We start from the raw sequence: 115,343 nt of genomic DNA, 5'->3' as shown, positions 1-115,343 counted from the left end.
GGGGCTTCTCGTAGAGCACCGCCGTACGGACCTCCGCGACCGCCGACCTGGCGAGGTCGTGCACCACCTGCAACGTGTGGCCCGAGTCGGCGACGTCGTCGGCGATGAGGACCCGCGCGTCGCTCGCCGCATCCAGGTTGAGGGCCGCGGGCAGCACGACCGGCGCCTCCATCGTCTGACCCTCCCCCGTGTAGTACTCGACGTTGACGAGGTAACTGGGCTTGACACCGAGCGCGTACGCGAGCGCACCCCCGATGACCAGGCCGCCGCGCGCGATGGCAAGGACCGCGTCGGGTCGGTATCCGTCGGCGTCAACCGTCTGCGCGAGCTCGCGTGCGCCAACGCCGAACGCCTCCCAGGTGAGACGTTCGCGCTCCACGGCCTGCGTCGCTCCCGCAGCCTGCATCTCGTGGTCGGCCGACACCGCGCCTCCTGTTCGTCGTCGCATCGGGATTCTCACGTCCGCGACCCCTGAGCCTACGCGTTTGGACGGTCGCGTAGGCTCCTCGCTCAGCGAGGCGTCGCCCCACGACCTGACGCGCTCGCCCGACCGGCCACGCAGAGGAGACCTCCGTGCCCACCCGCTTCCTCGCTGACGCAGTCGTGACGTGCGACGAACGGATGACGGTGCACCGCCCCGGATTCGTCGATGTCGACCATGCCGGGCGCATCGAGGACGTCGGCGATGCCACGCAGCCACCGCCCGCGGGAACCGACCACACGACCCAGCGGGTATCGGGTGTCCTGCTGCCGGGCCTGGTCAACGTGCACTGCCACTCGCCGATGACGCTGCTGCGCGGGAGCGGCGAGGACCTGCCGCTGCTGCAGTGGCTGGAGGAGGTCGTCTGGCCCCGCGAGGGGCGCATGAACGCCGACGACACCTACTGGGGCATGACCCTCGCGTGCGCCGAGCTGCTGCGCTTCGGCGTCACGACGAGCTGCGAGATGTACTTCTATCCCGAGGCGGTCGTCGACGCCGTTCGCGACGCGGGCAGCCGATGCGTCGTCACCGCGGCGGTCCTGGTCGCGCCCGGCATGGAGCACCTGGGCGGCTGGCAGTCGCAGCTCGACACCGCGATCGGGCTCGGCGACCGGTACGCGGGGGACGCCGACCCGCGCGTCGAGGTCGGACTCGCCGCCCATGCCGCGTACACGCTGCCGATCGAGGCGCTCACCGGCATCGCCGAGGCCGCCGGGCAGCGTGACCGGCTGCTGCAGATCCACGTCGCGGAGTCGCAGCATGAGGGGGCCGAGCTCGAGGCGGAGCACGGCAAGAGCGTCCCCGCGCTGCTGGAGGACATCGGCTTCTTCGAGCCCCGCCGCGTGCTGGCCGCGCACTCGGTGTGGCTGTCCGACGAGGATCTCGCGATCTACCGGCGCGCCGGCGTCGCGGTCGCGCACTGCCCGCAGAGCAACACGAAGCTCGCGAGCGGCATCGCCCGCGTCACCGACTTCCTCGAGGCCGGCATCGCGGTCGGACTCGGCACCGACGGACCGGCGAGCAACAACGACCTCGACCTGTGGGAGGAGGCGCGCCTCGCCCCACTCCTGCAACGCGCGCGGACGGGCGAGGCCACCGCCCTGCCCGCGGAGGCCGCGCTCGGGCTCCCCACGCGCGGCGGCGCACAAGCGCTCGGGCGTCCCGACCTGGGCGTCCTCGAACGGGGTCGCTGGGCTGACCTGGTGCGCCTGGAGACCGCGGACGCCGCCTTCGTGCCCATGCTCACCGACCGCGACCTGCTCGCACACCTCGTCTGGTCGGCCTCCAGCCGCCACGTGCGCGACGTGTGGGTCGCCGGTCGACGGGTCGTCGCGAACGGGGTCGTGTTGACCGTCGACGAGGAGCGGGCGCGCGCCGAGGTCCAACAGCGTGCCGAGCGACTGGCCACGGGGTAACGCGCGTCAGGCGCCACCGCCGGCGAGGCGCCGCACGTCCTCGGCGGCGCCCGGATAGGCGGCCGCGAGGTCCTCGGCCGCACCGAGGGTGAAGGCGGCGTCGGTGAAGGCCGGGGCCGCGGTGCAGCCCGCCAGGGTCCAGTCCCCCAGCGTCGCCGCACCCTGCCAGGTCCCGGGAGGGACCACGACCTGGGACCGTTGCCCGTCCACGAGTTCCGGGCCGAGAACCGGGCGTTCCACGTGCCCATCCGGGTGGAGCAGCAACATCCGGGCGGGCGCCCCTGCGTGGTGGTGCCAGACCTCGGTCACGGTGAGCGCGTGCAGAGCCGAGTACGCGGGCGCGATCATGAGGTAGTAGATGCTCGTGCAGGCCTCGTCCGCGTGAATGCGGCGGTAGAGGCCACCCTCGACCGGCAACGGCTCGAGATCGAGCAACGCGGCGACCTGGTGACCAGTCAGCGATTCCATGCCCGTGGCACCCTACCTGCTCGGCGTGCCACCGACCGGAGGATCCCGATGGCTTCTGCGACCGAGGACACGACGGCCCGGCGACTCGACCTCTCGGGCCGTGGGGTGCTGGTGACCGGGGCCGGCCGCGGACTGGGTGCGACGATCGCGGAGCGGTTCGCGCTCGCCGGGGCTCGCGTGATCGTCAACCATCGCTCGGGTGATGGCGAGGCCGTCGCGGAGGCGATCCGCGATTCGGGGGGCGAAGCGGTCGCCGTGGCTGCCGACGTGTCCGACGACGAGGGTCCAGCACGGCTCGCGGAGGCCGCCGCCGCAGAGCTGCCGACCCTGGACGTGCTCGTGAACGCCGCCGCCGCCCAGCCGCTGCATCCGTGGGAGGAACTGGACGCCGCCGCGTGGGACGCGGTGCTGGCCGCGACCCTGCGCAGCGCCTTCGCGATGACGCGTGCGTGCGAGGCGGCGCTGGTCGAGGCCCGCGGCGCGGTCGTCAACATCAGCTCGATCGAGGCGCGCCAGCCGATGCCGGGTCACGCGCACTACGCGGCCGCGAAGGCCGGGCTGGAGCGGCTCACACAGGCGGCGGCGGTGGAGCTCGGGCCCCGGGGCGTCCGGGTGAACGCCGTCGCCCCGGGACTGATCCACCGCGAGGACCTACCTCGCAACTGGCCCGAGGGCATCGCCCGCTACGAGGCGGCCGCCCCCCTCGGGCGCACCGGTGGCGCCGACGAGATCGCCGACGCCGTGGTCTTCCTCGCCTCCCCCGCCGCCGCGTGGATCACGGGCACGACGCTGGTGGTCGACGGCGGCGTCACTGCCGCACCGAGCTGGTGACGACGGCGTCATGGCCCTCGGTCCCTTCCCCAACGACGCGTCGACGGGCGACACGACGCGACCTCGCCTCCCGGAGCTGAGCGGGCTCGTGCTGGCCGGCGGGCGTGGCGAGCGGATGGGCGGCGACAAGGCGGTCCAACGGATCGGGGGGCAGCGGCTAGTCGACCGCGCGCTCGCCGTGCTCGGGGAACTCACCGATGATCTGCTGATCGCCCGTGGTGACCGCGACGCGTTGCGGATCGCGGACACCCGTGAGGTTCCCGACGCGGCGCCGGGGGTCGGCCCGGTCGGGGGGCTGGTAGCCGGTCTGGCCGCTGCACATCACGACCTGGTCGCCGTGCTGGCCGTGGACCTGCCCCGCGCCAGCGCTCCGGTGCTGGCACGACTGGCCAGCGCAGCCCATCGCCACGGCGCGGACGCGGCCGTGCCCGTCGTGGAGCGGCGCCAGCCCCTGCACGCCGTCTGGCATCGCACCGCGTTGCCGGTCCTGCGGGAACGCGTCGCGTCGGGGAGACACTGCCTCATGGGGGCCCTCGACGAGTTGCACGTCGTCGAATGCGGTCCCGATCACTGGAGCGACCTCGACCCCGCGGGCGCCTTCGCACGGAACGTGAACCGCCCGGCGGACCTCGCCTAGCTGGTTCGCGAGGCCGCCCGGGCGGGATCGTGATCAGCGGGCGCTGAAGTATCGCGCCTCCGGGTGGTGGAAGACCAGCGCGTCGGTGGCCTGCTCCGGGTGCAGCTGGAACTCCTCGCTGAGGTCGAGGCCGATCCGGCTGCCGTCGAGCAGGTCGAACAGCGGCTTGCGCTGCTCGAGGTCCGGGCAGGCGGGATAGCCGAAGCTGAAGCGCGCGCCCTGGTAGTTCAGCTTGAACAGCTCCTCGACCTCGGCGGCGTCCTGGTGGTGGATGTCGAGCTCCTCGCGGATGCGACGGTGCCAGTACTCCGCGAGCGCCTCGGCCATCTCCACCCCGAGGCCGTGGAGATAGAGGTAGTCGGTGTAGGCGTCCTGGGCGAACAGCTCGGCCGTGCGCTCACTGACCTTGGGGCCGACGGTCACCGCCTGGAAGGCGATGGCGTCGCGCTCGCCGGACTCGATCGGCCGCAGGTAATCCGCCATGCAGAGCTGGCGGCCCTTCGTCTGCCGGGGCAGCGTCCACCGTGCGGCCTCCTCGTCGCTGTCCGGCCCGGCCCACACGACGATGTCGTTGCCGTCGCCGTTCGCCGGCCAGTACCCGTAGACGACCTCGGGCCGCAGCAGCTGCTCGGAGCGGGCGTACGCCAGGATCTTCCGCAGCGCGGCCTCGCCCTCCTCCCAGCTGTTCTTGTCGAGGCCCCACTGGTTGCGGAACAGCGCGACCTTGTTGAGGAAGCCCGCGAGCTCGTCGAGCGAGATGCCGCGGACGACCCGCGACCCCCAGAACGGCGGTGTGGGGACGGGCACATCGGTGGCGACGTCGGAGCGACTCACCGGCTCGGCGGGGGCGGTGGCCGCTTCCTCGCGGGCTCGCTTCTGCGGCCGCTCGATGGGGATCGTGCCCCAGTCGTCGGGCCAGCCGCCGGCGTCCTTGTGCTCGACGAGTTCGTCCATCGTCTGCAGGCCCGCGAACGCGTCCTTGCAGTAGAACAGCGGCCCCTCGTAGACCTCGCGCAGATCCATCTCGACGTACCCGCGGTTCAGCGCGGCGCCGCCGAGCAGCACCGGGTAGTCCTGCAGTTCGCGGCGCTGCATCTCCTCGAGGTCGGACTTCATGATCACCGTCGACTTCACGAGGAGGCCGGAGAGCCCGATCGCGTCGGCCCCGAACTCCTGGGCCTCGTGGATGATGTTGTCGATCGGCTGCTTGATGCCGATGTTGTGCACGTCGAAGCCGTTGTTCGACAGGATGATGTCGACGAGGTTCTTGCCGATGTCGTGGACGTCGCCCTTGACGGTCGCGAGCAGGACCTTCGCCTTGCCGCCGTCGTCGCTCGCCTCCATGTACGGCTCGAGGTGCGCGACCGCGGCCTTCATGCACTCGGCCGACTGCAGCACGAACGGCAGCTGCATCTTGCCCTCGCCGAACAGGTCCCCGACGACCTTCATGCCCGCCAGCAGGTGCTGGTTGATGATGTCGAGCGGCGCGTAGCCCTCCGACAGCGCCTGGTCGAGGTCGTCGCCCAGGCCGTCCTTGTTGCCGTCGATGATCCGCTTCTCCAGACGATCGGCGACCGCCATGGCCGCGAGCTCCTCGGCGCCGGAACCGGCGAGCGACGCCCCCTCGAAGCGCTCCATGAGCGCGTGCAGCGGGTCGTAGTTCTCGTCGGCGGTCCCGCCCTTGCCGGCGGTGCCGCGGTTGTCCTGCACGAGGTCGCGGCAGATCGTCTGCACCTCGTCGTCGATCTGGTGCAACGGCAGGATCCGGCCGGCGTGCACGATCGCGGCGTCGAGCCCGTACTCCATCGCCATGGCGAGGAAGACCGAGTTCAGCGCCTGCCGCGCAGCCGGGGACAACCCGAACGAGACGTTCGAGAGCCCGAGGATCGTGTAGGCCCCGGGGATCTCCTCCTTGACGCGACGGATGGCCTCGAGCGTCTCCATCCCGTCCCGGCGCAGATCCTCCTGCCCCGACCCGAGCGGGAACGTGAGCGTGTCGAAGATGAGGTCGGAGTTGCGCAAGCCGTGCTCACGGGCGAGCTCGGCGATGCGCTTGCACGCGTCGAGCTTCCAGTCGGCGGTGCGGGCCTGGCCCTCCTCGTCGATCGCGAGGCAGACCACACCGGCGCCGAACTGGTACGCCATGGGGAAGAGCTGATCGGCCTTCGTGCGACCGTCCTCGAGGTTGACCGAGTTGATCATCGCGCGGCCGCCGAGGCGCTGCAAGCCGGCGCGGATCACCTCGACCTCGGTCGAGTCGACGACGAGCGGCAGGGTCGACTGCGTCGCGAGCCGCTCGACCAGCGGGACGAGGTCCGAGCTGCCGTCACGACCGACGTAGTCCACGCAGACGTCGAGCGCATGCGCGCCCTCGCGTACCTGTTCAGCCGCCATCCCCGCCTGCGCCTCGAGGTCCTCCTCGAGCAGCAGCTCACGGAACTTCTTCGACCCGTTCGCGTTCATGCGCTCACCGACGATCAGGAACGAGTTGTCCTGTTCGATCGGGACCGGCGCGTACAACGACGCGAGCGACGGCTGTAGCTGCGGGTCGCGTTCACGCGGGGTGAAGTCGCGCACGGCCTCGACGACCTCGCGCAGGTGGTCCGGCGTCGTGCCGCAGCACCCGCCCACGATCGCGACCCCGAACTCGGTCACGAACTCGCGGTGGGCGGCAGCCAGCCCCTCGGGCTCCAGCGGATAGAGGGTGTCGCCGTCCTCGGACAGCGAAGGAATGCCGGCGTTCGGGATCACGCTGATCGGCAACGGGGACTGCTCGGACAGGTAGCGCACGTGCTCGCGCATGTCCTCGGGTCCGGTGGCGCAGTTGATGCCGAGCACGTCGATCGGCAGCGGCTCCAGCGCGGTGAGCGCGGCCCCGACCTCGCTGCCGAGGAGCATCGTGTTGATGTTCGCCTCGATGGTGACCTGCACGAGGATCGGCACCGTGCGGTCCGTCTCGCCGATCGCGAGGTGGGCGCCCCAGATCGCGGCCTTCGCCTGCAGCAGGTCGAAGCAGGTCTCGACGATGATCGCGTCGCTCCCACCGGCCAGCAGCCCGCGGCTCTGGCGGACGTAACCCTCGACCATCGTGTCGTAGTCGATGTAGTCGTTGGCCTCCGCCGGGTCCTTGCCGAGCGACAGCGTCGGCGAGCGCGTGCCGGGGCCGATCGAGCCGAGCACCCAACGGTCGGTGCCGAACGCGTCGCAGGCCTCACGAGCGATGCGGGCCGCGGCCTCGTTCAACGACTCGGTCTCGTCCTCGAGCCCGTACTCCCCGAGCACCCACGGCGCCCCGCCGAAGGTGTCGGTCTCGACCGCGTCGCATCCGACCTCGAGGAAGCTCTCGTGGATCTGCCGCACGACGTCCGGGCGGGTCCGCACGAGCACTTCGTTGCAGCCCTCCAGGCCCTCGAAGTCGTCGAGCGTCAGGTCGAACGACTGCACCGAGGTGCCCATGCCGCCGTCGACGACGACGACACGTTCCCGTGCCGCAGCGAGGAGCGGATGGTTGTAGCCGGGTCGGCGTCGCGCTTCATCGATCATGGCTAGTGCCCACGTCTCCTTCGGGGGGTCGACATCCACACGGCGGATCTCGGGTTCGGAGGCCTCACACGCTCCTCAGTGCGCGCCGAGGACAATCGTACGGCGCGCGGACGGCCCGGCCGCGCGGGTCTCCCCTTCGACCGGGCCGTCCGAACGGTTCGCTTACGCGCCGACCACGCGGCGCAGCTCGTCGGCCCGGTCGGTGCGCTCCCAGGTGAACGACTGCTCGGTGCGCCCGAAGTGGCCGTACGCCGCCGTCGGGCGATAGATCGGGCGCGCGAGCTCCAGATCGCGGTGGATCGCGCCCGGGCGCAGGTCGAACACGTCGAGGACACCCTTGTAGATCTGCTGGGGGTCGACCCGCTCGGTGCCGAAGGTGTCAACCGACACGGAGACCGGGTGCGCCACGCCGATCGCGTAGGCGAGCTGGAGCTCGGCCTTGCGGGCCAGCCCCGCGGCGACGATGTTCTTCGCGACCCACCGTGCCGCGTACGCCGCCGACCGGTCGACCTTGGTGTAGTCCTTGCCGCTGAAGGCGCCGCCGCCATGGCGGGCCATGCCGCCGTAGGTGTCGACGATGATCTTGCGGCCCGTGAGACCTGCGTCGGCGACCGGCCCGCCGACCTCGAATCGGCCGGTCGGGTTGATGAGCACCCGCAGCTCGCTCGAATCGAGGTTCTTCGGCAGCAGGGGGCGGACGACCTTCTCCTCGATGTCCGGCCGCAGCGTGTCGAGGTCGACGTCGGGGTCGTGGTGACTCGAGACGACGACCGTCTTCACGCCGGTCGGCTCGCCGTCGTCGTAGGAGACCGTGACCTGCGTTTTCCCGTCGGGGAGCAGGTACGGCAGGGTCCCCTCGTGGCGGACCTCGGCGAGGCGCTCGGACATCCGGTGTGCCAGGTGGATCGGCAACGGCATGAGCACGTCGGTCTCGTCGCACGCGTAACCGAACATCATGCCCTGGTCACCGGCGCCGATCTTGTCGAGCGGGTCGCTGCCGTCCTCCTCGCGCGTCTCGTACGCGTCGTCGACGCCCTGGGCGATATCGGGCGACTGCTCGTCGAGCGAGACGCTCACACCGCAGGTGTTGCCGTCGAAGCTTGAGCGGTGGTCGGAGTACCCGATGCGGTTCAGGGTCTCCCGGACGATGCGCACCACATCGGGCGAGGCCTTCGTGGTGATCTCGCCGCCGACGGAGACCTGACCGGTGGTCAGGAAGGTCTCGCACGCGACCCGGCTGGTCGGGTCCTCGGTGAGCACGGCGTCGAGCACCGCGTCAGAGATCTGGTCTGCGACCTTGTCGGGGTGACCCTCGGTCACGCTTTCCGATGTGAACAGTGTCTCGAACGGCACGCTGCCTCCTGGAATGTCGTCGGGCTTCCGGGCGATCACGAACGACCTAAGCACATAACGCTCGATCTCGCAACGTCGCAAGCGCGATCGAGGGCCATCCGAGGCCGGTCGTAATCGCGCGTTCTCCCCGCCGTTGAGGCGATGCACGGAAAGTTCCGAGCGGGGTCGCCGGCATATGGATAAGCCTCTGTCCAGCGACTTCGTGTGGACGCACAGGCCGTTGCGCCATGAGAGCGCGGTTGCGCATGGCGCTTCCGCGCTGCTCAGAAAGGGTTTTTCTCTCGCTCGAACACCATATTCCGCAGTGCGCAACGTGTTGCGTTCTGCGCGACAATCCAAAAAGTCGGCTCTGGAGCTTGACGAGCGGCAGTGAGAATAGGTAAGAAAGGAAAAGGCGCTCCGCGAAGCGACCGCTGACGGTCGCGACGAGGGGCTCGCGCCACCGCCCCCTTAGCTCCGTGCCCGCGGCCACATGGACGCGGAACGACGCCCCCGCCGGGCCGGGCCCGAAAGGCCGTCCCGACCGGCCAGCGCGCATGGGCGCGGAGCGCCACGACCAAGCGACCGCGACGACTGGGTGTGCACATGGCAGGCAAGACGATCACCTCGGACCTCTACCAGGACGAGTACGAGCCGTCGTTCGTGGACAAGTGGGACGAGCTCATCGACTGGGAGGGCCGCGCCAAGGGCGAAGGCGACTTCTACCCCCGGATCCTTCGTGACGCCGGCTGCACGCGGGTCCTCGACGCCGCCACCGGCACCGGGTACCACGCCGTGCAGCTCGCCAAGGCCGGCTTCGACGTGCTCGCCGCCGACGGCGCTGCCGAGATGGTCTCGAAGACCGCCGAGAACGCCGCGCGGCTGGGGGTGGACCTCCCGGTCCAGGAGGCCGACTGGCGCACGCTGGCCGACGACGTGCCGGGCGAGTTCGACGCGCTGCTGTGTCTCGGCAACGCGTTCACGCACCTGTTCACGGAGGACGAGCGCGTCCGGGCGCTCGAACAGTTCCACAAGGTCCTGCGTCCCGGAGGGCTGGTCATCATCGACCAGCGCAACTACGACTCGATCCTCGACGAGGGCTTCAACACGAAGCACCAGTACTACTACACGGGCAAGGGCGTGGACGCTCGCCCCGAGGAGATCAGCGACGAGGCGGTGCGCTTCCGGTACCAGTTCCCCGACGGTGGGGTGCACCACCTCACGATGTACCCGCTGCGCCAGGACTACCTGACCGGCCTGCTCGCCGACGCCGGGTTCCGCAACATCCGCCGCTTCGGCGACTTCAAGGAGGCCTACCAGCACCACGAGCCCGACTTCGTCGTCCAGGTGGGCACCGCGTAGTCGACGAGCCGGCGCTGCGGCGCCCCGGTGCCGATCCACCGCACGCCCGAAGGAGGCGATCGAGAACGATGAGCACCGACATCAGCACGGTGGTCGAGGAGACCCAGGCCTACTACGACGGGCCAGCGCACGAGATCTACAGCCGCTTATGGGGCGACAACATCCACATGGGCTACTGGCGCGAGGGCGACAATCTCCAGGACGCCATGGCCCACCTCAACGAGGTGATGGCCGAGCGCGGCGCCATTCGCAACCAGCAGCGCGTCCTCGACGTGGGGTCGGGCAACGGCGCCGCCGCGGTCTATCTCGCCGTCGAGCGAGGCGCGCACGTCGTCGGCCTGAACCTCTCGGAGCGCGAGAACGACTTCGCTCGGGAGCGAGTCGCCGAGGCCGGGGTCGACGACCAGGTCGAGATCCGCTACGGCGACTTCCACACCCTCCCCTTCGACGAGGGCGAGTTTGACGTCGTCTGGAGCCAGGAGTCACTGCTGCACGCCGTGGACAAGCCCCGCGTGCTGCGGGAGTGCCTGCGGGTGCTCGCCCCCGGCGGGCGCTTGGTGCTCAGCGACCTGCTGATGCGGGCGGACGTCCCCGACGACGAGCGGCAGACGCTCTACGCGCGGGTCGGCACCCCGGAGATGTGGGACCGCGACGGCTACCAGCGCGCACTGCGCGACGCGGGCTTCACCGTGCGCGAGAGCGACGACTGGGGGCAGAACGTCGCACCCACCTACGGGGCGGTCCGCGCCGCCCTGCAGGAACGCCGCGACGAGCTCGAGGGCCCGGTGCCGAGCGACCAGATCGATCGGACGCTCACCGCACTCGGCCAATGGGTCGAGGCCGGCCGTTCGGGCAAAATCAGTCACGGGTTCTTCGTGGCCGAGCGTCCGGCGTGAGGAGCCCTGCGAGGGTGTGAGCGGTACCCGCCGTCCATTCCACGCAACACTGGGTGGACGGCGGGCATCGTCGCGCGCCCGCGGCGCAGCGCCGCGTGAGCCGCGCAAGTGAACGACGGAACGACCGAAAACGATCGACAGGGAGTCACTGTGACCGAGACCGCATCCCGCCCAGCACACGACGACTACAAGGTGGCCGACATCGGCCTCGCCGAGTGGGGACGGGCCGAGATCAAGATCGCCGAGACCGAGATGCCCGGTCTCATGGCGCTGCGTGAGCGTCACGCCGAGGACAAGCCGCTCACCGGCACCCGCATCGCCGGCTGTCTGCACATGACCATCCAGACGGCCGTGCTGATCGAGACGCTGCAGGCGCTCGGCGCCGAGGTCCGCTGGTCCTCGTGCAACATCTTCTCCACCCAGGACCAGGCGGCGGCGGCGGTCGCCGCGGCCGGGACCCCCGTCTTCGCCTGGAAGGGCGAGACCGAGGAGGAGTACGTCTGGTGCATCCGCCAGACCCTCGACTTCGGCGACGGCCGGGGGCCGAACATGCTCCTCGACGACGGCGGTGACCTCACCGCGCTCGTCCACGAGGAGTACCCGCACCTCCTCGAGGGGATCCGCGGGGTCAGCGAGGAGACCACCACCGGCGTGATGGAGCTCCACAACCTCGCTCGCGAGGGCAAGCTCGGCACCCCGGCGATCAACGTGAACGACTCCGTCACCAAGTCGAAGTTCGACAACCTCTACGGTTGCCGGGAGTCGCTGGTGGACGGGATCAAGCGGGCGACCGACTCGATGATCGCCGGCAAGAAGGCGGTCGTGATCGGCTACGGCGACGTCGGCAAGGGCTCCGCCCAGGCACTGTCCTCGCTCGGCGCGCAGGTGACCGTCACCGAGATCGACCCGATCTGCGCGCTCCAGGCCCTCATGGAGGGGTACCCGGTCAAGCTCCTCGAGGACGTGATCAGCGACGTCGACATCGTCGTGACCGCCTCGGGCTGCGACGACGTGGTCACGCTCGAGCACATCCTCGAGATGAAGGACCACGCGATCCTCTGCAACATCGGTCACTTCGACACCGAGATCCAGACCGCGAGGCTGCGCTCCTACGAGTGGGAGAACATCAAGCCGCAGGTCGACAAGGTGCACCTCCCGAACGGCCGCTCGATCATCCTGCTGAGCGAGGGCCGCCTGGTGAACCTCGGCAACGCGACGGGGCACCCCTCGTTCGTGATGAGCCAGTCGTTCACCAACCAGACGCTCGCCCAGATCGAGCTCTGGCACAACTCCGAGAAGTACGACAAGGACGTCTACGTCCTGCCGAAGCACCTCGACGAGGAGGTCGCGCGCCTGCACCTGGACAAGCTCGGCGCGAAGCTCACGACCCTCTCTCCGGCGCAGTCGAAGTATCTCGGCGTGCCGATCGAGGGCCCCTACAAGCGCGACGACTACCGCTACTAGCGGCTGCGGGAGGGCGGCCGGGTGGGACAGCCAGGAGCTCCCCGCCCGGTGGGCCAGCCGCTCCCCGCACCGCGTCACCGTCACCCGCAGCCGAAGGGAACCACCGTGCGCATCGCCGTCTCCGGATCGATCGCGACCGACTACCTGATGAGCTTCCCAGGACGCTTCACCGACCAGCTGGTCGCCGACCAGCTGGACCGGGTCTCGCTGTCGTTCCTGATCAGCGACCTCGAGATCCGGCGTGGAGGCGTCGCCGCGAACATCTCTTTCGGGATGGGACAGCTCGGCCTGTCGCCGCTGCTCGTGGGCGCCGTCGGCCGTGACTTCTTCAACGAGTACGAGCCGCACCTCGCTGCCCACGGCGTCGACACGTCGGCGGTACGGGTGTCCGAGCAGCAGCACACCGCGATGTTCCTCTGCACCACCGACGAGACCGAGCAGAACCAGATCGCCTCGTTCTATCCGGGCGCGATGAGCGAGGCCGCGCAGATCGACCTCGACGAGCTCGCCCGGTCGCACGGCGAGCCCGATCTCGTGGTCGTCTGCCCGAACGACCCCGGGGCGATGGCACGCCACACCCGCGAGGCCTTGGAGGCGGGTTGGCAGGTCGCGGCGGACCCGAGCCAGCAGCTCCCCCGCCTCGAGGGTGACGGGGTCCGTGAGCTCGTCGACGGGGCGACGTACCTGTTGTCGAACGACTACGAGGCCGCGCTCATCGAGGAGAAGAGCGGCTGGTCGACCGCCGAGGTCCTCAAGCGGGTCGACCTGCGAGTCACCACGTACGGGCCGCAGGGTTGCGTGATCCAGCGCGAGGGCGAGGAGCCGATCGAGGTCCCGGTCGTGCCGCCGCTGCCCGACGCGAAGCTCGAGCCCACCGGGGTGGGCGACGCCTTCCGCGCGGGCTTCCTCGCCGGCGTGGGCCAAGACCTCCCGCTTGAGCGGTCCGCGCAGATCGGCTCCCTCGTCGCCACGCTCACCCTCGAGTCGGTCGGGCCGCAGGAGTACCGGCTGCGCGGCAACGGCGCTCTCGATCGGTTCGCGCGGGCCTACGGCGACGATGCCGTGGCCGATGCGGAAGCGCTGCTCGGTGAGGACACGGCCCTGGCTGCCGGGGGCGACCGATGAGCGCCGAACCCGTGACCCGGACCCGTCCGGACCCGAAGATCGGCGAGCTGCTCGCTGCGGGGCCCACGTACTCGATCGAGCTCTTCCCCCCGAAGACCGACCAGGGCCGGGCCAACCTACAGGGAGCGCTCGAGGAACTGACCCCCTTCGGTCTCTCGTTCGTGTCCGTGACCTACGGGGCGGGGGGCTCGACCCAGGACCGGACGCAGACGATCGTCGACGACGCGGTCGGTGCGGGCTACACCACCATGCCCCACCTCACGTGCATCGGCTCGTCGCGGGCGCATCTGCGCGGGCTCCTCACCGGGTACCACCACAAGGGCCGGCGGAACGTGCTCGCTCTCCATGGCGACGCGCCGAAGGACAATCCCGAGCTCACCGACGTGGGTGAGTTGAAGCGCGCCTGGGAGCTGGTGGAGTTGGCCCGGGAGGTGGCCGACTTCTCGGTCGGTGCGGCCGCGCACCCCGAGGGCCATCCCGCCGCGCCCGACCGCGAGACCGACCGCAAGCACCAGGCGGCGAAGCTGCAACTCGCGGACTTCGGCGTGACGCAGTTCTTCTTCCGGGCCGAGGACTACCTCGCGTTCATCGAGGATCTCTCGGCGCTGGGGGTCGAGACGCCGATCATCCCCGGCATCATCCCGATCACCGACGCGAAGCAGGTGCAGAAGTTCGCGGCGATGTCCGGTGCCGAGGTGCCCGCGGAGCTCGCCACGCGCCTCGACACGGTCGCCGACGACCCGGACGAGGTCCGCCGGATCGGGGTCGACACCGCCACCGATCTGGCCAAGCGCCTGCTCGACGAGGGCGCCCCGGGCCTGCACCTGTACGCGCTCAACCGGGCGCAAGCCACCAGCGAGGTCCTGCGCAACCTCGGCCTCCCCCGGGAGGTGTAGCGCACAACCCGCCGTCGAGGCGGTCACGACCACCCCTGCGCGCGGCGCTCGTCTCCCCCGCGAGCGCCGCGCGCTATCTGTGTCACCCCCTGCGCGCGAATGTCGACATCAATGCGGCGCGAGATTTCGCACTGGATTGCCGCGGATGCCAGCGGGAGCCTTGCACCGTCCTGTCGAGGTCGATCGAGTGCGAGATGTTGCAACGGATCGACCTCGTCAGGCCGGTGCAACACCGCTGCGCGGTCAACGCGCGGATGGTCGGCCCCGAGTGCTCAGGTTCCCGGCAACGGCTCGTCCGGGTAGTTCTGCACGTGCTGGAACCCGAACCGCCCCTTCACGCAGAGGTGGCCCTGGGTGACCGAGTGATCGAGCGGTGAGTCCGCGCGCACGATCCGGTTGTCCTGCACCGTGAGCTCCAGCGAGCACCCCACCCCGCAGAACGAGCAGATGGTCTCGGTCGTGTGCTGGCGCTCGGGGGCCCACTCCCCCTGCTGACGCAGGTCCCACTCGCTCTTGGGGATCAACGCCCCAGTCGGGCACACACCGATGCAGTTCCCGCAGTAGACGCAGGCCGAATCGGGCAGCTCGACGTTGAACTCCGTCGAGATGCGCGCGTCGAACCCCCGGCCCGCGACGGCGATCGCGAAGGTGTTCTGCGCGTCCTCCCCGCACGCCTCCACGCACTTGTAGCACAGGATGCACTTCGAGTAGTCCCGGACGTACAACGAGTCCTGCACCTTGGCGGGCTGGGCGACGGTCGCGGCGGTCCACCCATCGGGCGGCTCGTGGTGGCCGGGACGCAGCGCATCCCGCTCACCCGGACCCGCGGGCGGCCTCGGGGGACCGTAGCGGTCGGGTTGCACGCCGTACTCGTCCATCCACCCCTTGATCTCGTCGCTCGCGAGCGAGAGGTCGACGGAGGAGGCCAGCAGCTCGAGCACCATCCTGCGGGACAGGCGGACCCGCTCGGAGTCGGTCCGCACGACCATCCCGTCCTCGACGGGGCGCGAGCAGGCCGGTGCGAGGGTGCGCTGCCCCTCGACCTCCACCACACAGACGCGGCAGGCATTGACCGGTGTCAGGTTCTCGAGGTAGCAGAGGGTCGGCGTGCCGGTGCCCTGCTCGCGTGCAGCCTCGAGCAGTGTCGAGCCCTCGGGCACCCGTACCTCGACCCCGTCGAGCTCGATCGTGACGAGCCGCCGTGGCAGACCGACCATCACCGCACTCATCAGCGTCCCCTCCCGGCGCCCTCGGACGTCTCACCCTCGGACGTCTCACCCTCGGACGTACCGCCCCCGGAGGAGGCGCCGCCTCCGTCTGAAGTACCGCCCCCGGACGTACCGCCCCCGGAGGACGCGAATGGCAGCAACCCCTGCGACAGTGCGGAGCGCAGCGCGCTCGGGGCGGTGTGCCCCAGCCCGCAGATCGACGCGTCGGCCATGACCTGCGCGACGTCGTCCAGGAGCTCCAGCTCGGCGGCGGGATCAGCACCGTCGGCGATCCGGGCCAGCGACTCCTCCTGACGGACCGTGCCGACCCGGCACGGCACGCACTGCCCGCACGACTCGTCGCGGAAGAAGGCCGCGACCCGCCCGAGCATGCCGAGCAGGTCGACCGACTCGTCGAACGCCATCACGACCCCCGAGCCCAGCGCCTGCCCGATGGCCTTGGTGCCCTCGAACGTCAGCGGCGTGTCGAGCTGGTCCGGACGCAGGAAGGTCCCGGCCGCACCTCCGAGCAGCACGGCCTGGAGACTTCGCTCCCCGGGGACGCCGCCGGCGAGGTCGAGCACCTCCCGCACCGTCGCACCGAACGTGACCTCGTAGAGGCCGGGGTGGCGCACCGACCCCGATACGCAGAACAGCTTCGTGCCGGTCGACTGGTCCGTGCCGATCGACGCGTAGCCGGGACCGCCGTCGGTGAGCACGTGGAGGCCGGCCACGAGGGTCTCGATGTTGTTGATCGCGGTCGGTTTGGCGAACAGGCCGACCTGGGTGGGGAACGGCGGCTTCTGCCGTGGCTCGCCGCGCTTGCCCTCGATCGACTCGAGCAGGGCGGTCTCCTCGCCGCAGATGTAGGCAGCGCCGCCCCGGCGGATCTCGAGGTCGAAGGCGAAGCCCTCCCCCATGACGTCCCGCCCCAGGAACCCCCGTTCCCGGGCCTGTTCGATCGCGTGCTCGAGCCGAGCGTGCGCGAGCGGATACTCGCCCCGCAGGTAGACGTAGCCGAGCTCGCTGCCGGTCACGAACCCGGCCAGGGTCATCGACTCGACGACCGCGAAGGGATCCTCCTCCATGAGCACGCGGTCCTTGAAGGTGCCCGGCTCGGACTCGTCGGCGTTCGCGACCACGTAGTGCGGGTGCTCGGGCGCGCTCGCCACCGCCTCCCACTTGATCCCCAACGGGAACGCCGCGCCCCCTCGTCCGGCGAGCGCCGAGTCCTTGACCTCGCGCAACGCGCCCCGCGGACCGAGCCCCACCGCGGTCCGCAGGGCCTGATAGCCCCCGGCCGCACGGTAGGCGTCGAGGTCGGTCGGGTCGACGCGGCCGACGCGGGCGAGGAACCGCAGTCCGACCTCGGGCCGGGGTGGGCCGTCCACGGCGACTTGCGGCACGCTCGCGATGACGGATGGCGCCGGCCGGTCCTCGCCGGCGAGCCCACGGGCCACCGTTTCGACGTCGGCCGGTGCACAGACCGCGTCGTCCTCCCCCGCGCGCTGCAGCCACACGGCCGGAGCCCGCTCGCAGAGCCCGAGACAGGGGCTGCGCTCCCACATCACACCGTCGGTCGGCGCCCCGTCGTCGACGTCGGCCCCGGAGGCGGCGGCCTCACCGTGGCGGACGTCGGACGGCGGGCCGGGCGGGCCGTAGGCCTCCTCCAGGTCGGCGATCAGGTCGTCCGCGCCGCCGGCCCTGCACGCGAGGTCCTCGCACACATGGGCGATGCGGGGTGGGCGCGGCGTGACCGAGAAGAGCGCGTAGAACGTCGCCACCCCGTAGGCCTCGGCCGGCGGCACGGTGAGCCGGCCGCAGATGTACTCGAGCGCCCCTTCGCTGACCCACCCGACCGCATCGTTGACCGCGTGCAGCGCGGGCAGCAGCAGGTGGCGTCGGGCGCGCGCGGCCTGCCCGGCGGTCGAGGTGCGCAGGTCGGCGGGACCCTGCCCGTTGCCCCCGTGCCCGTTGCCCCCGTGCCCGCTGCCCGCGTGCCCGTCACGGGCCGCGGTATCCGCATCGGGAACGATCGTGGGGATCCCGGCGAGCGTCGCGTCCTCCCACCGTGTCGTCGGCGGCCCCAGCAGCGCGTCGACGGCCTCCTTCTCCTCGGGCGTCGGCGTCGCCCCCCGCAGGTGCAGATCCAACCGCGTCTCCTTGCTCGCGTCCGGTGCCGACGCATCCGAGTGATCGGACGCCGGTCAGCGGGACCGTGCTCACATCGCCGCCACCCCGGGGACGGCGACCCGCTTCTCCACGCGGATCGCCGTGGCCTTGAACTCCGCGGTCCCCGACTTCGGGTCCCACGCATCGTTGGTGAGAACGTTGGTGTCGAGCTCGCTCGAGGTGTGCAGCGTCGCGAAAGCCAGCCCCGGGCGCAGCGTCGGGTCGAGCGCGACGGGTGCGTCGATCGCGCCGCGGCGGCTGGACACCCGCACGAGCTCGCCCTCCTCGACACCGAGGGCGGCCGCGTCCTCGGGCGAGAGCATCAGCGACTCGCGCCGCTTGCGCATCGGGCTGCGGTACCCACCGCTCTGCACCCCCGTGTTGTAGGCGTCGAGCCGGCGGCCGGTGGTGAGCCGGATCGGATACTCGGGCGTGAGCTCGTCGACCGGTGGCACGTGTGCGACGGGGGCGAAGGGGGCCGGTGCTCCCTCGCGCGGCTCCTCCCACAGTCGCGCGTGGAGGAACTGGGTGCCCGGATGCTCCTCGTGCGGGCAGGGCCACTGGATGCCGCCGAGCGCATCGAGACGGTCGTAGCGCATCCCCGCGTGCATGAGCGAGAGGCCGCGTAGCTCGTCCCAGACCTCCTCGGCGGTGGGCTTGCCCCAGTCGTGGCCGAGCTCGCGGGCCAGGTCGCAGAGGATCTCCAGATCCGACCGGGCCTCGCCAGGGGGATCGATGGCCTTGCGGATCCGCTGCACCCGTCGCTCGGAGTTCGTGACCGTCCCCTCGGACTCGCACCAGTCGGCTGCCGCCGGCAGGACGACGTCGGCGAGCTCCGCGGTCTTCGTGAGGAAGATGTCCTGCACGACCACGTGGTCCAGGCCGCGCAGGAGCGCACGGGCGTGCTCGACGTCCGCCTCGCTCTCGGCCGGGTTCTCCCCCAGCACGTACAGGGTGCGCAGGTCACCCCGCTCCATGGCCTCGAACATCTCGGACAGGTGCCAGCCCTTCTCGGCCGGCAGGCCCTCGACACCCCACGCCCGTTCGAACCTGGCGCGCGCATCGGCGTCGGTGACGTCCACGAAGCCGGGGAACTTGTTGGGGATCGCCCCCATGTCCCCGCCGCCCTGCACGTTGTTCTGGCCCCGCAGCGGGTTGAGACCCGACCCGTAGCGCCCCACGTGGCCCGTCAGCAGCCCGAGGTTGATGAGGGCCCGCACGTTGTCGACCGCGTTGTGGTGCTCGGTGATCCCGAGCGTCCAGCACAGGATCGCGCGGTCGGCCTTCGCGTACGCGTGGGCGAGATCGCGGATCGCCTCGGCCGGGACACCGGTCAGGCGCTCCCCCTCCTCGAGGGTGAACGGCTCGACCGCTTCCCGGTAGGCATCGAACCCGCTGGTGGCACGTTCGATGAACACCCGGTTCTCGAGGCCCTGCGCGAGGATCTCGCGGGCCATGGTGTGCGCGAGTGCGATGTCGGTGCCGACGTCGAGCCCCAGCCAGGTGTCGGCCCACGCCGCCGAGGTGGTGCGCCGCGGATCGATCACGGCGAGCCGGGCGCCCCTGTGGACCGCCTTCAGGACGTGGTGGAAGAAGATCGGGTGGGTCTCGCGTGCGTTGGAGCCCCAGAGGATCACGATGTCGGTCTCACCGACCTCCTCGTACGAGCTGGTGCCGCCCCCGGCACCGAAGACCGTCGCCAGACCGACGACGCTCGGCGCGTGTCAAGTGCGATTGCAGCTGTCGATGTTGCTCGTGCCGATCACCGAGCGCGCGAACTTCTGGGCCAGGAAGTTCACCTCGTTCGAGGCCTTCGAGCACGAGAAGAACCCGAACGAGGCGGGCCCGTGGGCCGCGGTCGTGTCACGGAACCCCGCCGCGGCACGGCCGAGGGCCTCCTCCCAGGTCGCGCGCCGCAACTCGCCGCTCTCGCGCACCAACGGGTGGGTCAGTCGCGTGTGTCGAGCCCCCATGTCGTCCTCCTCGCGCCCGTGGCGCGTCCCCGCGGCCGACCATGGTCGCCGCGGCGGGATCCTCGCGGTGCCGGACCCGGCCCGGCTGAACCCACGACGGCATCCCTCAGATGGCGTTCCCTCATGTGGAACGGTTGCGCTGTGCGCGTACCCAGTGTGTCACTGGGGGCAGTGTCCCGAAAGGACCCGGCGGGACCCTCGAGCCACGATCCCAGTGTGCCGGACGTGGAGGCCGCCAGGGGGAGGTCGGGCCGGGAATCCGCGTGGATCCCCGGCCCGGTCGTGCACACGACCCGCGTGGGTGGGTTACGCCTTGAGCATCCCGTGCGGGTCGATCACGAACTTCTTCGCCGCCCCACGGTCGAACTGCTGGTACCCCTCGGGCGCGTCGTCCAGCGAGATCACCTGGGCGTTCACGTTGCGCGCGATGGGCACCCGATCGGCGAGGATCGCCTTCATCAGCCCCCGGTTGTAACGCTTCACGGGGCACTGACCGGTCTGGAAGCGGTGCGACTTCGCCCAGCCGAGGCCCAGCCGGACGCGCAGGCTGCCGATCTGGGCCTCCTCGTCGACCCCGCCGGGGTCGCCGGTCACGTACAGGCCCGGGATGCCGAGACCCGCGCCGACCTTGGCCGCGTTCATGATGTCGTTGAGCACCGCGGCGGGCTGCTCGCCCGCGTCGGGCCCACTGCCCACGGCCTCGAAGCCCACCGCATCGACCGCGGCGTCCACCTCGGGTTCGCCCAGGATGTCCGCGATCTTCTCGTTGAGCTCGCCCGGCTCGGCCAGGTTGATCGTCTCGCACCCGAAGCTGCGTGCCTGGGCCAACCGCTCCTCGATCATGTCACCGACGATGACGACCGATGCCCCCAGCAGCTGCGCGCTGGTCGCCGCGGCCAGTCCGACCGGCCCGGCGCCGGCGACGTACACCGTCGATCCGGTGGTCACACCCGCGGTGTAGGCCCCGTGATAGCCGGTCGGCAGGATGTCCGACAGCATCGTGAGGTCCTTGATCTTCTCGAGGGCCTGGTCCCGGTCGGGGAACCTGAGGCAGTTGAAGTCGGCGAAGGGCACGAAGACGTAGTCCGCCTGCCCCCCGATCCATCCGCCCATGTCCACGTAGCCGTACGCGGCTCCGGGCCGCGCAGGGTTCACGTTGAGGCAGACACCGGTCTGGCGCTCGTCGCACTTCTCGCAGCGGCCGCAGGCGATGTTGAACGGCACGCTGACGATGTCGCCCTGGTTGAGGAAGAGCACGTCGTCGCCCATCTCGATCACCTCGCCGGTGATCTCGTGGCCGAGGGTCTGCCCCACGGGCGCGGTCGTGCGGCCGCGCACCATGTGCTGGTCGCTGCCGCAGATGTTGGTCGAGACCACTTTCAGGATCACGCCGTGCGGCGCCGAGCGCTTCACGCCCGTCCCCGTCACGACATCGTCCGGCAGTTCGAGCTTCGGATAGTCGATCGATTCCACCGAGACCTCGCCCGGCCCCTGGTACACCACTACTCGATTACCGGCCATGGCGTGCCATCCTTTCCTCGAGGGCCTCCCCCCTCCGCCCCTGCGGGTCGACGCGTCGCCGTCGAGCAGCGGGGCGCTGCAGCGGGGGTTCGCCGGGGGCGATGGGCCCGTTCGCAAGCTACGCGAAACGTTCATGGGACGGTAGGGGCCTCGATCGGAATCCCGCCATCCGTCAAGAATCGGGAACAGGAACGAATCCCTTTCACCATAGGGGGTCGTCCCTTCCCGCGATTGGCGCACCACCCCTGAGGTGAAGACCGGCCCTCCCGTGCGCAGGCCCGCTGCGGGCTCGAGGTGAGCGCCGCTGGGTTTGCCCCCCGCACAACTGCCACCGGTTCGGATGACGGGAGCGCCGCCGCGGCTCGCGAACGCAGACAAGCCGACGGCCGGCGACCTCGACGTCGAGGTCGCCGACCCCGTCCGTCGAGCGTGATGCCGGCGAATGGTCCCATGTGAACCCGTTACAACGCTATCCGGACAGCCCTCGACCGGGACACCGGCCCTTGACATATACACCGGCGCGCTTCAAGCCTTCTCAATGTACATCCTGCGGTCAGGGGATAAGATGGTAACTCAACGCTCTAGCACACTACGGTTTATGTTCGTGGTCGCCGTGATGCTGGGGATGCTGTTCGTTTGGCTAGCTGGTGCAGCGCACGCAGATTCATCGCTGGCCGGCCACGACGGGGACTGGGAGGACGAAGCAGACGCGTTCCTCGAAGAGTTGAAGCGTCTGGACTCGGGAGAGACGATAGACGTAGACGAATACGAGACGATTGGCGGATATGTTGAGTTCGACGATGCTGGTGAGTCGGACGAGGTATCCCCTCAGATGGTTTCATCGTGTGTCTGGCAGAACGTCCAGAACCCCATGCGTCCAGCGGCACGCCGGGCTCGATGGACGGCAAGGTTCGCTACCGGTGCTCAGCGTCTGTCACCGTGGAAGCCACCATGCGCCTGCAGAAACGCTATTCAGATGGGCGCATTGCAACGCTCTACTCCGATAACCATCCCCCTCGCCGGTAACCCCGGGACTGTGGAACACCCGCCAAGTCGTAGCTCCGTGTAAGCGCGGTACGTGGCGCACAGAGGCGAGACTCATGTTCACGTGGGGTTCGCAGTACCGGTTCGCGGCGCCAACGTCGGGGTGGTCACACAACCCCTGTAACCTCTGACCCTGCCGCGTGACCACCCGCGGGTGGTCACGCGGCCTGGGGCGTAAGGTTGCGTCTACCATCCGGAGGGCGATGATTCCCGTCGATCGCGGTGCAGCAGAGTGGCTACCACCGGTGGCGCCACTACCGGTCGAGCGTGGACGGCTGTATGTCGCGGACCTGATTCCTGCTGCGTACAGCGCCATCACAAGGCTGTTGCATCCGGCTCGATGGGCCTCCTCGGAGGAGCTGTGGGTTACGTGGGCAGAGGCTGCATCGGCCCTCGCGACGGATGTGAGCCCTCAAACGCGCTGGGGAGACATAGCGACCAAGCTTTCGAGCTCCGAGCGTCGAACGCTCGAACAGCCTCACGACGGTGGCCTCTCCCCACATGTAGCTGCGGCCCTGTCCGACGTATTGGAAGGTCACACCACCACGCCGCATGACTGCTACTTTGAGCTGTGGCCAGGGGAGGTGGGCGACGACCCGAAGGCACCGGGCCGAGTGTTCCGCGGACATATTGGGGAGGCCAGTACGTTCCATCCTTACGGCAGCGCGAATCGTTGGTGGCCCAAGGATCGGGCATGGCTCGTCCATTCTCCTCCTGATCTGTTCGAGAGCTACATCGCAAGTAGCGAGTCAACACAGCAAGCCTTGCGAGGTGACGACCGGTTCGAGTGCTTTCCGATCGACCGATCCCACCAACTCGACAATGGGTGACGGGGATGACGGAGCACGCGGACGACCGCGGGCTGCTGTTGTACGGCTGCTCGAGCAGACCGTGGTCAGCGGACCGGTGACCCGCGACCAGGCGCGCTACGGCTACTGGCGTGCGCCGGAGCTGCCCAGCCACGGCCACGGCGACCTCGACGTGCCCTACGTCGCCAGCCCCCGCCAGAATGACGCGCGGTTCGCCGGGGCCATCCGCGACGCGCTGGCCGCTCACCGGCGGCTGCGCGTGCGCACCACCACCGACTCGCTTGCCGCCCGCCAACACGCTGGTGTGCTACGACCCGACTTCGTGGTACGCAACCTGATCCGCCACATCACCAACATCTAGTGGTCCCATCGCCACAACTACCTCGCGCGAAGGGACTGCCCCCTTTCCCCATTGTTCTCACTCGGCAGCATCGTCCACCGGACGGGTGTCCCTCCCCGAACGAGGTGGACGACCGGCGACGCGACGGCGAGGATGGCCGGGCGCGACGCCTACGGGCTCCGGGAGCACCGAGTCGCGATACTTCCCCGAAGACCCAGTCCGGCGTCCGAGGACACGATCCCGCCATGAGCGACTACGACGATCCCGACCTCTTCGAGGACGACCGAGGGGCACCCGCCCGCGCACCCGCCGACGGACGCATCCTGTGGGGTCGAGTGGCCGTGCTGGCGGTCGTGCTGATCCTCGCGTTCGCCGTCGGCCGCTGGAGCGCGCCCGGGGACGACACCGATCGCATCGCCGAGCTCGAGGCCGAGAACGAGGCGCTCGAAGAGGACATCGAGCAACTCGAGGCGGAGATCGACGCGCTCGAGGCCGGAGGCACCGAGGACGCACCGGCGGATGACGAGGATGGTGGCGACGAGGCTGAGGATGGTGCCGATGACGGTGACGAGGCCACCGCGGCCGCCAACGACGGCGAGGACGGGGACGGGGGGAACGACAGTTCCGAGGAGGCCGACGACTCGGAGGATCAGGAGGGCTCGGACGAGTCCGATGACGTCACGTCCGGTGTCAGCCAGCACGACGTGCGGGAGGGCGACCACCTCTACGGCCTCGCCGAGAACTACTACGGCGACGGGGAGCGGTGGCGCGACATCGCGGAGGCGAACGACCTCACCAGCGAGGACGTCCTGAGGCCGGGCATGACCCTCGAGATCCCGGACGCCGAGGGACCCTGACGCCACTCTCTGGCTGCTGGGCGCGCGGGGCGGCGGCCGGAGTGAGTATCCTCGGTGAGACCAGCGGGTCCGCGGCCCGCGCCCGCACCCCGCTGACCCCGTGCACCCGAGTTCGCGCGGATTCCCCGTAGCCCGGCCCCAGGGCAGGTCCCGCGACGGCGGCCGGGTTGGAGCCGAGGTCGGTGCCGGCCTGCCGGCACCGAGCGAGGAAGGAGGTCGCCGATGAGTGCGACGACCACGAAGGTCACGGCCAAGGACGCGGTGAAGCGCATCGGGGACACGACCGAGCGGGCCTTGTCCTACGTGCAGGACCCCGACCCGCAGCTCTCCCGACTGCCCAAGAGCACCCGCGAATCGCTCGTCGCCGACCTCCCCCCCGTCACCGCCGGCGCGCTGCTCGGACCGGCCGCGCTGGCCCGCCATCTCGTCGCGTCGGCCGCGAGCGGCCGCTACCGGGATCTGTTCGCGCTCTGGGAGCTGTTCCGCACCCATCCCGACGAGTGCCGCCCGGTGCTGGCCGACCGACCGCAGGCACTCGAGAAGGCCCGCGCCCAGCTGCGCACCGCGGTCCGGCTCGGGCTCGTCGGTCAAGCGGACCGGGTGGCCGAGGACGTGCGTGCGGCGCAAGGGCTGATCTGGGAGTGGCTGCGCGAGAACCTGCAGGAACTCGCCGAGGTCGTCAGCCAGCGGCCGGTGGTCGCCTCCGCGGTGCTCGATCGAGAGCCGGACTTCCCGCTGCCTCTGCCCGACGAGCCGGACGCGCGCTGGCTCTCGGAGGCCGCAGAGGTCGCCGCGGACATCACCCTCCACCCGGAGGTCTCTCGCCGGCTCGCCGAGGGCGTGGACCGTCTGCCACCCACCGTTGCCACACTCATCCTCGTCGCGGACCGCTATCCCGACCGCGTCGACGTCCTGCTCGATCGTGTCGACCTGGACAGCCCCGAGATCGAGGCGACCCTCGCCTGGGCCCGCGACCACGGGCGCAGCGAGCGCCTGCACGCGCGGGTGCGCGAGCAGCTCGAGCGTGCGGCCCACCAGGATCGGGCGGAGGCGCTGGCCGTGTGGCGCCGGTGGCAGGAGCGGGGGGTCCCGCTCGAACTACCCGCCGCGGCGAAAGCGCCGACGCTGGACGGCCTCGACCTCACCCGCCCGGAGACCGCTTCGTTCATCGCGCTGCTGGCGGCCGAGGGCGTCGACCTGGCTCCCCAGGAGGCGCTCGAGAAGCTGGCCGGCGAGAACCGGCAGCGCGCCGAGAAGGCGTACGAGGCACTCGTCTGCGCGGATCTGCCGGTGGGGCTCCCCAAGGCGCTCGAGGGCAACCCGATCGTCAAGGAGGGCACCCGGTGCCCGCACTGCCTCGCCTGGACGTGGGTGCGGCCCGGACACGAAGCCCGTTGCCCGCAACAGGCGCGCGCCCAGCTCGACAGCACGCCCGGGGATGCCGCCACCGAGGCAGCGGCGAACGACGCGACGGCAGCACCCTCCGAGGTGTCCCCGACTGCTGCTGGTGACTCGGCCGACGGCCACCTCGGGGGCGATCCCACCGCCGACGCCGCCGACGCCGACGGCACCGGCTCGCCGGACGTGGATCAGCAGGCACCGGCCGCCACCCGCCAGGCGTGACGGAGACGCAGCAGGCGAGCGGTCACGCCGCCGCCACCTTCCCGACGCGAACCGCACGCACCCGGAGGTTCACGCTCGGGCGTCCGCGGAGCTTCGCCGTCGCGCCGGACGGGTCACGGGTCGTCTTCCTGCGTTCACAGGGCGGCACCGACCCCGTCCAGCGGCTCTGGGTGCTCGACGTCGCGTCGGGCCGGGAGCGGTGCGTCGCGGACCACCAGGGGCTCGTGGCGGGCGACGAGGAGGAGGGCCTCCCCCCGGAGGAACGCGCCCGCCGCGAGCGGGCACGTGAGCAGGCCGCGGGGATCGTGCGGTACGCCACGGACGCCCGGGTGGAACGTGCCGTGCTGCCGCTGGCGGGCGACGCCGTGCTGGTGGATCTCTCCGGCGACGATCCGCCGCGGTGGCTGCGGCTTCCGGGACCGATCGTCGACCCGCGGCTCGACCCGGCCGGCGAACGGGTCGCGTGGGTCCGCGACGGCGCGCTGTGGGTCGCCAGCATCGCGGACGGCCAGGCCGCCGAATTGGTCGGCGACGACGACCATGACGTGACGTGGGGGCTCGCGGAGTTCGTCGCCGCGGAGGAGATGGGACGCACCCGAGGATTCTGGTGGTCGCCCGAGGGCGATGCCCTCGCCGTGGCGCGCGTCGACGTGGCCCCGGTCAGCCGGTGGCACCTCGCCGATCCCGCCGACCCCGCGAGCGCACCGACGGTGGTCCGCTACCCCGCGGCCGGCACCGCCAATGCCGACGTCTCGCTCGCGATCGTCGACCTCGACGGCACCATCCGCGGGATCGACTGGGACCGCGACGAGCTCCCGTACCTCGCCGCCGTCCGCTGGAGTCGCAAGGGACCTCCGCTGGCCGTGCTGCAGTCCCGTGACCAGCAGCGGCTGGAGATCCACCGCCTCGACCCGCGGGGCGGGACCACCGAGGCGCTCGTCCAGCACGAGCACCAGCCGTGGGGCGAGCTCGTCGCCGGCGCGCCGCGGTGGTTGCCGGGCGAGCGCCTGCTGACCGTGGCGGAGGACATCCGGGCGGACGCTCGACGCTGCTGGGTGGACGGTCGCCCGGTGACCCCGGCATGGCTGCAGATCAGGTCGGTCGTGGACGCGGACGACACGGCCCTGCTCGTCACCGGGAGCGCCGACGACCCGAGCGAGATCGGCGTGTGGCGAGTGCCCATCGACCGGGACGAGCCCGCTCGGCTCGATCGGGGCGGCGGCGTCGCGCAGGCGAGCGGCACGGTCAGCGTGACCGTGCGCCAGGAGGCGCGGCTCGGGGACGCCGGGGTCACGACGGAGGTCCTGCCCGAGGAAGGGCCGCCGGTCGGGATCGCGGACCACGCCGAACACTCCGAGCTCGTCCCCAACGTCGAGATGTTGGAGCTCGGAGCCGAACGGCTGCGCGGCGCGCTGCTCCGACCGTCCGACCCGAGCGCCCACTTGGACCCGCAGGGACGTCTGCCGGTGCTCGTCGACCCCTACGGGGGACCCCACGCGCAGCGTGTGCTGCGCCGTCGCGACGCGTTCCTCGGCTCACAGTGGTTCGCCGAGCAGGGCTTCGCGGTCCTGGTGGTCGACGGCCGGGGCAGCCCGGGCCGCGGGCCGGCCTGGGAGCACGCCGTCGCGGGCGAGCTCGCCGCCGTCCCGCTCACCGATCAGATCGCCGGCCTCGACGCCGCCCTCGAAGCGCACGACGACCTCGACGGGAACCGGGTCGCGATCCGCGGCTGGTCGTTCGGGGGCTTCCTCGCCGCCCTCGCGGTGCTGCGCCGACCCGACCGCTTCCACGCCGCGATCGCCGGCGCCCCGGTCACGGAGTGGCGGCTCTACGACACGCACTACACGGAGCGCTACCTCGGCCATCCCGACACGGCTCCCGAGACGTACCGGCGGAACTCGCTCCTCGAGGACGCACACCGCCTGGCACGACCGCTGCTCCTGATCCACGGCCTCGCCGACGACAACGTGGTGGCCGCCCACACCCTGCAACTCTCCCGCGCGTTGCTGGAGCACGGCCGCAGCCACCGCGTGCTCCCGCTGTCCGGCGTGACGCACATGACACCGCAGGAGACGGTCACCGAGAACCTGCTCAAGCTGCAGTCGGAGTTCCTGCGCGAGAGCCTCCCCCGCCCCGCCGAGTAGCCGCTCGTCGGAACGCCCCGCAGGCGACCCGCCTCACCAGGGACGAGGGACGACCAGGGACGACCAGGGACAATGGCGGCTCCCGGGAGCCGCACCTAGGCTGCGGGCGGCCGAACAGCGGGGGACCGACGTGCAGTTGCGAGCCGAACACGTGTCGAAGGCCTTCGGGCCGGTGGCGGCCGTCACCGACGTCACGTTGACGATCGGACACGGGATCACGGGCCTGCTCGGGCCCAACGGCGCCGGGAAGACGACCTTCCTCTCGCTTGTGCTGGGCCTGCAGCGGCCCGACGCCGGCGAGTTGCAGGTCCTCGGGTTGCGACCGGAGGAGGCCGGGCCACACATCCGCGCGCGCCTGGGTTACGGCCCCGAGCACGATGCGTTCCCACCCGATGTCGGCGCCGAGGACTTCGTGCGGCATCTCGCGCGCCTGCACGGTCTGCCCCCGCGTGACGCGGCGGGTCGCGCCGCGGAGGCATTGCGGTGGACCGGGCTCGGCGAGGAGGTCCGACGACCGCTGGGCACGTTGTCCACCGGGCAGCGACAGCGCGTGATGCTCGCCCAGGCGGTCGTCCACGACCCCGAGCTGGTCCTGCTCGACGAGCCGACCAGTGGCCTCGATCCGTTGCAGCGCGACGAGATGCTCGACCTCATCCGTCGCGTGGGCACCGATCTCGGCCGCGACGTGGTTCTCTCGTCGCATCTGTTGCACGAGGTGGAGCGCGTCGCGGACGGGGTCGTCATCCTCGACGAGGGGCGGGTGGTGGCCGAGCATCGGCTCGACGGCGGGCACGCCGAGCACGACGAGTTGCTCCTCGAGGTCGAGGGCCCGGTCGACGCGCTGGTGCCGCACCTGCGCGAGGCGGGGCTACGGGTCACCGGCGAGGGTTCGTCCCGTCTCCTGGTGACCGCGGCCGATGACACGGCGGTCGACGCGGTGCGGGACGCCCTCGCGGACTGCGGCGTGGGGATTCGCCGACTGGAGCGGGTGCCGGTCGGGCTGCAGGAGCTCTACGCGGAGGCGGCGGGATGAGCCTCGACCCCGTCCAGCGAGCACGCATCCACGACACGGGCGTGCAAGCGTGGGAAGGTTCCCGTCGCGGTGTCGTGGCCGCAGTGTGGACGCTCGCCGTCCACACCGTGCAGCGGTTGCTCGGCCTGCGACGGCCGTTCCGCTCGAAGATCGTGCCGCTCGTGGTCCTCATCACCGCCTACGTGCCGGTCCTGGTCTTCATCGGGATCGCCGTCGTCACGCCCGAGGAACTCGCGCGGTTGTTCGTGATGGAGGGCCCCGCGCTCCTCGCCACGCTGCTCGCCGTCACCGTCCTGTTCGTCGCGGTCACCGGCCCCGAGACGCTGTGCCCCGATCGTCGTTCGGGCACCCTCGCCCTCTACCTCGCGTCGCCCCTGTCGCCGGCCACGTACCTCGCGGCCAAGGCCGCGGCGCTCGGCGTGGTGCTGCTGCTCGTGACCACGGGACCGCCGCTGCTGGTCGAACTCGGCTACGTCCTGCTCGGTCTCGGGCCCGACGGGGTCGGCGCGACGGTTGCCGGGCTCGTCCGTCCCGTCATCGCCGGCGTCGTGCTCAGCGCCTTCTACACGACTCTCGCGCTGGCCGGCAGCAGCCTCACCGACCGCCGGGCCTACGCGAGCGTCGCCCTCGCCGCGCTGATGCTGGGATCCAATGCCCTCGTCGAGATCGCCATCGAGCTGCTCGATGTCACCCCCTGGCTCGTGCTCATGGCCCTCCTCGACGGCCCGACCGAGCTCGCACACCGGATCTACGGGGAATCGGGCGACGCGCCGCAGGTCCCGACGGGCGCGGTCCTCGCCGCGGTCCTCGCCTGGATCGCCGCGTTCGGAGGGCTCACGTGGCTGCGCTACCGCCGCGGGGAGGTGACGCGATGAGCGCCGGGAGTGACGCGATGAGCGCCGGGAGTGATGCGATCAGCGCCGGGAGCGCCGCCGCGAGCCCCTCGGTGGCGGTCGAGCGCGTCTCGGCCCAGCTCGGTGACGTGGTCGCCCTATGGGACGTGTCCGCCCGCGTGGGTCCGGGGATCACGGCCCTTCTCGGGCCGAACGGTGCCGGCAAGACGACGTTGGTCCGCCTGGTGTGCGGGCTGCTGCCCGCCTCGCAGGGCACCGTCCGCGTGGGCGGCCGCGATCCACGCAGCGACCACGAGGCCCGTCGCGGACTCGGCTACGTTCCCGAGGCACAGGCACTCATCGACCGCCTCGACGCGCGCCGCTTCGTGCGCCTCGCCGCGATCCTCCACGGCCGGGCCGACGCCGACGCGGCCGCTGCGGCGGCGCTGGAGCAGGTCCTCCTCGACCCCGACGACCGGCGACCGCTGCGCACCTACTCGAAGGGCATGCGCCAACGGGTCAAGCTCGCCAACGCCCTGGTCCACGATCCGACGCTCCTGGTCCTCGACGAACCGCTCAACGGGCTCGACCCCACCCAGCGACACCACATGAGCGACCTCCTGCGCCGGCTCGGCGACGAGGGGCGGGCCGTGATCCTCTCGAGCCACGTGCTCGCCGAGGTCGAACCGCTCGCCGAGCGCGTGCTCGTGCTCAGCGCCGGCCGACTGGTCGCCGAGGGCGATCCGGCCGCCATCCGCGAACTCCTGGACGACCGCCCCCACCGCCTGCGGTTGGGCACCGACGAGCCGGCACGGCTCGGGGCGGCGCTGCTCGACGCGGGTCTGATCACCGGCGCACGGGTGCTGACGGCGACGAGCCTCCAGGTCGAGACGACGACGATCGGGGCGTTCCGCACTCGCGTGGCGACCACCGCGCGGGATCGGGGGCTGCGGCTGTCGGAGGTCGTGCCGCTCGACGACGACCTCGAGAGCGTGTTCCGCTACCTCGTCGACGGGGGCACGATGCGCACCCGGGAGTCGTTGTGATGGCCCTCACGGAGCTCTGGCGCACGTTCCTGCGCACGCAGCTCACCCGGGTCCGGCTCCTCGTGATCGTGACCGGTGGGATCGCGCTCGTCCTGCTCACCGCGACCATCGACGCGCGTGCCGCCGGGGACGTGCTCGAACCGCTGGGCCTCGGCCTGCTGGTGCCCCTCGTGACCCTGGTGATCGCGTCCTCGACCCTCGGCGACCTCGACCGGGACGGCGGGCTCGTCTACGTGTGGCTCCCCCCCGTGGCGCGCTGGAGGCTGGCCGCCGCTGCCTTCCTGGCCGTCGCCACGATCGTGGTGCCGGCCGCCGTCCTGCCTCTCACACTCGCCGGGCTCGTCGCCGGGCAGGGCCCCGCCGCGGCGGGCGCCGGGCTCGCGGCCGGGCTCGCGGCGCTCGCGTACGGCGCGGTGTTCCTGGGCCTCGGGCTACGCGTTCCCCGGGCACTGGTGGTCGGCCTCGTCTACGTCGTGCTGTGGGAGAGCGGGGCTGTCGCCGTCAGCGACACGCTCGGCCGCGTGTCCGTGCGGTGGTACGCGGCGGGACTCCTCGACCGATTCGTCGGGCTGCCCGACCCGACCGGGGCCCCGTCCGCGACCGGTCTGGGCCTCCTGGTCATCACCGCCGGCGGCTTCGCGGCCACCGTCTGGCTGCTGCGCCGACATCGGCTCACGTGATCACCGGGGCGAGCCGCTCCATCGCGACCCGGCGCCACACCCGCCCGCCCGAGGACGCACTCGCCGATGCGCCCTCCGGTGTGCACGCCGGGTGCGGTCGGGGGTAGGTTCGCGGGCGATGTATCGAGACGATGCCTGCGCGGTCTGCGGGGAATCGCTCCCGCCCGACCACTTCTACTGCCGCGAACACGCTGCCGGCGTCGACGACCGCCTGCACGAGGTCGGCCGGCTGCTGGCCCGCTTGGCCGACGACGTGCCCCGCCTGGCGGAGCGCTTGGCCGAGGTCGCCCCCGAGACCTGGGACTGGCTCGCCGACGAGGAGGAACGCGCCGCCGACGCCGACGACGAGGAGGTCGTCTGGCCACCCACCGCTCCCCTGCGACTGCGCGCGCATCACGACGAGGTGGAGGTGGTCGAGGACGACGAACCGGGAATGGTGCGCCTGAGCATCGCCTGCGATCTCGCCACGCTCCTCGAGGGCCTGGCCCGGGGCCTCGACGAGGGCCGCGCGCACCGGCTCGCCCGCGCGTGCGCCGAGGCCGAGGGCGGCAACGTCACGCACTGACGACAGCGCCGTGGCACCACCATGAGGAAAGGACCCAAGGCATGGAGTACCGCAAGCTCGGCCGCTGGGGCGTCAAGGTCTCGTCGGTCGGTCTCGGCTCATGGCTCACGTACGGGGGGACCGTCGAGGAGGACCAGTCGACGGCCTGCATCCAGCGCGCCTACGACCTCGGGGTGAACTTCTTCGACACCGCGAACGTCTACGCCCGCGGGCGCAGCGAGGAGGTCGTCGGCAAGGCGCTCGCGTCGATCCCGCGCGACCGGTACGTGCTCGCGACCAAGGTCTACTTCCCGATGGGCGATGGTCCCAACGACTCGGGCCTGTCCCGCAAGCACGTCACCGAGCAGCTGCACGCGAGCCTCAAGCGGCTCGGCACCGAGTACGTCGACCTGTACCAGTGCCACCGGTACGACACCGAGACCCCGCTCGAGGAGACCTGCGCGACCATGGCGGACCTGATCCGCCAGGGCAAGGTCCTGTACTGGGGCACGAGCGAGTGGTCCTCGGACCAGATCGCCCATGCGGTGTCGATCTGCCGCTCACAGGGGTGGCCCGAACCGGCCAGCAACCAGCCGCAGTACTCGGCGCTCTGGCGGCGCATCGAGGACCGGGTGCTGCCCACCTGCGAGGACCTGGGCATCGGCAACGTCGTGTGGTCGCCGCTGGCGATGGGAGTGCTGACCGGGAAGTACCGCTCGGTCGACGACGTGCCGTCCGACAGTCGAGCGGCCGGCGACGAGGCGAAGTTCATGCGGCACGTCCTCACGCAGCCGGCCCTCGACGCGGTCCAGGAAGCCGGGCACGTGGCCGAGCAGGCCGGGGTGAGTCTTTCGCAGCTGGCCCTGGCGTGGTGCCTGCGCCAGCCGGCGGTGTCGAGCGTCATCGTCGGCGCGACGAAGACCAGTCATGTCGACGACAACGTGGGGGCCAGCGGGCTCGAGGTCCCACGCGACGCGGTCGAGCGATTCGACGAGCTGCTCGCGCCGGTCGCGGCCAGCTGACCCAGGAGGACGCACAGATGGCGACAAGCGAGCAGATCGAGGGCGACCTGAAGGCCGCCATGAAGGCTCGGGACACCGAGACCGTGCAGACGCTGCGCAGCGTGCTGGCCGCGATCAAGAACCTGCGGGCGGAAGCCGGTCACGGGGCCGACGTGACCGAGGACGAGATCACCACGCTGGTCGAGAAGGAGGCCAAGCGCCGGCAGGAGGCGGCGGAGGCCTACGAGCAGGGTGACCGTCCGGAGCTCGCGGAGAAGGAGCGCCGCGAGCTGGCCATCCTCGAGCGCTACCTGCCGGAGCAGCTGTCCGAGGACGAGTTGCGGGCGATCGTCGACGAGACCATCGCCGAAGTCGGCGCGAGCGGCACCGGCGATCTCGGCGAGGTCATGCAGGCGGTCATGCCGAGGGTCAAGGGCCAGGCCGACGGCAAGCAGGTCAACGCCATGGTCCGCGAGCGCCTCGAGACATAGCGCGCCGCCGGACTCCAGTCCCGGCCAGTACGGGCGACGGGCGAGGCATGCGCGTCGTCCGAGCCGAGGCCGCGTAGGGACAGCGCGAGAGGGGGCAGGTCCGCGCTCAGGAGTCGCGGTCGCGCAGGTACCGCTCGAACTCAGCGGCGAGCTCGTCCCCGGAGACCTCCGGCTGGGGCAGCTCCCCGGGGTCGCGCTCCTCGGCGTCGTCCCCGTCGGAGCGCTCCTCGAGCTCGGAGACGTACCGGGCGAGATCGTCGTCGTCGTCGACGAGCCCGGCGATTTCCTCGCGCTGGGCGGAGGCCTCGTGGACGAGGTCGTCGAGCGGGAACTCCGCGCCGAGGAGGTCGGCGACGGCCTCGACGAGCGTCAGCGCACCCGCTGCGTACGCGGCTCCGGCCAGGTAGTGCGGCACCCCCGCCCAGAGGCTCACCGAGGGCAGACCGGCCTGACCGCACGCGTGGTTCAGCACACCGGTGATGCCGGTCGGACCCTCGTAGCCCGACCGGCGCAGTCCGATCCGCTCTGCCAGGTCGGGGTCGGTGGCGCTGCCGGACAGCGGTGTCGGCCGCGTGTGCGGGACGTCGACCTGCAGGGCCCCGAGGGTGACGACGAGTTCGACGTCGAGCCGTTCGGCGAGTTCGAGCACCCCGTTGGTGAAGGTCTTCCAACGCAGGTTCGGTTCGGTGCCCTCGAGCAACACGACGTCGCGATCGGTCCCGGGCAGGGCGGCCCACGCGAAGCGGTTCCGCGGCCAGTCCAACCTGCGCGACCCACCGGAGCCGTCGCTGATCGTGGGACGCGCGACCTGGAAGTCGAAGAACTCCTCGGGATCCACCTCCGCGAACGTTCGCGCGTCGATCTCACGGTCCATCGTCTCGAGCGCGCTCGTCGCACACTCGCCGGCATCGTTCCAGCCGGCGAACGCGGCGACGAGCACCGGCCGTCGCAGCAGCGGCGCTGGCTCGGCGTACTGGACGATCTCCACGTCTCGGCCTCCCTCCCTAGGGCCGTCCCGGCCGATGCGGTGCGAGCCCCTGCCCGGCACCGGTCGGCGGTGCCTCGCACCGGCTCAGCGCTCCCCTCACCCGGCCGACCGATCCAGGAAGTCGCGGAGCGCTGGGCGCACGATCTCCGCGCGAGTGAGCTGCACGTCGTGTCCACCGTAATTCACCACGAGTTCCTCGGAGAACGGGCTGCGCGTCCGCAGCTCCGCGTACTGTTGCACCGGCACCACCGGATCCCGGTCCCCGCGCACCAGCAACAACGGCGCTGCGAGCTTCTCGAGCGCGTCGAGGTCGACCTCCGCGTGGGTCACACCGCTCGAATCACGGTCCAGGACCTCGCGCCAGGCCTCGTCGCCCAGCGGCGCGTGCAACCGTGCCAGTGCGCGCGCCCAAGCCGGCCACTCGGTGGCCAAGCGGTCCGGGTCGAACCGCGCGCGCCACTCGTCGAGGCCCGGATGGTGAGCGGTCGCCACCCCGACGAGCGCCAGCGAGGCGAAGAGCTCGGGACGGCGCGCCGCCACGTGCAGCGCCGCGTGCCCACCCATGCTGAATCCGGCCACGTGCACGGGCGGGCCGATCCGCTCGAGGTAGCCCTCGACCGCGTCGGCCAGGAACCCGGCGCCGTACTCCGCCCTCGCGGGGAACGGCGAGTGCCCGTGCCCGGGCAGGTCGGGCAGGTGCACGCGGTAGTGCTCGGCGAGCGAGGGGACCTGCCGTGACCAGTGGTAGCGGCCGGTCCCGATCCCCCCGTGCAGGCAGACGAGGGGCGGCGCGTCCACGGGGCCCTCGAGCTCGGTGTGCAGCGGCGACGCCATGGTCGGAACCCTACCGCTCACGACCGCGCGACCGCCGATTGGCGCCCCCCGCGCCCGCGATGCAGTCTGGGAGCGGGGTCGCGGGGTGCGGCCCGTCAGCACGCGCCCTCGCGCGACATCGGAGGAATCCCTCGTGAAGGTCGGCATCGTCGGGCTGCCCAACGTGGGCAAGTCGACCCTGTTCAACGCCGTCTCCGCCGCCGGCGCGGAGGCGGCCAACTACCCGTTCGCCACGATCGAGCCGAACGTGGGCGTCGTCCCCCTGCCGGACCCGCGTCTCGACGAGCTCGCGCGCCTGGCCGGGTCGCGACGGGTGAGCCCCACGTCGGTCGAGTTCGTGGACATCGCCGGCCTGGTCCGGGGCGCCAGCCGTGGTGAGGGTCTCGGCAACCAGTTCCTCGGCCACATCCGCGAGGTGGACGCGGTCTGCCACGTGGTGCGCTGCTTCGACGACGACGAGGTGATGCACGTCGACGGCTCGATCGACCCTGTCAGGGACCTCGAGGTGGTCTCGACCGAGCTGCTGCTCAAGGACGTCGAGACGGTCGAGCGGGCCGCGGACCGAGCCGCTCGGGTGGCCCGCACCGGCGACCGGGTCGCCATCAGCCGGGCGGACCTCCTGCGTCGCCTGCAGACGCACCTCGAGGCGGGCGACCCGGCACGCACCTTCGACGACGAGGACACGCACCTCGTGTTCCGCGAGCTCGGGCTGCTCACCGCGAAGCCGGCGCTCTACGTCGCGAACGTGGCCGAGAGCGACCTGCCCGATGGCGACCCGGCCCACGTCGAGCCGGTGCGCGCCGCAGCCAAGGCGGAGGGCGCGGAGGTCGTCGTGCTGGCCGCCGAGACCGAGGCGCAACTCGCCGAACTCGCCGAGGCCGACCGCGAGGAACTGCTCGCCGACCTCGGCCTCGAGGCCTCCGGTCTGGCCCGCATGGTGAGGGCGAGCTACCGGCTGCTGGGGCTGCGGACGTTCTTCACGGCCGGCGAGAAGGAGGCGCGCGCATGGACGATCCCCGCCGGGGCGACCGCCCCCGAGGCTGCAGGGGTGATCCATTCGGACATGCAGCGAGGGTTCATCCGCGCGGAGGTCACCAGCTACGACGACTACGTGGGGCTCGGCGGGGAGGCCGGCGCGCGTGAAGCCGGCAAGCTCCGGGTCGAGGGCAAGGACTACGTCGTCCAGGACGGCGACGTCGTCCACGTCCGCTTCAACGTGTAGGGCGTCACGGTCCGAGCAGGTGGGGCGGCGCCGCCAGGTCGCGGGGAGGCCGACCGCTCACGGTCCCGAAGTCCCACGGGTAGCCGACTTCGGGCGCGCTCACCTCGTCGAGGCGAGCGCGCTCCTCGCCGGTCAGCTCGACCTCGACCGAGGCCAGGCTCGCGTCGAGCTGCTCGGGGCGCGTCGCGCCGATGATCGGCACGACATCGGGCTGCGCGCGCAGCCAGGCGAGCGCGATGGCCGCCGGCTCGGTGCCGTAGTGAGTGGCGAGCTCACGGACGAGGTCGAGGGTCCGCCAGCTCCGCTCGGACAGGTTGTCGATGTACTGCCCGAACCGCCCCTTCTCGGTGCCGCTGTCACCGCGGTCGTACTTCCCGCTGAGGAACCCGGCCGCCAACGGCGACCACGCGAGCACTCCCAGGGCGTTCGTCCGCGCGGCCGGCAGCGTCTCGAACTCGATCTGCCGCTCGATCAGCGAGTACTGCGGCTGCAGTGACACGAGCCGGTCGAAGCCGCGCCGCTCCTGGATCCGCGCGGCCCGCTCGATCTGCCATCCGACGAAGTTCGACACCCCCACGTAGAGGACCTTGCCGCTGCGCACGAGATCCTCGAGCGTGGCCAGGGTCTCCTCGAGCGGGGTGGTCGGGTCGAACGCGTGGATCTGGTACACGTCGATGTAGTTGGTGCCGAGGCGCCGCAGGCTCGCCTCGACCGCCTTGAGGAGGTGCCGCCGGCTGGCCGACCGATCGTTCGGGCCGGGGCCCGCCGCCGCGTAGGCCTTCGTCGCGAGCACGACCTCGTCCCGGTACGGGGCGACCAGCTCGCCGAGGATCTCCTCGCTCCGCCCGCCCTGGTAGACGTCGGCGGTGTCGAAGAAGTTGCCGCCGGCCTCCCGGAAGGCGTCGACGATGCGCCGGGGCGCCTCGAGGTCGGAGGTTCCGCCGAAGGTCATCGTGCCGAGACAGAGTTCGCTCACGACGAGCCCACTGCGGCCGAGGTAGGTCTGCTGCACGCCTGGCTCCTTTCCGTGCCAGCCCCGGGTTGGGCAAGCAGGGGTCTCCTGGGCTATCCTTACCGGCCGGGTGCCCCGAGGGTACCGACAACTCCTGACGGACCCTTAGCTCAGGGGGAGAGCGCTTCCTTGACACGGAAGAGGTCGGTGGTTCAAATCCACCAGGGTCCACCATCCTTCGACATCAGTTCGCTTCCGGCACGACGTTCTGGTTCAGGCGGAAGGCGTTGCTCGGGTCGTACGCGCGCTTCAGGTCCTGCAGCCGCCGGAACTTGTCCGGGCCGTACGCGTCACGAACGCGCTCGTGCCCCTCGTCGCCGAGGAAGTTGACGTACGCCCCACCGTGACTGAACGGGGAGGCGGCCTCCCAGATCCGACGGGTGTGCTCGACGTGGCGTTCCGTCTCGTTCGGATCGCTCCACCGCGTGTTGATGTTGAGGACGAAGGGCGCGTCGCGGTGGCCGTAGGCGGTCTCGTCCTCGCCAATCCGGGCGATCGCCCCGCCGAGGTGGGCAACCTTGAAGTCGGACAGCGGCGACGAGTGGTTCGCTGCGTAGTGCGAGAGCACGTCGACGCACGGCCCGGGCAGGTCGGTGAGGAACTCCGCCTTCCAGTAGTTCTGGAAGCCAGGGGCCCACGAGCCGTCGAACATGGCGTTGAACGCGGTGTAGGGCCTGGGTGCCATCGCGTCCGCGACCGGGGAGCCGAAGGCGCGCAGGGGAGCGCACGCCGCCTCGCCCGCCTCCACCGGACCCGCGTAGCAGCATGCCAGCGCGACGATCGGCGCGCCGTGGATCCACTCGGGCAGGAACGGGGCCGGCGGCGCCGTTCGGCAGATGGCGATCGTCGTGAGCTCGTCGGGTGCCTGGGCGGTGAACTCCCGGAAGAAGGCCAGCACCTCGGGGGCCTGGTCGGCCGGCCAGGCGACCAGGCCGCTGAACACCTGCGGGCCGACGGGGTGCAGATCGAAGTCCAGCGCGGTCACGATCCCGAAGTTCCCGCCACCTCCGCGCAGGCCCCACAGCAGCTCGGGCTCGTCCCGCTCGGAGGCGTGCACGAGCTCGCCCTCGGCGGTCACGAGGTCGGCCGAGCGGAGGTTGTCACAGGCCAGCCCGAACCGGCGTTGCAGCCAGCCGATCCCTCCGCCCAGCGTGAACCCCGCCACGCCGGTCGTGGACATCACCCCGCCGGTGACGGCCAGCCCGAACGCCTGGGTCTCGCGATCCAACTCGCCCCACACGAGCCCGGGTTCGACCCGAGCCGTGCGGTTATGGGGATCCACGCGCACGGAGTTCATCGGGCTCAAATCGAGCACGACCCCGTCGTCGCAGGTCCCGAACCCGGCGACGTTGTGCCCCCCGCCTCGCACGGCAACGGGGAGTTCCAGCTCGCGCACGAGGCGCAGACCGGCGATCACGTCGGCAACTCCCGTGCACCGCAGCACCGCTGCGGGATACCGGTCGATGGAGCCGTTCCAGACCTTGCGTGCCTGCTCGTACTCCGGATCGCCGGGAAGCACTGTTCGGCCGCGGAACCCCTCGAGGCGCCCTTCCACCGTCGATGGCTCCAGTGGCGTTGCCTCCCCCACCTCGGACATGTCCCAACCTCCTCGGCCGCTGACGTGGTGCGGACGTGGCGTAACCTCGGCTCCCCGAGCCACCGCGGCCAGTAAAATCCTTGTACCGCGGTGGGCACGGCGGGAGGGGTACGTCATGGGCGAGTACGGCCAGTTCTGTCCGGTGGCGAAGGCGACCGAAGTCCTCGACCAGCGCTGGACGTTGCTGGTCGTCCGCGAGCTGCTGGCGGGCAGCAACCGCTTCAACGACCTCCATCGCGGCGTGCCACGGATGTCCCGCACCCTGCTCTCCCAGCGCCTCCACGCACTGGTCCGCGCCGGGCTGGTCGATCGCCACGAGGGTGACGGGGGGCCCACGTACGAGCTCACCGCTACCGGGTGGGAGCTCGAGCCCGTGTTGGATGCGCTCGGCCGATGGGGCGTTCGGTGGATGGGTTCGCCCGGGGAGGAGGACCTCGACCCCGCGCTCCTGGTCTGGGACATGCACCGACGCGTCGACTCCGACGCGATCCCGGACGGTCGCACGGTCGTCCGGCTACGCTTCCCCGACGTCCTCGCCGCCCTCCGCGACTGGTGGCTCGTGATCACCCGTGAGGAGGTCGACGTCTGCGAGTCCGACCCCGGGTTCGACGTCGACGTGGCCATCGAAGCCCCGATTCGCACGATGGTCGAAGTGTGGCGAGGGGATATCGGATGGGACGACGCGCTGCGCGGCGGGCTCCGCCTGAGCGGGCCCGAACACCTCCGTCGCCGGGTCGATGCCTGGTTTCGGCTCAGCGAGTACGCGTCGGTGCCTCGTGCCGCCGCGACCACTCGCCATCCCGAGCCCGCTACGCCCGACCGCGGGTAGCAGGACGGTCGGCGGGTTCGGCGGGCCGTCCGACCCGTTGAGCGGTCGTCCCCACGGGGAGACTCGGCGCAGCAACCGCACGAGCGGTCCTGCCCTGGCCGTGACCGAGGAGGCGGGCGATGCGCCGCTGGCTGTACACGTACCGGCCGCTGCTGGAGCCACCCGACCGGGTCGAGACCCGGTTGCAGCACGACATCGACGCGCTGCTGCGCGCCGCCACCGACAGCGAGGAGTCCGAGCCCGCGGCCGACGGCTCCTACCCGTTGCGCCTGTCGACGCGCGTGGCCGCGCTCGAGGTCGACAAGGCCGTGCGGGTCTCGACCGGGGTGGCCTTCCACCGAGGGTCGCGATTCGTCATTCCGATCGACTGGCACGCGGAGGGCGCCGGGTTCGCGTTCCCGAGCTTCGAGGGCTCCTTGGAGTTCCAGCCCACCCACGCCGACGGCGGGCACCTGACGCTCGCAGGGAGCTATCGCACACCACTGGGGCCGGTCGGCGGGTTCGTGGACGCCGTCGCTCTGCACTCGGTCGCGCGCGAAACGGCGCGGCGTCTGCTCGAAGGGCTGGCGGAGGCGCTCCGCGAGACCGCTCCGGAGGGCCCACCGTCCGCCCCCGCGGGCCTCCGCCGCGGCGAGCCCCTGCGCGTCGCCGACGTCATGACACCCGATCCGATCACCATCGACGCGGATCTGCCGGTGCGAACCGCCGCCCTGATGCTGTTCCACGCCGCGGTGTCCGGCGCGCCGGTGCTCGGGCCGGACGGTGAGCTCCTCGGCGTCCTGTCCGAGCGGGACCTACTGGCCAAGGAAGCCCGGGAGCGGTTCGCGCTCGGGCCGCGAGCGCGGGAAGAGGAACGGCGTCGCGAGGCGCGCACGGCAGCGGAGGCCGCGACGCAGCCCGCCCGGGTGACCGCGCCCGGCGCGCAGCTGTCGGACGTCGCCCGCGAGCTGCTCGACCACGACCTCAGCCGCCTCGTGGTGGTCGATCAAGGCAAGGTCGCTGGCATCGTGTCGCGCCACGACGTCCTGGCCGCGTTGCTGCGCGAGGACGACGACATCGAACTGGCCGTCCGGCACGTGCTCGACGAGCACGAGGCCCCCGACGTCCGGGCCTGGGTCGAATGGGGCACCGTGACCCTCGACGGGACGGCACCGGCACGCAGCGTCGCCACGGAACTGCCGGCGCACGTCGGCGCTGTGGACGGGGTGATGGACGTCCGAACCGAGGGGCTCGGCTGGCACGTGGACGACCTCGTCCCCTACCCGCCCACGTTCTGAGTCAGCCGACGGGGGCGTAGGTGACCTCCTCGACCGGCGATCAGCCACGCGCTGACCCCGCGCCGTCCGCGCTCGGCGCGGATGCCGCGGACGGCTATTCGGCCCGGCCCGTGACCGCCGCTCCGACGGCTCGCTCCTCGCCCGCCGCCTCACGGTGGGCTGACGGTCGCGGACGCCGCAGCAGCTTGTGCAACTCGCTCACGAGGACCACCAACGCCGCCACCGCGACCATGCGCAACCAGGTGCCCCCGTCGACGGGCTCGACGCGCAACACGAACTGGGTCGGCTCCCACTGCAACGCGAGCGCGTGGATCGCGAGCGCTCCCGCCGTCGCGGCGAGCAGGAACGGGTTGCGCAGCGGGCTCAGCGCGAAGAAGGATCGCCGCTCGCTGCGGGCGTTGTAGACGTGGAAGGCCATGGCCAGCACGAGCGTGGTGAGCGCCACCGCGCGCTGCTGCTCGAGCGTGAAGTCCTGCCCGGCCGCCCACAGGTAGAGCCACAGGGCCCCGGCGGCCATCACGATCCCCGTGAGCGCGGTCCGCTCCCACAACAGGCCCGAGACCACCGGCTCCTCCGGGCGCCGCGGCGGCCGGTCGAGCACGCCCTTCTCTCCGGGCTCGAAGGCCAGGGCCACGTCCTGGAGCCCGTTCGTCACGACGTTCAGCCAGAGCAGTTGCGCCGGCAGCAGGGGCAGGGTCAACCCCGCGCCCAGGGAGGTCAGCAGGAGGCCGATCGCGGCGACACCCGTCGACAACAGAAAGTAGGTGACCTTGCGGACGTTGTCGAAGACGACCCGTCCCTCCTCCACCGCAGCGTAGATCGACACGAAGTCGTCGTCGGTGAGGACCATGTCGCTGGCCTCGCGCGCCACGTCCGTGCCGTCGCGGCCCATCGCCACCCCGATGTCGGCGGCCTTGAGCGCTGGCCCGTCGTTGACGCCGTCGCCGGTGATCGCGGTGATGTTGTCGTGTGCCTGCAACGCCTTGACGATGCGGTGCTTGTGCTCGGGCGCGGCTCGGGCGAATACATCCACCTGCGGCACCCGGTCCCGCAGTTCCTCGTCGCTCATGCGCTCGAGCTCACGGCCGGTCAGCACGACCGCGTCGTCGAACCCGTGCTCTCCCGAACCCTGATCCAGGATCCCGATGTCGCGCGCGATGGCACGGGCGGTGACGCCGTGGTCCCCGGTGATCATGATCACCCGCATCCCCGCGTCGCGGCACCCGGCGATCGCGTCGGCGACCCCCGGGCGGGGTGGGTCGAGCATCCCCTGCAACCCCACCAGCGTGAGCTCACGGGGCTCGGGCGGTCGGTCGTCGTCGACCTGCGGCGCGCCCTCCCGGATCGCGAGCGCAAGCACGCGGAGCCCGGCCTCGGCCATGCGCTCCGCCGCGGCCAGCGCCGCCTCCGTGTCGAGGGGCTCGTCCCGACCCTCGACCCGCATGGTCGTGCAGAGCTCGATCACCCGCTCAGGGGCGCCCTTCACGTAGAGGGTCCGCCGATCGTCCTACCGGCGAAGGCTGGCCGAGTACTGGAGCGCGGACTCGAACGGCTGCTCGGCCTCGACGCTGTGTGCTCCGCGAACGTACTCGGGTTCGATGCCGGCACGCCACGCGGCCATCAGCAGGGCTCCCTCGGTGGGGTCCCCGCGCGGCTCGGGACCGGCACCGTCCTCGTCAACCGTGACGAGATACGACTCGTTGGTCAGCACTCCCGTGAGCAGCGCCGCTGAGGCGGCGTCCCGTCCGACCGGGGAAACCCGCTCGCGGTCGATCGCGGGAACCCCCTGCGTCGCGTCCTGCGGCCGAATCGCGAACGACCCGTCGGGTGTCCACAGCCGGGTGACGGTCATGCGGTTCTCGGTGAGCGTCCCGGTCTTGTCCGAGCCGATGACCTGCGTCGACCCGAGCGTCTCGACCGCGGGGAGGTTGCGCACGATCGCCCGCCGCCGGGCCATGCGGCGCACCCCCAACGCCATCGCGACGGTCAACGCGATCGGCAATCCCTCAGGGACGATGGCGACCGCCAGCGCCACCGCGGTCAGGAACATCTCGCCGATCGGCTCGCCGACGATCAGCCCCAACAGAAGGGCCGCCAGTGCCGAGCCGCCGACCGCGAGCGCGATGATGTTCGCGAAGCGGTGCATCCGCCGCGTGAGGGGACTCTCGGGCTGCTCCTCCGCGCGGATCGACTCGGCGATCTGTCCCAGCTCGGTCTGCGCACCGGTCGTGACGACGATGCCCTCCCCGCGCCCCCGCGCGACGGCGCTGCCCATGTGGGCCATCGAGGTGCGGTCCGCCGCAAGGGCCTCCTCGTCCACCGGGTCGACGCGCTTGCGGGCGGGCCGGGATTCTCCGGTGAGGAGCGACTCGTCGATCTCGAGGGCCGTGCTGGCGACCAGTCGCAGGTCGGCCGGGACGCGGACCCCCGACTCGAGCATCACGACGTCGCCCGGCACGACCTCCTCGCTGGGCACCTCCACGAGCCGACCGCCACGGCGGACCGTGGACTTGGGGGCTGCGAGCTTCATCAGCGCCTGCACCGACTTCTCGGCCTTGCGCTCCTGCACGAACCCGATCGTCGCGTTCAGGACGAGCACGGCCGCGATCACACCCGTGTCGACGTACTCGCCGATGACAACGGTCACGACCGCGGCGACGAGCAGGATCCAGATCAGCGGGCTCGTGAACTGCCGCAACAGGACGGCCCACGCGCTCGGCGGCTCGTCGGTGCCCACGGAGTTCGGGCCGGCCTCGGCCAACCGGGCCGCTGCCGCGTCGTCGTCCAGACCCTCCGCGCCGACCCTCAGGCGGGGCCAGACGTCGTCCGCCTCGAGGGCGTGCCAGGCCACCGTCAGCTGGGCCTCCGGACGCCAGGGCGCATCCACCCCCGACGCGTCCCTCGTCGGCGTCTGCGTGCGGTCCACGCCCGTCTCCACGGTGCACCCCCACATCTCAGCGGTACGGGAGACCCCGCACCACGGGTCTCCCGTTTCGCTACCACTATTAGCCGCAGCGGGCTCGTCGACACCGGCCAACCGTCACCCCACGGGCGGCCGAACGACCCGTTCACGCGACGGCGACCCGGCGATACTCGCAACGATGGCATCACAGTGCGCCCGTTCCCCGCTCCCGGGGGCGACGGCCGGCGGACCGAGCCGCACAGGAGGTGCGAGGTGGCCCACCAGCCGATCAGCCGTCCCCCCGAGGACAAAGGGCGTTGGTCACTGATCGACGCGTACGCGCCGGACGAGATGGCGCGCAAAGGTGGAGAGCGTCGGGCTCGACAAGGCGCACGCCCCCACGACGACCACCCTCGCGCTGGCCGTCGTCGCCGGCGTCTACATCTCGTTAGGCGCGGCGTTCTCGACGGCGGCGATGGCGTCCACGGGGCTGTTCGTCTACCTGCGGGGACAAGGATGAACCCGCCAAGTACCGGGCGCGGTCAACGGCGGTGGCTGCCCATGGCACCCCCACCCGCGAGTTCCTGTCTCCGGATCAGATCTGGTGGGGCTGTCGACGGGGCATGCTCGTTGATGCGAACGCCGCATCCGCGAGATCGACCCGATAGGGGGAGACGATGCCCGGGCTCCAAGCCGTGGCCTTGGACTACGACGGCACGCTCACCACCACGGAGCGGCCCGAGCAGGAGGTCCTCGAAGCCGTCCGCGAGACCCGGCGATCGGGGCGCACGGTGGTGCTCGTGACGGGGCGGATCCTCGCGGAGTTGCGAGCGGACTTCCCCGGCGTCGACGGGGAGTTGGACGCGATCGTCGCCGAGAACGGCGCCGTTATCGCCGATGCCGACGGGGTACACGATGTCGCCCTTCCCGTCGATGCCCATCTGGCGGACGCTCTCGCGCACCGGGACGTCCCCCTGCGCCGTGGCCGCGTCTTGTTGGCTTGCGATGCCCGCCACGCGAGCACGGTTCAGGAGGAGATCGCTCTCCTGGGTCTCGACTGCCAGATCTCCCACAACCGAGATTCCCTGATGGTGCTCCCCAGCGGGGTAACGAAGGGAACGGGGGTGGCGGCGGCCTTGTCGCAGCTCGGGATATCGCGACACGGCACGATCGCCGTCGGTGACGCGGAGAACGATCACCACCTGCTGGAGACCTGCGCCGTCGGGGTCGCCGTCGGCAACGCCGTCGACGCGCTGAAACAGCGGGCGGACGTGGTGCTTGACGCACCGAACGGCGCGGGTGTCGTGGAGCTTCTCCGGGGTCCCCTGCTCGACGGCCGGGAGCGGGTATGGCCAGAGCGCTGGCAGGTGGAGATCGGGCACACCGTCGATCGGGGCGAGCCGGTGCGTCTGCCCGCCTCACAGGCAACCGTGCTGATCAGCGGGGGGAGCGCCTCCGGCAAGTCGTACGTGGCTGGGATGGTCGCCGAGCAACTGGTCCGGATGGAGTACAGCGTGCTGCTCATCGACCGCGAGGGCGAGCACTGTGGCCTGGGGCGGAAACAGGGCGTGCTCACCGTCGGGGGGGCCGATCCACTGCCATCCCCCGAGCAGCTCGTCGCGCTCGTGCGTCAGCGCGCCGGAGGCGTCATCCTCGACCTCTCACTGCTCGCCGACCGAAACGAGCGTGCGTACCTCGACGCGGCCCTGCCCGCCGTGCTCGCGCAGCGAGAGGCCATCGGCCTCCCGAACTGGATCTTCCTCGACGAAGCGCATCGCCTGGGTGTGGATCCCGCGTTGAGCGCTCGAGCCATCGACAACGCACCCGGCCTCTGCTACGCGACCTACCAGCCACGCGACCTCTGCGACCCAACGGTGGACCGCATCGAGGCCCTCGTCGTCACGTCCGGAGGCCGCGACGGGGCCGAGGAGGTGCTGGACTTCGCGAGCGAGTTGATCGGCCTCCCGAGGCCAGAGCTGGCCGAGGAGCTCGGTGAGGAGCCCGGACGCGCACTGCTCTGGCGACGGGACGAGGGCGGTGAACCGGTCGTCTTCCAGCCGCGGTGGCGGTCAACCCCCCACGTGCGCCATTGGCGCAAGTACACCGATAGCGACCTCCCTCCTCACCTGCGGTTCTATTTCCATCCCCACCCGCAGATCACCGCCGCCAGCAACGTCCGCGACCTCCACCGGCAGCTCGCCGCGGCACCAACGGACACCGTCGATGCCCACGCCCGACATCGCGACTTCTCCACCTGGACACGCGAGGTACTGCAGGACGAGCGCCTCGCCGAGGCCATCAGCCGGGTTGAGGGTCGCGCGGATGCGCCGAACCTCCCCGCAGGTGCAGTCGCCGAAGGGATCCGGCGAGCGATCGAGGCGCGCTACCTCGAGGATTCGTCAGCGATGCGCTGAGTCACGGCCGATCGCGTCATCGACCCGGACGGACACACGCCCAAGGCTGCGCGCCCGGCATAGGCTGGCGACGTGTCCGCCGTGTCCCCCCGCGTTTCACCGCCGTTGCTCGCGGCGTACGCGATCACCTTCCTCGCCTTCGCCGACACGTTCGCGTTCCTGCCGACCATCGGGCCGCACGCCGACGACCTGGGCGCGGACGAGGTCATGGTCGGCGTCGTCGTCGGCGCCTACTCGGCGACCAACCTCGTCGCGAACCCGTTCGCCGGCGTGTTGCTCGACCGACTCGGTCGCCGCCGTGTCCTGCTCGCCGGGTTGACGCTGGCCGCTGTCGCGGTCGCGTGCTATCCGCTCGCGGCGACACCCGGTCAGCTCCTCGGAATCCGGCTCGTGCACGGCATCGGGGGTGGGATCATCGTTCCCGCGGTCTTCACGCTGGTGGGTGACCTGACCCGCACCCACCGCCGCGGCCGTGCCATGGGGCGCACCGGGGCCAGCATCGGGTTGGCCGCGATCGTCGGCCCACCGCTCGCCGCGTTGATGGCCGACCGCGTGAACTTCGAGGCCCTCGCGATCTCCGTCGCGGGCGTCCTGCTGCTGGGCCTGCTCATCGCCGCCCTCGCGCTGCCCGAGCCCCAGCGGGCCGAGGCACGCACCGACGCCGCGCCCCGGACGGCGCTGCGCCGGCTCGGTCGGGCGTCGCTCGCCGCATTCGGCTTCACGTTCGCGCTCGGGGGGCTGTCGGCGTTCCTCCCGTTCCGCGTCGAAGCGCTCGGCGCGGCACCCGCGGTCAGCGGCGGCCTGCTCGGGCTGTTCGCCGTCGTCGCCGCAGTGCTGATGCTCTCACCGCTGGCGGACACCAGCCGCAGCGTGCGCGCGGAGATCCCCCTGGTCGCCGGCCTGATCGCCGTCGCGATCGCCCTCGTCGCCCTGGGGGCCGGCGGCTCTGTGCCGGTCCTCGCGGCGGGGGCCGCGGTGTTCGGGGTCGGCTACGCGCTCCTCTTCCCCGTCGCGGCGGCCCAGGCGGCGGATGCCGTGAGCGGGGCGCGCCGCGGTCGGGCCTTCGGAGCGTTCCACGCGGCGTTCAGCGCCGGATTCGTCCTCGGACCGCCGACCGCGGGGTTCTTCACGGCCGGCCCGCTCGGGCCGTTCACGGCGGGCGGCGTCGCGGCGGTCCTCACCGCGCTGATCGTGCCGCTGCTCCGTCCCGAGCGAACGCCGGTCGGTGAGGCCGCCGCCGGCCCCGATCGATCGGGTGAAGGCTAGGCTGCGCACGTCCGAACATCCGACGGAGTCGATGCGGTGCCCGGAGGCCGATCCGTGGCCGAGCTACAGGAACTGACCCGCACGAACGACGTCAACGCGCTGCGTTCCTGGCTCGAGGAGACCGGCGCGCTCGACATCGCCGACGAGCTGGCACGCCTCGATCCCGAGGATCGCGCGATCCCCTTCCGTCTGCTGGCCAAGGATCGCGCGCTCGAGGTCTTCGAGCTGCTCGATCCGATCCACCAGCAGGAGCTCCTCGAGAGCTTGCGGGAGGAACGCGTCCGCGAGCTCGTGGAGTCGATGGAGCCCGACGATCGCGTCCGACTCCTCGACGAGATGCCCGCGAAGGTCGCCAACCGCCTGCGGGCGGGCCTCTCGTCGGACGAGCGCCAACTGACGGCCATCCTCCTCGGTTATCCGCCGGAGTCGGCCGGCCGGATGATGACCCCGGAGTACGTCAACCTGCGGGCGTCGATGAGCGTCGCGGACGCGCTCGCGAAGGTGCGCCGCAGCGGCGAGGCCGCCGAGACGATCTACCTGCTCCCCGTCACCGACGACCAACGCAAGCTGCTCGGGGTCATCAGCCTCAGGGATCTGGTGCTCGCGGACTCGGCGAGGCGCGTGGGCGACCTCATGCGCACCGAGGTCCACTCGGTGGACGTCGACGCCGACCAGGAGGAGGTCGCCCGCCTGATCCAGGAGGCCGACGTCCTCGTGGTCCCCGTCGTCGACCACGAGGACCGGCTCGTCGGCGTGGTCACCGTCGACGACGCCATGGAGGTGTTCGAGCGCGAGGTCACCGAGGACGTCAGCCGCGCCGGTGGTGTCGAGCCGCTCGAGCGGCCCTACCTCTCGGTCGGTCCGTTCCATCTCGCTCGCAAGCGGGCGGTGTGGCTGCTGTTCCTCGGGATCGCGGCCGCCCTGACCGTGAACGTGCTGACCGCCTTCGAGGCGACGCTCGAGCAGATCTCGACGCTCGCGGTCTTCATCCCGCTCCTGATCGACACCGGAGGCAACTCCGGGGCGCAGGCCTCGACGGTCGTCATCCGCGCCATGGCCGTCGACGAGATCCGCTTCCGCGACCTCCCGCGCGTCGTCTCGCGGGAGCTGCTGGTCGGGGTCATGCTCGGGGCGATGCTGGGTGCGCTCGCGTTCCCGCTCGTGACGCTGTTCTTCGGGGCGGAGTTCGGCGTCATCATCGCGAGCACGCTGTTCGTGATCGTGATCTGGGCGACCTTCGCCGGCGCCGCCCTGCCGATGCTCGCCAAGCGGCTGGGCCTCGATCCGGCGGTCCTGTCAGCACCGATCATCACCACGTTGGTGGACGCGACGGGCCTGCTGATCTACCTGGGGATCGCGATCACGGTCCTCGCCGACCAGCTCACCCTGGCGGCGCTGTCGCCGTTCGGGCTGTGATCCGGGCTCACGGACGGTGGGTCGGGTCGGGTGCCAGCAACGGGAGGAGCTCCTCGGGCGGAGCGGGACGATGCAGCAGGTAGCCCTGCGCCAGCGCACAACCCAGCTCGTGGACCCGGTGCTGCTGCGCGACGGTCTCAACGCCCTCCGCGTGGGGTTCCAGGTCGAGATCGCGAGCCAACCGCACCGCTGCGGACACCACGGCCGCGTCCCGCCGATCGTGCTCGACGCCCGCGACCAAGCGCCGGTCGATCTTCACGGCATCGATGGGCAGGTCCCGGAACTCGGCGAGTGAGGAGTATCCGGTTCCGAAGTCGTCGATGGCGATCCCGACCCCGAGGGCCCGGAGATCCCGGAGGACGGTCCGGGTGTGATCGGGCTGCTGTTGCAGCACCCCCTCGGTGACCTCCAGGCACAGCTGCTCCGGCCGGGCACCCGCACTGGCGAGTAGACCGGCGACGGTCTCGACGAAGTCGCCCGAGTCGAGCTGACGCGCGCTCACGTTGACGAGCACCCGCAGTGGCGCCGCCGCCGGCCGCGCACGCTCCCATGCCACGACCTGGTGCAGTGCCTCATCCAGGACCCACGCCCCGACCGGCGCGATCAGGCCGGTCTCCTCGGCGACCGGGATGAACTCGGACGGACCGAGCGGGGGCTCGAACGGGCGCTGCCACCGCACGAGCGCCTCCGCGCCGACCACCCGGCCGCTGTCGAGCTCGACGACGGCCTGGTACTCGAGGCGCAGCTCGCCCCGAGCGACCGCGTGGTGCAGCGCGTCGACGAGCTGCAACCGCCGCAAGGTCTCGTCCCGCCGGTCGCCGTCGACGAGCGCGATCCGGTCGTGGCCTCGCTCCTTCGCGTCACGTCGACCGGCGTCGGCCTCGGCGAGCAGCCGCTCGGCGGTGACGTCCGCCGAGCCACGCGCGACCCCGATGCTCGCCGACAGGTAGCAGCTGCGACCCCCGACGACGAAGGGGCGGCGCAACTCCTCGGTGACGGTGCTCGCCAGCCGGTCCACGGCGTGGTCGCCGACGGCAGCGTCCTCGGCGACGACGACGAACTGGTCACCGCCGAAGCGGGCGACGGTGTCGGCAGCACGCACCACCGCCTGCAGCCGCCCGGCCACCTCGATCAGCACGGTGTCCCCCGCGGTGTGGCCGAGCGACTGGTTCACGAGCTGGAAGTCGTCGAGATCGGCGAACAGCACGACCACCTCGCGCCGTGCCCGCTGTGCCCGCTCGAGGGCGTGACTCAGCCGGTCGAGGAGGAGTCCGCGGTTCGGCAGGCCGGTCAACGGATCGTGCAGCGCCTGGTGCGTCAACGCCGCTTCGGCGCGCACCCGCTCGGTGACGTCGTGCGCGTTCACGACCATTCCGTGGACCGCGGGCTCACCGAGCAGGTTGGTGACGGTGAGCTCCATCCACCGGACGCTGCCGTCGGCGTGGACCATCCGCAGATCCGGGAGCCGCGTCGGCTCCCCGGGACGATCCACCAGCGTGACGAGGCGATTCGCGAACGTGTCGCGGTCGGGTTCGGCGACGAGATCGTGTGCGGACCGCCCGAGGAGGTTGTTCGGCTCCCAGCCCAACACCCGGCGCGTTGTCGGCCCCGCCCCAGCGACCGTCCCGTCGGGTCCGATCACGACGACCAGCTCGGAACCGTGCGCGGTCAGGGCGTGCGCCCTCCGCTCGCCGCGGCTGCGCACGGCTTCCGCCTCCTCGCGGGAGCGGGCCATCGCGAGCGTGTCGGCCACCGCTTGGAGGAGGTCGATCTCCGCCCTGGTCCACGCACGGGGCGCGCGGAGGCTCGCGAACGCCAGGGCCCCGGTCAGCCGACCGGCGTCGCGCAGAGGCACCGCGAGGAACGACCGGACGCCCCCATCACCCAGCACGCTGCTTGTTCGCTCATCGGCCAGCGCCCGCACGTCGGGCAGGCACACGGGCAGGCCGGCGGCGAGCCGCGGCCACCACCGGATCGCGACCTCGGCCGGCACCCCGGGGATCGCCGGCGCGGGATCCGCATGCGCGTTCCAGTGGTGGGTGCAGGTCAACCGCTCGCCGTCCTCGGTGGCGCAGACGTAGGCCTGCTCGACGTCGCACTGGGTACCGAGCGTCGCCAACGCGGATCGCACGATGTCGTCCAGGGCGTCGTCCGACTGAGCGGCCAGGCGAGCCACGAGGCGAGCCACGAGCCGTCCGAGCGTCGCGGTGTGGTCGGGCAGCGGCGGCCCCGCCGCCTCGGCGCGCTCGCCCGTCAACCGCGCCCCCTCCCTTCGCTGCTCGCGCACCCCGCCTCGCTCCTCGGCACGACCGGTCCACACGGTTCCGTCGCCTCGTCGCTGCCGTCGGCGGGAAACCGCACGACGTTAATGCTCGCGGCCGGGCGCGACCCACCCGGGACCGCCCCGCGTCCGTCGAGTTCGCACGTCGCGGTGGGAACCGGGAGAATCGACACCGAACGGAGCGGTGTTTCGACGGAGGCGTGACGATGCGAGTGCTGGTCACCGGTGGCGCGGGCTACATCGGCTCGGTGACCGCCGCCGCGCTCATCGACGCCGGCCACGAGGTGACCGTCCTCGACGACCTCTCACGGGGGCACCGTGAGTTCGTCCCCGATGCGGCCTCCTTGGTGATCGGCGATGTGAGCGACCCCGGAACCGTGCACCGGGCGCTCGACGAGGGTCTGAACGCGTGCGTGCACTTCGCGGGCCGGATCGAGGCGGGCGAGTCGATGCGCGTGCCCGAGACCTACTTCGCGGCCAACACCGGCGGGACCCTGCGCCTGCTCGAGGTGCTCGTCGGCGCGGGGATCGAACGCTTCGTGCTCTCGTCGACCGCCGCGGTCTACGGCGACCCCGTGCGCCTCCCGATCCGCGAGGACGACCCCACCGAGCCGACGAACGCGTACGGCGCCTCCAAGCTGCTCGCCGAACGGGCACTCGAATGGGTCAGCGAGCTGCGGCCCTTGCGGGTCGCGGCGCTGCGCTACTTCAATGCCTGCGGCGCGACGCCCGACCGGGGCGAGTTGCACGATCCCGAGACGCACCTGATCCCGCTCGTGCTCGAGGTCGCGGCCGGGCAGCGCGACGAGATCGCCGTGTTCGGGACCGACTACCCGACCCGGGACGGGACCTGCGTCCGCGACTACGTCCACGTGGCCGACCTGGCCGATGCTCACGTCCGAGCCCTCGAGGCCCTGGGCGGCCGCGAGCAACTCGTCTGCAATCTCGGCGGAGGCGCGGGCGTTTCGGTCCACGAGGTCATCGAGGCGGCACGACGCGTCACCGGCCACCCGATCCCGGTGCGCACGGCCGAGCGCCGTCCGGGCGACCCGGCCGAACTCGTGGCCTCGTCCGATCGGGCGCGGGAGGTCCTGGGCTGGGAGCCCCACCACCGGGATCTGGACGCGATCGTGGCCAGCGCCTGGGACTGGCACCGGCACCGTCTGAGCGACGGGATGACCGACTCGACCTAACTACATAGCGAGATCGCCGGTCACATACCGTATACTCAAAGCCTGGCGTCACCATTCGACCTGATGGACGAAAGGCGGGGCGATGACGAGCGAAGTGCGACTGCGTCTGCGGGGCGAGCTCGCCGTGTTGTTGGAGGAGCTCGCGGCCGTGCAGGGCGTGGACGTCGGCACGGCGATCAGCCGCGCCCTCAGCCACGAGGCACTGCTCGAGTCGACCATGCGGGCCGGGGGCCAGGTGATCCTGCGCGACGCGAACGGTCGACAGCGCGAACTGCTGGTCCGGGAACACGCCCGCTGGGGCGCACCCGCCGACCCGGGGTGGCCGGACCCCTGGGACGACACCACCGTCGAGCTGCTGATCCCCGAGCACGGCGACCGCTGAGCCCGTACGCACCGGTCCCCCGCCGCCCCGCCTGACGGCACGAGTCCCGTGGAACACGGGCGTCGGCCCGAGGGACGAGTCCGCCACTCCTGCCAACGGGAAGACCGCGCCCGTCAGTGGCACCATGAGTGCCCGGGAGCGCCGGCCACCGACCCCCGTCCTTGACCCGCGGCCGCGAGCCGGCACGGCCGCCCACCTCCAGGAGCCGACTGGTGGCGTCCACCACTGCCCGCAGGACCCGCCGACCGTTCCGCAAGACCGCCTGGGGCCGTAGCCTCATCACGCTCGCGACGCTGGTCGGCCTGCTCGTCGTCTTCGTCGGCGGGCTCTACCTGGCTCCGCCCGAGGTGGCGGTGCGCTTGGGAAGCCCCCTGCTGCGCCTGGTGTCGGGCGCGCCGTCGCTGCCCGACGAGATCGAGGGCCCGGCGGAGCGCAGCGTCGTCTACGACGCCGACGGGGAGGAGCTCGCGACCCTGTTCCAGGACGAGAACCGGGTGCGCGTGGACGGCGACGAGATCGCGCCGGTCGTCAAGGACGCGGTCATCGCCACCGAGGACGCGCAGTTCTATGAGCATCCCGGGGTCAACCATCGGGCCGTGATGCGCGCGCTCGCGACGAACCAGCGAGTGGGCGAGGTGGTGCAGGGCGGTTCGACGATCACCCAGCAGTTCGTCAAGAACGCGTTCCTGTCCCCCGAGCAGACGTTCCGGCGCAAGGCCGAGGAGGCCTGGATGGCCATCCAGCTGGAGCGGGAGATGGACAAGGACGAGGTCCTCACCGCCTACCTCAACGAGGCGTACTTCGGCGAACGCGTCTACGGGGTGGCAACGGCGGCCGAACGCTACTTCGCCACCCCGGCGGACGAGGTCACCCTCGAGCAGGCGGCGCTCCTCGCCGGACTGCTCCGCGCACCCGAGACGAACAACCCGATCCGCAATCCCGAGGAGGCCGAACAGCGGCGCAACATCGTGCTCGATCAGATGGTCGCGACCGGTGCGATCAGCCGCGCGCAGGCCGACGAAGCGCAGGCCAGCGAGGTCGTGCTGGATCCGAGCCCGCCGGAGGCGCCGGAATTTCCCTTCTTCACCACGTGGATCACCAACGAGCTCATCGACGACGAACGACTCGGCAACGACGAGGCCGAGCGCAGCCGCCGGCTCTACTCGGGCGGCCTCGAGATCCACACGACCCTGGATCGCGATCTGCAGGAGGCCGCGGAGGAGGCGATCTCCGACGTGCTGACCGATCCCACGGCGGACCCGCAAGCGTCCTTCACCGCGCTGGAACCGGGCACGGGGGCCGTCCGGGCCATGGCGGTCGGTCCCCGGGAGTTCGGGGACTGCGACCTCGGGGACGACCCGGATGCGGAGGTGCCCGCCGACTGCGAGTTCACGAGCGTGAACCCGACCGCTCCGGGCATGGGCGGGTCCGGACGTCAGCCCGGTAGCGCGTTCAAGCCCTTCGTCCTGGCTGCCGCCATGGAGGAGGGCATGCCACCGGGTTGGCAGGACACGTCCGACACCGGCGAGGAGGTCGGCGGGTGTGACGAGTACTCGCCGCAGAATTACGGGGGGAGCGACCACGGCGTCCTCACGATGGACGACGCCCTCGAGATGTCCTCGAACGTCTACCACGTCAAGGCGGGCATCCAGGCCGGCCTCGACGACATGGTGGACGCGGCCGAGCGTGCGGGACTGGAACACGGCCAGCTCGAGGCGCTCTGCTCGACCGCCCTCGGGTCCGGCAGCACGTGGCCGCTGGAGATGACCGCCGCGTACGCCACCATCGCCAACGGTGGACAACGCTGCGAGCCACACGGCGTTGCCGAGGTGCGCCACGGTGACACGGTCGTCATCGACGAGGAGGACCCCGACTGCGTCGAAACGCTCGATCCCGACATCGCCGGGCACCTGTCGGGCTTCATGGAGCGCGTCGTGACATCGGGGACCGGCACGCGTGCGCAGGTCGAGAACGTCCCGGTCGCCGGCAAGACCGGTACGACCGACGACAACCTGGACGCCTGGTTCGCCGGGTACTCCGGAGGTGAGGAGGGTCTCGCGGCCTCGCTGTGGATGGGGCACGAGCGCGGCGCGGAGATGGCCGACATCGGCGGCGAGCAGGGCACGATCACGGGCGGGTCGCTGCCCGCCGACATGTGGTCCGCAGCGATGACCGCGGCGCACGAGACCCGGGAGGCGGGGGCGCTGCCGGAGCCCCCGCCCGAGGACTCCGTCACCGTGCCCGACTTCCTCGAGCGCGACATCGACGATTTCGTCAACCAGGACCTCGAGGTGGTCTCGGCGATTCCCGGTGAGCAGGCCACCGCCGCCGCCGACGACGGTGAGCCCACCGGCGCCGAACGTCACGCGGTCGTGGGCGCCTACGATCTGCACCTCGTGATCCGCGAGGTGGAGAGCTTCGAGGAGCCCGGCACGACCATTGAGCAGTCGATCGATCCCGGCGCCGGTGTACGGGCTGGCACGCTCGTCGAGGTCGAGGTGAGCGACGGGGAGGGTGACGAGCCCGAGGTGCCCGACGTCGTCGGGTTGCCGGAGGACGAGGCGCTCGAGGTGCTCGCGGAGGCCGAGTACGAGGGCGAGGTCACCGACGAACAGGACGTGACCGCCGAGATCGAGCCCCGCGATGCCGAGTCCTGGTTCGATGGCGATGTCGACCCGCCGGCCGACGGCACGCCGCTCGACGAGGTCGAGGAGCGCTTCCGCATCGTCCAGCCCCCCGAGGCCGGTGCGGACGAGGTGACCAGGCAACGCCCCTCGGCCGGGTCGAGCCTGGAGCCCGGGGAGACCGTCGAGTTGACCATCGCCAGGCTCGAGTTCGACGTCGTCGATCCCCCCGAACCCGAGGACGAGGAAGACGAGGACGAGGACGAGGACGAGGACGACGAGGACGAGGACGACGAGGACGACTTCCCCGACAACGACGAGGACGACGAGGACGACGAGGACGAGAACGGCGGCAACGGAGGCAACGGGAATAGCGGCAACGGCGGCAACGGCAACAACGGCAACAACGGCAACAACGGCAACAACGGCAACGGTACCGGGGGCCGCGGCGAGGGCCCCGGGGGCGGCGGCAACGGCGGAGAGGACTCGGCCGCCGGGCCGGACCGTGCACGGATCGTGCGTGCCCGCACGCGGGATCGATGACGCCCGACCCCGACGCGACGGCGAGGGTCCTCGAGCGGGTGACGACGCCACGGGGAGAGTTCGCGCTGCGCCAGCGGGGCGGGGATCTCGAGTTGATCGCCGACGGGGTCTTCCTGATGTCGACCGCGGCATCGCACAGCGAGCGGGAGCTCGGGCGGCTGGCCCTCGCGGCTCATCCGTCCCCGCGACGTGTCCTGGTGGCGGGGCTCGGACTGGGCGTCACGGTCGCGGCGGTACTCGCGGACCCGCGGGTCCACGAGGTCCTCGTCGTCGAGATCGAGCCCGTCGTCGTGCGGTGGCAGCGCACCCACGCCGCGGAGGCGGTCGGCCCGGTCCTCGACGACCCCAGGGTCAGGGTGGAGATCGCTGACGTCACCGACATCGTCCGGGGTTCGGTCCCCATGGACCCGTCCGACGTCGTCTGCCTCGACGTGGACAACGGGCCGGGCTGGACGCTGTACCCGTCGAACGCGTGGCTGTACGACGCCACGGGGCTCGCGGGGCTGGCCGGCCTGTTGGGTCCCGGCGGCGTGCTCGCCGTCTGGGCCTCCGCTGAGGATCCGACGTTCGCCACTCGCCTCGGCGAGCACGTGGGCCCCGTGACGGTCCATGAACGACCGGTGCCCCGGGGCGCACCCGACGTCCTGCTGCTCGCCGGTCAGGACCCGGTCGCCGACCCCTCGTCCTGACCCCAGTCGATTCCGAGAGTCGGCCACCCGGCAGATCCGGACGACGGGCGGGAGGACCCCGGGCGAAGCAGCGAGATGTCGCGCCGGGGTGAGTGGAGGGGCGCGGGAGGGGTTGCCACCAGGTCTATTCTCATCTCGCCGATGAGAGCAGGGCGTCGCGAGCAGGGACTCCTTCGAGCCCGTGGCCCGCGCCACCCCTGCAACCGCCGCCAGGTCCGTCGGGCCGTGACGCCCGGATCGGAGGGGGAATGGAAGCTGTCGAAGACGCACTCGATTGGTTCAGCGGCATCGTCTGGGGCGAGTACCTGCTCATTCCCCTGCTGCTGCTCACCGGGCTCTGGCTGACCATCATCCTCAAGGGCCTGCAGTTCCGCCGGTTGATCTACGCGCTCTGGTTGGCCCTCATCAAACGCAAGGAGGAGGGCACCGAGGGCGACATCTCCCACTACCAGGCACTCTCCACCGCGCTCGCGGCGACGATCGGTGTCGGCAACATCGCCGGTGTGGCCGGTGCGATCGCCATCGGTGGCCCCGGTGCGGTCCTGTGGATGTGGGTCACGGGCCTGGTCGGGATGGCCACGAAGTACTCCGAGGCCTTCCTGGGCGTCAAGTACCGCCGCGTCGATGCCAAGGGCGAGCAGAGCGGTGGTCCAATGTTCTACCTCAGCCGGGGGCTCCCCGGGATCGGCCCCGTGCTGGGCGTGCTGTTCGCGGTGTTCGCCGCGATCGCCGCGTTCGGCATCGGCAACATGGTCCAGGCCAACACCGTGGCCGACAGCGTGAACGACCAGTTCGGCGTCGAGACGTGGATCACGGGCCTCATCCTCACGGTGCTCGCGGCGACCGTCATCATCGGCGGCATCCGGTCGATCGGCCGCGTCGCCGCGATGTTCGTCCCGATCATGGCGGTCTTCTACATCCTCGCCGCCCTCTGGGTCCTGATCGTCAACGTGGAGGCGCTCCCGGCAGCGATCGCGACCATCTTCAACGACGCGTTCACCGGGACCGCCGCCACGGGTGGCTTCGCCGGGGCCGGCATCGCCGCGGTCATCCAGCAGGGCGTGGCGCGGGGAATCTTCTCGAACGAGTCGGGTCTGGGGACCGGCGGGATCGCCGCCGCGGCCGCCCAGACCTCCCACCCGGTACGCCAGGCGCTGGTGTCGATGACCCAGACGTTCATCGACACGTTGGTGGTCGTCTCGTTCACCGCGCTCACGATCATCGTCACCGACACCTGGTTCCGGGTCGAGGAGATCGCCGACCGCGAGGGCGCCCTCGTGACCATCCGGGCCTTCAGCGAGGGCCTGCCGGGTGAGTGGGGGGGAATCCTCGTGACCGTGGCGGTCGTGCTGTTCGCCTTCTCGACACTGCTGGGCTGGAGCTACTTCGGCGAGCGCTGCATGGACTTCCTGTTCGGACGACGCGCCGTCGAGCCCTACCGAGTGGTGTTCGTCGTCCTGATCTTCGTCGGTGCGCTGTTCGAGGTGGGCGTCGTCTGGACCTTCGCCGACGTGATGAACGGCCTGATGGCGCTGCCGAACCTCATCGGCCTCGTGCTGCTTTCGGGGATGATCGCGCGCGAGACGCGCGAGTACATGAGCCGTCCCGACTGGAAGGTCGTCACCGCCCTCGACGACCCGAAGAAGGGCCCGGCACCGCCACCGAAGGACGAGTAGAAGACGGGCCGGGCCGATGCTCGCCACCGGGCGGGTACCGGTCCGGCCCCGGACAGTGCTCGCTGCCGGTCCCCGGTCCCCCGGTCGCCGGGGGGCGGGGTCACCGGCAGCCGGCCGGTGGGGCCAGATCCCGGGGTCGTGTGTCGACGAACGCTTCGAGCTGGGTCGCGGGAATGGCCAGTGCGTGGCCTGCACCGGCCTCGTAGGCGAACACCACCGCCGCGAGGCGCCCCTGCCCGTCGAGCACCGGTCCCCCTGAGCTGCCGGGCGACACGAGCGCGCCGATGCGCAGCACCTCGTCGTGAGGCTCGAGGTCGGGCAGCTCCTCGGGCGCCAGATATCCGAGGACCGGGCCTCGCGCGACGACCTGCGGACCTCCCCCCGGGTGTCCAAGCAGGACCAGCCGCTCCTCCGGCTCGGGGTCGGTATCCGTCAACACCACGTGCTCGACGGGGGCCTCGTCGACCTGGAGCAGCGCGATGTCGGCATCGTCGGCCACCCCGACGGTGCGCGCCTCCCCCCGGGTGCCGTCCCAGCTGTTGATCGACACCTCATCGGCCTGGTCGACGACGTGGCGGTTGGTCACGACCAGCCCGTCGCCCAGGTGCACCCCGGAACCGGTCCTCAACCGGTCGCAGCCGACCGCGCGCACCCGTGTGGTCGCTTCGCGGGCCAGGCGTTCGACGCTCTCGGCACGGATCTCCGCGGAGGCGTCCGGGCCGTGGCTGGGCGTCCCCTCGTCCGCGGCCGGCGCGCTCTCGCGCTCCAAGTGGACGTCGTCATCGGGCGGCACCGCCAAGCAGGAGGCCAGCAAGAGCACGGCGGCCCCGGCGGAGCCAAGCCGCCGCGCCGCGGGGACAAGCCGTCTAGTCACCGCGAGCCGTGACCTCCCCCAGGCGCTCCCGGGCGTCGTCACAGGCGGGTGCCGCGTCACGCGCCGACCCGTCCGCATCGCCGGCGAGCCAGGCGTCCAACTGCTCGAGACAGCGGTCGAGTCGAACGGTCAGCTGATCGTCCCCCGATCCCGCGAGGGTCGGGTCGTTGACCGCGAGGGCGTCCTCGAGTCGAGCCTTGGCCGCCGCCGTGTCCGAGAGGCGTGACTCGAGCGCCGCGACGTCCGCTTCGCTCGCGTCGAGATCGGCGAGCGCCTGCTCCTGTTCCGCCTGGGCGTCACGCCGGGCGGCCGCCTCCTCCTCGGCGACCCGCTCGGCCTCCGCCGCGCGTTGCTCGGCTTGCGCGCGCGCACCGTCGACCGCGGTCAATCGCTCGGTGGCCTCCTCGGCACGGCTCTGCCACGACACGCCGCGCTGATGCGTCACGAGCGCCGTCGCGGCGAGCACCACCACGGCCAGCGCGAGGACCACGACCAGCCCCATCCAGGCGCCACGGGGGCGAGCCGACGCCGGCGCCGCGGGCGCGACCGGCTGGTGCCGCGCTCCCCAGCGCCCGGCGGGGACACCGGGACCGCGGTGCTCGACGACCGGTCCGGTGCTCGCCAGCGCGTCGTCAGTGAGGTCGATGACCACATCCGGATCGGCCGTGCCCGTGCGGTCCTGACGCTCCTCCGAGGGCGCGCCCTCAACCCACTCGCCGGTCGGCTGACCGGCATCGTCCTCGTGCGGATCGCGGCTCGGCATCCCGCGGTCCTCCTCCGCTCGTCACACCCGGATCGGTCAGGTGGTCCTGGTGACCCCGGGAATCGGAGCGCCGGTTCGACGGCGCTCGCTACCGCCTCCTCCGAGGGTTCATCACCGAGTGTGCCCCACAGCACGCACGGTAGGCCAGCCCGGATCCTCCGGCCTGACCACCCCAACGGACGGGTTCGCGTCCCCTCGTGCGCGGAAGGCTGCCCGCATGCCCACGCCGTTCCGCCGCCTCGCGGGCCTCAGCCCGCACGGTCTGCCGCTCGCGCGCACCCTCGTCCGGTCCGGCCTCGCACGCGTCTTCGGGGCCCCGCCCTTCGACGTCACCGCGGATCCCGGCGACCCCGGGCTCTTCGGGCCGGGTTCGGCCTCGTGGCGGATCATCGCCGAGCCCGCCGCGATCGCCGGTGGCGTCCGCGCCCTGCTCGTGCAACTCCTGCACCCCCATGCGATGGCCGGTGTCGCCGACCATTCGGCGTTCCGCACCGACCCGCTCGGACGCCTCCACCGGACCAGCGCCTACATCACCGTCACGACCTTCGGCTCCACGCGCGAGGCGCTGGACACCGCCAGGGTGATCCGTCGCGTGCACACCACCGTGCGCGGCACCGCTCCCGACGGGAGGTCCTACGCCGCCGAGGAGCCGCGCCTGCTCGGCTGGGTCTCGCTCGCCCTGACCTCGAGCATGCTCGCCACCGATGCCGTGTTCGCGCCGCGGCCGGCCGAGCCCGACGTCGTGGACCGGTTCGTCGCCGAGCAGGCTCGCGCCGCCAGCCTCCTCGACGCGCGGGTCGACCTGGAGCGGCTGGCCGCGGACCCCGAGGCGCTCACCGCGCTCCGGACGGGCCGATTGGAACTGCCGCTCGTCCGGGAGGGGTGGGTGCCGACCACCGGGGCCGAGCTCGACGCCAGGCTCGCCGCCTACCGTCCGGAGTTGACGATCACCGAGCAGGGCCGCGAGGCCTTTCGGTTCCTGCGCTGGCCGCCCCTGCCCCCCACCCTGCGCGCGGCCTACCTCCCCCTGCTCGCGGGGGCGCTCGCGACCCTCGCTCCGGCGCAGCGGGCGCTGCTCGACCTGCCGTCGGGCCGTCTCGCGACCGCACCGGCCACCGCCCAGACCAGGGCGCTGCTCGGGGCGCTGCGGCTCACCGTGGGCACGTCGCCGGCACGGGATGCCGCCGCGCGACGTGCCGCGTCGGATCCGGCGGGTACGGACCACGCGCTCGGGGCTTGAACCGTCGGTCGGCCTGACCACCGTTGCGCTACCGTCGAGGGTCGGGAGGCGCGTGGCCTGCCCGAAGCCGAACCGACGAGGTGCGAGATGCGGTTCCTTGGCGACCCGCCCGAGTACGACCTCACCTACGAGGACGCGTTCCTGGTTCCCCGTGCCGGTGCGGTCGAGTCGCGGCTCGACGTGGCGCTGCGCTCCCCCGACGCCGCCGGCCTTCCCACGCCCGTGGTCGCCGCCAACATGACGGCGGTCAGCGGACGTCGGATGGCCGAGACGATGGCCCGCCGGGGCGGGCTCGGGGTGATCCCGCAGGACATTCCCGAGGACGTGGTGTCCGACGCGATCCACCTGGTGAAGCAGGCCGATCCCCTGCTCGAGACCCCGATCACGCTGGCCCCGACCGAGACGGTCGGCCATGCGCTCACCCTGATCCCCAAGCGAGCGCACGATGCCGCGGTGGTCGTCGAGGACGGCCGCCCCGTGGGGATCGTCACGAGCGGGGACTGCGCCGAGGTCGACCGGTTCACCCAGGTGCACGAGGTCATGTCCCGGGAACTCCTCACCCTGTCCACGGGGCAGGCACCCCGCGACGCGTTCGACGCCCTCGCCGAGGCACACCGTCGGTTGGCGCCCGTGGTGGACGCGCAGGGCGAGCTCGCCGGCCTGCTCACCCGAACCGGAGCCCTGCGCTCCGCCTTGTACGAACCCGCCCTCGATGGCCAGGGGCGCCTGTGCATCGGTGCCGCGGTGGGCGTCAGCGGCGACGCCACGGCCAGGGCGAAGGCGCTCGTCGACGCGGGCTGCGACCTCCTCGTGATCGATACCGCGCACGGCCACCAGCAGCGCATGCTCAGGACCCTCGAAGCCGTGCACGCCCTCAAGCTCGGCGTGCCCATCGTCGCCGGCAACGTCTGCACCGCCCAGGGCGCCGCGGACCTGGTCGACGCGGGAGCGGACATCGTGAAGGTCGGTGTCGGGCCCGGGGCCATGTGCACGACCCGCATGATGACCGCGGTGGGACGTCCGCAGCTCTCGAGCGTCGTGGAGTGCGCTGCACAGGCCCGCGCCCGTGACGCGCACGTCTGGGCCGACGGCGGGGTCCGCCATCCTCGTGACGTCGCATTGGCTCTCGCGGCGGGAGCGAGCAGCGTCATGATCGGCTCGTGGTTCGCCGGCACCTACGAGTCCCCGGGGGACCTGCACACCGACGCCCACGAGCGGCCGTACAAGGTGAGCTTCGGCATGGCCTCCGCCCGCGCCGTGCAACGCCGCACACAACACGACGATCCGTTCGAGCGCGCCCGCAAGGGGCTGTTCGAGGAGGGGATCTCGTCCGCCCGACGCTACCTCGATCCGGACGCTCCGGGCGTCGAGGACCAACTCGACTCGATCGTCGCGGGCCTGCGCAGCGCCTGCAGCTACGTGGGCGCGACCGACCTCGAAGCGTTCCACGAGCACGCCGTCCTGGGCGTGCAGTCGACCGCCGGCTTCGTCGAGGGCCAGCCACGACCCGACAGCTGAGCGTGGCCGGGGACCGGCCGGTCACCCCGCCCCTCGACAGCGACCGCCGGGGGCTATGGCCCGCCGTCGGCGACTCCCCGCGCCTCGAACACCGCTCGGGCGCTCTGGTCGTAGGTGAGATAGCTGTAGGCCCACGTGAACAGCACGCTGGCGCGATTGCGGAACCCCACCAGGAAGGCCACGTGCAGCAGCAGCCACGCCACCCACGCGACGAACCCCCGAACGGCCAGACGGCCACCCGGGCTCTCGGCGACGGCGGCGCTGCGGCCGATCGTGGCCATCTTGCCCTTGTCGACGTAACCGAACGGTCGGGGCGGTTCGCCCGCCCGCTCGCGGAGCAACTCGCGGGCGGCATGGCGGCCCTGCTGCAACGCGACGGGTGCGAGCTGGGGATGCGGCCCCTCTGGGCCCTCGGTGACCGCCGCGACGTCGCCAACGGCCAGCACCTCCGGACGACCGTGCACACGCAGGGTGGCGTCGATGGCGATCCGACCCCCCGGCCCGAGGGGGAGGTCGAGGGCCTCGGCCAGCGGGTGCGGACGCACCCCGGCAGCCCAGACGACCGTGCGGCTGGCGACGATCCGGCCATCGTTCAGCAGCACGCCGGTGCCACGGACCTCCCGCACGCCCGTCGCCAGTGCCACCTCCACCCCGCGATCAGCGAGTCGCGCGCGGGCGTACCGGCGGTTCCGCGGACGGTAGCCAGGGAGGGGAAGGTCGTCCCGCTCGACCAGCAGGATGCGCACCTGCCGGGTGTCGAGCTCGGGGAAGTCCTTCGCCAGGACGTGCGTGGTCAGCTCCGCGAGCGCCCCCGAGAGCTCGACCCCGGTGGGTCCCGCCCCCACCACGACGAACGTGAGCGTCCCCTCGGGATGGGACGCATGAGCGCTGGCCTCCTCGAAACGGCGCAGGATGTGGTTGCGCAGGGCCGCGGCGTCGCCGAGCTGCTTCAACACGAAGGCGTGCTCGGTGACCCCCGGGACGCCGAAGTCGTTCGTCACCGCTCCCGCCGCGATCACGAGCCGATCGTACGGGACGCGATCGCCGTCCGCCAGGCGGACCTCCCGACGTGGCCAGTCGACCCCGACCACGCGCCCGAGGCGAAAGCCGACGTGGGTCCGTGAGCCGATCACACCCCGGATACTGTGCGCCACGTCCTGTGGCTGCAGCCCGGCTGTGGCGACCTGGTACAGCAGCGGCTGGAACGTGTGGTGGTTCACCTCGTCGATGACGGTCAGGTCGATCTGACCCGCGACTCGTCGCCGACGCAGCTCCCGCAACGCGGCGAGTCCCCCGAAGCCGGCTCCGATGAGAACCACGCGCGTGGGCTGGGCCCAGCGCGCCCGGACCGGCTGCGCCGGCCTCGCCGCCGACCGCTGACGGTCCGCACGAAGCGTCGTCGCGTGGGTGTCCATCGTGGTCCTCCTTGGGCTCTCACGCCCCCTCGGCGGGCGACAGCCCTCCCTGCTCGTCCGCGACCGCTTGTGATCAGGTTCACAAGTCTCTTGTGAAGTGTTTCACAAATGACGGCGAACGCAACCCAGCCGACCCTTTCGCCCGAGAGGTCGCGCCGGTCAGGCCACCGAGGGAGAACTCAGCCCTGCTCGATCGCGGGCTGGACGTCCAGGCGCCCGGAGATCGAGAGCCCGCGGTGCCGGCCCGGTTGGAGCCATCCCGCGAGGTCGCTGTGTCGATGGACGTCGACGTCGACGCGTCCCCGTCGCACGCGTCCGCGCCAGCGCAGCGGCACGCGGCGCACCTCCCCCTCCCCGTCCTCCTGCAGCAGCCCGAGTCGGCCCCTGAACGGGAACCGCCACCCGGTGGGCTCGAAGGCGGCTCGCACCCACCACCCGACCCCCTCGGCGCGGTCGGGCGCAGCGCCCGGCTCACCCCCGAACGTCGCCAAACCCTTGGGCAACGCCCAATGCGCGCGGCCGGCCCGCACGCTCCCAAGCGTGTCGACCGCGGCGAACGGCACGTGTGCGCCGACGAGGTCCCGCACCGCACGGGCGTGGAGCATGACGGGGGCGGCGGCGATCTCGGTGTACGGACCGACCGGCGCATCCGGATAGCGCGCCAACACCCCCACCGTGAGACGACGGCCGGCCAGCGTCCGCAAGCTCGGGGGCAGCAGCGCATCGGCGTCGGTCACGGCCGGATGCCACCAGACCGTGGCCTGGACTTCGCACGTCCACGGGGGTGGGGGGCTGTCGGGGGGCAGCCTCGCGATGTCCTCGGGCGACAGCCGACAGGCCAGGACGGACGGGATCCGCCCGAGGTCACCGGCGTCGGTCACTGGAGGCTCCCCTGTGGCACACGGTCGCGCTGCGGCGGCCGAGCGCCGTCAATCGCACCGCAGGTTCGTCGCGTCGCCGAAGTACGCGAGCACGGTCGGCTCGTCGAGGCACGGCTCCGCCCGGCCCATCCCGAACAACTCGCCGATCAGGCCTCCCCCCAGCAAGCCGCCGACGAGCGTGTCGTGACGCAGTGCCTCCGGAGAGACCCGCATGACCCCGAAGGGCTCCTCGTCGACGTCGCCGAGCTCGGCCGCCAGCTCCCGGGCCGCGTCCCGATCGCCGAGATCGTCCACGAGCCCCTCGTCGACCGCGACCTCGCTGTCGACGATGGCGGCGCCGAGCTCGTCCACCAGCACCTCCTCGTCGACATCGCGCCCCTCGGCCACGCGCGTCACGATGCGGTCGTACTCACGGTCGACGGTGTCCTGGAGGAACTCGAGCGTGCGTTCGTCGGGATCTTCCTCGAACGGTTCGAGCGCGTCCTTTCCGCGTCCGGCCGAGTACGACTCCTCCTCGACGCCCCCCTCGGTCTCGACACCACCGACAAGCGCCCCGTCGTCGACGGCGATCGGGTCGTCGTAGCGGCGGAACGGGCCGACGACGACGCCATAACTGCCGAACAGCGTCGCCGCGTCGACGATCGTGCGTTCGGCATCGGCGGCGAGGATGGCCGCGCCGCTGGCGACCTCACCGCGGCCGTGCACGACGACGGGGGTGCCGCGGTCCTGCGTGTCGGCGATCGCATCGCCGATCACGAAGGACGCCGCCGCGGTGCCCCCGGGGCTCGAGAGCGGCATGACCACGGCTGCCACATCGGGATCGTCCGCGGCCTCGTCCAGTTGCTCCGCCACGAGCTCGGCATCGAGCAGCCCACCCTGACGGGCGAGGTACCCGTCCGCGATCACGCCGTCGACAGGGATCTCCCGCACCTCGGGAGCGCCCGGCGCGGGGTCGCCGACGGGTTCGAGCGGCGGACCGGTCAGGGCGACGGCGATCCCGACCCCGATCAGGGCGAAGAGTCCGACCGTGAGCAGTGCACCGATCGGGACGGCGAGCATGACCGTGAGCGTTCGCGCGAGAAAACCGCCATAGCCCAGCCGCTGGGGTCCGGCGGGCGCCGGCGGTGGCGGGGGGTACCCCGGCGGTGGCCCCGGGGGCGCCTGTGCCGTCGGCGGACCCTGACTCTGCGCCGACTCCGGCGGTCCCGGCCAACCGGGCGGGGAGTCTGGGCGGGGCTCATCGGGTGGGTTTGCGTCGGTCACCGGATACCTCGTCGTCGGCTGGTGATCGTCGAGCGTCGCGGGCGCGCGCCGGACCGCCAGGATGCCAGCCCCGGCGATGCGTCGAGCCGCCACTCCACATGCGACACGACCGGGCGCCTCCGGCGAGCCCGGCACCGGATCCTCGCTGCTACAGCTTCCTCCCCACACCCGGAGGAAAACCTCGTGAAGCCCTGAAGCGCCATGCGTGAGGGTCGACTTGGACCGTCAGCCCGGAACCCCCGCGGCGCGGGCGTACCCCGTCCGCAGCCACGACTCGACGAGGAGCCGAGTGTGCACACGCGCTCGTTGCAGCGTGTCGCCGCTGGTGACGTGCTGGCCGAGGACGTTCGTGACGCCGACGAGCAGGTGCTGCTGCGAGTCGGCACCACCCTGACCGACGCGTACATCGCGTCGCTGCGCGCTCGGGGTGTTCCCGCCGTGCGCATCGCCGACGGCGCCCCTGACTGGGTCGGGGTCGACGACCCGCTGCACGCGGAGGTTCGCCGCGAGACCTCGCTGACGCTCCGCACACTGTTCAGCAACGTGAGCGGCGCCGCGCGTCAACGGTTCGACGACGGCACGGTCCCCGCCAACTCTGCGGCGCTCGCGACCCGGCTCGGAGAGGCTCCCTTGAGCGACGGCACGGCCGAGGGGCAACTGGAGGCGACGGTCTCCCGCCTCATCGACTCGGTGCTCGAGCGGGAGGTCCTCGACGGTCTCGCGCAGCTCAAGAACCACTCGGACTACACGTTCACGCACTCGGTCGAGGTCGCGGCCCTCGCCGTAGGCATCGGCCACCGGCTGGGGCTCAGCACTTCGAACCTCCGGGACCTCGCGACCGGCTGCCTGTTGCACGACGTGGGCAAGTCCCTCGTCGACTCGGCGGTCATCGACAAGCCGGGGCCGCTCGACGAGGCCGAGCGGACCCTCGTCAAGGAGCACCCCGAACTCGGGTACGAGGTGATCCGGCGACTGCACCTGGCTTCGGTGCTGCCCGGACAGATCGCCCTGCAGCATCACGAGCGCCAGGACGGGGCCGGCTATCCGCGCGGGCTGCACGGGTCCAATCGGATTCGTCGTACGACCCAGGAGCGCGTCGACCCGCGGACGATGATGCTCCTGGCGGAGATCTGCGCGGTGGCCGACATCCACAACGCGATCAGTTCGGATCGGCCGTACCGACCGGCCATGCCCGCCGAGGAGGTCATGGCGGTCATCGAGCGGAACGCGGGCGGCCACCTGAACCGCGAGCTCGTGGAGCTGCTCCGACGCACCGTGCCGGTCTACCCCCGCGGCACCTGGGTACAGATCTTGACCGGCGCCTACGTGGGCTGGAGGGGCCAGGTCACCAAGACCCCGCTCGACCACCCGTACCGGCCCCGCATCCTGCTCGCGCTCGACGATCGCCTGCAGGCCCTCGAGGAGCCGCGCCCGCTCGACTGCTCCGACCAGCACGTGGACGTCCGCGCACTCGCGCCGGAGCAGCCGGCGACCGAGCCCGGGTGCCTGGCGGAGCGCACCGCGGAGCGCGTCGCGAGCTGAGCCGGGGCAGGAAAGCTAAACCTCGTCGAACAACTTCGCGCGCGGATCGGCGGGGGCGCCCGGGAGGTCCGTCGCGTCACGGACTCCCATCCGGACGGCCGTCGCCACCGCCTCGGCAGCGAGGGCGGCCACCGCATCGACCGGGGCCTCCCGCTGACCGGTTGCGAGCAGGAACAGGCAGTCCCCGTCCAGCTGCGTGTGGGCCGGCCGGACCGCCCGCACGAGCCCCCCATGGCTGAGCTCGGCGGCCCGCACCGCCCCGCTCTTGTCGAGGCGGGCGTTCGTCGCGACACACCCGATCACGGTGTGGGCGCGGCCTTCCTCCCCGCCCAATGCCCCGAGCAGGGGACCGCCGAAGGGATAGCGCTCGGCCTCGACGGGGGCCCGGTCCCCCGCGAGCACCTCGCCGCCCGGGCCGACAACGTCGCCAACGGCGTTCGCGGCGACCAACGCGCCGGCGGTCAGGTCACCGTGCGACGCGATGCCCAGACCGACCCCGCCCGCGACCGCGTGCTCGACTCCGGCGGTCTTGCCGACCATGCAGCCCGCGCCGACGCCCACCGACCCCGTGGTGGGCTCCTCGGTCGAGGCGACCTCGCAGGCGGCGTGCCCCGCCTCGGGACCGGGAGTGGGCTGATCGGCCGTCCGCAGGTCGAGGAGGTTCGCCCCGCCGACGACCGGCACGACGCGGGGCCCCACCGGCACGCCACGACGACGCTCGGCGAGCCACCGCATGACCCCGTCGGCCGCGGCGAGCCCGAAGGCGCTGCCCCCGGTGAGCAGGATGCCGTGGCACTCGAGGCCGCTGCCGGAGGCTCCGAGCGCGGGCACCTCGCGCGTGCCGGGCGCACCTCCCCGCACGCTCGCCCCGCCCATGGTCCCGGGGGGTGGCAGCACGACGGTGCATCCCGTGCGCCACCGTTCGTCGGTCCAGTGCCCGACCGCGACCCCCTCGACGCCCAGCGCCACCTCAGGACCCCGCGTCCGCAGGACCGCCCTCGAGGAACCGACGCGCAGCGTCCGCGTACACCCGCGCGCAACGCTCGAGGTCGGCGACGGCGACCTGCTCGTCGACCTGGTGGGCGATCCACTTGTCGCCGGGGCCGTACACGACGACCGGCAGCCCCGCGTCGCGCCACAGGATCGTTCCGTCGGTCGCACCGGGCACGCCCCCGAACGGCGCGGCACGGCCCGTCACGGCGTGGTGCGCCGCGCTCACCGCGGTCACCACGGGATGGTCGGCGGGGGTCTCGGTCGCGGGACGGTCCTCGATCACTTCGAGCGCGATCTCGACCCCGGTGTCATCGCCGACTCCGGCGGCCTCCGCGTGCAACAACTCCACGACCCGGTCGTTCGGCGTCCCCGGGATCGTGCGCACGTCGACGGCGAGCTCGGCGGTCTCGGGGATGACGTTGAGCTGGGTGAGGTCGCCGGCGCTCATCACCGTCGGCGTAAGGTAGGCCGGCCCGAGGTCCGCGTGCGGTCCGGGATCCGCCTCCAGCCCGCGCTCCAGTGCCGCGAGGCGGGTCGCGAGATCCGCGAGCGCGGCCACCGGGTTGCGCCCTTGATGGGGCATGGCGCCATGGGCCATCTTCCCGCGCGCGCGGAAGCGCACGCGGATCGCGCCCTTCTGGGTCGTGCACACCTCGTCGCCCTCGGGCTCGCATACGATCGCCCCATCGACGCCGGCGGCGTGCCCGCGCGCCACGAAGTCCTTGACGCCGAGCATCAGCCCTTCCTCGTCGCACAGCGCCGCGACCTTCACCCTGCCCGGGAACCCGCCCCCCGCGGTCACCGCGGCGGCCGCGTGGATCATCGCGGCCACTCCGCCCTTCATGTCGGCGGCACCGCGACCGCGCAGCATCCCGTCCACGACGTCGCCGGCGAACGGATCGAACGACCACACGTCGGGGTCGCCCTCGCTAACGACGTCGGTGTGGCCCTCGAACAGCAGGGTGGGACCCGGTCGGTCGCCCTCGAGCGTCGCGAGCACGTTCGGTCGCCCCGGCGCGGCCTCCCAAACCTCCGGCTCCCAGCCGAGCGCCCGCATCTCCGCCGCGACCCGCTCGGCGGCCGGCTGTTCACTGAGCCCCTCCTCCGGGCGGTTCACACTGGGGATCGCCACGAGATCGCGTGTCAGCGCGACGACCGCGTCGGTATCGACCGTGGGCACGGCTACCTCCCGCTCGAGGTCCGGCCCCGGCGAGCGGCCGGGGCCGGGCGTCCGATTCGGCTAGTCGTCGATGCTCACGCCGCGGAGGTCGACCGACCCGGCAGGCTGGTCCTCGACGTAACCCTCCACGTGATCGCGCACGACGGCGAGCTCGGGCAGCAGGTACAGCCAAACGTTCACCGCGTCGTCGGCGATCGTCTGCTGGACCTCTGCGTAGAGCTCGTCGCGCTCGTCGGGCTCCTGCGCCCGGTCGGCCTCGTCGAGCAAGTCCGCGACCTCCGGGTCGTCGTAGTTCCAGTAGTAGTCGGGGTTGCCGTACTGCACGATGTCGCGCGGCTCGACGTGCGCCACGATCGTCGCCTCGAAGTCGCTCTCGCCCAAGACCTCGTCCGTCCACGGACCCCATTCGATGTTCTCGAGCTCAACGTCGATGCCGACCTCATCGAGCATCCCCGCGATGACCTCGCCCCCACGACGCGCGTACGGCGGGGGCGGCAGCTCGAGCGTGAGCTCGAAACCGTCCTCGTAGCCCGCCTCGGCGAGCAGCTCCTCCGCCCGCTCGGGGTCGTGGGGATACTCGTCGGCGAGATCGACGTACCACGGGTCGTGGGGGGCGGCGTGGCTGCCGATCAGCTCGCCGAACCCACCCTGGGTGACGTCGCGCACGCCCTCCCGGTCGATCGCGTGGGTGATCGCCTGACGGACGCGGACATCGTCCAAGGGCTCGACGGCGTTGTTAAGCGTCATGATCGTCTGGCCGTCGGAGATGCCGTCGAGGATCTCGAACCCGTCGTCGTCCTCGAAGGCCTCGACGAGCTCGGGGGCGGCGATCCGGGTGACGAGGTCGAGGTCCTCGGCGAGCAGCGCGTTGGTGAGGGCGCTCTCGTCCTCGATGTACTGGTACACGGCTCCGTCGAGCGCGGGCTCGTCGCCCCAGTAGGCGTCGTTGCGGACGAGCTCGATGCGGTCGCCCCGCACCCACTCGTCGAACTCGAAGGGACCGGTGCCCACCGGACTCTCGTCGAGCTCGTCGACGTGCTCCTCGGCGTACACGATCCCCGGGCTGCGACCCATGTTGTAGAGCCAGTTGTTGCTGAACTCGGAGAGCTGCACCTCGACGGTGCGGTCATCGACGGCCTCGACCGAGTCAACCGGTTCGAAGTCGCCCGCGAACGGGTGCGCGGTGTCGGGGTCCATCGCGCGCTCGAAGCTGAACACGACGTCGTCGGCGGTGAGTTCGCTGCCGTCGTGGAACTCCGCCTCTACCAGGTCGAAGGTGTAGGTGAGCCCGTCGTCGGACTGCTCCCAGTCCTCGGCCAACAGCGGCTCGATCTCACCGTCGGGGGCGATCTCGACCAGCGTCTCCCCGACGTTGTAGAGCACGACCTCGGGGATGGCCGCCGCCGAGTTCTCGGTGAAGTCCATGGTCGGGGGCTCGAGGGTGAGGCCCATCTCCAGCACGCCGCCCTCGTCGGGCTCCGCCTCGGGCTCGTCCTCCTCATCGTCGTCCGGCTCGGGCTCGTCGTCCTCGTCCTCGTCGGGCTCGTCGTCCTCCTCGGGTTCGTCGGGCTCGTCGTCGGGTTCGGGATCCTCGTCCTCGGCGAGGTCGTCCTCGATCTCCCCGCAGGCCGCGAGCAGCAGGGCAAGGGCCGCCAACAGCGACACCAGCGTGAGGGTGGATCTGGTCATGGCGTGTGCTCCTTCGATCGGTCGCAACCTCGTGGTGGGGACTCACCCGACGGTGATGCCGCCGTCGACGACGAGGACGTGTCCGGTCACCATCGCAGCCTCCTCGGACAACAGCCAGCACACCGCATCGGCGATGTCCCTCGGGGCCGCGAGGCGCCCGAGCGGGATGCCTGCCCGGAAGCGCTCGTAGGCCTCGTCGACGTCCCCGCCCATCGCACCCGCGAAGGCGGGCAGCATCGGCGTCTCGGTCGGCGCCGGGGCCAGGGCGTTGACGCGCACGCCGTCGTCGGCGAGCTCGAGCGCGAGGCCGCGGGCGAGGCCGACGACCCCGTGCTTGGCGGCGGTGTAGGGGGTGAAGCCGGGGCGGGCCATCACCCCTTGCAGGGAGCTGGTGAGCGCCATCGCCCCACCGCCGCGGGCCCTGAGGGCTCCAGCCGCGGCGCGACAGGTCTTGAAGGCGCCCTTGAGGTTGACGTCGAGCACGCGGTCGAGGGTCTCGTCGTCCACCTCCGTGATCGCTCCGGTGAACGGGGCACCGGCGTTCGCGTGGACGAGGTCGAGGCCCCCGAGCTCCCTGCTGCAGTGCGCGACAGCGGCGTCGACCTGCGCCGTGTCGGTGACGTCGCACGCGAGCCCGGCTTCGGCACCGAGCTCGCGCGCGACGCTGGCCGCCGCCCGCCCGTCGAGGTCGGCGATGACCACGCGGCTGCCCTCCTCCACCAGGCGCGCCGCGGTCGCACGGCCGATCCCGCTGGCCCCGCCGGTGACCAACGCGACGCGGTCGGCTAGTCCTCGCATGGCAGTGCCCCTCTCATCGGTCCTGCTCGGGTGGGGTGGCGGGACCACCCTCGGGTGGGGTGGCGGGAGCACCTTCGGGTGGGGTGGCGGGACGACCCTCGGGTGGGGTGGCGGGACGACCCTCGGGTGCGGTGGCGGGACGACCCTCGGGTGCGGTGGCGTGCCGACCCGCCGCAGCGGCCTGGCGATCGAACGGCGGCAACGCGCCGCTGAACGCGAGGTGGCACGCCGCCCGTTGTGCCGCGGTGTCGATTCCCGCATCGCGCTCGGAGGGCCCGGCGAGCGGCGGCCGTTCGGCGTGGCAGCGGTCGAAGACGTGCGGACAGCGCGACGCGTAGGCGCAACCCACCGGCAGCTCGGTCGGCGACGGGGGGTCGTCGGCCGCGAGCGGTGCTGCGGGGAGCCCACCGCCGATGGTCGGGATGGCTTGGAGCAGCGCGCGGGTGTACGGGTGTTGCGGGTCGGTGAAGAGGCGCTCGGTGGGGCCCTCCTCGACGACCTCGCCCAGGTGCATGACCAGCACCCGGTCGCAGACGTGGCGCACCACGGCGAGGTCGTGGCTGATGAGCACGAGCGCCAGATCGTAGGCGTCGCGCAGGTCGGCGAGGAGGTTGAGGATCTGCGCGCGCACCGACACGTCCAGCGCGCTGACCGGCTCGTCGGCGACCAGCACCCGCGGGCGGGGCGCGAGCGCCCGCGCGATCGCGATGCGCTGCCGCTGGCCACCGCTGAACTCGTGGGGGTAGCGGGACGCCGCCTCGGGGCCGAGCCGCACCGCGTCGAGCAGCTCGGCCAGGCGCGCATCGTGGTCCGTCTCGATCCGAAGGGCACGCAGCGGCTCCCGGACGATGTCCGCGACGGTGAGCCGCGGGTCGAGCGAGCCCATCGGATCCTGGAACACAATCTGCACGTCGCGACGCAGCCCGGCCAGGTCGCGTTCGGCCGCTCGGGCGAGGTCCTGGCCGCCGTAGGTGACCCGACCCTCGTCGGGCCGCTCGAGGCCGAGCAGGATGCGCGCGAGTGTGGACTTGCCCGACCCCGACTCGCCGACCACCCCCACCCGGTCCCCTGGTGGCACGGCGAGATCGACACCGCGCAGGGCGGTGAGGTGTCGGCGCGGACCGAACAGCGACGTCCGGGCGAGCCGGTAGTGCCGCGCCACGCCCTCGGCGGCCACGATCGAGGTTGCGGGGGCGGCGTTCACGGGCGGGCCCCACTGCCGGCGAGCCTGTTCATCGCACGACCTCCTCGGCCACCGGCCCGCCGAGCGGATGCCAACAGGCAGCCGCCCGGTCCCGGTCCCAGGTCAGGGCCGGCTCGCGCGCGCAGGTTCCGTCGGCGCGCTCGCAGCGGTCGCGGAAGACGCAACCGCTCGGGAACGCGCCGAGGGCCGGCACGGTCCCCGGGATGGCCCGCAGTCGCGCCCCGGCGGCCTCGTCGAGGTCGGGCAGGGCGTCGAGGAGCCCGGCCGTGTACGGATGGCGAGGACGGGCGAAGACCGCGTCGGTCGGCCCCCGCTCGACGATCCGGCCCCCGTACATCACCAGGACCTCGTCGCAAGTGGACGAGACGACCGGCAGGTCGTGCGTGATGAGCAGGAACGCGGCCTGCTCCACCGTGACGGCGTCGAGCAGGCGCAGGATCTCGGCCTGGACGGTCACGTCGAGGGCCGTGGTCGGCTCGTCCGCGATCACGAGCTCGGGCGAGCAGGCGATCGCGATGGCGAGCACGACCCGCTGGCGCTGTCCCCCCGACAACTGGTGCGGGTACGAGCGCAGCTTGTCCTCGGGGTCGGGCATCTGCACTCGCCGCAGCAGCTCCCCCGCGGCCGCGCGGCCCTCCCGGCGGGACGCGCCCCGATGGATGCGCAGCGTCTCGGCGATCTGCTCCCCGATCCGCATGACCGGGTTGAGGGCGGTGAGCGGCTCCTGGAACACCATGCCCATTACCTCGCCGCGCAGCTTCGCGCGGTCGTGCTCGGACAGGTGCAGGATCTCGTCGCCGCGGTACCGCACCGATCCGGTGGCGGTCACCCCGTCGGGCAGCAGCCCCATGATCGCGAGAGCCGTCAGCGTCTTCCCCGAGCCGGACTCCCCGATCAGCCCGAGTCGGCGCCCGGGCTCGATCGAGAAGCTCACCTCGTCGACGGCCCGCACACCGCCGGCGCGGACCGACAGGTCGCTCACCTCGATCACTCGCACCCCCCGGGGTCGCTCGGAACGTGTGGGTCGTTCATGCGCCTCCCCCACCGGCTTGCACGCTGCGCCGGTCACCCAACCGCGGGTCGAGGCGGTCGCGCAAGCCGTCCCCGAGCAGGTTGAACCCCAGGACGGCGACGGCGATCGCCACGCCCGGCAGGATCGCGAGCTGCGGGGCGATCTGCAGGTAGGTCTGGGACTCGCGGAGCATCCGGCCCCACGACGGCGTCCCGGGCGGGCTGCCGATGCCCAGGTACGACAATCCGGCCTCAGCGACGATCGCGAGGGCGAACATGACCGTGGTCTGCACGATCAGCACCGAGGAGATGTTCGGCAGCGCGTGGCGGACGAACACGAACCAGCGGGGCCGCCCGTAGGCGCGCGCCGCCAGCGCGTACTCGCGTCCCATCACCGTGAGGGCGGAGCCGCGCACCACGCGCGCGACCACGGGCGTGTAGGCAATGCCGATCGCCGCCATCGCCGCGGCCGTCGAGGGGCCGAACACGGCTGCGAGGACGAGGGCCATGAGCACCGGCGGCAGGGCGTACATGACGTCCGCGGTGCGCATCAGCGTCTCGTCCGTGGTGGTCCCGCCCACGACCGCGAAGCCGCCCATCGGGATGCCGGCCGCGATCGCGATGCCCACCGCGAGGATCCCCACGAAGAGCGTCGTGCGGGCGCCCACCATCATCATGCTGAGCAGGTCGCGGCCGAACTGGTCGGTGCCGAGCGGGTGGGACGCGCTCGGGCCCGCGAACGGGTTGCCGGTGGCCACGGCGGAGGGATCGTGCGGGGTCCACACGAACGACACCACCGCGGTCACGACGACCACGCCCACCAGTGACGCACCCACGACGAGGTTGGCGCCCGGCCGACCGCCGCTCACGAGGCGCTCCGCAGTCGCGGGTCGATGACGCGGTAGGCCACGTCGACGACGAGGTTGATGAACAGGATCGCGAACGTCAGCACCATGACCGTTCCCTGAACGAGCAACAGGTCGCGCTCGCTGGCGGCCTGCAGGACCATCCGCCCCAGGCCGGGCAGGAAGAAGACGTTTTCGATCACGATCGTCCCCGCGAACAGGAACGCGAACTGCAGCCCGAGGATCGTCACCACGGGGATCGCGGCGTTGCGCAGGCCGTGCCGGAACAGCGCCTTGCCGCGCGTCAGGCCCTTCGCTCGGGCGGTGCGCACGAAGTCCTCGCGCATCACCTCGAGGATCGACGATCGGATGTAACGGGTCAGGATGGCGGCCTGCACGATCGCGAGCGAGAGCGCCGGCAGGACCATCGATCGGGCCCAGGCCACAGGGTCCTCGGTCACCGGGGTGAACCCTCCCGACGGGAGCCACCCGAGGCGGACGGCGAAGACGGTGACCAGCAGGATCCCGGCCCAGAACGCCGGGATCGCGATCCCGATCTGGCTGGCGCCGGAGATCAGCACGTCCCCGGCACCACGATGGCGGGCAGCGGCCGTGATGCCGAGCGGCACCGCGAGGACCAGGGCGAGGACCATCCCGAGGGCGGCGAGCGGGATCGTGACCTGCAGCCGCTGGGCGATCATCGGGCCGATCGCCGCGCCCGACAGGTAGCTCTCACCGAAGTCGCCCTGCGCCACGCCCGTCGCCCAGTCCGCGTAGCGGACCGGCCACGGGCGGTCGAGCCCCAGCTCGGCCCGCAACGTCTCGAGCCGCTCGGGGGTCGCCTGCTGCCCGAGGATGATCTGGGCGGGATCGCCGGGCAACAGGCTGAGCAGGGCGAAGATGACGATCGAGGCGCCGACGAGGCTGACCGCGAACACCCCGAGGCGTCGCACCACGAAGAACAGCACCCGCGCGAGCCTCCGAGACGAACCACGACTGACGTCGTGTGCACCGTACGCACACCCCGGGTCGCTGACAAGCTCGGCTCGGCCACACGGCGGCGACGGCTCCCGGCAGGCGAGCGTCTACCATCCGCCCGCGACCGCGGCCGTGCAGACCGCGGTGTGCCAACTGCCCGACCCGCCCGCGACGAACGGCCTGCCGTGCTCATCCAGATCTACTCGCTGACCGACCCGGACGACGTGCGCCGCTGCGTCGATCTGGGCGTGGATCGTGTCGGGCTGGCGCCGGCCGGCCAGAGCGTGCCGGCCGAGGTGCCGTGGGAGCAGGCCCGCGAACTGCTCGGACTGCTCGGGGACGGCGTTGCCGGCTGTGCCCTCTCGGTCCGCACCGACCCGGACGAGGTGGCGGCGATGGCCTCGGCCCTGCGCCCCGACGTGGTGCACCTCTGCCCGCCCGCCGGGACGCTCGATCCCGCCACCCAGCGCGCCGTCCGCGAGCGCCTGCCCCGCGACACCGAACTGATGAGCGCGGTCGCGGTCGGGGACGCTTCGAGCCGCGCGGACGCGCTCGCGGCGGCCGAGGCCTCGGCCGGCGTCAGCGACACCCTGATCCTGGACAGCGTCGCGCCGGGGATCCCCGGGGTCGGGGCCGCGGGGATCGTGCACGACTGGCACGTGAGCGCCGAGATCGTCGCCGCGGTCGGCGACCGGGTGCCGGTGATCCTGGCGGGCGGCCTGGGCCCGGCCAACGTCGCCGAGGCCATCGACGTCGTCCGCCCGCACGGCGTCGACTCGTACACCCACACCAGCCACGACGAGCGCCGCAAGGACCCCGACGCCCTCGCGGCGTTCGTCCGCGCCTCCCGGGAGGCCACCTCGGGAGTGTCGAGCGGTGGTTGACCTCCTCGCCGTCGGCAACGCGCTCGTGGACCGGGTGCACCGCGTGACGATACTGCCGCCCCCGGACGGGGGCGCGGCCATCCTCGAACGGTCCCGCGCGCCCGGAGGCGTCGAGGCCAACGTCGCGGCCGCGGCGGCTGCCCTCGGCCTCGACGCCGCGATGGTGGCCCACGTGGGGCGCGACGCAGACGGCGAGGAGGTGCTCGCGGACCTGCGCGAGCGCGGCATCGACACGGACGGGGTCCGGGTCGGCGAGCCCGGGGACACGGCGAACTCGCTGGTCTTCGTCGACCCCGAGGGGCGTCGCATCATCTTCACCGGTGGCCGCGGAGCCGGAGCGCTCGAGCTCGCCGACGCGGACCTCGTCCGTCTGTCGGGGGCTCGGGTCTGTGCGACCTCCGCCTACGTGCCCGCGGCGCTGCTGCGGGGCCTCGCCGACGCGTGTGCCCGGACCGACACCCTGCTCAGCGTGGACCTGCCGGGCACGTTCGACGATCTCGCACCGCGCGGCATCACGCGAGAACTCGTCGCGGCGCTCCTGCCGCGGATCTCGCTGCTCGTGCTCGGACGGGCGCCGCTGGCCGACCTGACCGGCACCGAGGACGTCGACGAGGGACTCGACCGACTGCGCCGCCACACCGACACCCGCGTCGCGGTGACCGCTGGTGCGGAAGGCCTGCACGTGGACGGCGACGGCGAGCGGGTCCACGCGCCGGCCTGCCCCGTCGAGGTGGTGGACACGAGCGGCGCGGGGGACGTCACCCACGCTGCGCTCATCGCCGCCTGGCTGCTGGACGGTGCGCCCCCGGAGCAGGCCGCCGTTGCCGGGGCCGCCGCCGGGGGGCACGCGACCTTGGCCGCGGGTGCGCGCGGCGCCCTCCCGGGTCGTCGGGTGCTGGCGGGCGCGGCCGCGCAGCGCCCGACAGGAGCGGAGCCCCCGGGTCCGCGCACCGACCCGGCGGACCCCGGCAGGCACTGATCCCCCGACGAGGTGCATCACCTACGCTGCCGACCGGCAACCGTCCCGATCAGCCGAGGGGGAACGCGGTGACGACGAGGATCACAGCCGACCTGACCGGCGGCACCTGCGTGCGGATCACGAACGGCAACCACGTCTGGACGGCCGACGAGCCCACCGACGCGGGCGGGGAGGACACCGGCCCCAACCCCTACGAGCTGTTGCTCGGCGCGCTCGCTGCGTGCACCTGCATCACGGTCGCGCTGTACTGCCGGCACAAGGGGTGGCCGTTGGACAACGTGAGCGTCGAGTACACCCACGACCGGGCGCACGCGGACGACTGCGAGGCCTGCGAGGACGAGGCCCGCGGCTATCTCGATCGGGTCCGCGGCCGCGTCTTCATCGACGGCAACTTCGACGATGAGCAGCGTGAGCGGCTGCAGGAGATCGCCGTGAAGTGCCCTGTGCACAAGACCCTCGACCGCGGGATCACCTTCGATGGCGAGGAGGTCCACGTCGGCTGACCACGGCGCGCTCACCCGCGCCCGACGGGCTCCACCGTTCGGCGCCCTGAACTGGATGGACGATCGGAGGTGTCCCGACTGCCCGGCCGGACGAGCATCGGGGAACGGGTGCCCGGGCATCACCCTTCGCATGACCAACGAGGCCGAGACCCAGGACACCCGACCCCGCGGGTGTGGGCGCGAGCCCGAGGCTCATGAGCGGGGCGACCGGATCGCCGGGCGCACCCACATCGGGCACGTCCGCCCGAACAACGAGGACGGGTTCGTCTGCGGTTCCTCGGTCGTGGCCGTCGCCGACGGGGTCGGGGGCCACGTGGCGGGTGACGTGGCGTCCGGCCTCGCGCTCCAACCGCTCGCCGCGCTGGAGCAGCGCTTGGCCCGCGGCGACTGGCCCGAGGATCCGCATCGAGCGCTCGTCGAGGCCGCCGAGGAGGCGAACCGCCGCGTCTCGGACGAAGCACTCCGGAACCCGAGCTACCTCGGGATGGGGACGACGCTCACCGCGGGGCTGCTCGCCGACGGCAGGCTGTACCTCGCGCACGTCGGCGACAGCCGGGCCTACCGGTGGCGTGCCGCGGACGGGCTGCGACAACTGACAACCGACCACACGGTGGTCGGCGAGGCGGTCGCCGCCGGCCACATGTCCGCGAACGAGGCCGACACGCATCCCGAGCGCAGCATCCTCACACGCGTCGTGGGGACCGAGTCGGAGATCGAGGTCGACAAGCCGGACCCGGCCGACCTCTCCCCGGGCGACCGGGTGCTCCTGTGCTCCGACGGGCTCATCGAGGCGATCAACGAAGCGGGGATCGCGCGGTGTCTCGAAGCCGATCAGCCGGCCGACGGGCTCGCCGAGGCGTTGATCGACGCCGCGCTCGCAGGGGAGGCTCCGGACAACGTAACGGTCGTGGTCGCTGCCGTCTGAGCCACGCAGGGCCCCGGTCACCTCGCCTGGAGCCCCGGGGCAGCCCGGGTGTGGACAGGTCCGCTGCCCACAGCCACCCTTCCGGTCCACACCCCGAGGCATCCCCGCCTGGAGCCCCGGTCACCCCGTCTGGAGCCCGGGGCAGCCCGGGTGTGGACAGGTCCGCTGCCCACAGCCACCCTTCCGGTCCACACCCCGAGGCATCCTCGGCTGCCGTGTGCGGCCACCGCATGCAACGGCGCGGCGGTGTGGACTCCATCGGTGCGAACCGATGCCCGTCTCGTCCACACCTCTGCCGACGTGCCAACCTCACCCCACTCTCGACGGCATGCCCCACCCCCTCGTGGGCGGCTGGAAGAGGACCGGAGCATGGACACCGAAGCACACAACAGCCCCGCTCGGCGCCTGCGCGGACGGCTCACGAGCGGCGTGACCGTCTGGACATCCGGTCATGGCCGCAGCGCGGAGGGGTTGAGCATCGGGTCGGTCATCATCGCGGAGGGCGAGCCCGCCCACGTGCTGGGGCTCCTCGGTGACTTGGCGGACCTCCTGGACCGGATCCGCGAGACCGAGCGCTTCGTCGTCCACGTGCTGGGCGAGCAGCACCGCTCCCTCGCCGAGCGCTTCGCCGGGCAGGTGCCCGTCCCCGGTGGACCGTTCCAGGACCTCGACACCGCCGACTCCGAGCACGGCCCGGTCGTAACGGACGTCGGGACCCGAGCGGCGTGCCGCCTCGTCGACGTCAGCGAGCGCGGCTACGGACTCCTGGTGGACGGGACCATCGAGGAACTCGTGCTCGACGACCTGGAGGCGCCGCTGGTCCACTTCCGCGGACAGTACCGGAAGCTGGCCGCGCCCCACCGCTCGTGGAGCGCCCGGGCCCCGGACACGGCCTTGCCGGACGGCTGAACTCCCGCACCCGGCTCGCTCCCGTCGAACGCGCCCATCGGAAGCAGAGCCGCGCCGAGTCCGGAGCCGCCCGAGGTCACCGGTAGGCGAGGCGGCGCAGCAGCGCGTCCGCCGGTCCGGGACGGCCGGCGCGTTCCAGCACGGCGGCGGTGGCGACACCCCCCGACCACGCCGCCACCGCCACCAGGGCGGCCCCCGCGCTGTGCACGTGGGCACCCACCCCGAGGAACGTCTGCGACAGGAGCACGACGAGCAGCGCCGACTGCAGCAGGTAGCAGGTCAGCGACCGTCGACCGGTCGCGGTCAGCAGCCAGAGCGCCCCGCTCCGTCGCCCCTGCCAGCGGTCCCCGGCGAGCCCGAACAACGCGGCATAGCCGAGCCCGCCGGCGAGGCCGGTGAGCGTGTGCAGGCTGATCAACGGCGCGAGCGGCACGCCGTCGACGACCCCGACGACGCCGACGAGCGCGAGTGGGAACCCACCGACGACCGACACCGGGATCCCCACGACCGCCATCCGCAGGAGGAGGCCACGGTGCCGCCCGGGCTCCTCGAGCAGGCGCTGCCGTCCGGCCCAGGCACCGACCAGCATCGCCAGCGGTACCGGCAACATCACCACGTTGCCGAAGACGGCGCCGAACCAGGCGACCACCCGCACCACGAGGTCGTTGATCGAGTAGCCGAGCAGGCCGAACTCGAAGGCGCCGAGGTCCTCCATCGACCCGATCGTGGCGTCGGCCAGCACGACGATCACGGTGTAGAACAGCGCGAGGGCGACGATCCCGTTGCGGACCGCGTGCTGCGACCGGAACAGGAGCCAGCCGATCAGCAGCGCCGCCAACCCGTACGCGCCCAGGATCTCGACCGGGGTGACGAGGAGGGCGTGCACGAGGCCGAACAGGATCAGCCACCAGCCCCGGCGCCGCAGCAGCCGGCGAATCCCGCCCTCGGGCGTGCCGACCGCGCGCTGCCGGTCCACCACCCGGGCCAGGCCGTAGCCGAACAGGGCCGCGAACAGTGGGTAGGCCCGACTGTCGATCAGCAGGACGCTCACGGTGCGGTAGGCCTCGTCGATCACCCCTCCACCCTCGGGGTGGGTCGACACGCCCGGCTCTGGTCCGACGAGCCAGAGCGGCGCGTGGGCGAGCACGATGAGCAACAGCATCCCGCCGCGCGCGAGGTCGGGGGCGAGCGCCCGCTCGTGGGGCCGTGTCCAGGACTGCCCGACTGATCGGGCACCCCGCGCACCCGTCGGTTCCGTCGCCATGTGATCCACTCCGATCGCTGCCTGCCGTCCACGGTTCGCCGCTGCGATGCGGCGTCGGGACCGTGCCCCCTCGGCCGGCGCGGGTCATGTGCCACAGGTCACGTTCTCGACCCGTGACTCCCGGCACAGGCGCGCGGGCGACACGACGCAGTACCTTGCCCGCATGTCGGAGCAGTCCCTGGATCGATGGACCGCGATCGGCTCGATCGTCATCTGCGCGAGCGTGGCCGCGCCCATGCTCGTCTGGGGGTTCGCGGCGGGGACGCAACCCACCGTCGGCCCTGTCTGGCTGTGGTGGACGGTGTACGGAACGTTCGTGCTCGCACTCGCGGCCTTGATGCTGCCGGGACCCGGGCAACGTCCCCGGGGGCGGAACCTCGCGGTGGGAGTACTCGTCACGAGCGCCGTACTGGCGGTGCTACTACTTGACTCGGGTCAAGGCTGGACGCCGATCCTCATGGTGTTCTCCGCGGCAATGGCCGCATCGACCTGGTCCCGGCCGGCAGCGATCGCGGTGGTCGTCGTGCAGTCGCTCGCCCTGCTCGCCGGCGCCACGTTGGTCGCGGACGTCCATGGCATCGAAGTGGCGATATACGTCGGCTTCTACGGGGTGATGCAGGCGTTCGTCGTCGTGGCCCAGTGGCTCGAGGCGCGCCAGTCGGCCACGCGGGCGGAGCTGGCCGCCACCAACGTGGAGCTCCAGGCCACCCAGGCCCTGCTCGAGGAATCGGTGCGCGGCGCCGAACGGGTGCGCATCGCCAGGGACCTCCACGACGCCGTGGGTCATCAGCTGACCGCGCTCTCCCTCGAGCTCGAGGTGGCCAGCCACCGCGCTCAGCCGCCCGCCAGCGAGCACGTCACCCGCGCACGCCGACTTGCCACAGACTTGCTGACCGAGGTGCGCGACACGGTCGGTCAGCTGCGCTCGCAGCCGGTGGAGTTGGAGGCGGCACTCGCGGCACTGTGCACCGACGTGCAGCGGCCGCGGATCCACCTCCAGGTCGATGAGGCGATCGAGGTGGACGAGGCGCGGCTGTCGGCCCTGATGCGGGCGGCCCAGGAGATCGTCACCAACGCCATCCGCCACAGCGAGGCCGAGAACGTGTGGCTCCGGGTGTCCCGCCACGAGGACGCGATCGTACTCATCGGCGAGGACGACGGCGGCGGCGGCGCCGACGACATCTCGTTCGGCCACGGACTCACCGGCCTCACCGAGCGCGTCCACGAGCTCGGAGGCCGGGTCTCGGTGGAACCCGGGAAGGGGTTCCGGGTGACCGCCCAGGTACCGCTCCCCGACCCGACCGTCAGCGCGACCGAGGTCCCCGCCCCGTGATCCGCGTGTGCCTGGTCGACGATCAGACGCTGGTGCGAGCCGGGCTGCGGCAACTCCTGGAGCTGACCAGCGATGTCGTGGTCAGCTGCGAGGCCGGTGACGGTGACGAGGCCCTCGCCGCGGTCGAGGCCGACCCTCCGGACGTCCTGTTGCTCGACCTGCGCATGCCGGTACGGGACGGGATCAGCGTGCTGCGCACCATGCGCGAGCGTGGCGACGAGATCCCGACACTCGTACTGACCACCTTCGATGACGACGAACTGGTCCTCGGCGCGCTGCGCGCCGGCGCCCACGGCTACCTGCTCAAGGACGTCACCCTCGAGGGGCTCGTCGGGGCGATCCGCACGATCGCGGCCGGCGGCACGATGTGGCAGCCGGCGATCACCGAGCGGCTCGTGCGCGCCGCCGGCGAGCTCCCCGCAAGGAACGCCCTCGACCAGGAACCCGATCCCCAGCCACTCACCGGACGAGAGCTCGAGATCCTGCGGCTGCTGGCCGGCGGCTACGCCAACCGGGAGATCGCCACAGCCCTGCACCTCGCCCCCGGCACCGTCAAAAACCACGTGTCGAGCATCCTGCTCAAGCTCGGGGTGCGCGACCGGACGCAGGCCATCCTGCGGGCGCTGCACACGGGCCTGCTGACCGATCGCGATCGGGCCGGGTGACGACTGACGAGCCTGGCGAACCGGGGCGACGAATCCCTCAGCCTGCGCCGTGACGGTGCACCGGCGCGTCGTCGGGTGGCAGCGGCGTGTCGCCGCGGATCAGGTCGGCGGCCTTCTCCGCGATCATCATGGTCGGCGCGTAGATGTTGGCGTTGGTGATGCGCGGCATCACCGAGGCGTCGACGACGCGCAGCCCCTCGGTGCCGTGCACCCGCATCGAGTCGGGATCGACGACCGCCATCTCGTCCCGACCCATGCGGGCCGTGCACGAGGGGTGGTAGGCGGTCTCGCCGTCGTTCGCCACCCAGTCGAGGATCTCCTCGTCCGAGTCCACGCCGGGGCCCGGCGATATCTCGCCGGCGTTGAACGGCTCCATCGCCGGCTGGCCGAGGATGTCGCGCGCGGCCCGGACGCACTCGACCCACTCGCGGCGGTCCCGCTCGGTCGAGAGGTAGTTGAAGCGCAGCGCCGGCTTGTCCCGCGGATCGCGTGACCTCGCCTTCACGGTGCCGCGGACGTCCGAGAACATCGGCCCGATGTGGACCTGATAGCCGTGCCCCTCGGTCGGGGACGTGCCGTCGTAGCGGATGGCCAGCGGCAGGAAGTGGAACATGCAGTTCGGGTGCGTCACCTCGTCGTTGGTGCGCACGAACCCGCCGGCCTCGAAGTGGTTCGTCGCACCGGGCCCGGTCCGGCCGAACAGCCACTGGGCGCCGACCCAGGGGCGCCGCCACCAGGCGAGGTTCGGCGCCAGCGACACCGGCTGCTTCGACGAGTACTGGACGTAGACCTCGAGGTGGTCCTGCAGGTTCTCCCCGACTCCGGGCAGGTGCTGGACGGGCTCGACACCGAGCGCACGCACCTCGTCGGCATCGCCGATCCCGGACACCTGGAGGAGCTGCGGGGTGTTCACGGCCCCGCCGGCGAGGATGACCTCGTCGGCGAGCACGCGCTTCATCCTGCCGCGGTGGATGTAGTCGACGCCGCGGGCGCGGTTGCCGTCCCAGACGATCCGGGCCGCCATCGCTCGGGTGCGCACCTGCAGGTTCGGGCGGTCCATGACCGGGTGCAGGTAGGCACGGGCGGCGCTCAGGCGGCGTCCCCGGTACACGTTGCGGTCGAAGCGGGAGAAGCCCTCCTGCTGGTACCCGTTCACGTCGTCGGTCAACGGATACCCCGCCTGCGCCGCGGCATCGAGGAAGGCGCCGAACAAGGGGTTGTCGGCCTCCCCGCGCTCGACCTTCAACGGTCCGTCGCCGCCGCGCCACCGGTCCTCGCCGGCCAGGCACGTCTCCATGCGCTTGAAGTACGGCAGGCAGTGGGCGTAGTCCCACGATTCCAGGCCGAAGTCCCGGGCCCAAAGGTCGAAGTCCATCGCGTTGCCGCGCTGGAAGATCATCCCGTTGATGCTGGACGAGCCCCCGAGCACCTTTCCCCGCCCGTGGAAGACGCGCCGCCCGTGCATGCGCGGCTCGGGTTCGGACTCGTAGTTCCAGTCGTAGAAGCGGCTGCCGATCGGGAACGGCAGCGCCGCCGGCATGTGGATGAAGACGTCCCACTTGTAGTCGGGGCGGCCCGCCTCGAGGACGAGCACGTCGGTGGCGGGGTCGGCGCTCAGGCGGTTGGCCAAGGCGCTCCCGGCGGAGCCACCGCCGACGATCACGACGTCGTGGATGCTCTCGGTCATGGTCTCTGTCCGTCTCGCTGGTGGTCGTCCGGCCGCGTCCCATCCCCCCGGGACGCACGTGGGATCCCAGCCTCACCCCGCAACGAGCGCACAGCAAACCGGGCCGGGCCCGTCCTGCGACGACGGCCCGGCCCGGTCGGGCGCCCGGGACCGCGCTAGAAGTACCTCGTGGGCTGGCCCTGCATGGTCAGCCACTGGATCTCGGTGAACGCCTCGAGGTTGCTGGTGCCGCCGAGGCGTGAGCCGTTGCCGGAGTCGGCCACGCCGCCGAACGGCGCGACGGCCTCGTCACCGACGGTCTGCTCGTTGATGTGCACGATGCCGCTGGGCACACGGTCGGCGATCTCCACCCCCCGCATCACGTCGCCGGTCATGATGCCCAGGGAGAGGCCGTGGTCGCTGTCGGCGGCCATGGCCACGGCCTGCTCGACGTCGGAGAACGACCGCACCGGTGCCACGGGGCCGAACACCTCGTTGCGGTAGGCGGGGCTGTCGGGTTGCAGGTCCGAGAGCACGGTGGGCTGGTAGAAGAGATCCTCGTACGTGCCGCCGGTCACCAACTTCGCGCCGCCGTCGACGCTCTGGCTCACCAGGGAGTGGACCCGGTCACGCTGGCCCTCGTCGATCAGCGGCCCGACCACGACCTGATCGGTGGCCGGATTCCCGACCGGCAGACCTTCGGCCTTCTCGCGCAAGGCGTCGAGGTAGTCGCCGGCGATGCGCTCGTGCACCAGGTGCCGGCCGGTGGTCATGCAGATCTGCCCCTGATGCATGAACGAGGCGAACGCGCCGGCGGACACGGCTGCGTCCAGGTCGGCGTCGTCGAGGATCACGAGCGCCGAGTTGCCGCCGAGCTCCAGATGTGTGCGCTTGAGATGGCGCGCCGCGGCCTCGCCCACCTTGCGACCGCCCTCGGTCGAGCCGGTGAACGAGATCACCGGCACCTGTGGGTCGGCCACCAGCGCCTCGCCGGCGTCGGCGCCGCCGGGCAGGACGTGCAGCACCCCCTCGGGCAGCCCGGCCTCCTCGAAGGCACGCGCCAGCAGCACGCCACCGGTCACCGGCGTCCGGGGATCCGGCTTGAGCACGACCGAGTTGCCCAGCGCCAACGCCGGCGCGACCGACCGCGTCGAGAGGATGAGGGGGAAGTTGAACGGGCTGATCACCCCCACGACGCCCACGGGACGCCGGCGGGCGAAGCTCATCCACGGCTTGGCGGTCTGCAGGATCTCGCCCTGCGGCTGGCGCGCCAACGCCGCCGCCTCGAAGCACTCCTCGGCGGCCACGTGCGTCTCCAGCCCGGCCTTACCCCCGATCGCGCCCGTCTCGCGCATGATCCAGGGGTGGATCTCATCGGTGTGCTCTTCGAGCAACTCGCCCGCGTGGCGCAGGATTGCCGAGCGTTCCTCGAAGCTCTTGGCCGCCCACTCCCGCTGGGCCTGCGCCGCACGCGCGGCCGCGTTGGTGACGTCCTCCGGCCCGGCCACCCCGGACCGACCCAATGACCCGCCCGTCGCGGGCTCGATGATGTCCATCGCGCCCCCGCTCGGACGCGTCCATCCGTCGCTGTAGACCTTGCCGTCCCACTCCTGCTCGGCGATGAAGCCCATCGCGGCCTCCTCTCGTCCCGGCATGCGGGCTGTCCGATGGTGGGGTGCCACCATTGCCCACGCTGGACGTTCCAGTGCCGTACGCATCGCGCATATACGTGCGCGAGCCACGGCACAACCTACCCGCCCGAACCGGCCCGCTTGCATCCGATTGCGGTCGGAATCGGGTCGGGTTCGTCGATGGCGGCACGGTACGCTCGGGAGGGCCGAGTTGAACGGGGACGCCGTGAGCGAGTCGATCGCTGCGCATGGCCGCAGGTGACCGTCCCCGTCGACCGGCGCGCTGGGCCGCACATGGGTCCCAGCAGCCGCCTGCTGCGGCGCTGACCGATCTCGTCGAGCTGCTCGAGGCCTGCCCCGCGTTCCACGGGCTGGCCCGCGGTGACCTCGAGCCCCTCGCGCGCGACGCCGAGCTCACCTACCTCGCCGAGGGGGCCCGGACACCCGTCCGTGACGCCCGACCGCTGGTGGTCTGGCGCGGTGCGCTCCTCGTCCAGGACGCCGAGGATCGCACCATCGACCTCGTCGGCGAGGTCGAGTTCCACGCACCCGCTGCCGACACCACGATCGTGACGCAGCGCGCGGCGCTCCTCGTGATGTTGCCGGAACGAGCGATCGACCTCGCCTGGTCCGGCCGCCCGGAGCGCCTCGGCGCGACCGACTCCTCGGATCCCGCCGAGCGCATCGACCTTCAGACCGCCGCGACACGGTCGATGATGAGCACACCCCTGCTCACCGCCGCACCGGACGAGGCCTGCCGGGTGGCCGCACGCCGCATGCGCGCACACGGCGTGTCCTGCCTGGTCGTGTTCCGCGGCGACCGGGTCGGCATCCTCACCGATCGCGACCTGCGCAACCGGCTCGTCGCCGAGGGCGCGAGCCCCGACGAGCCCGTCGAGGCGTTCGCGACCTTCCCCGTCCGGACCATCGCGGCGGACGTCCCGGCCGCCGAGGCCCTCATCGACATGCTCGCCGCCGGCATCCATCACATGCCGGTCCGCGAGGGCGAGCGGCTCGTCGGCATGGTGACCTCCAGCGACCTCCTGCAGCTCGGCACCCGGAGCCCGCTGTTCCTGCGCAAGGCCCTCGACCGCGCCGCCGACGTCCCGGCGGTCGCCTCGGCGCTGGAGGACCTCCCGCGGACGGTGCGCGCGCTGCTCGACGCGGGGACCTCCCCCACCGACACCGCGAGGGTCGTGTCGACGGTGACCGACCGGGTGATCTCCCGCCTGCTCCGCCTCGCGGAGGACGAGGTCGGGTCGATGCCCACGGCGTTCGGATGGCTCGCGTTCGGCAGCCAGGCACGGCGGGAGTCGACGTTGTCGAGCGATCAGGACAGCGGACTGCTCCTGCCGGACGAGCTCACACCGACCGATGAGGAGGCGTTCGCCCGACTGGGGACCTGGATGACCGCGGCGCTCGAGCGCTGCGGATACCCGCGGTGCCCGGGTGGGGTCATGGCCTCCGAGCCCGGCTGGCGGCGGAGTCGCGGTGCCTGGGAGGAGCGCTTCCGCGATTGGATCCGCACCCCCACCGGCGACAGCCTGCTCGGCACCGAAATCGGCTTCGACCTGCGCACGGTGGCGGGCGAGCTCGACGCGACCACGTTGCTCGCCCCCACGATCGCCGAAGCCGCCGGGAACCAGCGCTTCCTGGGGCAACTGGCGCGCGAGGCGACGCGTTATCGGCCACCGCTGGGGTTCACCGGGCGCCTCACGGTCGAGCGCTCGGGCGATCATGCGGGAACGCTCGACCTCAAGGCCGGTGCGATGCTGCCGATCGCCGACATCGCACGGGTGCACGCGCTCGCGGGAGCGAGTCGGGTCCTCGACACCCCCAGTCGCCTTCGGGCAGCGTCCGAGGATCGCCGCATCTCCGGTGACCTGGCGTCGACGCTGCGCGGGGGCTACGACATCGCGCTCGGCCTCCGCCTGCGGGGCCACCTCGAGCAGCACGCGGCCGGACAGCCACTCACGAACCGCATCGATCCCGGCGATCTGTCGCCCCTGGTGCGCAGCGATCTCAAGGAGACGTTCCAGGCCGTGCGCTTGGCCCAGGAGGTCCTCGCGAGCACCTACCACACGGGGATGCTGGGGTGAGCCGACGTGGACGGCGACGGGCGCACCGCCCGAGGCGAGCACCACCGTGACCGTGTGGCAGGACGCCGGGTTCCTGGTGGTGGACTTCGAGACCACCGACGCGAATCCCCGCCAGGCACGGCCGTTGTCGGCCGGATGGGTCGCGATCGTGAACGGCCGCATTCGGGTGGCCGACGGGGGTTACACGCTCATCGCGAGCGACGGGGAAGTGCCGGTCGCCTCCATGCCGTTCCACCGGCTGTTGCCCGAGGACGTGGCCGCCGGCACGACGCCGGCCGACGTGGGCTCGATCCTCACGGCGGTGCTCGACGGCCGGACCCTCGTCGCCCACGGCGCCTGGCTGGAGCTCGCGATGCTGCGCCGCCTCGGCGTCCGGTGGCCGAGGAACGAGACGGTCGACACGATGCAACTGGCCCGCGAGGTCGAGGGTGAGCACGGCCACCGGGACCTCACCCTCACCGCACTGGCGAGGCGCTACGAACTGCCCGTTCCCCGCGCCCATCACGCGTTCGGTGACGCGCTCGCCACCGCGCAGCTCCTCCTCGCGCTGGTCGCGCGACTCGGGGCCCGACGGTCGCCGACGGTCGACGATCTCCGCCGGCTGGCCCGTCCGCGCTGACTCGCGCACGGCCGCACCGGGTCCGGCGAGGCCTCGGGCGGTCAGTGGGTCGAGCGGCTCGCCATCTCCGGGCCGTTGGACCCGGCGCGCCCCCCCGACAGCGGCTGAGATGGAACTCTGGAGCATCGGGGAGGTCTAGCAGTGATGAACACAGAGCCGATCCGCGACCGGGAGGCCCCTGGCGCGTCCGAGCCGGACGGGCGTTCACCCCGCGGCCCGTGGTGCCCGTTCAACCTGTCGGTGGCACCGATCGCCCGGTTCCTCAACTGCGAGCTCGACGACCCGGTCTACGACGGCCTGGAGCTCCAGCACCTCGACGACACGATCCACGGCACGGGCATGCTCGTGTTCCTGTCGCGCCGCGCCGACGGCCGCTGCGACTACTACCACGAGCCCGGCCTCACGCTCGATCCGGCCAGCTTCACCGTGGGTGCGGGCATGGGTGAGTGGACCGCGACGACCTTCGAGCGTGCGGGACTCGACGTCGCCGAGAACGGCGTCGCCGCAAACGTGCGGTTCAGCGACGTGGCGGGCCGATCGATCGAGGTCGTCGTCGATGACCGGAACGGGCGTCGGCGACGCGGGGCGAACCTGCTCGCGCCCGTGAGCGCGGCGATCGAGAACCCGCACGCGCTGTTGCTGGTCTACCTCCACGGGTTCGAGCTCGTGCGCGACACCTCGCCGCCTCCGGTGGTGCGCATCGGCAGCCGCGAGGCCGCGACGGGTCGTCTGCCGGCGGCCCGTCTCCACGGGCGGCGGCTCATCAAGTACGCCGCGCCGTTGTCCGCGGTCGAGGTCAATGCGAGCGGCCCGGGCCCGCTGGGGGTGATCGACCCGGCTGCACCCGGGCCGGTCGAGCTCGCTGACGACGGTCGCAGCATCGCCGCGCTCGCCGTCCGGCACGACGAGCATCGGACCCGCCTCGACCTCTCCCCCGCCTTCCCCAACCTCGCCGCCCTCGAGGAGCGCGCGGCTCGTCACGGCGACTGGACGGTCACGATCGACGGCGACCCGATCACCGGGGGCACGTGGTCGGCCCACCGCCGCGAGCGGGAGGTTGACCTGGCCCTCGAGGTCACCCGACGATGGCGCCCGGGTCGTCTGCCGTTGCTGATGCGGACGGTCACGACCGTGGTCCCCACGTTCCGCCGGTGGCCGACGACCTACCGGTGGGAGGCGACCGTCACGCTGGCCGACCCACCCCGCCTCCGGGGAGGCTGGCAGCGCACGGGCACCGACCGCGGACAGGCCTATCGGCGCGCCACCGCGTCCTGAGGACCCGCTCCCGCCCCAGGGCCCGTTCCCACCGCGGCTCCCGAATCCGACCACCCGAGTGCGGCGGCGGCCGCCTCCACCAGCCCGTCGGGTTCGCGGCGGGCCCAGGCGACGTGGCCGTCCGGCCGAACGAGGATCCAGCCGCGGGAGGCCCCGAGCAGCCTCGTGAGCACTCCCGTCGACTCCTCGTACCCGCTGGGCCCGACCGCGACGACGGCGTCCACTGGGGCGTGCTCGGCGAGCAGCGCGAGGTGCGCGCTGCCGGTGTCGCCCACGGCGATCAGGGCGGCGCCCAGCGGCAGGCGGTCGTGCAGGCGGACGAGTTCACCGTCGGTGCTCCGCAGCCACGGGTTCGGCAGGCGGCGACCCGCCGCGCGCTCGGCACCGTCGAGCAACGGGGAGGCGGGATAGTGAAGGTCGAGCATGGCGGTGCGTCGCAGCGCCCGCCGCGCCGATCCGGACACGCCGAGCATCGCACCCGCCGCCGCGAACCCCGCGGCCCGGGCGGGCGCCGGGGTCTGCAGCATCGCTCGCGTCACGAAGTCGGTGTACCGGGAGACGCTGCCGACGACCACCGCGCGACGCTCGACGTCGTAGCTGTCCAGCAGTCGGTGGGCATCGCCGCCCCGCAAGGCACCGGCGAGTTTCCAGGCGAGGTTGCCCGCGTCCTGGATGCCGGCGTTCATGCCCTGCCCGCCGGCGGGGCTGTGGACGTGCGCGGCGTCGCCCGCGAGCAGCACGCGACCGACCCGGAACCGACGGGCGGACCGGCGCTGGATCTGGAACCGATTGGCCCAGTCCACCCGCACCTGGCCGGTGCCGAGGGTCTCGGCGACGCAGGCCGCGACCTCGTCGTCACGCACGTGCCGCGCCTCGTCGGAGTCGCCGAGCGGCACGGCCCCCGGGTGGAGGCGGATCAGCCGCCACCGGCCGGGTCGCAGCCGCAGCGCAGCGGTGAGTCCACCGGCGCTGTTGCGCACCCGCGGCCACGCGGAATCGTCGCGAGCGTCGTCGAGGGCGACGTCGGCCAGCATCGCGCCCAGCGAGTAGGTGAACCCGTCGAACGGCAGACCGACGGCCTCGCGCACGAAGCTGCCGATGCCGTCACAGCCGACGACGTACTCCGCGTCCAGCGTCGAGGTTCCCGACGCGTCGCGCAGCGTCAGCCGCACGCCGTCGGCCTGATGGTCGAGCCCCACGGCCTCCGTGCCGAATCGGACCTCGCTCGCCCCGCTCTGCTGGACGAGTTCCAGGAGCCCGCGCTCGACCTCGGACTGCTCGAGCACGAGCAGGCCGGGCCGATCGGCCTCGTCGTCGAGCCGACCGAAGTCCGCCGTCAGCAACGCGCGGTCGGATCCGGCGGCGTGCAGCGTGAGGTGCCGCAGCAGCACGCCCGCCTCGACGAGCGGCTCCGCCGCGCCCCACCGGGCGAGCACCTCGCGCGTGCGGACGTGGATGCCCGGCGCCTTGGCGTGCGGACTCGTCGTGTCGTTGCGCTCGACGACGGTGCTCGCGATCCCGTGGCGGGCCAGCCCCAGTGCGAGCGCCAACCCGACCGGGCCGGCGCCCACGATGGCGACCGGAGTACGTGGGGTGTCGCTGGCTGCGGACATAGCCGGGAGCGTAGCGCCCGGCTCCGGGCCGGTCCCGCCGGTGTGGACTCCGGGTTCGACCTGAACCGGGACGGAGAGACCGGCACGCCCGACGACGCCTGGGGCTTCGGGTTCTACGAGGGCCAATACGGCATGCTCGTGCTCTCGAAGTACCCGATCGTCGAGGAGGAGATCCGCACGTTCCAGGACTTCCGGTGGGCCGACATGCCCGGCGCGATGCTGCCGAGCGATCCGGAGACCGACGAGGAGGGCGACTGGTACTCCGACGAGATCCTCGAGGAGTTCCCGCTGTCATCGAAGTCGCACTGGAACGTGCCCGTCGAGGTCGGCAACCACGTGGTCCACACCCTCAACGCGCACCCCACACCGCCGGCCTTCGACGGCGAGGAGCAGCGAAACGTGCTGCGCAACCACGACGAGATCCGCCTGTGGGCCGACTACGTGCATCCCGCCCGTGGGGACTACCTCTACGATGACGACGGCGAGCAGGGCGGTCTGCACCCGGGAGCGTCGTTCGTGGTCCTCGGCGACTACAACGCCGACCCCTGCGTGGGCGACTCGGTCGAGGGCGCCATCAACCAGCTGCTCGACCACCCGAAGGTGAACGACCGTGACGCGCCGTCGAGCGAAGGGGCCGTGGAGCGCCACGCCGAAGCCGATGACCCTTCGGTCGAGCGGTGTCCGCCGGAACCGGAACACCACACCGCCGACTTCGGTTGGACCGCTCGCGTGGACTACGCGCTGCCCAGCAACAACCTGCAGATCCGGGACTCCAACGTGTTCTGGCCCACCAGCGATCACGAGTACGCCGAGATCGCCGCGTCGTCGGACCACCACCTCGTCTCGGTCGACGTGCGGGTACCCACGCGCGGCGCGCGGTAGCCGATTCGGCACCTGGCGCACCCAGTCGGGCGGCCGTCCCGGGACGGCCGCCCGAGCCCCGTGCACGGACCCGTGCCCGCCCGACGTCCCTGCACGGGACGGGTCCACGCCGGCACCCGGCCGGCCTCACCGGCCGGCGCCGGGATTCATCCCGCGCCGAGCCGGGCAGGCTCCCCAGGGTCGTCTCCAGACTCCGCGGTCGGCCGCAGTCCTCGCGAGTGCTCGTCGGGCGCGCCGTGTCGAGGGTTCGGGCTGCGTGCCGAGGTCGCGGCACCGCCTTCATCGAGCGGCCGGCCCGGGCCGGGGAGCAAAGGCATCCACATGGAGTTCATGGGTTTCTGCGAGACTTGTGCGCAATGGTTCCGTTGTGGGAGCGTCCAGACCGTGGACCCGCGTCTGGCCTGCCCGACGTGCAACGCGCTGCCGCGACGCTTGGCCCACTCGAACGGCCACCACGTGGCCAAGGAGGCCGGGCAATCGGACGAGCCCGCCCGCGCCGCGGCCCAACGGTGAGCCACCGCAGGAGCCGCCGGCCGTAAATCCCTCAGCCCTCGACGGCCCCGACGAGGTCCATCAGCGCTCGGTCGTAGCCACGTGGGTCACTCCCACGCCCTGCCGAACAGCGGGTCCGCGGGGTGCTCGTCACGCGAGAGCTTGAGCGTGGAGAAGACATCGGCGGATTCGGCGTCCTCGTCCTCGGGCTCCACGGCCTCCTCGAGCTCGCCGGGCACGCTCGCCTTGGCGCCGACGAGCGCGACCTCGGCCCCCGGGTGGTCCAGGAACTCGGGCGGTTCCACGCCGATCCACTGGCGATCCCCGAACCGCTCGCGCAGGTGCGCGGGATAGTCGGCGCGATCCTCGGGCTCGAGGCCCTGGCCCTGCGGCGCATCCGCGTCGGGATGGCGCACCTGGAACACCAGTCGGGCTTGTTGAGTGATGTTGAGCGCCTTCTGGACCGCACCGCGCTGGGCGGGCAGCTCAAGGTCGTACAGCAGTCGCACCTCGTCGCGGTATCGGGCGATCGCGTACACGCCCTCACCGGCCGGGCGATACGCGGGGCGGGTGCGCTCGCCCTGCGTCTCGGTCTCGTACGTCTCGGACGAGAGCATCCGCCGCAGTTGGTCGCGGCTGGAGCCGACCGAGTCGACGAACGCCCAGGTGCGGTGCGACCCGGAGGCCTCAGGATCGGGCAGCTGCTTCTCCCCGAGGATGATCTGACGCCAGCCACCACCGCGAGGTCGGAGAACGACGGCGACCTGTTGGACGTCGCGGAGGCTGTCGGGATCGTCCTCATCGACCCTCGGCCGGTACAGGAACGCGATGTCACCGGTCTCGAACACCTCGGCCATGTCGGCCCTCCAGGGAAGTCGTCCGCGAAACCACCTGCCGCAGCAGCCACGGCCGCCCGGTGGCGATGCGCGAGCGGTTACTCGTCGTTCTCGTCGCCCTTGAAGGTCTCCTTGACCTTGTCCGCGGCCTTGTCGACCTTCTCCTTGGCGGTGCCCGCGGCCTGGTCGGTCTTGCCTTCGCGACGCAGTTCCTCGTCGTCGGTCACCTCGCCAGCGGCCTCCTTGGCCTTGCCCTTCACCTTGTCCGTGCGACCCTTCTCGTCTGCCATCATCGATCCCTTTCCCTCGGGGGAGCCCACGGTGCCCGCTTCCGGGCGCAAGAAACGTGCCCGGCGGGACGTGCCCGGCGGGGCGTTCTCGTCGTTAGACGGCTCGACCCTTGAGGTGCGCGGACCTCCCACTGGCCTCCGTACCAGCTCGCTCACGGAGATACTCGACCACCTCGGCGACGATCGCCGCGACCGGAACGGCCAGGAACGCGCCGAGGATGCCGAGCAGAAGAGCACCGGCGGTGATGGACAGCAGGACCATCAAGGGGTGCAAACGGATCGCCCTGCCGAGGATGAACGGCTCGAGGACGTTGCTCTCGAGTTGCTGCACGACGAGCACGAGACCCAGGACGATCAGCCCGACCACGAGGCCTTGATCGGCGAGCGCGACGAGCATGGCGAGCGCCCCGGTCACCACCGCTCCGACGACGGGGAACAGACCGCCGAAGAAGATCAGCACGGCAAGGGGGACGGCGAGTGGAATCCCCAAGATGAGCAATCCGATGCCGATGACGAGCGCATCGACGAGCGCCACGAGCAGCTGGCCGCGAAAGTACGCGCCGAGGGTTTGCCACGAGCGGTCCGCGAGAGTGCGGGCATGGGGTCGGGCGTGCTCGGGCAGCAGCGAGAGCACGCCATCGGACAAGCGCCGCCCGTCCTTGAGGTAGAAGAACATCACCACGAACAGCAACAGGACTCCGGCGAACGTTTCGAAGGCCACCATCGCCGCGTCCATCGCCTCAGCGGCGAGCTCCCCAGCTTCCGGTGCGGCCTCCTGGGCTCGCTCCAGCAGTTCGTCGAGCCCGCCGATCTGGACACCGCGCTCGGCCAAGGCCTCCTGGAGATCGCCGATACCCTCGCCCGCAGCCTCCAACAGGTCGGGGGCCTGGTTGGCCACCACCGGGACGAGCCCGCCGATGATCCCGGCGAGCAGCAGGATGCCGGCCACGATCGTGCCGAGCGAGGCCACGGCGGACGGCACCCCGCGCCGCTTCAGCCAAGTGGCCAGCGGGCTCAGCAGCGTGGCGGGGAACAACGCCAGCACCAGTGGCACCACGACCAGATCGATCAGCGACACGAGGTAGCCCAACACCGCGACCGCTGCGAGCAGGCCGAGGAACGCCCACGCCGTCCGACCGGCCCGCCAGAACCTGTGCGCCACGGAATCGCCGCCCTCGTCGCGAGCGGCCGGTGCGTCGGATGCAGCCATGCCGTGAAGACCCCCTGCGGTTCGGACGAAGATCGGCGCGCCTGTGCCGCGCCGGGTGCGACTACGCATCCCCGCGAACCCCGAGCACCCCCGGGACGAACGCGAGGCGACCCCGATACCCCCTCAGCCGAGGCGCAACCTCCTCGGTGGCGTCCGGCGTCGAAGTCTCTCCGCGCTCACGAGCGGATCGGGCCGAGCCCGTGGGTTCTGCGCGAGCGGCTGGGGCACACTGCGCCGGATGCCGTGCCCGTCAGGGGGGAGGAGCCGCACCCATGACGCGAGCGACCACTCGGACCAGCGTCACCAACCTGCTCGTCATCGGTACCGGCGCAGCCGGCCTCCGAGCCGCGATCGCGGGCCATGACGCCGGTGTGGAGGTGACCGTCGTCGGCAAGCGCCCACGCAAGGACGCGCACACCGTGCTCGCCGCCGGGGGGATCAACGCCGTCCTCGGGACGCGAGATCCCGACGATTCGTGGCAGCAGCACGCCGCCGACACCCTGGCGGAGGGCTACTTCCTCCCCGATCCCACGTTCGCGGAGCTGCTCGCGCGGGACGCCCCGGCGGCCATCGCCGAGCTCGACGAGTGGGGCTGCGACTTCGCGCGCACGGACGAGGGCGCGATCGACCAGCGCTACTTCGGCGCGCACACCTACCGGCGGACCTGCTACGCGGGGGACTACACCGGGCGCGCGATCCTCGACACCCTGGCCGATCGGGTCACCGAGCTCGGGATCGACGTGATCGAGGACTGCTACGTCAGCGACCTGCTCGTCGACGAGGGGCGCTGCTTCGGCGCGCTGGCCTTCGACCAGCACACCGGCGACCGGACCGTGGTGCTCGCCGACGCCGTGGTGCTCGCCGCCGGTGGACACACACGCCTGTGGCGGCAGAGCTCGTCCCGGCGGGACGAGAACACCGGTGACGCGATGGCGCTCGCGCTGCGGGCGGGAGCGACGCTCGCCGACATGGAGCTCGTGCAGTTCCACCCGACCGGCATGGTCCACCCGGAGGACTGGGCCGGCGTGCTCGTCACCGAGGCGGTGCGCGGCGAGGGCGGGGTGCTGCGCAACGCCGAGGGCGAACGCTTCATGGAGCGCTACGACGCCGAACGCCTCGAGCTGTCGAGCCGCGACCGCGTGGCCCTCGCGAACTACAGCGAGCTGCGGGCCGGGCGCGGCGGCCCCCACGGCGGGGTGTTCCTCGACGTCACCCACCTCGACCGTGACCAACTGCTCGAGAAGCTGCCGCGCATGTACCGACAGTTCCTGGACTCGCAGCTGATCGACATCGCGAGCGAGACCATGGAGGTCGCACCCACGGCCCACTACTCGATGGGCGGCGTCGTCGTGGAGCCGGCCACCGGAGCGACCGAGGTACGAGGCTTGTACGCCGCGGGCGAGGCGACCGCCGGCCTGCACGGCGCGAACCGGCTCGGCGGGAACTCGCTCGCCGAGACGGTCGTGTTCGGTCGGCGCGCGGGTGAGGCGGCGTCGGCGTTCAGCCTCGACCAGGACGTGCAACTGCGGAGCCGCCACCGCATCGCCGCCGCGCACGCCCGGCTCGACAGCTTCGTCCACGAGGGCCGGGAGTTCGCGCGACCGCTACAGCGGGCGGTCCGCGACGAGTTGTGGCGCACCGCCGGGGTGGTCCGGGACGAGGAGACGATCGACGAGGGCCTCGCCACCCTCGGCGGGATCCGCGAGGCCGCCACCGGCATCGACGTGCGACCGAGCTCCGAGGGGTGGACCGATCTCGCCCACGCGCTCGACCTCGACGGCAGCCTGCTGGCCGCCGAGGCAACGCTTCTCGGCGCACGGGAACGCCGGGAGAGCCGTGGCGCGCACACACGCAGCGACCATCCCGACCTCGATCCGAACCTCGGTGTGCGGATCACCGCTCGGCTCGACGAGGACGGGTCGCTCGTCACCGGACGTGCCACCGTCCCGTCGGTGCCCGAGCACCTGCGCGAGCTGGCGCAGCAGGCCGCCGAGCTCGAGGCCGGCGGCGAGCGGCTCCTCGAGTAGCGGGCCATACGGCCGACCCTCGCCCCCGGCCGACCTCGGTCGCACCGATCGGGCACGACCCTCATGGAACGGTGCCGCACGAACGGACGTCGAAGACCATGAGCACCCACCGTTCCGGGAGGACGCCGATGCGCCCGTTCATCGTCACCCTGCTGCTCGTCCTGCCGCTGGCCGCCTGCGCGGAGCCCGGGCCACTCCAGATCGGCACCGGCGACGAGCCGGACGTCGCCCCCAGCTGCGCGGAGCTCCGCGCGGCTGACGAAGCCGATGTGGATGGTCCGCTGGCCGACGACGACGAGGTCGCCGACGCACAGCAGGCCCGCGCGGGGTACGCGCTCGACAGCGACGAGGAGACCGTCCGCGAGGTTCTCGAGACGACCGATGAGGACGACTGGGCCTTCGGGTTCCCGCACACCAGCGAGGAGCGCGAGGAGCTCACGACGCGAGGCGACCACGGCGACACGCCGAGCGAACTCCGGGGATGGGCCGAACGGGAGGCTCCCGACGCCTTCGCCGGCGTCTGGGTGGAGCAGGCCGAGGGTGCGGCCCTTTACGTCGCCTTCACCGAGGACCTCGACGCGTACGAGGAGGAGGTCGCCGAGCGCTTCGGTGAGGACATCCGGGTCGTGGAGGCCGACCACACCCACCAGGAGCTGCGTGCCATCCAGGGCCAGATCACCGAGCGGATGCAGGAGCAGCACGAGGCCGGCGCGGACCAGGCACCGGGCGCCATCGTCGGCACGGGCTCGGGCGAGCGAGAGAACCGCGTCTCGGTCGACATCCTCGACGGCGACGAGGAAACGGTGGCCGACCTGTCACGGGAGTTCGGCGCGGACCGGATCTGCGTCAACGTCCTGGACCCGCCCGAGGGACCCGCCCCGGACGGCCCGGTGCGGCCGCTCGCGAAGGTCGAGGGATGGCGCGACGGGCTCGACCCGCACGCCGATCCCTTCGCGCTCCTCGAGGTCGCCTGGGACCGCGAGACCGCCGAGACGGCCTGGGCCAACAACGTCCCCGACGATCTCGAGGCGGGGGCGCCCGACGAGGGCGAGCCCGGCCGCTACGACGACCTCGACGCCGTCGACTTCGACGACGAGGCGCTGCTCGTGTGGAGCTCGGGAGAGTCGGGCTCGTGCCCGGGATGGCTCGCCGATGTCGCCACGGACGGAGACGGGGACCTCGAGGTGACGCGCGACAGCTTCGGCGCCGGCGCCTGCACCGACGATTACAACCCGTACCGGATGGTGCTCGCGGTCGACCGGGATCGGCTGCCCGACCCCGAGGCGCTACCGGGTGAGCTCGTCGGAGACGTGCCCGACGGAGTGGCGGACGCTTACCCGTTCGACGGGTAGCCGCCCCCGTCGCTCGAAGGCAGAACGCGCAACAGGACGAGCGCGACGTCGTCGTCGAGCGTCTCGTGCGCCTCGTGGACCGTGCGGCGAACGTGCTCGAGGGCTTCCTCGGCACTCGTGCTGGGTGCGGACTCCAGCGCCTTCCGCAGGGTCTGCTCCCCCACCTCGATCGACTGGCCTCGCTGTTCCACGGCGCCGTCGGTGTAGAACAACACCATGTCCCCGACCTCGAGGTGCAGGCCGTGCTCGCCGGCCTCGAACTCCGCGAACGCACCGACGAGGTCGCCGGCCTCACCACGGGCCTCGACTCCTCCTTTCTCGCGCCGGAGCAGCGCGAGCGGATGCCCCCCGTTCGCGACGGAGATCGTGAGGGGAGCGGCGGAGGTGTCCACCGACGCGAAGCAGGCCGTGCAGAACCGCTCCATCGAGCCCTCGTCGTGGTGCAGGTCCATCCCTTCGTGGACCAGGGCCTCGTTGAGGAGGGCCAAGACCCGGCTCGGACGAGCCTCCACCCGGCCCAGGGCCCGTAGCATCTGCCGGATCTCCCCGGTCGCCGCGGCGGCGGTCGGCCCCTTGCCGCAGACATCGCCGATGGTCACGGCGAACCGGCCGTCGTGCAGGTTGAAGACGTCGTAGAAGTCCCCGCCGATCTGCAACTCAGCGGAGGCCGGTGCGTAGTGGGCGGCCACCTCGACGCCCGGGATCTCCGGCATCCGCTGCGGCAGCAGCCAGGACTGCAACAGGTCGAGCAGGTACTCGCCCCGCACTCGGCGGGCTCGCTCCGCCTCGACGGTTCGGCGGGCCGCGAGCCGCAGCTCCAGTTCGTCGACGGCGATCGCCGCCAGATCCTGCAGCGTGGCGATCTGGTCCTCGGTGACCTCCCGAGGTTCGCCCGCGATCACGTTGACCGTGCCCAGGTTGTAACCGTCGAGGGACCGGATGGGCGCGGCGGCGTAGAACCGCACCCCGAGTTCGCCACGAACGAGCGGGTTCTCGAGCGCGCGTGGGTCGGAGATGGCGTCGGTCACGATGTAGGGATCCGCCTGCAGGATCGCCGAGGCGCACAGACCGGGGGCGCGGTCGACCTCGTCGACGTCGAGCCCGTGTGTCGCCTTGAACCAGATCCGGTCCTGATCCACGATCGACACCGTCGCGATGGGCGCGTCGAAGAAGCGCGCGGCCAGGGCCGCGATCCGGTCGAAGGCCCCATCGGGCGGGGTGTCGAGGATCCCGTAGCGTCGCACGGCCTCCAGCCGCTCCCGCTCCTCATCCGGCAACACACCGGTTGCGCCCACGTTCACTCCTTGAGTGTGCCCACATTCACTCCTTGACCGTGCGGAACAACGACCAGGATACGTGCGATTGTTCACCGCGGCCCGAGCCACCGGCCAAGGCTCGCACGTGGAACGCCACCACGCGTCCGACGAGTTGAGAGGCGCGGATGGAACGCCTTCGAGCGATCGAGCGGCACCTGCTCCCGCTCGTGCTGGCCACCACCGCCTTCGGTCTGGCGGTGCCCGAGGTCGGTCAAGCACTGAGTCGCGCGATCACCCCGCTGCTCGCGATCCTGATGCTCTGCGTGGCGCTGACGTTCGACGTCGCGGCGCTGCGTGCGGTTCTGCGCCGCCCCGGCGTCCAGGCGCTGGCGACCGGGCTGGTGTACGGACCGATGAGCGTCACCGGCTTCATCCTCGGCCGACTGGTGTTCGGTCAGGGACCGCTCGGGCTCGGCATCACGCTCGTCGGGGTCTTGCCCACCGACGTGTCCAGCCCGTTGCTGGTGTGGATCGCGCGCGGCAACGTCGCCATGGCCACCGTGCTCAACGCCGTCAACACGGCGCTCGCGCCGTTCCTGGTACCGGCGCTGTTCCTGCTGCTCACCGGGATCGACCTGGAGGTTCCGGTCGGCGCGCTGGTCGGCGAGCTCGCCCTCACCGTGCTCGCACCCACCGCAGTCGGGGTGGCCCTGCGCAGCCGATGGCCGCGCCGCATCGAGCCGTTCGAACCCGCGCTGTCGGCCGGCTCGTCGCTGGCCTACCTCGCCCTGCTGCTCGCGGTCATCGGTCCGAACGCGGGCGCCATCCTCGGTGCGCCGATCCAGGTGCTGCTCGTCGCGGCCGCCGCGCTCGCGCTGAACGCGACCGGCTACCTGCTCGCGCTGGCCGCTCGACCGCTGCTCAGCCGGCGCGGTGACCGCATCGCGATGCTCTTCACCGTCAGCAAGAAGGAGTTCTCCATCGCCGCGTTCGTCGTCTTCGCGTCCGGCCTGCCGCCCGAGGTCGCGCTGCCCGCCGTCGTTTACGCGGTCGTGCAGATGCTCACCTCACCGGCCGTCGCCGCAGCGATCGCCCGTCAGGCCTGATGCCCCGGAGACTCAGGCCGAAGTGGCACGGCCCGCTGACCCGACGTGCGCGGGCTCGCGACGCCAGGGCCGGGTCGGGCGGAGGTCGAACCACGGAACGCCCGCGGTGTCGAGGCGACGTCGACTGCGTCGCGACAGCCGACGGTCGACGCGGAGCTCGACGCCCTCGGGGACCAGACCGTCCTCGTAGGCGCCGGCGACCACCGCCACCAGCCGGTGCGTGCGCAGCATCGGCACATCCGCCGCCCCGCCCGGGCCGTACTGCAGCTCGGACCCGAGGTGCATGCCGGCCCTGAGCCGAAGATGCTCCCCTGCCCGCCAGCGTTGGTGAACCACCATCCGGCCACGCTTGGGCCGCCACGATCCGCGAGTGAAGCCCTGGGTGCTGATGCTCCACCGCAGCACCACCGGCGCGAGGAAGACAGGGAGGGCGAGGGTCGCTATCAGCACGCGAAGCACCGGATGCGGCAGGGGGGCATGGATCGCCACCATCATGATGAAGCCCGCCATCACCCAGGCCATCACGGTGAGGCCGTACGACGGCAACACGGCGAGGCGGCCCTGGCGTCGTCGGTAGCCGTGGAGGACCGACCATCGCCGCGAGGGCTCGACCGATCCGTCGCCTTCCTGCGGCTCGGGAGGCTCCGCCACCGCGAGTTCCCGCTCGAACCCGCTCGTGCGATGCGCCGGCACGTCAAGCACGTCGTCGGCCACGAGCCACCGTCGGAGTTGCCCGCGGGACAATCGATCGCGGGTGACCGTCCCGGGCTGCAGCACCACCGTGATCGTTCGACGGGAGTCGTCTCGTCGCGGCTCCCGCAACGGCACGTTGACGTCCACGTCGACGATCCCGGCCGCTGGCAACGACACCTCGTCGTCGTCATCCCGCAGGACGAGCGCGTCGTCGGTACGGCGCATCTCGACGCGTGCTCTCTTGCCCATGTCACCCGCCGTGACGATCCAGGCCAGCTGTGAACTATGGACAGAGTATGTCATAGGGAAGGCCCGAGTGACACTTCGTGCCCTCAGGAACGTGTGAGATGGCGACTGGCGAGAGAGCACCGTTCCCGATCGGGAGTCCGTTGTCTCCCCACTTCAGGGAGCGTGTTGTCGCGCCGTCTCCCCCGTCCGTCGTTGACGACCTCACGCCGGTTGGCCGGTGGCCCAAGAGACGATGCGGTCGTTGTTGGAGGGGTCGGTGGCGGTGGTGATCACGATCCGATCGCCGGGGTGCATGGTGGTGTCGCCCCGGGGCACGAGGGTGCGACCTTCGCGGACGATCGCGACGACTCGGAAGCCGTCAGGCAGTGGGCGCTGGCGAATCGTGGCGTCGGCGATCGGCATGTCGTCGGCGACCTCCACCTCGATCACGTCGAGGTCGGGGTCGTCGACCGGCAGGAACTCGGCGATGGGTGCCCAGACGGTGACTTCTTCGCGTAGCCCGAGGAGGCGCGCGAAGCCGCCGATGCTGGAGCCTTGCAGGGCGGTGGACACGAGCACGACGAAGAAGATCGTGTTGAAGATGAACGCACCCTGCGGATAGGCCTGCGTGAGCGGAAAGGTCGCGAGCACGATCGGCACGGCGCCGCGTAGCCCGGCCCAGGACACCAGCGCGAGCTCGCGAGGATGCCACCGCCTGGTCAGCAGGTACCAGCCCATGCACACGTGCACGGCGAGCGGACGGGCGAGCACGACCAGCACCGCGGTGATGCCGATGGCCGGCAGCGTCACTCCGGGCAACTCGGAGGGGAACACCAACAGACCCAGGAGCAGGAACAAGCCGATCTCGGCCAGGCCGGCCAGCGCCTGGTGGAAGGCGCGGATGGTGCGGCGGTGGCGCGGTACGTAGAGCCCGACCAACAGACCGCACACATAGACCGCGAGGAAACCGCTGGCGCCGAACCAGGCCGCGAGGCCGTAGGCGGCGCCCGCGGCGCCCAGGGCGAAGATCGCGTAGAGGGTGGCAGCCCCAAGTGGAGCGCGGCGCAACAGCTGCACCGCGACCCCGCCAACGACCAGCCCCGCGAACGCGCCCCCGCCGAGCTGGGTGAGGCCGAACACGACGAGGTCCGCCGGGGCGGGGTCGAGGCGCCATGCTTCGAGCACCGACACGGTGAGCAGCACCGCCATGGGGTCGTTGGCGCCGGACTCGACTTCCAGGAGCGAGGTGATCCGCCGCGGTAGCGGGGACCGGCGCACAACGGTGAACACCGCCGCCGCGTCGGTCGAGGACACGACCGCACCAAGCAACAGCGCGGTGGTGACCTCCAAGTCGGTCAGCAGCAGCACGCCGGCTGCGACCGTGCCGGCGGTGAGCACCACGCCGAGCGTGGCCATGAGGAAGCCGGGAGCGGCGGCGCGCCGCAGGTCGCTCGCCCGTGTGGTCAGACCACCTTCGAAGAGGATGACCAGCAGAGCGAGCACACCGGCGGTCTGGGCCACCTCTGGGTCGTCGAGGCTGGTCAACCCCAGCCCGTCGTCGCCCACGAGCATCCCCAGGCCCAGGAACAACAGCAGCGCGGGCATGCGGATCCGCTCGGCGAGCGCGGCGGTGAGCACCCCGAGCACCACGAGCACGCCCGCGCCCAGCACGAGCGGGTCCACCGCGAGCCCGAAGTCCGCCACACCACCTCTCTTGTCCTCGGTTGTCCTCGACGCCTCGGGCGCGTGGGTTCCACTGTGCGGGTCCCGTGTCCAGCCGGGGGACGGCTGGGCGCCGGCGAAACCGTACGCTCACCGAACGACGCCGATGGTGAACGTCGTTACTCGCGGCCGCGCATCACCAGGACGGGACAACGGGCGTGCTGGGCACAGCGCTGGCTGACCGATCCCATGAGCAGACCGACCACTGCCCCCATTCCGCGCGCACCCACCACCAGCAGGGCAGCGTCCTCGGAGCGCTCAATCAGCGCGTCCGCGGCTCCGCCCTCGACCAGTTCGGTGATTAGGTCGACATCGTCCAGGTCGGCCAAACGCTGCTTGCGGTGTGCGAGCAACGCCTGGCCAGTGGTCCGGTCGGAGGCGGCCATCCCTGCGGTGGAACCGCCTTCCAAGAGGTTGAAGGGGTACTGCGCCGACCGAGGCAGATAGACGTGAACGAGCCGAATCCGGTGACCGGTCATGCGCGCGTAGTCGACCGCCCAGTCCAACGCTTGGTCCGACTCCGGCGACCCATCCACCCCGACGACGACCTCATCCACCCGAGCGCCTCCCTCGAGACCATACGCAGCGCCATGGCGGCCCTCCTGACCCTATTGCCGCCGCGAAACCTCGCGAACCACGCAACGGGAAATGTCCACGCCCGATCATGGTCACGCAAACCCGGTCCGCACGGCCTCCACCCAGACCAGGCATGGTGCGACGCCGCCGGCGACCGGGTCGCCGGCCGCATCGTCTCACCAGCGCCCGCCCCGCCGTTCCCGGAGCCAGTCGGCGAGGTCGCGAGCGGCCCGCTCGTAGGGCTGGGGGTCGACGCCCACGCTCAACGCGGCCTCCTCGGGCTCGAGCCCGAGGCCCTCCAGGCCCACCTCGAGCTCGTCGACGGTCCCTAGCGCCTGCCAGGCATCTTCCCGCGGCGGCTTCACGTCCTCACGCTCGACCGACTCGGGCGGAGGCACCGGCGGCGGGTAGACGGTGAATCGGATCAGGCGGCCGTCGACCGGAACCTCGACGTCGCGCAGCGGCTCCCGCGGTCGGGCACGCAGCACGCGCGCGACGTTCGTGTCGCCCGACAAGGCGGACACGCTTACTCGCAGCTCACGCGAGGGCGGGCCGGGATCGCGGCGAACGAGCGTGACCGCCCGACCTGGATACGTCGTCACGCCCCCGTACCAGGGTGGCCCCACCCACGCCGCCGGCCCGACGAGGGGGAACGGCACGACCCGGAGACCCCGCCGCCCGTCGCGGTCGAGCGTGGCGCTCGAGACCAAGCCCGTACGCGCATCAGCGACGAGATCGGAGAGATGACGCAGTCGGTCGCGGGGTTCCAGCCAGCTCGCCACGCCTACGGCGATCGCACCGACCAGTCCCACCGCGAACCCCTGAGGCACCGCTGACCGGGCCGACGAGCCACCCGCTCGTACAGTCCCCGCGGCCACGAGCCCGCCCGCGAAGCCCGCAACCCCGGGAAGACCTGCCGCCCCCCCAGGGCGGAGGCGCCGCTGCTCGACCAGCGCCCTCACGAACTTGAACGGCCACGGCGCTCGCATGTGGAGCTCGCGAGACAGCGCCCGCCGGACCCGACGGTCACGGACGTGACGCGCGACCTCGATCCAACTGAGGTGCTCACCGCTCACGGCTACCGCCCCGCATCCGCCTCTCCCACAGCGACATGCCGGTAACACGGTAGGCGTTCCCGTCAGGTCCCGCTGCCCGGAGCGTGAGGGCGAAGGCCCGTAAATCCCCCCGGCACGCAAAGGGCGGGGCCTCACTCGGAGGCCCCGCCCGTCGTCCGCCTTCACAAGGTCACGAAGTGTCCCTGTGGCAATCGCAGTGACATCTGCGGCGACACCTTGTGGCAAGAGCCCTGGGTGTCACTGTGGCGATCCACATCAGCTGTGGATTGCCACAGTGACACTTTGTGCGCTCGTGAACTGCTCTCGAGGCGGAACTGATCGACGGCCCGCGGCCACCGCCTGAGCCGCCCGCTAGGTCGCACGCGAAGGGTGGACAGTCACGACCTGCGATGTCAGCCGTTGGCTCGGGTTGCGGACCTGAGCAGCGAGACCGGTGAGGTCGCCAAAGAGCTGCTGATCTCGACGGGCTACGGGCGACACAAGCCCCCCGCGGCCGCCTCACCCGAGCTGCGCGCCGAGGTGGGGGACCTGGTCTTCAGCGTGGTGGCGCTGGCGGTGGAGCTCGACGTCGATCCGGGGGCAGAGCTCGATGCAGCAGTCGCTCGATACGAAGAACGTGTGCGCCGAGCAGCGACGCCGAGCAGCACGAACTCGGACCCGGGCTAACACGGCGCAGAGGGTTCGAAGCGTTGGCTGTTCTGGCGGAGCGGTCATGGGGTGAGCTGCAGAGAGGTGACGATGTGCTGCCAGGCGACCTCACCGAGCTCGGCATCGGCCGTCGGGTTGCCGCCGCGGGCCATGGCCTGTCCCCCGGCAGGCAGCGGTTCACCGGGGAGAGGGATGCGGTGACCGGCGTCGGTGTGCATCAGCTTGGTGACGCGGTGGCTTCCTCGTCGCTCGAGCTCGTCGGCGAACCGCGCCGACGGCCAGACCGCATCCTCACCGCCGGCGACCAGGAGCAGCGCCGCGTCGACCTCCTCGACGGCGATGGCAGCCCGCTTGGCGGCCTGCGGGAAGGCAGCGAGGCTGGCTTCGTACACGCTGCGGTACGCGGGCAAGCCCCCGACCGTGGGCGCCCGGTCGGTGAGGATGGGAACGAACGGCAGCGGTGTGTCGCGCCAGGTCCAAGACGAGCGCTGCGGCGATGAACGACCATCGCGTCCGGCTCCCAGGTTCGCCCACACCATCGAGCTGGGTGCGAACGCCGTGACCATGTCGACGCGAGAGTCCAAACAAGCGGTGACCAGGGCGGCTTCGGCGCCCTTGGAGACCCCGACCATGCCGACGGCACCGGACACGCACGAGACGACCCCCGTCACCGCGGCAGTGAACAGCTCAAGGGGCACCTCACAAAGGCCGGGCGGCTCACCCGGACCACCGAAGTAGCCGACCGCCAGCGAAACGGCTCCGTGGTGGGCGAACAGACGCGCCCGCTCGACGTCCACCCGGCCGCTGGAGCCAGCCATAACCACCACACCCGTCCCGCTGGCGCGCTCGCGCACCGGATGGACCATGACCCCGCGCACGGCGCCGGTGACGCGACGCTCCCCGGCGATCTCCCAATTCGCGACCATTACCACCACCGACTGCGGATGCCCCACATGCCTAGAGCATGCCACATCCCGCGTCGAACAGCCGCGCCACCCGATTCTGGCTCTTCGTCTCGAAGTGGGGAGCGGGCGTGACGGGCGAGCCGGGCAGGGTTCTTTCGTGAACGCCTGACGCCCTCCGAGACTCGCGGTTGTCAAGGACTGCGAGGCAGGAGGGCGCCAGGTGGTGATTGAGGGTAGTGCAGCTGATGCTGTCGTGCTCGGGCTCGAAGGTTTCCGCGTGCTCGAGGCCCGGCAGGTCGAGCTCGTGGTCGAGACCACCATCGAGCGGGCGTGGTGCGCCGCATGCGGGGTGCGCGCGGGGAGCAAGGGCCCGCAGCCCGGTACTCATCCGCGATGCGGACGCGTTCGGACGACCGGCCCGGGGGACCAAGACCTGCTCGACCTCGCCGACCCGCCCGCCAGCCCGCACATCGACGATCCAGTCCCCACCCAGCCTTAAGCGACGACCCCGACGACGAGCAAGCCGAAAGCTGGCTTGGCCTCGCCGACCAGTAGCACGCCGCCCTACCGACGCCCCCTTCCCAGGAGCCGCGCCCATGACCAGCCCCACCGCCGCACCACAACCGCAGGCCGGCGGACGCCACCTCGCCGGCGTCGACGACGCTGCGGTGGTTCGCACCACCGCGCTGCGCAAGACCCACGTACTCGCCCGGCAAGTCGTCGAGCTGCGCGAGATCGGCCTGGTCAGCGGCGAACCCGGACTCGGCAAGTTCGCCGTCTTCGACGCCTGCTACCGGGACACGCTCGAGCGCACCCGCCAGCGCATCGACCGCGACGGGGCCACCGAGGCGGTGCTGCGCACCCTCCTCGCCGACGAGATCGCCGACACCGCCACCCAAGCCGAACTCGCCACCCGCGTGCGCGCCGTGCAAGCCGCCTGCTTCACGCGCGGCACCCTCGCCTCCCTCGACCTCTACGAGCTGCTCGCGGCCCAACCCGCCGCACCTCGCCGCGCCGTCCGCGATCCGCGGACGTGGACCGCGCTGCGCGCCTACCGGCCCCCGCACCGCGCGCTGGTATGCGCGCTCACCGCCGCCGGCTTGGCCATCGACGACCTGCGCTCGCTGACCCTTGCCGACGCCGACCCGGACGGCCGCTACGTGACCGGCGCGCACGGACCCATGGAGATGCCCACCGGCAGCGAACCGTTCCTGCGCGCCAAACGACTCCGACGACTCACCCACGGGGCAACCGACACCGACCCGCTGCTCACCGACCCCCGCGGCCAACCCCTCGGGCAACGCGCCGCCGCCACCGCCCTGGGCGACGCCACACGCGAGCTCGGCGTGCCGCTGCTGAACGGGCAAGCCGTACGTCGCCAGCCCGCAGATCGCCGCTGGCTCGCCGGGCGCGGATTCGCCCTCACCAACCTCGGCTCGTCAAAGGCCGCCTGATGCCGCTCGACGCCACACGCATCGCGACTCGCCGCCACGAGCTCGGCCTCTCGCAACGCGCCCTCGCGCGCGACCTCGCGGTCACATCCGTCGTCATTAGCGCGCTCGAAGCCGGCTCCAACCACGAGCACCTCACCCTCCACTTCGCGCACCGCGTCGCCGACGCGCTCGCGCTGCCCCTCCACGCGCTCCTGACCGACAATCCCGCCGCGCCCGCCTCCGAGGCACACGACCGAACAGAACACGCAGGCGACAGCCTCGAAGCGGACGCCGCAGCGCTCGGCGCGCTGCCGCACCACGCCGATGACCACCGGCTCCCACGCGACACCGCCGCCACCAGCCTCGGCTGGACCCTCAACCGTACCGATCGCGCTGCCGACCAACTCGCCCAACTGCTCGCGACCACCGGCGCCACCCTCCAGCACCACCGCGGCGACCTCGTCCTGCACCCGGCCACCCACCTCACCGAACCCGACGCGCTGCGCGACGCGATCCGCGCCGAGCACACCCGCCGACAGCTCCCCCGAACCGCTGCTCAACTGCTGCACCGCGCCCTATGCGACGGCGAGCTTGACACCCAGCGGCTCACCAACAACGAACACGTCGCCCTCGCCCGCCTCCTTCACGCCGGCATCCTCGGAGGCGAACCCCCGCGACCCAGCCGTGAGACGATGGCCGCCTTGTTTCCCGAAAGTGCAGCCCTACCCAGTTCCCCCTGACCCACGAAGCCCTGCGCCCACATCCCTACGCAAACCAGAAGCGTCCTTGACGGGACCGGAGAACCGCAATCACTTCGGAGTCGACATATTCGATGCAGACGGCGAACGGCGCGCGTCTACAAGGCTGTAGCGAATGTTCATCCCGAGCCTCTGCGACACTGAGTCAACGGCTTCAGGGATATTCTTTACACGCTGGACGGATACACCCCTTCCCTGAAACCGAACTGCCAATAGCCACCCGTCCACACAACGATCGTCCTCCAAATACTTCGGCAGCTGAGCGTTCAGCCCATTCCAAAACTTGCCATTCTCAACCTTCTTCACTTCCAGCAGAGCTCGATGCTCATACCCGGACGAGAACTTGAAGTCGACCGCCCCGTCACCGAGCAGCACCTCACGGTCGACGTTAATTCCATGTAGCTCGCAATAGGTCCTTGCTAGCCCTCGAAATAGGAGTTGCGCAGCCGATTCCGGCTTCGGCCCCCTATCGTCCCAAAGCAACCTCCAACCACCGTCGTTCTCAACGAAATGCCGAAAGCGCTCGATAAGCGCTTCCACGACGTCGAGGAACTGCTCGTGCGTTTCAGGATCTGCAAGGCTTATGGGGTTTTCTTCAGCATACTTACGAGACTCAATATCCCAACGGTACACACCATTGGCATCACGGCGGAGGTCGTACGGTCTTGCACGTTCGCTTTCCCGACGCTTGGCCCATGCCTCCACTGCAGCAGGATCGCGATTTGCAAGATCAACTATGGTCTTCTTATCCACCCTCCGGACGACGTCCAGGTTGAAGCGATCCCGTAGTTCGTGGGCTTCCTGCGCAGCCCACCAGTCATCAGCATTCAACGTCGGCAAATCGTTCAGAAACCGCGCAGGCGTCAGTAGGAGCGGACCACTGCTGTAAGGATTCGTTGGCAGCCAGACGGAGTCCGACCTCCAGGAATACGCCTCATTGTCGAAGGACGCATTAGGGAGTTTGTGCGTGTCCAGCTGGAGCCCATGCCGACGTGCCACGGTTTGCGTGTACGATAGGAACTTGCTCTTGAGAACAGTGCATGCCATGTCCGAGATGCGATCTGGACCGATCCCTTCGTGAAGCACTCCAAGCTCCTCGAAATGCCGGAGTTCCTTCCTTCCACGCCTGATCGCATCACACATCGCAGCTGCTATGAGCTTAGCGAAGCCCTTTGCGCTGCCGGCACCCCTGGTCCCTTCGGCGGTATACCCCAGGCAAAACTCGCGTGGTTCCCGAAACGACAGTGCACCGAGGGCTACGCGATACGGCAGATGCTTGGAATCACAGCCGGCAAGTGCTAGTAGCTCGAAGACCTGCTGGAAGTGCTCAATGATGCCGCTATGTGCGCCGTACCAGTGTGAATCGGGGAGTTCATCTTCCCTATAGAGCAGAAAGGGGTCGATGAACAGCTTCGTATCTGCATCCAGGATCGTGTCGAACCAGTCGTCCTCCTGGCCCTTCGTAATCTGGTAGAACTCGCTGAACAGCATCGGTTATACAATCTCCCCTGGCTGCTCCGCGAGTTCCACCAAGCCCACCCCTAAGGGCCGGCCCGCTTCGCACTCGGGCGTCTGCCTTCCCACTCCTTCGCGGCCTCGCGCGTGGTGCGGCGACCAACCTTCTGCAGTTGTCCCGATCCGTACTTGCGGTTCAACTCCCCTTCGCGTCGATCCGGGTTGTTCGTTATACCTGAATGTTTTACGCGACCCCCCGAATCGACATACCGGTACTTGTACGTGTCGCGCTCTCCTTGCTTTCCGGCCATGCACTTCACCTCCCACGTCTACTTACGGCAGCGGGACCGGGGGCGGCCTTGTCTTCGGCTGCGCCGTGATGGATGTCACTATTGACAGATCCACTGACACTCGCTTGACGGACCGGTGACACCGACTTGACGGATCCGGTGCCACCGGTCTGACGGTTCACATCAACTGCAACCGGTGGTCGTGCCGCACTGCTCGCAGACGTGGCACGCGCCGGAACGCTGCATGCGGATCCCGCAGGAGAAGCACATCGGCGCGTCCCCGTAGATGTCGTCGACACGGCTCTCCTTCTCGACGGGCAGCACGGTCTGCCCCTCGGGATCGGCCTTCGGCGCCTCCGTGCTCCCGGGCGCGGGCCCGTACTGCGCGTCCAGCTGCGCGTTGCGTTCCTCGATCGTGTAGATCCCGAGCTCGGCCCGGGTCTCGGCCGGCAGGTATTCGATCGCGAGCCGGCGGAAGATGTAGTCGAGCACGCTGGCGGCGAACTTGACCTCCGGGTCGTCGGTCATCCCGGCGGGCTCGAACCGCATGTTCGTGAACTTCTTGACGTACTCCTCGAGCGGCACGCCGTACTGCAGCCCGATCGACGTCGCGATCGCGAACGCGTCCATCACGCCCGAGAGCGTCGAGCCCTGCTTGCCGAGCTTGACGAAGATCTCGCCGAGCCCGTCACCGGGGTACTCACCGGCGGTGAGGTAGCCCTCGGCCTCCCCGACGGTGAACGAGATCGTCTGGCTCGGCCGCTGTTTCGGCAGGCGACGGCGTCGCACGCCCTGCTCGGCGGCCTCCTCGGTCGTGGCCGGGACCTCCTGCTTCTTGTCGTCGCTCGTCGCGATCGCGAGCGGCTGGCTCACCTTGCAGTTGTCCCGGTAGATCGCGAGGGCCTTCACACCCAGGCGCCACGCCTCGGTGTAGATCTCCTCGACGTCCTCGACCGTCGCCTGTTCAGGCATGTTGACGGTGTTGTGGTTGACCATCCCGTTGCCGACGAACGCGTGGGTGGACGGCACCGACAGGTCGTAGACCTCCCGCATCCCTGCGTCCTCGACCGTCGCGACGGGGCTGAAGTGCAAGCCGTCGTCGAGTACCTGCTGCAGCCACTCGGGCAGTTCGACGCCTGGAATCGCCGCGACGCGCTCGAGGGTCCGCCGGCTCACATGCGTCGTGCGCGGGTCGAGCAGGAACCGCCAGGTCACCGACTTCGGCTGTCCGTCCTCCCCGTCGCCGTACCCAGCGGGGATCAGGTCGTACAGCTCCCTGCCCGTGATGCCGGGCACAACGTCGGCGGTGTTGTGGGGCCCGTCGCTCGCTTGCTCGCGAACGCGCTCGGCCCTTGTGGCCTTATCGGGCTCGAGGAACGGCACGAGCTCCAGCAGCCGGGCCGCGTGGTGACCCGTCGCGTAGACCTCGTCGTACGTCTTCTCGTGCTCCTCGTTGTGCTTGGCGATCCGGCTGTGCACGACCCCAAGGTTGGTGAGCACCGCCTGCACGTCATCGAGCAGTTCCGGCGAGTCGACGCACAGCGCCCACTTCGGCATCGCACCGGGCGCGGCGTAGGCGTCGAGCCACAGCCCCTGAAGGAACGACAGGACCATGCTCCGCGGCGAGCGCAGCACCACGGAGGGGATTCGCTTGCCGGATGCCCCCACGCCGCAGCCGAGGAACTCGAAGAGCTCAACGAGCGTCTTCGAGGCCACCGCCACGTGCGCACAGCGGTCCACCGGGTCGACGATGCTCGCATCCACGTCGAACAGGGACTCGAACGCGGACTTGACGCGCTCGAGCACCTCGAGGTTCTGGTTGGTGATGCGAATCGTCCAGTTGCTGCGGCTGATGCTGCCCTCCGCGCAGTAGGCGCCGAGCAGGAAGGCGAGTTCCTCGCTCATCTCGTTGGGCAGCGACACCGCTTTCTGGGGGCCGTACGACGGGCTCGGCACGAAGCCGTCGAGGCGCGCGGGCACCTCCGACCACAGCTCCGAGCCGTACCGCGTCCCCACGTACTCGCCGACCTCGATCTCGTCGAGGTACCGCCACGCGAGGCCGGACGGGCCCCCAACGAGGACGCGGTGGTTCTCGGTGCCCGTGACCTCGTGGCCCGACCGCAGGACGACGCGCTGCACCTTGCGCGTGCCGCCGTAGTAGAAGGCGTCGGTCTTCGCCTCGCCGCCGAGGGACGCGACCCGCCGCACGTCGTCGCGGAACGAGTCCGCCGATTCACCCTCGTGCAGCTCCTCGATCCTCACCAGCCCGTCCTCGGTCGGCACGAGCGTCTCGCCGACGACGCACTTGCTGATGGCTCCCGAAATGAACGGCTGGACCGCACCCATCATCCGCACGTGCCCCATGGGCGAGATCGAGCGCTCCCCCATCGCGCAGTCGAACACCGGCAGGTGCTCCTCGCGGAAGCCGGGCGCGCCCTCGATGGTGGAGTGCTCGTCGATGTAGTCGACGATCGCCTCGATCTGCTCGGGCTGATAGCCGAGGCTGTCGAGGGCCCGCGGGACGGTCTGGTTGACGATGCGCATCGTCCCGCCGCCGACGAGCTTCTTCATCTTCACGAGGCCGAGGTCGGGCTCCACCCCGGTCGTGTCACAGTCCATCATCAAGCCGATAGTG

93 protein-coding genes, 1 tRNA gene and 2 pseudogenes (2 of these 96 only partly in view) are annotated in these 115,343 nt (G+C 71.5%); 53 read left to right on the top strand and 43 right to left on the bottom strand.

Features of this window, described 5'->3' with window-relative positions; all coding sequences use genetic code 11:
- On the bottom strand, positions 1-406 hold the 5' portion of the coding sequence (locus ER308_RS18560) for a phosphoribosyltransferase (RefSeq protein ID WP_131157108.1). The gene continues 104 nt to the left of window position 1, outside the view; only the first 406 of its 510 coding nucleotides appear in the window; the start codon lies at positions 404-406; its stop codon lies off the left edge, out of view.
- Between the two features lie 167 nt (positions 407-573).
- Between ER308_RS18560 and ER308_RS18555 the strand changes: the two genes are divergently transcribed.
- Complete coding sequence (locus ER308_RS18555) at positions 574-1,896, top strand: amidohydrolase family protein (protein ID WP_205745726.1); 1,323 nt, start codon at positions 574-576, stop codon at positions 1,894-1,896.
- Between the two features lie 6 nt (positions 1,897-1,902).
- On the opposite strand, the gene ER308_RS18550 is transcribed toward ER308_RS18555, so the two are convergent.
- The gene (locus ER308_RS18550) at positions 1,903-2,364 is read right to left on the bottom strand and encodes a cupin domain-containing protein (protein ID WP_131156363.1); all 462 of its coding nucleotides are present in this window, start codon (positions 2,362-2,364) and stop codon (positions 1,903-1,905) included.
- Between the two features lie 48 nt (positions 2,365-2,412).
- On the opposite strand from ER308_RS18550, the gene ER308_RS18545 reads away from it, so the two are divergent.
- Positions 2,413-3,195: an SDR family NAD(P)-dependent oxidoreductase gene (locus tag ER308_RS18545; protein WP_131156362.1), complete on the top strand. Its 783-nt coding sequence runs from the start codon at positions 2,413-2,415 to the stop codon at positions 3,193-3,195.
- 10 nt (positions 3,196-3,205) lie between these two features.
- Positions 3,206-3,832 carry a molybdenum cofactor guanylyltransferase gene (gene mobA, locus ER308_RS18540; protein ID WP_131156361.1) on the top strand — a complete coding sequence of 209 codons (627 nt, stop codon included), beginning with the start codon at positions 3,206-3,208 and terminating at the stop codon, positions 3,830-3,832.
- A gap of 33 nt (positions 3,833-3,865) precedes the next feature.
- Here mobA and metH read toward each other — a convergent pair whose 3' ends face one another.
- Both metH and metK read right to left on the bottom strand, forming a co-directional pair.
- Positions 3,866-7,375 (bottom strand): methionine synthase, encoded by a 3,510-nt coding sequence (gene metH, locus ER308_RS18535; RefSeq protein WP_131156360.1) that lies wholly within the window; start codon positions 7,373-7,375, stop codon positions 3,866-3,868.
- A gap of 162 nt (positions 7,376-7,537) precedes the next feature.
- The gene (gene metK, locus ER308_RS18530) at positions 7,538-8,713 is read right to left on the bottom strand and encodes a methionine adenosyltransferase (RefSeq protein WP_131157106.1); all 1,176 of its coding nucleotides are present in this window, start codon (positions 8,711-8,713) and stop codon (positions 7,538-7,540) included.
- 600 nt (positions 8,714-9,313) lie between these two features.
- Between metK and ER308_RS18525 the strand changes: the two genes are divergently transcribed.
- The 5 genes from ER308_RS18525 (at position 9,314) to ER308_RS18505 (ending at position 14,450) form a co-directional block, all read left to right on the top strand.
- Positions 9,314-10,069, top strand: coding sequence for a class I SAM-dependent methyltransferase (locus tag ER308_RS18525; protein WP_131156359.1), 756 nt, complete (start codon positions 9,314-9,316; stop codon positions 10,067-10,069).
- A gap of 68 nt (positions 10,070-10,137) precedes the next feature.
- Positions 10,138-10,965: a methyltransferase domain-containing protein gene (locus ER308_RS18520; RefSeq protein ID WP_131156358.1), complete on the top strand. Its 828-nt coding sequence runs from the start codon at positions 10,138-10,140 to the stop codon at positions 10,963-10,965.
- 150 nt (positions 10,966-11,115) lie between these two features.
- Positions 11,116-12,429 carry an adenosylhomocysteinase gene (gene ahcY / locus ER308_RS18515; RefSeq protein ID WP_131156357.1) on the top strand — a complete coding sequence of 438 codons (1,314 nt, stop codon included), beginning with the start codon at positions 11,116-11,118 and terminating at the stop codon, positions 12,427-12,429.
- 105 nt (positions 12,430-12,534) lie between these two features.
- Positions 12,535-13,554 (top strand): carbohydrate kinase family protein, encoded by a 1,020-nt coding sequence (locus ER308_RS18510; RefSeq protein WP_131156356.1) that lies wholly within the window; start codon positions 12,535-12,537, stop codon positions 13,552-13,554.
- Complete coding sequence (locus tag ER308_RS18505) at positions 13,551-14,450, top strand: methylenetetrahydrofolate reductase (protein WP_131156355.1); 900 nt, start codon at positions 13,551-13,553, stop codon at positions 14,448-14,450. Before ER308_RS18510 ends, ER308_RS18505 begins: the two co-directional genes overlap by 4 nt.
- A 272-nt stretch (positions 14,451-14,722) precedes the next feature.
- On the opposite strand, the gene ER308_RS18500 is transcribed toward ER308_RS18505, so the two are convergent.
- From ER308_RS18500 to fdhA, 4 genes are all read right to left on the bottom strand, one after another.
- Complete coding sequence (locus tag ER308_RS18500) at positions 14,723-15,679, bottom strand: 2Fe-2S iron-sulfur cluster-binding protein (RefSeq protein ID WP_205745725.1); 957 nt, start codon at positions 15,677-15,679, stop codon at positions 14,723-14,725.
- Positions 15,679-17,811, bottom strand: a complete 2,133-nt coding sequence (locus tag ER308_RS18495) for an NADH-ubiquinone oxidoreductase-F iron-sulfur binding region domain-containing protein (RefSeq protein WP_131156353.1) — start codon at positions 17,809-17,811, stop codon at positions 15,679-15,681. The genes ER308_RS18500 and ER308_RS18495 overlap by 1 nt, the downstream gene beginning before the upstream one ends.
- A gap of 69 nt (positions 17,812-17,880) precedes the next feature.
- Positions 17,881-19,803 carry a molybdopterin oxidoreductase family protein gene (locus tag ER308_RS18490; protein ID WP_131156352.1) on the bottom strand — a complete coding sequence of 641 codons (1,923 nt, stop codon included), beginning with the start codon at positions 19,801-19,803 and terminating at the stop codon, positions 17,881-17,883.
- A gap of 306 nt (positions 19,804-20,109) precedes the next feature.
- Entirely contained in the window at positions 20,110-21,324 is a 1,215-nt protein-coding gene (fdhA, locus tag ER308_RS18485; protein WP_131156351.1) for a formaldehyde dehydrogenase, glutathione-independent, read from the bottom strand.
- Between the two features lie 1,866 nt (positions 21,325-23,190).
- Here fdhA and ER308_RS18480 point away from each other — a divergent pair.
- The 11 genes from ER308_RS18480 to ER308_RS18430 all read left to right on the top strand — a co-directional run bounded on the left by ER308_RS18480 (position 23,191) and on the right by ER308_RS18430 (position 33,769).
- Positions 23,191-23,538: a hypothetical protein gene (locus ER308_RS18480; RefSeq protein WP_205745722.1), complete on the top strand. Its 348-nt coding sequence runs from the start codon at positions 23,191-23,193 to the stop codon at positions 23,536-23,538.
- 224 nt (positions 23,539-23,762) lie between these two features.
- Positions 23,763-24,374: a LysM peptidoglycan-binding domain-containing protein gene (locus ER308_RS18475; protein WP_131156349.1), complete on the top strand. Its 612-nt coding sequence runs from the start codon at positions 23,763-23,765 to the stop codon at positions 24,372-24,374.
- Positions 24,375-24,596: 222 nt separating this feature from the next.
- Positions 24,597-25,997: a hypothetical protein gene (locus ER308_RS18470; protein ID WP_131156348.1), complete on the top strand. Its 1,401-nt coding sequence runs from the start codon at positions 24,597-24,599 to the stop codon at positions 25,995-25,997.
- On the top strand, positions 25,994-28,141 hold the full coding sequence (locus tag ER308_RS18465) for a S9 family peptidase (protein ID WP_131156347.1): 2,148 nt from the start codon (positions 25,994-25,996) through the stop codon (positions 28,139-28,141). The genes ER308_RS18470 and ER308_RS18465 overlap by 4 nt, the downstream gene beginning before the upstream one ends.
- 130 nt (positions 28,142-28,271) lie before the next feature.
- A complete protein-coding gene (locus ER308_RS18460; protein ID WP_131156346.1) occupies positions 28,272-29,174 on the top strand; it encodes an ABC transporter ATP-binding protein in 903 nt (300 codons plus the stop codon).
- Positions 29,171-30,049 (top strand): ABC transporter permease subunit, encoded by an 879-nt coding sequence (locus ER308_RS18455; RefSeq protein WP_131156345.1) that lies wholly within the window; start codon positions 29,171-29,173, stop codon positions 30,047-30,049. The genes ER308_RS18460 and ER308_RS18455 overlap by 4 nt, the downstream gene beginning before the upstream one ends.
- Positions 30,046-31,053, top strand: a complete 1,008-nt coding sequence (locus ER308_RS18450) for an ABC transporter ATP-binding protein (protein WP_131156344.1) — start codon at positions 30,046-30,048, stop codon at positions 31,051-31,053. The genes ER308_RS18455 and ER308_RS18450 overlap by 4 nt, the downstream gene beginning before the upstream one ends.
- Complete coding sequence (locus ER308_RS18445; protein WP_131156343.1) at positions 31,053-31,733, top strand: hypothetical protein; 681 nt, start codon at positions 31,053-31,055, stop codon at positions 31,731-31,733. Before ER308_RS18450 ends, ER308_RS18445 begins: the two co-directional genes overlap by 1 nt.
- A gap of 118 nt (positions 31,734-31,851) precedes the next feature.
- Positions 31,852-32,298 carry a hypothetical protein gene (locus ER308_RS18440; RefSeq protein ID WP_131156342.1) on the top strand — a complete coding sequence of 149 codons (447 nt, stop codon included), beginning with the start codon at positions 31,852-31,854 and terminating at the stop codon, positions 32,296-32,298.
- A gap of 41 nt (positions 32,299-32,339) precedes the next feature.
- Positions 32,340-33,299 (top strand): aldo/keto reductase family protein, encoded by a 960-nt coding sequence (locus ER308_RS18435; protein ID WP_131156341.1) that lies wholly within the window; start codon positions 32,340-32,342, stop codon positions 33,297-33,299.
- Positions 33,300-33,316: 17 nt separating this feature from the next.
- Positions 33,317-33,769 (top strand): GatB/YqeY domain-containing protein, encoded by a 453-nt coding sequence (locus ER308_RS18430; RefSeq protein WP_131156340.1) that lies wholly within the window; start codon positions 33,317-33,319, stop codon positions 33,767-33,769.
- Positions 33,770-33,875: 106 nt separating this feature from the next.
- Here the strand turns inward: ER308_RS18430 and ER308_RS18425 are convergent, their stop codons facing one another.
- Positions 33,876-34,757, bottom strand: coding sequence for a PAC2 family protein (locus ER308_RS18425; protein WP_205745721.1), 882 nt, complete (start codon positions 34,755-34,757; stop codon positions 33,876-33,878).
- 96 nt (positions 34,758-34,853) lie between these two features.
- Complete coding sequence (locus ER308_RS18420) at positions 34,854-35,591, bottom strand: alpha/beta fold hydrolase (RefSeq protein ID WP_165492245.1); 738 nt, start codon at positions 35,589-35,591, stop codon at positions 34,854-34,856.
- Between the two features lie 133 nt (positions 35,592-35,724).
- Between ER308_RS18420 and ychF the strand changes: the two genes are divergently transcribed.
- Positions 35,725-36,813 (top strand): redox-regulated ATPase YchF, encoded by a 1,089-nt coding sequence (ychF, locus tag ER308_RS18415; RefSeq protein ID WP_240731848.1) that lies wholly within the window; start codon positions 35,725-35,727, stop codon positions 36,811-36,813.
- Positions 36,814-36,817: 4 nt separating this feature from the next.
- On the opposite strand, the gene ER308_RS18410 is transcribed toward ychF, so the two are convergent.
- A complete protein-coding gene (locus ER308_RS18410) occupies positions 36,818-37,825 on the bottom strand; it encodes an aldo/keto reductase (protein ID WP_131156337.1) in 1,008 nt (335 codons plus the stop codon).
- A 99-nt stretch (positions 37,826-37,924) separates the two neighbouring features.
- Between ER308_RS18410 and ER308_RS18405 the strand changes: the two genes are divergently transcribed.
- Positions 37,925-37,999 (top strand) — tRNA-Val (locus ER308_RS18405).
- 10 nt (positions 38,000-38,009) lie between these two features.
- Here the strand turns inward: ER308_RS18405 and ER308_RS18400 are convergent.
- Entirely contained in the window at positions 38,010-39,422 is a 1,413-nt protein-coding gene (locus tag ER308_RS18400) for an FAD-binding oxidoreductase (RefSeq protein WP_205745720.1), read from the bottom strand.
- A 115-nt stretch (positions 39,423-39,537) separates the two neighbouring features.
- Between ER308_RS18400 and ER308_RS18395 the strand changes: the two genes are divergently transcribed.
- The gene (locus tag ER308_RS18395) at positions 39,538-40,251 is read left to right on the top strand and encodes a winged helix-turn-helix transcriptional regulator (RefSeq protein WP_131156336.1); all 714 of its coding nucleotides are present in this window, start codon (positions 39,538-39,540) and stop codon (positions 40,249-40,251) included.
- Positions 40,252-40,370: 119 nt separating this feature from the next.
- Entirely contained in the window at positions 40,371-41,528 is a 1,158-nt protein-coding gene (locus tag ER308_RS18390; RefSeq protein ID WP_131156335.1) for a CBS domain-containing protein, read from the top strand.
- Between the two features lie 94 nt (positions 41,529-41,622).
- On the opposite strand, the pseudogene ER308_RS21845 reads toward ER308_RS18390, so the two are convergent.
- A pseudogene (locus ER308_RS21845) lies at positions 41,623-43,020 on the bottom strand (cation-translocating P-type ATPase); the annotation flags it as partial.
- 15 nt (positions 43,021-43,035) lie between these two features.
- Positions 43,036-44,454: a cation-translocating P-type ATPase gene (locus tag ER308_RS21840; protein WP_165492244.1), complete on the bottom strand. Its 1,419-nt coding sequence runs from the start codon at positions 44,452-44,454 to the stop codon at positions 43,036-43,038.
- Between the two features lie 340 nt (positions 44,455-44,794).
- On the opposite strand from ER308_RS21840, the gene ER308_RS21835 reads away from it, so the two are divergent.
- The 4 genes from ER308_RS21835 (at position 44,795) to mgtE (ending at position 49,526) form a co-directional block, all read left to right on the top strand.
- Complete coding sequence (locus ER308_RS21835) at positions 44,795-44,950, top strand: formate/nitrite transporter family protein (RefSeq protein WP_165492243.1); 156 nt, start codon at positions 44,795-44,797, stop codon at positions 44,948-44,950.
- 157 nt (positions 44,951-45,107) lie between these two features.
- Positions 45,108-46,844: an HAD hydrolase family protein gene (locus ER308_RS18380; RefSeq protein ID WP_131156334.1), complete on the top strand. Its 1,737-nt coding sequence runs from the start codon at positions 45,108-45,110 to the stop codon at positions 46,842-46,844.
- Positions 46,845-46,916: 72 nt separating this feature from the next.
- Positions 46,917-48,110: an MFS transporter gene (locus ER308_RS18375; protein WP_131156333.1), complete on the top strand. Its 1,194-nt coding sequence runs from the start codon at positions 46,917-46,919 to the stop codon at positions 48,108-48,110.
- 54 nt (positions 48,111-48,164) lie between these two features.
- Positions 48,165-49,526 (top strand): magnesium transporter, encoded by a 1,362-nt coding sequence (gene mgtE, locus ER308_RS18370; protein WP_131156332.1) that lies wholly within the window; start codon positions 48,165-48,167, stop codon positions 49,524-49,526.
- A 7-nt stretch (positions 49,527-49,533) separates the two neighbouring features.
- On the opposite strand, the gene ER308_RS18365 is transcribed toward mgtE, so the two are convergent.
- Entirely contained in the window at positions 49,534-51,813 is a 2,280-nt protein-coding gene (locus ER308_RS18365) for a putative bifunctional diguanylate cyclase/phosphodiesterase (protein ID WP_165492242.1), read from the bottom strand.
- A gap of 35 nt (positions 51,814-51,848) precedes the next feature.
- On the opposite strand from ER308_RS18365, the pseudogene galE reads away from it, so the two are divergent.
- The 5 genes and pseudogenes from galE to ER308_RS18340 all read left to right on the top strand — a co-directional run.
- Positions 51,849-53,000: pseudogene (gene galE / locus ER308_RS18360) on the top strand (UDP-glucose 4-epimerase GalE); the annotation flags it as partial.
- Positions 53,001-53,082: 82 nt separating this feature from the next.
- Positions 53,083-53,382: a hypothetical protein gene (locus tag ER308_RS18355; protein WP_131156330.1), complete on the top strand. Its 300-nt coding sequence runs from the start codon at positions 53,083-53,085 to the stop codon at positions 53,380-53,382.
- A gap of 212 nt (positions 53,383-53,594) precedes the next feature.
- Positions 53,595-56,549, top strand: coding sequence for a transglycosylase domain-containing protein (locus tag ER308_RS18350; RefSeq protein ID WP_131156329.1), 2,955 nt, complete (start codon positions 53,595-53,597; stop codon positions 56,547-56,549).
- Positions 56,546-57,238: a spermine/spermidine synthase domain-containing protein gene (locus tag ER308_RS18345; RefSeq protein WP_131156328.1), complete on the top strand. Its 693-nt coding sequence runs from the start codon at positions 56,546-56,548 to the stop codon at positions 57,236-57,238. Before ER308_RS18350 ends, ER308_RS18345 begins: the two co-directional genes overlap by 4 nt.
- A gap of 248 nt (positions 57,239-57,486) precedes the next feature.
- Entirely contained in the window at positions 57,487-58,914 is a 1,428-nt protein-coding gene (locus tag ER308_RS18340) for an alanine/glycine:cation symporter family protein (protein ID WP_131156327.1), read from the top strand.
- Between the two features lie 100 nt (positions 58,915-59,014).
- Here the strand turns inward: ER308_RS18340 and ER308_RS18335 are convergent, their stop codons facing one another.
- Together ER308_RS18335 and ER308_RS18330 are read right to left on the bottom strand one after the other, a co-directional pair.
- Positions 59,015-59,788: a S1C family serine protease gene (locus ER308_RS18335; protein WP_165492240.1), complete on the bottom strand. Its 774-nt coding sequence runs from the start codon at positions 59,786-59,788 to the stop codon at positions 59,015-59,017.
- Positions 59,781-60,551, bottom strand: a complete 771-nt coding sequence (locus ER308_RS18330) for a hypothetical protein (protein WP_131156325.1) — start codon at positions 60,549-60,551, stop codon at positions 59,781-59,783. Before ER308_RS18330 ends, ER308_RS18335 begins: the two co-directional genes overlap by 8 nt.
- Before the next feature lie 217 nt (positions 60,552-60,768).
- Between ER308_RS18330 and ER308_RS18325 the strand changes: the two genes are divergently transcribed.
- Both ER308_RS18325 and ER308_RS18320 read left to right on the top strand, forming a co-directional pair.
- The gene (locus tag ER308_RS18325; protein WP_131156324.1) at positions 60,769-61,791 is read left to right on the top strand and encodes an oxygenase MpaB family protein; all 1,023 of its coding nucleotides are present in this window, start codon (positions 60,769-60,771) and stop codon (positions 61,789-61,791) included.
- An 87-nt stretch (positions 61,792-61,878) separates the two neighbouring features.
- Positions 61,879-63,309, top strand: a complete 1,431-nt coding sequence (locus ER308_RS18320) for a GuaB1 family IMP dehydrogenase-related protein (protein WP_131156323.1) — start codon at positions 61,879-61,881, stop codon at positions 63,307-63,309.
- Positions 63,310-63,362: 53 nt separating this feature from the next.
- Here the strand turns inward: ER308_RS18320 and ER308_RS18315 are convergent, their stop codons facing one another.
- The 3 genes from ER308_RS18315 to ER308_RS18305 form a co-directional block, all read right to left on the bottom strand.
- Positions 63,363-64,724 (bottom strand): NAD(P)/FAD-dependent oxidoreductase, encoded by a 1,362-nt coding sequence (locus ER308_RS18315; protein WP_131156322.1) that lies wholly within the window; start codon positions 64,722-64,724, stop codon positions 63,363-63,365.
- A 179-nt stretch (positions 64,725-64,903) separates the two neighbouring features.
- The gene (locus ER308_RS18310) at positions 64,904-65,605 is read right to left on the bottom strand and encodes an acetoacetate decarboxylase family protein (protein ID WP_131156321.1); all 702 of its coding nucleotides are present in this window, start codon (positions 65,603-65,605) and stop codon (positions 64,904-64,906) included.
- 48 nt (positions 65,606-65,653) lie between these two features.
- The gene (locus ER308_RS18305; protein WP_131156320.1) at positions 65,654-66,664 is read right to left on the bottom strand and encodes a S49 family peptidase; all 1,011 of its coding nucleotides are present in this window, start codon (positions 66,662-66,664) and stop codon (positions 65,654-65,656) included.
- Between the two features lie 495 nt (positions 66,665-67,159).
- On the opposite strand from ER308_RS18305, the gene ER308_RS18300 reads away from it, so the two are divergent.
- Positions 67,160-68,410, top strand: a complete 1,251-nt coding sequence (locus ER308_RS18300) for an HD-GYP domain-containing protein (protein WP_165492239.1) — start codon at positions 67,160-67,162, stop codon at positions 68,408-68,410.
- A gap of 15 nt (positions 68,411-68,425) precedes the next feature.
- Here ER308_RS18300 and ER308_RS18295 read toward each other — a convergent pair whose 3' ends face one another.
- Genes ER308_RS18295 through ER308_RS18260 form a run of 8 tightly spaced genes read right to left on the bottom strand, consistent with a single transcriptional unit; the run spans position 68,426 to position 77,098 of the window.
- Complete coding sequence (locus tag ER308_RS18295) at positions 68,426-69,379, bottom strand: P1 family peptidase (protein ID WP_205745718.1); 954 nt, start codon at positions 69,377-69,379, stop codon at positions 68,426-68,428.
- A 1-nt stretch (position 69,380) separates the two neighbouring features.
- Positions 69,381-70,583 carry a M20 family metallopeptidase gene (locus ER308_RS18290; RefSeq protein WP_131156318.1) on the bottom strand — a complete coding sequence of 401 codons (1,203 nt, stop codon included), beginning with the start codon at positions 70,581-70,583 and terminating at the stop codon, positions 69,381-69,383.
- Between the two features lie 60 nt (positions 70,584-70,643).
- Complete coding sequence (locus tag ER308_RS18285; RefSeq protein ID WP_131156317.1) at positions 70,644-72,272, bottom strand: ABC transporter substrate-binding protein; 1,629 nt, start codon at positions 72,270-72,272, stop codon at positions 70,644-70,646.
- Positions 72,273-72,314: 42 nt separating this feature from the next.
- Entirely contained in the window at positions 72,315-73,070 is a 756-nt protein-coding gene (locus tag ER308_RS18280) for an SDR family NAD(P)-dependent oxidoreductase (protein WP_131157101.1), read from the bottom strand.
- A gap of 13 nt (positions 73,071-73,083) precedes the next feature.
- Positions 73,084-74,274 (bottom strand): ABC transporter ATP-binding protein, encoded by a 1,191-nt coding sequence (locus ER308_RS18275; RefSeq protein WP_205745717.1) that lies wholly within the window; start codon positions 74,272-74,274, stop codon positions 73,084-73,086.
- Positions 74,275-74,302: 28 nt separating this feature from the next.
- On the bottom strand, positions 74,303-75,265 hold the full coding sequence (locus tag ER308_RS18270; RefSeq protein WP_131156316.1) for an ABC transporter ATP-binding protein: 963 nt from the start codon (positions 75,263-75,265) through the stop codon (positions 74,303-74,305).
- A 37-nt stretch (positions 75,266-75,302) separates the two neighbouring features.
- Positions 75,303-76,154 (bottom strand): ABC transporter permease, encoded by an 852-nt coding sequence (locus ER308_RS18265; RefSeq protein ID WP_131156315.1) that lies wholly within the window; start codon positions 76,152-76,154, stop codon positions 75,303-75,305.
- Complete coding sequence (locus tag ER308_RS18260) at positions 76,151-77,098, bottom strand: ABC transporter permease (RefSeq protein WP_131156314.1); 948 nt, start codon at positions 77,096-77,098, stop codon at positions 76,151-76,153. Before ER308_RS18260 ends, ER308_RS18265 begins: the two co-directional genes overlap by 4 nt.
- A gap of 195 nt (positions 77,099-77,293) precedes the next feature.
- Between ER308_RS18260 and ER308_RS18255 the strand changes: the two genes are divergently transcribed.
- The 5 genes from ER308_RS18255 to ER308_RS18235 all read left to right on the top strand — a co-directional run bounded on the left by ER308_RS18255 (position 77,294) and on the right by ER308_RS18235 (position 81,308).
- On the top strand, positions 77,294-77,992 hold the full coding sequence (locus ER308_RS18255) for a phosphoribosylanthranilate isomerase (RefSeq protein ID WP_165492238.1): 699 nt from the start codon (positions 77,294-77,296) through the stop codon (positions 77,990-77,992).
- The gene (locus ER308_RS18250; protein ID WP_131156313.1) at positions 77,985-78,971 is read left to right on the top strand and encodes a carbohydrate kinase family protein; all 987 of its coding nucleotides are present in this window, start codon (positions 77,985-77,987) and stop codon (positions 78,969-78,971) included. The genes ER308_RS18255 and ER308_RS18250 overlap by 8 nt, the downstream gene beginning before the upstream one ends.
- A gap of 68 nt (positions 78,972-79,039) precedes the next feature.
- Complete coding sequence (locus tag ER308_RS21830) at positions 79,040-79,474, top strand: OsmC family protein (RefSeq protein WP_165492237.1); 435 nt, start codon at positions 79,040-79,042, stop codon at positions 79,472-79,474.
- Positions 79,475-79,604: 130 nt separating this feature from the next.
- A complete protein-coding gene (locus tag ER308_RS18240) occupies positions 79,605-80,399 on the top strand; it encodes a PP2C family protein-serine/threonine phosphatase (protein WP_165492236.1) in 795 nt (264 codons plus the stop codon).
- 369 nt (positions 80,400-80,768) lie between these two features.
- Positions 80,769-81,308, top strand: coding sequence for a flavin reductase family protein (locus ER308_RS18235; protein ID WP_131156311.1), 540 nt, complete (start codon positions 80,769-80,771; stop codon positions 81,306-81,308).
- Between the two features lie 76 nt (positions 81,309-81,384).
- Here the strand turns inward: ER308_RS18235 and ER308_RS18230 are convergent, their stop codons facing one another.
- Positions 81,385-82,572 (bottom strand): DUF418 domain-containing protein, encoded by a 1,188-nt coding sequence (locus ER308_RS18230; RefSeq protein WP_131156310.1) that lies wholly within the window; start codon positions 82,570-82,572, stop codon positions 81,385-81,387.
- Positions 82,573-82,735: 163 nt separating this feature from the next.
- Here ER308_RS18230 and ER308_RS18225 point away from each other — a divergent pair, with 163 nt between their 5' ends.
- Both ER308_RS18225 and ER308_RS18220 read left to right on the top strand, forming a co-directional pair.
- Entirely contained in the window at positions 82,736-83,905 is a 1,170-nt protein-coding gene (locus ER308_RS18225) for a sensor histidine kinase (protein WP_165492235.1), read from the top strand.
- A complete protein-coding gene (locus ER308_RS18220; protein WP_131156308.1) occupies positions 83,902-84,570 on the top strand; it encodes a response regulator in 669 nt (222 codons plus the stop codon). The genes ER308_RS18225 and ER308_RS18220 overlap by 4 nt, the downstream gene beginning before the upstream one ends.
- A 37-nt stretch (positions 84,571-84,607) precedes the next feature.
- Here ER308_RS18220 and betA read toward each other — a convergent pair whose 3' ends face one another.
- Together betA and ER308_RS18210 are read right to left on the bottom strand one after the other, a co-directional pair.
- On the bottom strand, positions 84,608-86,257 hold the full coding sequence (betA, locus tag ER308_RS18215) for a choline dehydrogenase (RefSeq protein WP_131156307.1): 1,650 nt from the start codon (positions 86,255-86,257) through the stop codon (positions 84,608-84,610).
- A gap of 155 nt (positions 86,258-86,412) precedes the next feature.
- Positions 86,413-87,867 carry a benzaldehyde dehydrogenase gene (locus ER308_RS18210; RefSeq protein WP_131156306.1) on the bottom strand — a complete coding sequence of 485 codons (1,455 nt, stop codon included), beginning with the start codon at positions 87,865-87,867 and terminating at the stop codon, positions 86,413-86,415.
- Between the two features lie 248 nt (positions 87,868-88,115).
- On the opposite strand from ER308_RS18210, the gene ER308_RS18205 reads away from it, so the two are divergent.
- The 3 genes from ER308_RS18205 (at position 88,116) to ER308_RS18195 (ending at position 91,860) form a co-directional block, all read left to right on the top strand.
- Positions 88,116-89,966, top strand: a complete 1,851-nt coding sequence (locus tag ER308_RS18205; RefSeq protein WP_131156305.1) for a DUF294 nucleotidyltransferase-like domain-containing protein — start codon at positions 88,116-88,118, stop codon at positions 89,964-89,966.
- A gap of 46 nt (positions 89,967-90,012) precedes the next feature.
- Entirely contained in the window at positions 90,013-90,585 is a 573-nt protein-coding gene (locus ER308_RS18200; RefSeq protein ID WP_165492234.1) for a 3'-5' exonuclease, read from the top strand.
- A 144-nt stretch (positions 90,586-90,729) separates the two neighbouring features.
- Positions 90,730-91,860, top strand: a complete 1,131-nt coding sequence (locus tag ER308_RS18195; protein ID WP_131156303.1) for a hypothetical protein — start codon at positions 90,730-90,732, stop codon at positions 91,858-91,860.
- Here ER308_RS18195 and ER308_RS18190 read toward each other — a convergent pair.
- Positions 91,836-93,473, bottom strand: a complete 1,638-nt coding sequence (locus ER308_RS18190; RefSeq protein WP_131156302.1) for an FAD-dependent monooxygenase — start codon at positions 93,471-93,473, stop codon at positions 91,836-91,838. The two genes, ER308_RS18195 and ER308_RS18190, sit on opposite strands and share 25 nt — an antisense overlap.
- Positions 93,474-93,515: 42 nt before the next feature.
- On the opposite strand from ER308_RS18190, the gene ER308_RS18185 reads away from it, so the two are divergent.
- Both ER308_RS18185 and ER308_RS18180 read left to right on the top strand, forming a co-directional pair.
- Positions 93,516-94,355 (top strand): endonuclease/exonuclease/phosphatase family protein, encoded by an 840-nt coding sequence (locus ER308_RS18185; protein ID WP_205745716.1) that lies wholly within the window; start codon positions 93,516-93,518, stop codon positions 94,353-94,355.
- Positions 94,356-94,676: 321 nt separating this feature from the next.
- The gene (locus ER308_RS18180; RefSeq protein ID WP_131156300.1) at positions 94,677-94,868 is read left to right on the top strand and encodes a hypothetical protein; all 192 of its coding nucleotides are present in this window, start codon (positions 94,677-94,679) and stop codon (positions 94,866-94,868) included.
- Between the two features lie 86 nt (positions 94,869-94,954).
- Here ER308_RS18180 and ER308_RS21825 read toward each other — a convergent pair whose 3' ends face one another.
- The 3 genes from ER308_RS21825 to ER308_RS18165 all read right to left on the bottom strand — a co-directional run bounded on the left by ER308_RS21825 (position 94,955) and on the right by ER308_RS18165 (position 97,183).
- Positions 94,955-95,704 (bottom strand): hypothetical protein, encoded by a 750-nt coding sequence (locus tag ER308_RS21825; protein WP_165492231.1) that lies wholly within the window; start codon positions 95,702-95,704, stop codon positions 94,955-94,957.
- Between the two features lie 77 nt (positions 95,705-95,781).
- Positions 95,782-95,973: a CsbD family protein gene (locus ER308_RS18170; RefSeq protein ID WP_131156299.1), complete on the bottom strand. Its 192-nt coding sequence runs from the start codon at positions 95,971-95,973 to the stop codon at positions 95,782-95,784.
- A gap of 94 nt (positions 95,974-96,067) precedes the next feature.
- The gene (locus ER308_RS18165) at positions 96,068-97,183 is read right to left on the bottom strand and encodes an AI-2E family transporter (RefSeq protein WP_165492230.1); all 1,116 of its coding nucleotides are present in this window, start codon (positions 97,181-97,183) and stop codon (positions 96,068-96,070) included.
- 272 nt (positions 97,184-97,455) lie between these two features.
- On the opposite strand from ER308_RS18165, the gene ER308_RS18160 reads away from it, so the two are divergent.
- The gene (locus ER308_RS18160) at positions 97,456-99,210 is read left to right on the top strand and encodes an L-aspartate oxidase (protein WP_131156297.1); all 1,755 of its coding nucleotides are present in this window, start codon (positions 97,456-97,458) and stop codon (positions 99,208-99,210) included.
- A gap of 128 nt (positions 99,211-99,338) precedes the next feature.
- Complete coding sequence (locus ER308_RS18155) at positions 99,339-100,562, top strand: hypothetical protein (protein WP_131156296.1); 1,224 nt, start codon at positions 99,339-99,341, stop codon at positions 100,560-100,562.
- Here the strand turns inward: ER308_RS18155 and ER308_RS18150 are convergent.
- Entirely contained in the window at positions 100,544-101,857 is a 1,314-nt protein-coding gene (locus tag ER308_RS18150) for a PP2C family protein-serine/threonine phosphatase (protein ID WP_205745715.1), read from the bottom strand. The genes ER308_RS18155 and ER308_RS18150 overlap by 19 nt on opposite strands.
- Positions 101,858-102,003: 146 nt before the next feature.
- On the opposite strand from ER308_RS18150, the gene ER308_RS18145 reads away from it, so the two are divergent.
- Positions 102,004-102,924 carry a bile acid:sodium symporter family protein gene (locus ER308_RS18145; protein WP_131156295.1) on the top strand — a complete coding sequence of 307 codons (921 nt, stop codon included), beginning with the start codon at positions 102,004-102,006 and terminating at the stop codon, positions 102,922-102,924.
- A 12-nt stretch (positions 102,925-102,936) separates the two neighbouring features.
- Here ER308_RS18145 and ER308_RS18140 read toward each other — a convergent pair whose 3' ends face one another.
- The 4 genes from ER308_RS18140 to ER308_RS18125 form a co-directional block, all read right to left on the bottom strand.
- Entirely contained in the window at positions 102,937-103,866 is a 930-nt protein-coding gene (locus ER308_RS18140) for a hypothetical protein (protein WP_131156294.1), read from the bottom strand.
- Between the two features lie 201 nt (positions 103,867-104,067).
- Positions 104,068-105,549 (bottom strand): potassium/proton antiporter, encoded by a 1,482-nt coding sequence (locus tag ER308_RS18135; protein WP_205745714.1) that lies wholly within the window; start codon positions 105,547-105,549, stop codon positions 104,068-104,070.
- Positions 105,550-105,686: 137 nt separating this feature from the next.
- Positions 105,687-106,124: a universal stress protein gene (locus ER308_RS18130; protein WP_131156293.1), complete on the bottom strand. Its 438-nt coding sequence runs from the start codon at positions 106,122-106,124 to the stop codon at positions 105,687-105,689.
- A gap of 195 nt (positions 106,125-106,319) precedes the next feature.
- Positions 106,320-106,955 (bottom strand): hypothetical protein, encoded by a 636-nt coding sequence (locus tag ER308_RS18125; RefSeq protein ID WP_131156292.1) that lies wholly within the window; start codon positions 106,953-106,955, stop codon positions 106,320-106,322.
- Between the two features lie 633 nt (positions 106,956-107,588).
- Between ER308_RS18125 and ER308_RS18120 the strand changes: the two genes are divergently transcribed.
- On the top strand, positions 107,589-107,885 hold the full coding sequence (locus ER308_RS18120; RefSeq protein WP_131156291.1) for a nucleoside triphosphate pyrophosphohydrolase family protein: 297 nt from the start codon (positions 107,589-107,591) through the stop codon (positions 107,883-107,885).
- Between the two features lie 44 nt (positions 107,886-107,929).
- On the opposite strand, the gene ER308_RS18115 is transcribed toward ER308_RS18120, so the two are convergent.
- Positions 107,930-108,793 carry an acyl-CoA thioester hydrolase/BAAT C-terminal domain-containing protein gene (locus tag ER308_RS18115; RefSeq protein ID WP_205745713.1) on the bottom strand — a complete coding sequence of 288 codons (864 nt, stop codon included), beginning with the start codon at positions 108,791-108,793 and terminating at the stop codon, positions 107,930-107,932.
- A 575-nt stretch (positions 108,794-109,368) separates the two neighbouring features.
- Between ER308_RS18115 and ER308_RS18110 the strand changes: the two genes are divergently transcribed.
- Together ER308_RS18110 and ER308_RS18105 are read left to right on the top strand one after the other, a co-directional pair.
- A complete protein-coding gene (locus tag ER308_RS18110; protein WP_131156290.1) occupies positions 109,369-110,226 on the top strand; it encodes a hypothetical protein in 858 nt (285 codons plus the stop codon).
- Positions 110,226-110,945, top strand: coding sequence for a helix-turn-helix domain-containing protein (locus ER308_RS18105; protein ID WP_131156289.1), 720 nt, complete (start codon positions 110,226-110,228; stop codon positions 110,943-110,945). The genes ER308_RS18110 and ER308_RS18105 overlap by 1 nt, the downstream gene beginning before the upstream one ends.
- Before the next feature lie 69 nt (positions 110,946-111,014).
- Here ER308_RS18105 and ER308_RS18100 read toward each other — a convergent pair whose 3' ends face one another.
- Entirely contained in the window at positions 111,015-112,454 is a 1,440-nt protein-coding gene (locus ER308_RS18100) for a hypothetical protein (RefSeq protein WP_131156288.1), read from the bottom strand.
- Positions 112,455-112,891: 437 nt separating this feature from the next.
- Positions 112,892-115,343: the 3' portion of an LAGLIDADG family homing endonuclease gene (locus ER308_RS18095; RefSeq protein WP_131156287.1), read on the bottom strand. It continues 2,843 nt past the right edge of the window; only the last 2,452 of its 5,295 coding nucleotides appear in the window; the start codon falls outside the window, past its right edge — the gene reads right to left on this strand; its stop codon occupies positions 112,892-112,894.

Source organism: Egibacter rhizosphaerae (assembly GCF_004322855.1).
Lineage (GTDB): Bacteria > Actinomycetota > Nitriliruptoria > Euzebyales > Egibacteraceae > Egibacter > Egibacter rhizosphaerae.
Note: the sequence above shows the minus strand (reverse complement) of the source record. Positions and strands in the feature narration are given on the sequence as shown.

Bases quoted from the DNA above. Each gene is read 5' to 3' on its own strand.
- ER308_RS18305 (WP_131156320.1), bottom strand. From the start codon at position 66,664: ATGCTCGCCGTCCCGATCGGTGCACTGCTCACGGTCGGACTCTTCGCC.
- ER308_RS18390 (WP_131156335.1), top strand. From the start codon at position 40,371: ATGCGCCGCTGGCTGTACACGTACCGGCCGCTGCTGGAGCCACCCGAC.
- mobA (WP_131156361.1), top strand. From the start codon at position 3,206: ATGGCCCTCGGTCCCTTCCCCAACGACGCGTCGACGGGCGACACGACG.
- ER308_RS18155 (WP_131156296.1), top strand. From the start codon at position 99,339: ATGCGCCCGTTCATCGTCACCCTGCTGCTCGTCCTGCCGCTGGCCGCC.
- ER308_RS18430 (WP_131156340.1), top strand. From the start codon at position 33,317: ATGGCGACAAGCGAGCAGATCGAGGGCGACCTGAAGGCCGCCATGAAG.
- ER308_RS18165 (WP_165492230.1), bottom strand. From the start codon at position 97,183: ATGGCTGCATCCGACGCACCGGCCGCTCGCGACGAGGGCGGCGATTCC.
- ER308_RS18320 (WP_131156323.1), top strand. From the start codon at position 61,879: ATGCGGTTCCTTGGCGACCCGCCCGAGTACGACCTCACCTACGAGGAC.
- ER308_RS18400 (WP_205745720.1), bottom strand. From the start codon at position 39,422: ATGTCCGAGGTGGGGGAGGCAACGCCACTGGAGCCATCGACGGTGGAA.
- ER308_RS18355 (WP_131156330.1), top strand. From the start codon at position 53,083: ATGACGAGCGAAGTGCGACTGCGTCTGCGGGGCGAGCTCGCCGTGTTG.
- ER308_RS18315 (WP_131156322.1), bottom strand. From the start codon at position 64,724: ATGGACACCCACGCGACGACGCTTCGTGCGGACCGTCAGCGGTCGGCG.
- ER308_RS18380 (WP_131156334.1), top strand. From the start codon at position 45,108: ATGCCCGGGCTCCAAGCCGTGGCCTTGGACTACGACGGCACGCTCACC.
- metH (WP_131156360.1), bottom strand. From the start codon at position 7,375: ATGATCGATGAAGCGCGACGCCGACCCGGCTACAACCATCCGCTCCTC.
- ER308_RS18100 (WP_131156288.1), bottom strand. From the start codon at position 112,454: ATGCTGTTCAGCGAGTTCTACCAGATTACGAAGGGCCAGGAGGACGAC.
- ER308_RS18545 (WP_131156362.1), top strand. From the start codon at position 2,413: ATGGCTTCTGCGACCGAGGACACGACGGCCCGGCGACTCGACCTCTCG.
- ER308_RS18345 (WP_131156328.1), top strand. From the start codon at position 56,546: ATGACGCCCGACCCCGACGCGACGGCGAGGGTCCTCGAGCGGGTGACG.
- ER308_RS21825 (WP_165492231.1), bottom strand. From the start codon at position 95,704: ATGGCCGAGGTGTTCGAGACCGGTGACATCGCGTTCCTGTACCGGCCG.
- ER308_RS18330 (WP_131156325.1), bottom strand. From the start codon at position 60,551: ATGCCGAGCCGCGATCCGCACGAGGACGATGCCGGTCAGCCGACCGGC.
- betA (WP_131156307.1), bottom strand. From the start codon at position 86,257: ATGACCGAGAGCATCCACGACGTCGTGATCGTCGGCGGTGGCTCCGCC.
- ER308_RS18240 (WP_165492236.1), top strand. From the start codon at position 79,605: ATGACCAACGAGGCCGAGACCCAGGACACCCGACCCCGCGGGTGTGGG.
- ER308_RS18420 (WP_165492245.1), bottom strand. From the start codon at position 35,591: ATGGCGTCGCCGCTGCACACCGAGCTCGAGGGCCCCGTGGACGCGCCG.
- ER308_RS18455 (WP_131156345.1), top strand. From the start codon at position 29,171: ATGAGCCTCGACCCCGTCCAGCGAGCACGCATCCACGACACGGGCGTG.
- ER308_RS18525 (WP_131156359.1), top strand. From the start codon at position 9,314: ATGGCAGGCAAGACGATCACCTCGGACCTCTACCAGGACGAGTACGAG.
- ER308_RS18470 (WP_131156348.1), top strand. From the start codon at position 24,597: ATGAGTGCGACGACCACGAAGGTCACGGCCAAGGACGCGGTGAAGCGC.
- ER308_RS18180 (WP_131156300.1), top strand. From the start codon at position 94,677: ATGGAGTTCATGGGTTTCTGCGAGACTTGTGCGCAATGGTTCCGTTGT.
- ER308_RS18110 (WP_131156290.1), top strand. From the start codon at position 109,369: ATGACCAGCCCCACCGCCGCACCACAACCGCAGGCCGGCGGACGCCAC.
- ER308_RS18190 (WP_131156302.1), bottom strand. From the start codon at position 93,473: ATGTCCGCAGCCAGCGACACCCCACGTACTCCGGTCGCCATCGTGGGC.
- ER308_RS18340 (WP_131156327.1), top strand. From the start codon at position 57,487: ATGGAAGCTGTCGAAGACGCACTCGATTGGTTCAGCGGCATCGTCTGG.
- ER308_RS18450 (WP_131156344.1), top strand. From the start codon at position 30,046: ATGAGCGCCGGGAGTGACGCGATGAGCGCCGGGAGTGATGCGATCAGC.
- ER308_RS18285 (WP_131156317.1), bottom strand. From the start codon at position 72,272: ATGACCAGATCCACCCTCACGCTGGTGTCGCTGTTGGCGGCCCTTGCC.
- ER308_RS18145 (WP_131156295.1), top strand. From the start codon at position 102,004: ATGGAACGCCTTCGAGCGATCGAGCGGCACCTGCTCCCGCTCGTGCTG.
- ER308_RS18520 (WP_131156358.1), top strand. From the start codon at position 10,138: ATGAGCACCGACATCAGCACGGTGGTCGAGGAGACCCAGGCCTACTAC.
- ER308_RS18160 (WP_131156297.1), top strand. From the start codon at position 97,456: ATGACGCGAGCGACCACTCGGACCAGCGTCACCAACCTGCTCGTCATC.
- ER308_RS18505 (WP_131156355.1), top strand. From the start codon at position 13,551: ATGAGCGCCGAACCCGTGACCCGGACCCGTCCGGACCCGAAGATCGGC.
- ER308_RS18280 (WP_131157101.1), bottom strand. From the start codon at position 73,070: ATGCGAGGACTAGCCGACCGCGTCGCGTTGGTCACCGGCGGGGCCAGC.
- ER308_RS18115 (WP_205745713.1), bottom strand. From the start codon at position 108,793: ATGGTCGCGAATTGGGAGATCGCCGGGGAGCGTCGCGTCACCGGCGCC.
- ER308_RS18440 (WP_131156342.1), top strand. From the start codon at position 31,852: ATGTATCGAGACGATGCCTGCGCGGTCTGCGGGGAATCGCTCCCGCCC.
- ER308_RS18195 (WP_131156303.1), top strand. From the start codon at position 90,730: ATGAACACAGAGCCGATCCGCGACCGGGAGGCCCCTGGCGCGTCCGAG.
- ER308_RS18235 (WP_131156311.1), top strand. From the start codon at position 80,769: ATGGACACCGAAGCACACAACAGCCCCGCTCGGCGCCTGCGCGGACGG.
- ER308_RS18105 (WP_131156289.1), top strand. From the start codon at position 110,226: ATGCCGCTCGACGCCACACGCATCGCGACTCGCCGCCACGAGCTCGGC.
- ER308_RS18395 (WP_131156336.1), top strand. From the start codon at position 39,538: ATGGGCGAGTACGGCCAGTTCTGTCCGGTGGCGAAGGCGACCGAAGTC.
- ER308_RS18170 (WP_131156299.1), bottom strand. From the start codon at position 95,973: ATGGCAGACGAGAAGGGTCGCACGGACAAGGTGAAGGGCAAGGCCAAG.
- ER308_RS18140 (WP_131156294.1), bottom strand. From the start codon at position 103,866: ATGGGCAAGAGAGCACGCGTCGAGATGCGCCGTACCGACGACGCGCTC.
- fdhA (WP_131156351.1), bottom strand. From the start codon at position 21,324: ATGGCCGGTAATCGAGTAGTGGTGTACCAGGGGCCGGGCGAGGTCTCG.
- ER308_RS18435 (WP_131156341.1), top strand. From the start codon at position 32,340: ATGGAGTACCGCAAGCTCGGCCGCTGGGGCGTCAAGGTCTCGTCGGTC.
- ER308_RS18210 (WP_131156306.1), bottom strand. From the start codon at position 87,867: ATGGGCTTCATCGCCGAGCAGGAGTGGGACGGCAAGGTCTACAGCGAC.
- ER308_RS18480 (WP_205745722.1), top strand. From the start codon at position 23,191: ATGGGTGACGGGGATGACGGAGCACGCGGACGACCGCGGGCTGCTGTT.
- ER308_RS18475 (WP_131156349.1), top strand. From the start codon at position 23,763: ATGAGCGACTACGACGATCCCGACCTCTTCGAGGACGACCGAGGGGCA.
- ER308_RS18550 (WP_131156363.1), bottom strand. From the start codon at position 2,364: ATGGAATCGCTGACTGGTCACCAGGTCGCCGCGTTGCTCGATCTCGAG.
- ER308_RS18325 (WP_131156324.1), top strand. From the start codon at position 60,769: ATGCCCACGCCGTTCCGCCGCCTCGCGGGCCTCAGCCCGCACGGTCTG.
- ER308_RS18205 (WP_131156305.1), top strand. From the start codon at position 88,116: ATGGCCGCAGGTGACCGTCCCCGTCGACCGGCGCGCTGGGCCGCACAT.
- ER308_RS18230 (WP_131156310.1), bottom strand. From the start codon at position 82,572: ATGGCGACGGAACCGACGGGTGCGCGGGGTGCCCGATCAGTCGGGCAG.
- ER308_RS18225 (WP_165492235.1), top strand. From the start codon at position 82,736: ATGTCGGAGCAGTCCCTGGATCGATGGACCGCGATCGGCTCGATCGTC.
- ER308_RS18500 (WP_205745725.1), bottom strand. From the start codon at position 15,679: ATGAGTGCGGTGATGGTCGGTCTGCCACGGCGGCTCGTCACGATCGAG.
- ER308_RS18445 (WP_131156343.1), top strand. From the start codon at position 31,053: ATGGCCCTCACGGAGCTCTGGCGCACGTTCCTGCGCACGCAGCTCACC.